Annotated in this window: 84 protein-coding genes and 3 pseudogenes; 48 read left to right on the top strand and 39 right to left on the bottom strand. The window is 71.7% G+C overall.

The window, feature by feature from the left end:
* Nucleotides 1-119 precede the first annotated feature (119 nt).
* Nucleotides 120-3,671: a ThuA domain-containing protein gene (locus tag ABZU53_RS23510; protein ID WP_355067483.1), complete on the bottom strand. Its 3,552-nt coding sequence runs from the start codon at nt 3,669-3,671 to the stop codon at nt 120-122.
* A 523-nt stretch (nt 3,672-4,194) separates the two neighbouring features.
* Here ABZU53_RS23510 and ABZU53_RS23505 point away from each other — a divergent pair.
* The 6 genes from ABZU53_RS23505 (at nt 4,195) to ABZU53_RS23480 (ending at nt 12,332) form a co-directional block, all read left to right on the top strand.
* Nucleotides 4,195-5,706: a sugar ABC transporter ATP-binding protein gene (locus ABZU53_RS23505; RefSeq protein WP_355067481.1), complete on the top strand. Its 1,512-nt coding sequence runs from the start codon at nt 4,195-4,197 to the stop codon at nt 5,704-5,706.
* A 114-nt stretch (nt 5,707-5,820) separates the two neighbouring features.
* Nucleotides 5,821-6,795, top strand: coding sequence for an ABC transporter permease (locus ABZU53_RS23500; protein WP_355067479.1), 975 nt, complete (start codon nt 5,821-5,823; stop codon nt 6,793-6,795).
* A 2-nt stretch (nt 6,796-6,797) separates the two neighbouring features.
* Nucleotides 6,798-7,775, top strand: a complete 978-nt coding sequence (locus tag ABZU53_RS23495) for an ABC transporter permease (RefSeq protein ID WP_354857244.1) — start codon at nt 6,798-6,800, stop codon at nt 7,773-7,775.
* A 10-nt stretch (nt 7,776-7,785) separates the two neighbouring features.
* Complete coding sequence (locus ABZU53_RS23490) at nt 7,786-8,970, top strand: substrate-binding domain-containing protein (RefSeq protein ID WP_355067477.1); 1,185 nt, start codon at nt 7,786-7,788, stop codon at nt 8,968-8,970.
* Between the two features lie 7 nt (nt 8,971-8,977).
* Nucleotides 8,978-9,829, top strand: coding sequence for a sugar phosphate isomerase/epimerase family protein (locus ABZU53_RS23485; protein WP_355067475.1), 852 nt, complete (start codon nt 8,978-8,980; stop codon nt 9,827-9,829).
* Between the two features lie 106 nt (nt 9,830-9,935).
* Nucleotides 9,936-12,332 carry an RICIN domain-containing protein gene (locus ABZU53_RS23480; protein WP_355067473.1) on the top strand — a complete coding sequence of 799 codons (2,397 nt, stop codon included), beginning with the start codon at nt 9,936-9,938 and terminating at the stop codon, nt 12,330-12,332.
* A 192-nt stretch (nt 12,333-12,524) separates the two neighbouring features.
* Here the strand turns inward: ABZU53_RS23480 and ABZU53_RS23475 are convergent, their stop codons facing one another.
* On the bottom strand, nt 12,525-12,680 hold the full coding sequence (locus ABZU53_RS23475) for a hypothetical protein (protein ID WP_355067487.1): 156 nt from the start codon (nt 12,678-12,680) through the stop codon (nt 12,525-12,527).
* Between ABZU53_RS23475 and ABZU53_RS23470 the strand changes: the two are divergent.
* From ABZU53_RS23470 to ABZU53_RS23460, 3 genes and pseudogenes are all read left to right on the top strand, one after another.
* Nucleotides 12,613-13,076, top strand: a pseudogene (locus ABZU53_RS23470) (RICIN domain-containing protein); the annotation flags it as partial. The gene ABZU53_RS23475 and the pseudogene ABZU53_RS23470 overlap by 68 nt on opposite strands.
* Nucleotides 13,059-13,874, top strand: a pseudogene (locus ABZU53_RS23465) (glycosyl hydrolase); the annotation flags it as partial. The pseudogenes ABZU53_RS23470 and ABZU53_RS23465, both read left to right, overlap by 18 nt.
* A gap of 218 nt (nt 13,875-14,092) precedes the next feature.
* Complete coding sequence (locus tag ABZU53_RS23460) at nt 14,093-15,757, top strand: ricin-type beta-trefoil lectin domain protein (RefSeq protein ID WP_355067471.1); 1,665 nt, start codon at nt 14,093-14,095, stop codon at nt 15,755-15,757.
* Nucleotides 15,758-15,887: 130 nt separating this feature from the next.
* Here ABZU53_RS23460 and ABZU53_RS23455 read toward each other — a convergent pair whose 3' ends face one another.
* Both ABZU53_RS23455 and ABZU53_RS23450 read right to left on the bottom strand, forming a co-directional pair.
* Nucleotides 15,888-16,988 carry a family 43 glycosylhydrolase gene (locus ABZU53_RS23455; RefSeq protein ID WP_355067469.1) on the bottom strand — a complete coding sequence of 367 codons (1,101 nt, stop codon included), beginning with the start codon at nt 16,986-16,988 and terminating at the stop codon, nt 15,888-15,890.
* Nucleotides 16,915-17,940: a LacI family DNA-binding transcriptional regulator gene (locus ABZU53_RS23450; protein WP_355067467.1), complete on the bottom strand. Its 1,026-nt coding sequence runs from the start codon at nt 17,938-17,940 to the stop codon at nt 16,915-16,917. The genes ABZU53_RS23455 and ABZU53_RS23450 overlap by 74 nt, the downstream gene beginning before the upstream one ends.
* 372 nt (nt 17,941-18,312) lie before the next feature.
* Between ABZU53_RS23450 and ABZU53_RS23445 the strand changes: the two genes are divergently transcribed.
* From ABZU53_RS23445 to ABZU53_RS23420, 6 genes are all read left to right on the top strand, one after another.
* Nucleotides 18,313-19,668 carry an extracellular solute-binding protein gene (locus ABZU53_RS23445; protein WP_354857228.1) on the top strand — a complete coding sequence of 452 codons (1,356 nt, stop codon included), beginning with the start codon at nt 18,313-18,315 and terminating at the stop codon, nt 19,666-19,668.
* Nucleotides 19,665-20,636 (top strand): sugar ABC transporter permease, encoded by a 972-nt coding sequence (locus ABZU53_RS23440; RefSeq protein ID WP_355067466.1) that lies wholly within the window; start codon nt 19,665-19,667, stop codon nt 20,634-20,636. The genes ABZU53_RS23445 and ABZU53_RS23440 overlap by 4 nt, the downstream gene beginning before the upstream one ends.
* Nucleotides 20,633-21,457 (top strand): carbohydrate ABC transporter permease, encoded by an 825-nt coding sequence (locus ABZU53_RS23435; RefSeq protein WP_354857223.1) that lies wholly within the window; start codon nt 20,633-20,635, stop codon nt 21,455-21,457. Before ABZU53_RS23440 ends, ABZU53_RS23435 begins: the two co-directional genes overlap by 4 nt.
* Nucleotides 21,458-21,460: 3 nt before the next feature.
* Nucleotides 21,461-22,609, top strand: a complete 1,149-nt coding sequence (locus tag ABZU53_RS23430) for a serine hydrolase domain-containing protein (protein WP_355067464.1) — start codon at nt 21,461-21,463, stop codon at nt 22,607-22,609.
* 151 nt (nt 22,610-22,760) lie between these two features.
* Nucleotides 22,761-23,474, top strand: a complete 714-nt coding sequence (locus ABZU53_RS23425; protein ID WP_355067463.1) for a GAF and ANTAR domain-containing protein — start codon at nt 22,761-22,763, stop codon at nt 23,472-23,474.
* A gap of 57 nt (nt 23,475-23,531) precedes the next feature.
* Nucleotides 23,532-23,732, top strand: coding sequence for a hypothetical protein (locus ABZU53_RS23420; protein ID WP_355067461.1), 201 nt, complete (start codon nt 23,532-23,534; stop codon nt 23,730-23,732).
* Between the two features lie 16 nt (nt 23,733-23,748).
* On the opposite strand, the gene ABZU53_RS23415 is transcribed toward ABZU53_RS23420, so the two are convergent.
* A complete protein-coding gene (locus tag ABZU53_RS23415) occupies nt 23,749-25,179 on the bottom strand; it encodes an endo-1,4-beta-xylanase (protein ID WP_355067459.1) in 1,431 nt (476 codons plus the stop codon).
* A gap of 736 nt (nt 25,180-25,915) precedes the next feature.
* Between ABZU53_RS23415 and ABZU53_RS23410 the strand changes: the two genes are divergently transcribed.
* The 3 genes from ABZU53_RS23410 to ABZU53_RS23400 are packed head-to-tail and all read left to right on the top strand — an operon-like array spanning nt 25,916 to nt 28,831.
* Complete coding sequence (locus tag ABZU53_RS23410; RefSeq protein ID WP_354857216.1) at nt 25,916-26,923, top strand: ABC transporter permease; 1,008 nt, start codon at nt 25,916-25,918, stop codon at nt 26,921-26,923.
* Between the two features lie 40 nt (nt 26,924-26,963).
* Nucleotides 26,964-28,016, top strand: coding sequence for an ABC transporter substrate-binding protein (locus ABZU53_RS23405; RefSeq protein ID WP_354857214.1), 1,053 nt, complete (start codon nt 26,964-26,966; stop codon nt 28,014-28,016).
* Nucleotides 28,016-28,831, top strand: a complete 816-nt coding sequence (locus ABZU53_RS23400; protein WP_354857211.1) for an ATP-binding cassette domain-containing protein — start codon at nt 28,016-28,018, stop codon at nt 28,829-28,831. The genes ABZU53_RS23405 and ABZU53_RS23400 overlap by 1 nt, the downstream gene beginning before the upstream one ends.
* A 73-nt stretch (nt 28,832-28,904) precedes the next feature.
* Here the strand turns inward: ABZU53_RS23400 and ABZU53_RS23395 are convergent, their stop codons facing one another.
* The 5 genes from ABZU53_RS23395 to ABZU53_RS23375 all read right to left on the bottom strand — a co-directional run bounded on the left by ABZU53_RS23395 (nt 28,905) and on the right by ABZU53_RS23375 (nt 33,417).
* On the bottom strand, nt 28,905-29,627 hold the full coding sequence (locus ABZU53_RS23395; RefSeq protein ID WP_354857210.1) for a FadR/GntR family transcriptional regulator: 723 nt from the start codon (nt 29,625-29,627) through the stop codon (nt 28,905-28,907).
* A gap of 8 nt (nt 29,628-29,635) precedes the next feature.
* Nucleotides 29,636-31,030 (bottom strand): enolase C-terminal domain-like protein, encoded by a 1,395-nt coding sequence (locus ABZU53_RS23390; protein WP_355067457.1) that lies wholly within the window; start codon nt 31,028-31,030, stop codon nt 29,636-29,638.
* Between the two features lie 502 nt (nt 31,031-31,532).
* Nucleotides 31,533-31,940: an arsenate reductase ArsC gene (locus ABZU53_RS23385; RefSeq protein ID WP_355067455.1), complete on the bottom strand. Its 408-nt coding sequence runs from the start codon at nt 31,938-31,940 to the stop codon at nt 31,533-31,535.
* A complete protein-coding gene (gene arsB / locus ABZU53_RS23380; protein ID WP_355067453.1) occupies nt 31,937-33,043 on the bottom strand; it encodes an ACR3 family arsenite efflux transporter in 1,107 nt (368 codons plus the stop codon). Before arsB ends, ABZU53_RS23385 begins: the two co-directional genes overlap by 4 nt.
* Nucleotides 33,034-33,417, bottom strand: a complete 384-nt coding sequence (locus ABZU53_RS23375; protein ID WP_355067451.1) for a metalloregulator ArsR/SmtB family transcription factor — start codon at nt 33,415-33,417, stop codon at nt 33,034-33,036. The genes arsB and ABZU53_RS23375 overlap by 10 nt, the downstream gene beginning before the upstream one ends.
* 98 nt (nt 33,418-33,515) lie before the next feature.
* On the opposite strand from ABZU53_RS23375, the gene ABZU53_RS23370 reads away from it, so the two are divergent.
* Nucleotides 33,516-34,013, top strand: coding sequence for an N-acetyltransferase family protein (locus ABZU53_RS23370; protein WP_355067450.1), 498 nt, complete (start codon nt 33,516-33,518; stop codon nt 34,011-34,013).
* 14 nt (nt 34,014-34,027) lie between these two features.
* A complete protein-coding gene (locus tag ABZU53_RS23365; protein ID WP_355067449.1) occupies nt 34,028-35,434 on the top strand; it encodes an NAD(P)-binding domain-containing protein in 1,407 nt (468 codons plus the stop codon).
* 54 nt (nt 35,435-35,488) lie between these two features.
* Here ABZU53_RS23365 and ABZU53_RS23360 read toward each other — a convergent pair whose 3' ends face one another.
* The 7 genes and pseudogenes from ABZU53_RS23360 to ABZU53_RS23330 all read right to left on the bottom strand — a co-directional run bounded on the left by ABZU53_RS23360 (nt 35,489) and on the right by ABZU53_RS23330 (nt 41,359).
* On the bottom strand, nt 35,489-35,842 hold the full coding sequence (locus ABZU53_RS23360; RefSeq protein WP_355067447.1) for a TraR/DksA C4-type zinc finger protein: 354 nt from the start codon (nt 35,840-35,842) through the stop codon (nt 35,489-35,491).
* 38 nt (nt 35,843-35,880) lie between these two features.
* Nucleotides 35,881-37,086, bottom strand: a complete 1,206-nt coding sequence (locus ABZU53_RS23355) for a ferritin-like domain-containing protein (protein WP_355067445.1) — start codon at nt 37,084-37,086, stop codon at nt 35,881-35,883.
* Complete coding sequence (locus tag ABZU53_RS23350; RefSeq protein WP_354857187.1) at nt 37,083-37,928, bottom strand: PhnD/SsuA/transferrin family substrate-binding protein; 846 nt, start codon at nt 37,926-37,928, stop codon at nt 37,083-37,085. The genes ABZU53_RS23355 and ABZU53_RS23350 overlap by 4 nt, the downstream gene beginning before the upstream one ends.
* Complete coding sequence (locus ABZU53_RS23345) at nt 37,928-39,097, bottom strand: acyl-CoA dehydrogenase family protein (RefSeq protein WP_355067443.1); 1,170 nt, start codon at nt 39,095-39,097, stop codon at nt 37,928-37,930. The genes ABZU53_RS23350 and ABZU53_RS23345 overlap by 1 nt, the downstream gene beginning before the upstream one ends.
* A gap of 79 nt (nt 39,098-39,176) precedes the next feature.
* Entirely contained in the window at nt 39,177-39,635 is a 459-nt protein-coding gene (locus ABZU53_RS23340; RefSeq protein WP_355067442.1) for an ion transporter, read from the bottom strand.
* A gap of 85 nt (nt 39,636-39,720) precedes the next feature.
* Nucleotides 39,721-40,110, bottom strand: a pseudogene (locus ABZU53_RS23335) (ion transporter); the annotation flags it as partial.
* 391 nt (nt 40,111-40,501) lie between these two features.
* Nucleotides 40,502-41,359: an SDR family oxidoreductase gene (locus ABZU53_RS23330; RefSeq protein WP_354857181.1), complete on the bottom strand. Its 858-nt coding sequence runs from the start codon at nt 41,357-41,359 to the stop codon at nt 40,502-40,504.
* An 87-nt stretch (nt 41,360-41,446) separates the two neighbouring features.
* On the opposite strand from ABZU53_RS23330, the gene ABZU53_RS23325 reads away from it, so the two are divergent.
* Nucleotides 41,447-41,842: a helix-turn-helix domain-containing protein gene (locus ABZU53_RS23325; protein ID WP_354857180.1), complete on the top strand. Its 396-nt coding sequence runs from the start codon at nt 41,447-41,449 to the stop codon at nt 41,840-41,842.
* 25 nt (nt 41,843-41,867) lie between these two features.
* Here ABZU53_RS23325 and ABZU53_RS23320 read toward each other — a convergent pair whose 3' ends face one another.
* On the bottom strand, nt 41,868-42,257 hold the full coding sequence (locus tag ABZU53_RS23320) for a VOC family protein (RefSeq protein ID WP_354857177.1): 390 nt from the start codon (nt 42,255-42,257) through the stop codon (nt 41,868-41,870).
* A gap of 49 nt (nt 42,258-42,306) precedes the next feature.
* A complete protein-coding gene (locus ABZU53_RS23315) occupies nt 42,307-42,942 on the bottom strand; it encodes a helix-turn-helix transcriptional regulator (RefSeq protein ID WP_355067440.1) in 636 nt (211 codons plus the stop codon).
* On the opposite strand from ABZU53_RS23315, the gene ABZU53_RS23310 reads away from it, so the two are divergent.
* Together ABZU53_RS23310 and ABZU53_RS23305 are read left to right on the top strand one after the other, a co-directional pair.
* Nucleotides 42,943-43,428, top strand: coding sequence for a hypothetical protein (locus ABZU53_RS23310; RefSeq protein WP_355067438.1), 486 nt, complete (start codon nt 42,943-42,945; stop codon nt 43,426-43,428).
* Between the two features lie 176 nt (nt 43,429-43,604).
* Nucleotides 43,605-45,113: a phosphoesterase gene (locus ABZU53_RS23305; RefSeq protein ID WP_355067436.1), complete on the top strand. Its 1,509-nt coding sequence runs from the start codon at nt 43,605-43,607 to the stop codon at nt 45,111-45,113.
* A 108-nt stretch (nt 45,114-45,221) separates the two neighbouring features.
* On the opposite strand, the gene ABZU53_RS23300 is transcribed toward ABZU53_RS23305, so the two are convergent.
* Nucleotides 45,222-45,815: a MarR family winged helix-turn-helix transcriptional regulator gene (locus ABZU53_RS23300; RefSeq protein WP_355067434.1), complete on the bottom strand. Its 594-nt coding sequence runs from the start codon at nt 45,813-45,815 to the stop codon at nt 45,222-45,224.
* Nucleotides 45,816-45,930: 115 nt separating this feature from the next.
* Here ABZU53_RS23300 and ABZU53_RS23295 point away from each other — a divergent pair, with 115 nt between their 5' ends.
* The 3 genes from ABZU53_RS23295 to ABZU53_RS23285 are packed head-to-tail and all read left to right on the top strand — an operon-like array spanning nt 45,931 to nt 49,433.
* Nucleotides 45,931-47,523 carry an LLM class flavin-dependent oxidoreductase gene (locus ABZU53_RS23295; RefSeq protein ID WP_355067432.1) on the top strand — a complete coding sequence of 531 codons (1,593 nt, stop codon included), beginning with the start codon at nt 45,931-45,933 and terminating at the stop codon, nt 47,521-47,523.
* 60 nt (nt 47,524-47,583) lie between these two features.
* Nucleotides 47,584-48,180 (top strand): helix-turn-helix domain-containing protein, encoded by a 597-nt coding sequence (locus ABZU53_RS23290; protein WP_354857163.1) that lies wholly within the window; start codon nt 47,584-47,586, stop codon nt 48,178-48,180.
* Nucleotides 48,177-49,433, top strand: a complete 1,257-nt coding sequence (locus ABZU53_RS23285) for an MFS transporter (protein WP_355067430.1) — start codon at nt 48,177-48,179, stop codon at nt 49,431-49,433. The genes ABZU53_RS23290 and ABZU53_RS23285 overlap by 4 nt, the downstream gene beginning before the upstream one ends.
* 41 nt (nt 49,434-49,474) lie before the next feature.
* On the opposite strand, the gene ABZU53_RS23280 is transcribed toward ABZU53_RS23285, so the two are convergent.
* The 5 genes from ABZU53_RS23280 to ABZU53_RS23260 all read right to left on the bottom strand — a co-directional run bounded on the left by ABZU53_RS23280 (nt 49,475) and on the right by ABZU53_RS23260 (nt 52,830).
* Nucleotides 49,475-50,170: an alpha/beta hydrolase gene (locus ABZU53_RS23280; protein ID WP_355067428.1), complete on the bottom strand. Its 696-nt coding sequence runs from the start codon at nt 50,168-50,170 to the stop codon at nt 49,475-49,477.
* A 39-nt stretch (nt 50,171-50,209) separates the two neighbouring features.
* Nucleotides 50,210-50,590 carry a VOC family protein gene (locus ABZU53_RS23275; RefSeq protein WP_355067426.1) on the bottom strand — a complete coding sequence of 127 codons (381 nt, stop codon included), beginning with the start codon at nt 50,588-50,590 and terminating at the stop codon, nt 50,210-50,212.
* Between the two features lie 23 nt (nt 50,591-50,613).
* On the bottom strand, nt 50,614-51,219 hold the full coding sequence (locus tag ABZU53_RS23270) for a DUF4291 domain-containing protein (RefSeq protein WP_355067424.1): 606 nt from the start codon (nt 51,217-51,219) through the stop codon (nt 50,614-50,616).
* Nucleotides 51,220-51,269: 50 nt separating this feature from the next.
* Nucleotides 51,270-52,307 carry an L-dopachrome tautomerase-related protein gene (locus ABZU53_RS23265; protein ID WP_355067422.1) on the bottom strand — a complete coding sequence of 346 codons (1,038 nt, stop codon included), beginning with the start codon at nt 52,305-52,307 and terminating at the stop codon, nt 51,270-51,272.
* A 112-nt stretch (nt 52,308-52,419) separates the two neighbouring features.
* Nucleotides 52,420-52,830 (bottom strand): MmcQ/YjbR family DNA-binding protein, encoded by a 411-nt coding sequence (locus ABZU53_RS23260; protein WP_355067420.1) that lies wholly within the window; start codon nt 52,828-52,830, stop codon nt 52,420-52,422.
* 143 nt (nt 52,831-52,973) lie between these two features.
* Between ABZU53_RS23260 and ABZU53_RS23255 the strand changes: the two genes are divergently transcribed.
* Complete coding sequence (locus tag ABZU53_RS23255) at nt 52,974-54,776, top strand: acyl-CoA dehydrogenase (RefSeq protein ID WP_355067418.1); 1,803 nt, start codon at nt 52,974-52,976, stop codon at nt 54,774-54,776.
* Nucleotides 54,777-54,788: 12 nt separating this feature from the next.
* On the opposite strand, the gene ABZU53_RS23250 is transcribed toward ABZU53_RS23255, so the two are convergent.
* Nucleotides 54,789-54,965 carry a hypothetical protein gene (locus tag ABZU53_RS23250; protein WP_355067416.1) on the bottom strand — a complete coding sequence of 59 codons (177 nt, stop codon included), beginning with the start codon at nt 54,963-54,965 and terminating at the stop codon, nt 54,789-54,791.
* 96 nt (nt 54,966-55,061) lie between these two features.
* A complete protein-coding gene (locus ABZU53_RS23245; protein WP_354857144.1) occupies nt 55,062-55,775 on the bottom strand; it encodes a spermidine synthase in 714 nt (237 codons plus the stop codon).
* Nucleotides 55,776-55,903: 128 nt separating this feature from the next.
* On the opposite strand from ABZU53_RS23245, the gene eccB reads away from it, so the two are divergent.
* Nucleotides 55,904-57,277: a type VII secretion protein EccB gene (eccB, locus tag ABZU53_RS23240; protein WP_355067414.1), complete on the top strand. Its 1,374-nt coding sequence runs from the start codon at nt 55,904-55,906 to the stop codon at nt 57,275-57,277.
* 13 nt (nt 57,278-57,290) lie between these two features.
* Here eccB and ABZU53_RS23235 read toward each other — a convergent pair whose 3' ends face one another.
* The 4 genes from ABZU53_RS23235 to ABZU53_RS23220 form a co-directional block, all read right to left on the bottom strand.
* Nucleotides 57,291-57,896 (bottom strand): class I SAM-dependent methyltransferase, encoded by a 606-nt coding sequence (locus tag ABZU53_RS23235; protein ID WP_354860046.1) that lies wholly within the window; start codon nt 57,894-57,896, stop codon nt 57,291-57,293.
* Between the two features lie 127 nt (nt 57,897-58,023).
* Nucleotides 58,024-58,890 (bottom strand): carbohydrate ABC transporter permease, encoded by an 867-nt coding sequence (locus ABZU53_RS23230; RefSeq protein WP_355067412.1) that lies wholly within the window; start codon nt 58,888-58,890, stop codon nt 58,024-58,026.
* On the bottom strand, nt 58,890-59,846 hold the full coding sequence (locus tag ABZU53_RS23225) for a sugar ABC transporter permease (RefSeq protein WP_355067410.1): 957 nt from the start codon (nt 59,844-59,846) through the stop codon (nt 58,890-58,892). Before ABZU53_RS23225 ends, ABZU53_RS23230 begins: the two co-directional genes overlap by 1 nt.
* The gene (locus ABZU53_RS23220; protein ID WP_355067408.1) at nt 59,843-61,237 is read right to left on the bottom strand and encodes an extracellular solute-binding protein; all 1,395 of its coding nucleotides are present in this window, start codon (nt 61,235-61,237) and stop codon (nt 59,843-59,845) included. Before ABZU53_RS23220 ends, ABZU53_RS23225 begins: the two co-directional genes overlap by 4 nt.
* A 116-nt stretch (nt 61,238-61,353) precedes the next feature.
* Here ABZU53_RS23220 and ABZU53_RS23215 point away from each other — a divergent pair, with 116 nt between their 5' ends.
* The 5 genes from ABZU53_RS23215 (at nt 61,354) to ABZU53_RS23195 (ending at nt 65,771) form a co-directional block, all read left to right on the top strand.
* Complete coding sequence (locus ABZU53_RS23215; protein WP_355067406.1) at nt 61,354-62,391, top strand: zinc-binding alcohol dehydrogenase; 1,038 nt, start codon at nt 61,354-61,356, stop codon at nt 62,389-62,391.
* Nucleotides 62,392-63,213: a sugar phosphate isomerase/epimerase family protein gene (locus tag ABZU53_RS23210; protein ID WP_355067404.1), complete on the top strand. Its 822-nt coding sequence runs from the start codon at nt 62,392-62,394 to the stop codon at nt 63,211-63,213.
* On the top strand, nt 63,210-64,550 hold the full coding sequence (locus tag ABZU53_RS23205; RefSeq protein ID WP_355067402.1) for a hypothetical protein: 1,341 nt from the start codon (nt 63,210-63,212) through the stop codon (nt 64,548-64,550). Before ABZU53_RS23210 ends, ABZU53_RS23205 begins: the two co-directional genes overlap by 4 nt.
* 60 nt (nt 64,551-64,610) lie before the next feature.
* Nucleotides 64,611-65,009, top strand: a complete 399-nt coding sequence (locus ABZU53_RS23200) for an NUDIX domain-containing protein (RefSeq protein ID WP_355067401.1) — start codon at nt 64,611-64,613, stop codon at nt 65,007-65,009.
* A gap of 144 nt (nt 65,010-65,153) precedes the next feature.
* Nucleotides 65,154-65,771, top strand: coding sequence for a DUF2267 domain-containing protein (locus ABZU53_RS23195; protein WP_355067399.1), 618 nt, complete (start codon nt 65,154-65,156; stop codon nt 65,769-65,771).
* Between the two features lie 127 nt (nt 65,772-65,898).
* Here the strand turns inward: ABZU53_RS23195 and ABZU53_RS23190 are convergent, their stop codons facing one another.
* Nucleotides 65,899-66,537 carry a hypothetical protein gene (locus ABZU53_RS23190; RefSeq protein WP_355067397.1) on the bottom strand — a complete coding sequence of 213 codons (639 nt, stop codon included), beginning with the start codon at nt 66,535-66,537 and terminating at the stop codon, nt 65,899-65,901.
* Nucleotides 66,538-66,777: 240 nt separating this feature from the next.
* Between ABZU53_RS23190 and ABZU53_RS23185 the strand changes: the two genes are divergently transcribed.
* Nucleotides 66,778-67,197 carry a hypothetical protein gene (locus ABZU53_RS23185; protein ID WP_355067395.1) on the top strand — a complete coding sequence of 140 codons (420 nt, stop codon included), beginning with the start codon at nt 66,778-66,780 and terminating at the stop codon, nt 67,195-67,197.
* 105 nt (nt 67,198-67,302) lie between these two features.
* Here the strand turns inward: ABZU53_RS23185 and ABZU53_RS23180 are convergent, their stop codons facing one another.
* Together ABZU53_RS23180 and ABZU53_RS23175 are read right to left on the bottom strand one after the other, a co-directional pair.
* Nucleotides 67,303-68,550: a hypothetical protein gene (locus ABZU53_RS23180; protein ID WP_355067393.1), complete on the bottom strand. Its 1,248-nt coding sequence runs from the start codon at nt 68,548-68,550 to the stop codon at nt 67,303-67,305.
* Nucleotides 68,551-68,600: 50 nt separating this feature from the next.
* Nucleotides 68,601-69,116: an NUDIX domain-containing protein gene (locus ABZU53_RS23175; protein ID WP_355067391.1), complete on the bottom strand. Its 516-nt coding sequence runs from the start codon at nt 69,114-69,116 to the stop codon at nt 68,601-68,603.
* Nucleotides 69,117-69,180: 64 nt separating this feature from the next.
* Here ABZU53_RS23175 and ABZU53_RS23170 point away from each other — a divergent pair, with 64 nt between their 5' ends.
* Nucleotides 69,181-69,672 (top strand): type II toxin-antitoxin system PemK/MazF family toxin, encoded by a 492-nt coding sequence (locus ABZU53_RS23170; RefSeq protein WP_354860017.1) that lies wholly within the window; start codon nt 69,181-69,183, stop codon nt 69,670-69,672.
* A 36-nt stretch (nt 69,673-69,708) separates the two neighbouring features.
* Here ABZU53_RS23170 and ABZU53_RS23165 read toward each other — a convergent pair whose 3' ends face one another.
* Nucleotides 69,709-70,359 carry an NAD(P)H-dependent oxidoreductase gene (locus tag ABZU53_RS23165; protein WP_355067389.1) on the bottom strand — a complete coding sequence of 217 codons (651 nt, stop codon included), beginning with the start codon at nt 70,357-70,359 and terminating at the stop codon, nt 69,709-69,711.
* Between the two features lie 148 nt (nt 70,360-70,507).
* On the opposite strand from ABZU53_RS23165, the gene ABZU53_RS23160 reads away from it, so the two are divergent.
* The 3 genes from ABZU53_RS23160 (at nt 70,508) to rox (ending at nt 72,889) form a co-directional block, all read left to right on the top strand.
* Nucleotides 70,508-70,852, top strand: a complete 345-nt coding sequence (locus ABZU53_RS23160) for a metalloregulator ArsR/SmtB family transcription factor (RefSeq protein WP_355067387.1) — start codon at nt 70,508-70,510, stop codon at nt 70,850-70,852.
* On the top strand, nt 70,836-71,309 hold the full coding sequence (locus ABZU53_RS23155; RefSeq protein ID WP_355067385.1) for an SRPBCC family protein: 474 nt from the start codon (nt 70,836-70,838) through the stop codon (nt 71,307-71,309). The genes ABZU53_RS23160 and ABZU53_RS23155 overlap by 17 nt, the downstream gene beginning before the upstream one ends.
* A gap of 152 nt (nt 71,310-71,461) precedes the next feature.
* A complete protein-coding gene (rox, locus tag ABZU53_RS23150) occupies nt 71,462-72,889 on the top strand; it encodes a rifampin monooxygenase (RefSeq protein ID WP_355067383.1) in 1,428 nt (475 codons plus the stop codon).
* Between the two features lie 130 nt (nt 72,890-73,019).
* Here the strand turns inward: rox and ABZU53_RS23145 are convergent, their stop codons facing one another.
* Complete coding sequence (locus tag ABZU53_RS23145; protein ID WP_354860005.1) at nt 73,020-73,670, bottom strand: GGDEF domain-containing protein; 651 nt, start codon at nt 73,668-73,670, stop codon at nt 73,020-73,022.
* Between the two features lie 264 nt (nt 73,671-73,934).
* On the opposite strand from ABZU53_RS23145, the gene ABZU53_RS23140 reads away from it, so the two are divergent.
* The 7 genes from ABZU53_RS23140 (at nt 73,935) to ABZU53_RS23110 (ending at nt 79,744) form a co-directional block, all read left to right on the top strand.
* The gene (locus tag ABZU53_RS23140) at nt 73,935-74,174 is read left to right on the top strand and encodes a DUF397 domain-containing protein (RefSeq protein ID WP_234588179.1); all 240 of its coding nucleotides are present in this window, start codon (nt 73,935-73,937) and stop codon (nt 74,172-74,174) included.
* 138 nt (nt 74,175-74,312) lie between these two features.
* Entirely contained in the window at nt 74,313-75,200 is an 888-nt protein-coding gene (locus tag ABZU53_RS23135) for a helix-turn-helix transcriptional regulator (protein WP_354860002.1), read from the top strand.
* A gap of 131 nt (nt 75,201-75,331) precedes the next feature.
* Nucleotides 75,332-76,375 (top strand): LacI family DNA-binding transcriptional regulator, encoded by a 1,044-nt coding sequence (locus ABZU53_RS23130; protein WP_354859995.1) that lies wholly within the window; start codon nt 75,332-75,334, stop codon nt 76,373-76,375.
* 2 nt (nt 76,376-76,377) lie between these two features.
* Nucleotides 76,378-76,581: a hypothetical protein gene (locus ABZU53_RS23125; protein ID WP_354859992.1), complete on the top strand. Its 204-nt coding sequence runs from the start codon at nt 76,378-76,380 to the stop codon at nt 76,579-76,581.
* 87 nt (nt 76,582-76,668) lie between these two features.
* Complete coding sequence (locus ABZU53_RS23120) at nt 76,669-78,132, top strand: serine/threonine-protein kinase (RefSeq protein ID WP_355067381.1); 1,464 nt, start codon at nt 76,669-76,671, stop codon at nt 78,130-78,132.
* 25 nt (nt 78,133-78,157) lie between these two features.
* Nucleotides 78,158-79,033 carry an alpha/beta hydrolase gene (locus ABZU53_RS23115; protein WP_355067379.1) on the top strand — a complete coding sequence of 292 codons (876 nt, stop codon included), beginning with the start codon at nt 78,158-78,160 and terminating at the stop codon, nt 79,031-79,033.
* A gap of 60 nt (nt 79,034-79,093) precedes the next feature.
* The gene (locus ABZU53_RS23110) at nt 79,094-79,744 is read left to right on the top strand and encodes a histidine phosphatase family protein (RefSeq protein ID WP_354859985.1); all 651 of its coding nucleotides are present in this window, start codon (nt 79,094-79,096) and stop codon (nt 79,742-79,744) included.
* 15 nt (nt 79,745-79,759) lie between these two features.
* Here the strand turns inward: ABZU53_RS23110 and ABZU53_RS23105 are convergent, their stop codons facing one another.
* From ABZU53_RS23105 to ABZU53_RS23095, 3 genes are all read right to left on the bottom strand, one after another.
* Complete coding sequence (locus ABZU53_RS23105; RefSeq protein ID WP_355067378.1) at nt 79,760-80,257, bottom strand: DinB family protein; 498 nt, start codon at nt 80,255-80,257, stop codon at nt 79,760-79,762.
* Nucleotides 80,258-80,303: 46 nt separating this feature from the next.
* The gene (locus ABZU53_RS23100; RefSeq protein WP_354859981.1) at nt 80,304-80,747 is read right to left on the bottom strand and encodes a VOC family protein; all 444 of its coding nucleotides are present in this window, start codon (nt 80,745-80,747) and stop codon (nt 80,304-80,306) included.
* A gap of 81 nt (nt 80,748-80,828) precedes the next feature.
* Nucleotides 80,829-81,509 carry a carbon-nitrogen hydrolase family protein gene (locus ABZU53_RS23095; RefSeq protein ID WP_355067485.1) on the bottom strand — a complete coding sequence of 227 codons (681 nt, stop codon included), beginning with the start codon at nt 81,507-81,509 and terminating at the stop codon, nt 80,829-80,831.
* Between the two features lie 100 nt (nt 81,510-81,609).
* Here ABZU53_RS23095 and ABZU53_RS23090 point away from each other — a divergent pair, with 100 nt between their 5' ends.
* The 3 genes from ABZU53_RS23090 to ABZU53_RS23080 all read left to right on the top strand — a co-directional run bounded on the left by ABZU53_RS23090 (nt 81,610) and on the right by ABZU53_RS23080 (nt 83,973).
* Entirely contained in the window at nt 81,610-82,419 is an 810-nt protein-coding gene (locus ABZU53_RS23090; RefSeq protein WP_354859979.1) for a DedA family protein, read from the top strand.
* 152 nt (nt 82,420-82,571) lie between these two features.
* Entirely contained in the window at nt 82,572-83,036 is a 465-nt protein-coding gene (locus ABZU53_RS23085) for a LuxR C-terminal-related transcriptional regulator (protein ID WP_355067377.1), read from the top strand.
* 352 nt (nt 83,037-83,388) lie between these two features.
* Complete coding sequence (locus ABZU53_RS23080; RefSeq protein WP_355067375.1) at nt 83,389-83,973, top strand: hypothetical protein; 585 nt, start codon at nt 83,389-83,391, stop codon at nt 83,971-83,973.
* The last annotated feature ends 337 nt before the right edge of the window (nt 83,974-84,310 follow it).

Genomic DNA, 84,310 nt, shown 5'->3' with positions numbered 1-84,310 from the left:
CGGGGGGCTCGGCGGGGGTGTCCGCGGGGTCACCCCCCACTTTCCAGGGGGGGGCGCGGCCCCCCGTTTCGGCGGTTGGGGGGGCCGGCGCCCTGTCGCAGCTACCTACCGTCCGGTCGTTAGACCGCGCTGAACCGCCACTGCTGGTTGGTGGCGCTGTGGCAGCCCCACTGCAGCAGCCGGGCCCCGTCGGCCGTCGAGGCGCCGTTGACGTCCAGGCAGAGCCCGCTCAGCGCGCTCTTGACCGTGTAGATCCCGGCGGTGCCGGTCGCCGTCACGGTGAACTTCTGCTGGTTGGCGTTGGTGCAGGTGCTGTGTTGCAGGAAGGCGCCCTGTGCGGTGGACCCGCCGGTGACGTCCAGGCACTTGCCGCTGTGCACCGCCTTGAGGTAGACGGCGCCGCCACCAGCGTCCACCGCCTGCCACTTCTGGTTGTTACCGCCGGTGGCCGCCCACTGCACGACCTGGGCGCCGTCGGCGGTGGAGTTGCCACTGACGTCCATCAGCTTGCCGCTGTGCTGCGCCGTGAGGGTCCAGGTGCGGCCGGCGATCCCTCCGCCGTCGGTGCCGGGGACCCCCACGCCGTTGCCACCGAAGGTGAACGCGTCGAGGTCGAACCAGTTGGACGAGCTGCCCTTGAACACCATGTAGAGCGTGTGCGTCCCGGACAGGGCCGCGACGCTCACCGCCGGCGTGGACTGGTAGTTGTCCCAGCCGCCGGTGCTGGGCACCGTCGTGGTGGCCAGCAGCGTGCCGGTCGGCGAGTCGGCCCGCAGCTCGATGGAACCCCCACCGCTCGGTGACGAGAGCCGGTAGCTGACGGTGCTGATGCCCGACAGGCTCATCGGGTTGAACGCCACCCAGTCGTTGTTGGAGATGTCACCGACGCGCTTGCCGCTCTCCGCGGCGGCCTGGTCGACGATCCGCACGCCGGACTGGCTGCTGAAGTACTCGGCCTGCTTGTGCTTGGGTTGCAGGATCGCCTGCGCGTAGCCGGTCAGCGGCGCCGCGCCACCCGAGCCACCGTTGTCGGTGTAGCGGGCGTTGAGCACGTAGTACAGGTTCGCGCCCTCGGGGTGCCCACCGAGCAGGTCGGTGGAGATGGTGCCCGAACAGCCCGGGTACTCGGTGGTCTCGTGCGCGTGGTCGTCGTGACCGAGTGCCGGGTTGACGAACACCTTGGTGCAGTCGATGGCCGCGCCGCCGGGGTCGGAGACACTGACCGTGTACGAGACCTTGTCGCCGAAGTTCAGCATGCCGCCGTTGGGCGGCACCGTGATGGTGACGACCGGGGCGGTGTTGCCGACGGTGATCTGCACATTGGCGAAGCCGGTCTTGCCGGTGTTGTCGGTGACCTTCAGCTGCGCGGTGTAGTTGCCGTTGGTGGTGTAGGTGTGTGCCGGGTTGGCTGCCGTGGACGTGCCGCCGTCACCGAAGGTCCACTGGTAGCTGAGGGTGTTACCGGCGTCCGGGTCCGCCGTGCCGGCGCTGCTGAACTGGACGGTCAGCGGGGCGCTACCGCTGGTGGGCGTGCCGACGGCCTTCGCGATCGGTGAGCGTCCACCCTGGATGTAGTCGATGCGGTAGAGCCCGGAGTCGTTGTTGCCGCCGCCGAAGTTGGAGCCCCACTCCAGCAGGTACAGCGAGCCGTCCGGGCCGAACTCCATGTCCATCGGCTTGTTGAAGTTGCCGCCGGGCATGAACGAGTTGGTCCGGGTGACCGCCGTCGACGAGTCGAAGTGCGTCTCCTTGATGTAGTTGCGCGACCACTCGTAGAAGAAGTGCACGCCGTCGTAGTAGGCCGGGAACTTCGTCGCCGAGGGGTTCGCCGCGTTGTAGCGGTAGACCGGCCCACCCATCGGCGCCGACCCGCCGGAGCCCAGCTCCGGGAAGGTCGTCGAGGCGGGATAGCCGTACCACATGTTGGGCGCGACGATCGGCTTGAGGTTGACCAGGCCGGTGTTGTTGGGCGAGTTGTTGACCGGGGCGTTGCAGTTGAACTTCGACCCGACGACGCCGGTGTCCGGGTTGAACGGCGCGTACGGCTGGTTGTCGCCGTGGCAGAAGGGCCAGCCGTAGTTGCCGGCGGCCTTGATCACGTTGAGCTCGACGAGCCCCTCGGGGCCCCGGTTGGTCGTCGGAGGGTTGCGGTCGGGGCCGTAGTCGGCCAGGTAGACCCAGCCGGTGGACGGGTCGATCGAGAAGCGGAACGGGTTGCGGAAGCCCATGGCGTAGACCTCGGGTCGGGTCTGCGCCGTGCCCTGGGGGTAGAGGTTGCCCGTCGGGATGGTGTAGCCACCGCTGGCCGACGGCCGGATGCGCAGCAGCTTGCCGCGCAGGTCGTTGGTGTTGCCGGCGGATCGGGCGGCGTCCAGGTTGGCCTTGCCCGACCGCCAGTCCAGCGGGGCGTAGCCCTGCCAGTTGGGGTCGAGGTTGGGCGGGGTGTCGTCGCCGGTGCCGATGTAGAGGTTGCCGTCCGGGCCGAACTCGATGTAGCCGCCGGTGTGGCCGGGCTCGGCGAAGGTCCGGTCGCGGGTCGCCGGGATGTCGATGATCCGGGCCTCGCTGGCCAGGTTCAGGGTGTCACCGGTGAGCGTGTAGCGGGAGACCCGGTTGACGTCGGTCGTGCTGCTCGCCGGCGAATGGTAGACGTACACGTACCCGTTGCTGGCGAATGCCGGATCCAGCGCGACGCCGGTGAGGCCGTCCTCACCGCCGGTGTAGACGCTCAGCGTGGCGGCGGTGACGGTGCTGTTCGTGCTCGGCTTGAAGAGCTTGACCTGTCCGCCGCGCTGGACGTAGAGCACGCGGCCGTCGGGCAGCACCGCCAGCGCCATCGGGTCGGCGGTGTTGTCGTCCAGGGTGCGCTTCTCGAAGTTGCTCCAGACGGTGCCGCCGCAGTCCCCGGGCTGGTTGCCGGCGGCCCACTTGACGCCACCGAGGACGTGGTTGCGGAAGTTCGTCTCGCTGTACGACTCGATCGCGTGGCCCATCGCGGTGGCCCACACCCGGCCGCCACCGGCGTTGCGACACCACGAGATCGGGTGGTCCGGGCCCATGGCCCGGGAGCCCGGGTTGTACGTGCGCTCGTCGGCGGTCACCAGGACGTGCACGTTGCCACGCGGGTTGGAGTCGAAGTTGTACCACTCCTCGCTGCGGTTCCAGCGGTCCGGCAGACCGGTCGTCGACGGGTGCTGCTTGTCGGCGACGATGGCGGTGCCGGCCAGCACGCCGGGGGAGTGCTCGGGCATGTGGGCGCCGCCGTTGAGGGTCTGGTCCCACCAGGGGTACTCACCCTCGATGCCCATGTCCAGGGCGTTGTGGATGCCCACGATGCCCTTGCCGCTGGCCAGGTAACCCTCCACGGCCTGGCGCTGGGCTGCCGAGGTCCAGACCATGCCGGAGGTCTGGAACATGATGATGACGTCGAAGGTGGCGAGGTTGGCGGGCGTGAAGACACTCGCGTCCTCGGTCGCCACCAGCTCGAAGTTGTTCGCGGCCGCCTGCTGCTGGAACATGGAGATTCCGGCCGGGATCGAGTCGTGCCGGTAGCCGACGGTCTTGGTGAACAACAGGGCGCGGAAGGCCGGGGCGGCCGACGCCGGCGGGGCCAGGCCGAGGGCCAGTAACAGGCCGACGATCATTCCTATGATCATTGTGGGGCGACGCATGCCGTCTCCTAGGTCTGGGCGGGCAACTCCGTTTGCGCGCACGGGTCCGGCGCGCGTCAGGTTGTGCCTGGGCGCGCGTGGGCCACGAATGTGCTGGTCGCGGTCGTCGTGCCGTCCGCCGAAACGGCAGTCAGCCCCGCAGGACGTCACACAGCGTGACGTGGGCTGTGTGTGCGTCCCTGGTCTGCGAGGTCAGGATGGGCTATCCACTGATAGGTGTCAATGTAACGTCGAGCGTCTGATGTTACCTCCGAGTAGGAGTGGTCGGGTCTGAGCCGCCTGAGCCGGCAGTCGAGCCGATCGAGTGCCGGGCCTGGCAGTCGCCGCAGATCGAGGATTGCGGACCCGCATCCAAACATCTATCTTCATACGTGTGATGTTTCCTCGATGTCAAGGAAATGTTTGCACCATAAAAACGCAAGTTCTGCAGCAGCCTGCGAAAGTGCGTCGCTCAGCGCATCGAACGGCCTACCGGCCGCTGTGCCGACCTCGTCGATGACTACTATCTGTAAGGGCTATCGGGATGTCAGACCCACCACCGGCACCGCTGCTGGCCCTGCGGGGCATCGGCAAGTCCTTCCTCGGCGTGCGCGTCCTCGACGGTGTCGACCTCGACGTGGCGCCGGGCGAGGTGCATGCGGTCGTCGGTGAGAACGGCGCCGGAAAGTCGACGCTCATGAAGATCATTTCTGGTGGGTACGCCCCGGACGAGGGCACCGTCGAGTTCGCCGGCCAACCGCGCGCGTTCCACGGCCCCCGCGACGCGCAGCGGGCCGGCGTCGGCATCATCCACCAGGAGTTCAACCTCCTGCCCGAGCGCACCGTCGCGGAGAACGTCTATCTGGGCCACGAGCCGGTCCGGCGCGGGCTGGTCGACCGCCGCGAGATGCTCGACCGCACCCGGCGCCTGCTCGCCTCGATCGGGGAGACCGCGCTGCCAGCCGACTCCCGGGTGGGGCGCCTCGGCGTCGCTCAGCAACAGGTCGTCGAGATCGCCAAGGCGCTCGCCCTGGACGCGCGGCTGCTCATCATGGACGAGCCGACCGCGGCGTTGGCAGACCAGGAGGTCGAGCTGCTCTACGGGCTGGTCCGCCGGCTCCAGGAACGCGGCATCGGCCTGCTGTACGTCTCGCACCGGCTCACCGAGGTCTTCGACCTGTCCAGCCGGATCACGGTCCTCAAGGACGGCCGCCGGGTGACCACCGTGGACACCGAGCGGACCAACACGGACGAGCTGGTGCGACACATGGTCGGCCGCGAGCTGTCCAGCTACTACCCGCCGCGGGCCGACCCCGGCGACCGCGGGCCGGTGCGACTCACCGTCCGCGGCGGGGGCAACCGGAAGCTGCGGGGGGTGGACCTCGAGTTGCGCGCCGGCGAGGTGCTCGGCGTCGGCGGTCTGCAGGGTTCCGGACGATCGGCGCTGGCCCGTGCGCTCTTCGGGGTGGCCCCGTTCACGACCGGCGACGTCGAGCTGGACGGCGAGCCGGTGCGGCTGCGCTCGCCGCGTGCCGCGATGCGGGCGGGCATCGCGTACGTCACCGAGGACCGCAAGGGTGAGGGCATCGTGGCCCGGCAGTCGGTGCTGGACAACGCGCTGCTCGCCAGCCGGGCCGTGTTCGCCGCGAGGTCCGGTCGCGCCGCCCGGACCGCACGCGTGCGTGAGCTGCTCGACGCCGTGGAGGTCCGTGCCGCCGGTGACGACCAGGAGATCCGCTTCCTCTCCGGCGGCAACCAGCAGAAGGTCGTCCTGGCCCGATGGCTCGCGTTGACACCACGGATCCTGCTCTTCGACGAGCCGACCCGGGGCATCGACGTGGGCGCGAAGTCGGCCATCCACGATCTCGTCCGCCGCCTCGCGACTGACGGCGCGGCCGTCCTGATGATCTCGTCGGAGTTACCGGAGCTGCTCGGCATGAGCGACCGGATCGTCGTCCTGCGGGACGGCCGGATCGCGGGCGAGCTGCCCGCCGGCGCGACCGAGGAGGACGTCGTCGCCCTCGCGGTCGGCGCCGTCCGGGAGGCCGCCGCGTGAGCGCGAGGAGTGAGCCGGGTGTGCGAGCCCCGCAGTCGCGAATGGAGACGGCCCGATGAGCGCGAGGAGTGAGCCGGCTTTGCGAGCCCCGCAGTCGCGAATGGAGATCGCTCTGTGACCGCCCTGTCGCTTCGTCCGGCTCGACGTGCCGTGCCGGGCGTGTTCGTGGCCCTGGCCCTCACCCTGGTCATCGGCTGGCTGGTCGTCATGCTCGACGGCGGCCAGCTCTTCAACCAGTCGACGACGGTGAGTCTGCTGCACGTCGCGGCCGGCCTCGGGCTCGTCGCCGTCGGGCAGACCCTTGTCATCCTCGGCGGTTCGCTCGACCTCTCGGTGGCGTTCGTGATCAGCCTGAGCACCCTCGTGGCGGCCGAGGCGATGAACGGCAGCGACGGCGCGTTGCTTCCGGCGATCGGGCTGGCGCTCGCGGTCAGCGCCGCCGTCGGGCTGCTCAACGGTGTGCTCGTCACCAAGCTGCGGATCAACGCGTTCATCGCGACCCTCGGCGTCGGGTTGCTGCTCAAGGGCTATCTCGACAACGGCTATGACGGCCCGGCCGGCGAGAGCGCCCCGGCTCTCGTGCGGACTCTGGGGTACCAGCGGATCGGGCCGGTCCCGGTGTCCTTCCTGCTGCTGCTCGCCGTGACCGCGGTGGCCTGGTTCGCGCTGGCGCGTACCCGCTTCGGCCATCACCTCATCGCCGTCGGCGGCGATCCGGAGGTCGCCCGGCTCTCCGGCGTCCGCAACGACCGGGTCCTCATCACCGCCCACGTGCTGTGCTCCCTCTGCGCCGGCCTGGCCGGCGTCTACCTGGCCAGCCGACTCGGCTCCGGCGCCCCACGGGTGGGCACCGAGGGGCTGTACGACCTGGAGTCGATCGCCGCGGTGGTCCTCGGCGGCACCGCCCTCGCGGGCGGGCGCGGGGGCGTCCTCGGCACGGTCGGCGGCGTGCTGCTGCTCGCCAGCATCGACGCGGTGTTCAACCAACTCGAGGTCGACGCGTTCTTCAAGCAGGTGATCCGCGGCGTGATCATCATCGCCGCGGTCGCCGTCTACGCCCGACGGGCCATGCGAAAGGCGGGGTCCTGACCATGCGGGTCGCCGAACGTCGTCCGCTGCCGCTGCGGATCCGCACCGACGGGATCGCGCCGATCGTCGCGCTCCTGGCGGTTCTGCTGATCCTCGTCGCGTTCGTCCAGCCCGACTTCCTCGCGCCGTCGTCGCTGATGTCGTTCCTCGGGCGCTCCGCACCTATCATCCTGCTCGCCGCCGGTCAGTACTTCGTGATCGTCTGCGGAGAGTTCGACCTCTCGGTCGGCTCCCTGGTCACGGCGCAGGTCGTCGTCGCCGCCCGGCTCATCGACAGCGATCCGTCGCGCACCTGGCCGGTGGTCCTGCTGCTGCTCGCCGGCGGCGCGCTCGTCGGGCTGGTCAACGGTCTGGTCACGACGGTGCTGCGGGTGCCGTCCTTCATCACCACCCTCGGCATGTTCCTGATCCTCGTCGGCGCCGTGTACCTGTGGTCCGACGGCGCTCCGAAGGGCGGGCTCTCCGAGGAGTTCCGCCGCTTCGGCCGACGGTCCATCGAGGACGTGCCGCTGCTGGGCCGGATCCCGTACGCGCTGCTCGTCCTGGTGGTCGTCGCCGCGATCGCCGTCGTGCTGACGCGCTCCGACTTCGGTCGTACGCTTGTCGCCGTCGGCGACAATCCGCGCACCGCCGAGCTGAGCGGCGTACGGGTCGCGCGTACCAAGACGATCGCGTTCATGCTCAGCGGCCTCGCGGCGGCGGTCGCGGCGATCCTCCTGGGCGGGTACAGCGGTGTGTCGTTCCAGGCCGGCGTCGGGCTGGAGTTCGGCGCGATCACCGCGGTCGTGCTGGGTGGGGTCGCCCTCGGCGGCGGCCGCGGCTCGGTCGTCGGGGCGATGCTCGGTGCCCTGACCCTCGAGACGCTCTTCGCGCTGATGAACTTCACCGGCGTCTCCGGTGCCCTCAGATCGACCGTCCAGGGCGTGATCATCCTGCTCGCCGTGGCGGTCTCGTCCCTGCGTTCCTCCTCCTCCAGATAAAGGTGATTCGATGAGACGAACCATGACCGCCCTGGCCGCGGCGAGTGTCCTGGTGCTCGCGGGATGCGCCACCGACGAGCCGACGGCGTCACCCTCGGGCACCGCCTCCGCGGCGGCCGGGTCGGGGACCGGGGAGCAGTCCAAGTTCTTCGTGCAGGCCGACTACGACAACGAGTTGGCCCTGCTCGACGCCGCCCCGACGGGCCCGGCCGACAAGCCGTGGGAGCAGGTGCTCAACCCGAAGATGGTGGACACCGCGAAGTTCAAGAAGCCCGGCAAGCACAAGATCTGCTTCTCCAACGCGGCGCTGAACAACCCCTGGCGGCAGGTCGGGTTCAAGACCATGCAGGCCGAGGTCGAGGCGCAGCGGAGCCGGATCAGCGAGTTCGTGCACGTCGACGCCGAGGGCAAGGACCAGAAGCAGATCGCCGACATCAACGATCTGCTCGGCAAGAAGTGCGACGCCCTCATCGTCTCGCCGAACACCACCGCCACGCTCACCCCGGCCGTCGAGGCCGCCTGTAAGGCGGGCCTTCCGGTGGTCGTCTTCGACCGGGGGGTCAACACCACCTGCCCGGTGACCTTCATCAACCCGGTGGGCGGCTACGGCTTCGGCCACGTGGGCGCGGAGTTCGTCAGCCAGAAGATGAAGCCCGGCGGGAAGCTGCTGGCCCTGCGCATCCTGCCCGGCGTCGACGTGCTGGAGACCCGTTGGTCGGCCGCGAAGATCGCCCTGGACAAGGCGAAGGTCGACGTCGTCGGGGTCGAGTTCACCGACGGCGACCCGGCCAAGACCAAGAAGATCGTGAACGACTACATCCAGCGGTACGGCACGATCGACGGGGTCTGGATGGACGCCGGAGCGGTAGCCGTAGCGGCGGTCGAGGCGTTCCAGGACGCTGGCAAACCCGTACCGCCGATGAACGGCGAGGACCAGCTCGACTTCCTGAAGCTGTGGAAGGACAAGAAGCTCACCGCCATCGCGCCGACCTACCCGACGTACCAGTGGCGGACGCCGATCATCGCCGCGCTGAGCATTCTCGACGGCACCCAGGTGTCCAACCCGTGGAAGCTGCCGCAGCCCACGATCACCCAGGACAACCTGGACCGGTACCTCGACGCGAGCATGCCGCCGCTGCACTACGCGATGTGCGGCTGCCGCGACCTGCCCGGCTACCCCCAGCGCTGGAAGTAGGTTCGCGGTGTACGCCATCGGCGTCAACCCCTGGGTGTGGGCCTCGCCGGTCGACGACGAGGCCCTCGCCCGGCTGATCCCGCGGATCGCCTCCTTCGGGTTCGACGCGGTCGAGCTGCCGATCGAGCAGCCCGGCGACTGGGAACCGGTCCGCACGCGGGACCTGCTGGCCGCGCACGGCCTCGTCGCGGCCGGGGTCTGCGCGGTGACCCCGCCCGGGCGGGACCTGGTGGATGCCACGCCGGCCGTCGTCGAGTCGACCGTCGCGTACCTCATGGGGTGTGTGGCGAGCGCGGCGGCGGTCGGCGCGCCCTGCGTCGGCGGCCCGGTGTACGCGGCGGTCGGCCGCACCTGGCGGATGTCGGCGGCGGCCCGGGCGGACTGCTACGCCGACTTCCGGCGGGCTCTCGCGCCGGTGGCCGACCGGGCCGGCGAGTGCGGCGTGAGCATCGGCGTCGAGGCGCTGAACCGCTACGAGACGAGCGTGGTCAACACCGTCGAGCAGACGATCGAGCTGATCGACGGCCTGCCCCCGAGCGTCGGCATCATGATCGACACGTATCACATGAACATCGAGGAGGCCGACCCCTACGCCGCCCTCGCGCTGGCCGGTCCGCACATCAAGCACGTCCAGGTCAGCGGCACCGACCGGGGCGCGCCCGGCGCGGATCACTTTGACTGGCCCCGCTTCTTCTCCGTCCTGCGGGGCACCGGTTACCGGGGCGCGGTCTGCATCGAGTCGTTCACGGCAGACAACGCGACAATCGCCACCGCGGCGTCGATCTGGCGGCCCCTGGCCCCCTCCCAGGACCGCCTCGCCGTCGACGGCCTGCACCACCTACGGAAGGTCGTCGCCTGACCTGGCGTCGGCACGCCCACGTTGTTAGCGCTAACCACCACCCGCCACCCTCCGAACCCGCCTCGTCGAGGCGTCCCCCACCCCCACCACCACAGGAGACCGTCCCGTGTCCCTCTCATCCATCTCCGTGGCGCGCAGGCTCTTCGCCGGCGCCGCCACGGCGGCACTGACCGCTCTGGTCGCCGTGACCGCCTCGGCCACACCGGCCTCCGCGGCGACCACCACCCTCTACGCGTCCCCGTCCGGCAGCGGCAGCACCTGCTCCGCCAGCCAGCCGTGCTCGCTGGCCGGCGCGCAGGCAGCGGTACGGACGCTCAACAGCTCGATGTCCGGCGACATCGTCGTGGAACTGGCCGACGGCGTGTACCGGCTGACCTCGCCGATGCGGCTGACCGCCGCCGACTCCGGCACCAACGGCTACCAGGTGATCTGGCGGGCGGCGGCCTCGGCCCGCCCGACGATCAGCGGCGCGCGGGCGGTCACCGGGTGGTCGCTCGTCGACTCCGGAAAGAACATCTGGCGGGCCAGCGTCCCCGCCGGGCTCGACAGCCGCCAGCTCTACGTCAACGGCGCCGTCGCCACCCGGGCGCGGACGGCCGTGAACCGCGCCGACTTCACCTTCACCACGTCGGGCATGCGGTTCAGCAACAGTGCGCTGAACTACCTCAACAACCTCGGCAACCAGAACCGGGTCGAGGTGGAGAGCGTCGGCTCGTTCACCGACCGGTACTCGCCGGTGCAGAGCATCAGCGGCAACTTCCTGACCATGCAGCAGCCGGCCTGGAACAACAACACGTTCGGCTTCGACACCCTGTCCCGCCCCCACCGGGCCGGCCCGTTCTACCTGGCCAACGCGTACGAGTTCCTCGACTCACCGGGCGAGTGGTATCTCAACCCCGGCAGCGGCCAGCTCAACTACATCCCGCTGGCCGGGCAGAGCATGAGCTCCGTCAGCGTGGAGCTGCCGCAGCTGCAGTCCCTGGTCAACGTCGGCGGCACCTACGACGCGCCCGCGCACCACATCTCGTTCAGCGGTATCACCTTCACCGGCACCAGCTGGCTCGGCCCGAGCAGCAGCAACGGTTTCGCCGACCAGCAGACCGGCGCGCACATCGTCGGCACCTGGGCCCGCCCGTCCGACGCGTTGACCTCCTGCCAGGAGGGTTGCCCGCTGTTCGAGGCCACCCGCCCGAGCTGGGCCCAGATGCCGGCCGCCGTGCAGGTCTCGGCGGCCAACACCATCGCCTTCAGCGACTCCCAGTTCGTCAACCTGGGGCAGACGGCCATCGGTATCGGCAACGACGCCAACGCCCACGCCAGCGGCGTCGGCCTGGGCGCCAGCAACATCACTGTCACCCGTTCCGAGATCGCCCGTAACTCGGCCGGCGGCATCGTGGTCGGCGGCGTGCGCGCCGACGCCCACCACCCCAGCGACCAGCGGATGGTCAACCGGAACATCACCATCAGCAACAACCGGGTGCACGACCTCGGCCTGGAGTACCGCGGCGTGGTCTCGATCCTGACCACCTACGTGAACACCGCGCTGGTCTCGCACAACGAGGTCTACAACATGCCGTACACCGGCCTCTCGGTCGGGTACGGCTGGGGCGCCAACGACGCCGGCGGCAGCAACCACTACGCCAACCGGGGTCTCTACAACTACCAGCCCCGCTACTCCACGGCGACCACCGCCGCCAACAACCAGGTCATCGGCAACTACATCCACGACGTGATGCAGCAGATGACCGACGGCGGCTGCATCTACACGCTGTCGGCGAACCAGGGCGGGACCATCAACGAGAACTACTGCCTGCGGACCAACGGCTGGTTCGGGCTCTACTTCGACGAGGGCTCGCGCTACTACACCGCCCGCAACAACGTGTTCTCCTCCACCGGCACCTGGGCCACCGCCAACTACTACTACGCCGAGAACATGGGCAACTTCACGGTCACCAACAACTGGTCGACCAACGGCAGCACGAACGTGACCAACGGCGACCGCGGCAACGTCGTCAACGGCAACGTCACGGTCTCGAACGGCAGTTGGCCGTCCGGCGCGCAGACGGTGATCAACGCTGCCGGCGTGCAGAGCGGCGGCAGCACCAACCCGCAGAACGTGCAGCTCGTCGGCGTCCAGTCGGGTCGCTGCGCCGAGATCGGCAACTCCAGCACCACCAACGGGACGCAGGCCCAGCTCTGGGACTGCATCAGCGGCGCCGCCAACCAGCGGTGGACCCACACCGCGAGCCGGCAGCTCATGGTGTACGGCACCAAGTGCCTGGACGCCTCGGGTCAGGGCACCACCAACGGCACCGCCGTGGTGATCTGGGACTGCAACGGCCAGGCCAACCAGCAGTGGAACGTCAACGCCAACGGCACGATCACCGGCGCGCAGTCGGGTCTCTGCCTGGACGCCAACGGCGCCGCGGCGGCGAACGGCACGAAGCTCATCCTCTGGGCGTGCAACGGCGGCACCAACCAGCAGTGGCAGCTGCGTAGCTGACATCTGGTTCGCCCCGGCCGGCCGCACCCCGGCCGGGGCGCGGCCGGCGGCGGGCCGCCGACAGATCGGGGCCCGTCATTGCTGCCGGTCATCGACCAGCAGAAGTGTTAACGCTAACCCGAAACAGGTCACGCCCGCCCCCAGGGGCGTACCCCAGCATGGGAGTGAATTCATGGAAACCAACGGTGCGCTTCATCCCGCCGCCCCACCGCAGCCTCGCTGGCGGTCGGGGCTGGCCGCGGTGGCGGCGACCCTGCTCGCCGCCGGCACCCTCGTCGGGCTGAACGCGGCGCCCGCGGCGGCGGCGACGGTGGACACCAACGCCTGGTACGTCCTGGTCAACCGCACCAGCGCAAGGCGTTGGACGTGTACGGCCAGGCCACCAACGACGGCGCGCGGATCACCCAGTGGACGCGCAACAACGGCAGCAACCAGCAGTGGCAGTTCGTGGATTCCGGCGGCGGTTTCTACCGGTTGAAGTCGCGCCTCTCCGGCAAGGTCCTCGACGTCAGCGGCGCGTCGACCGCCGACGGGGCGGCGATCGTGCAGTGGACCGACAACAACGCGGCCAACCAACAGTTCCGGCTGGCCGACTCCGACGCCGGAAACGTCCGGCTGATCGGTCGGCAGAGCGGCAAGGCCGTGGAGGTCCAGGGCGCCTCGACCGCCGATGGCGCCAACGTCGTTCAGTACGCCGACCTCAACGGCGCCAACCAGCAGTGGCAGCTGGCCAAGGTGCCGGGTGACACCGGGACCGGTGGAGGATGCGGCAAGAGCCCCACGCTGGCCAACGGCACCCACACGATCCAGAGCAACGGCAAGAGCCGCAGCTTCATCCTGCGGCTTCCCGCCACCTACTCCAGCAGCACCCGCTATCGGTTGATCTTCGCGTTCCACTGGCGGGGCGGCACCGCGGCCGAGGTCAACTCGGGCGGCACGAGTGGGACGCCGTGGTCCTACTACGGGCAGCAGGAGCAGTCGAACAACACCGCGATCCTCGTCGCGCCGCAGGGCCTCGGCAACGGCTGGGCCAACTCCGGCGGCGAGGACATCACCTTCGTCGACGACATGATCCGTTTGATCGAGGGCGACCTCTGCGTCAACACGGCGCAGCGTTTCGCGCTCGGTTTCAGCTACGGCGGTGGCATGAGCTACGCGCCGGCGTGTGCGCGGGCGAACGTGTTCCGGGCGGTGGCGGTGTTCAGCGGCGCCCAGCTCAGCGGGTGCAGCGGCGGCACCCAGCCCATCGCGTACTTCGGTCTGCACGGCATCACCGACTCGGTGCTTCCCATCTCCTCGGGGCGGTCGTTGCGGGACACGTTCGTCCGCACCAACGGCTGCGCCGCGCAGAGCCCGCGGGAGCCGGCCTCGGGCAGCCGTACGCACATCACCACCGCCTACTCCGGGTGCCGGGCCGGATATCCGGTGCAGTGGGCGGCGTTCGACAACGGCCACATGCCGGGGCCGGTGGACGGCACGTACGCCGAGAGCGGCATCACGACCTGGACCAAGGGCGAGGTGTGGCGGTTCTTCGCGCAGTTCTAGCGGTCCCGCTCGGCGACCGCGACACTGTCGCGTCGACGCCTGGACGTCGACGGGCGGCACGTCGAAACATGGAAGTAGTTGAATTCGACGAAACGGCTCCGTAATATGGCCGGCGTCTGCTGTTAACGCTAACAGTGGGCGCGTAGACATTCATGATGCCCGCCTCATCCGGGCGGCTGTCCCTGAAGGACGGCATCACGAAAGGATGCTCCCGCATGAAGCGAATCGTCCGAGCCCGGCACTGGGGGCGGGCAGCGGCGGCCGGGCTGCTCCTGGCCGCCGTCCTCGTGGGCCTGCGCGCCCCGGTGGCCCAGGCACTGGAGAACGGCGTCGCCCGGACACCCCCGATGGGGTGGAACAGCTGGAACTCGTTCGGTTGCAACATCAACGAGGGGCTGATCCGGCAGACGGCCGATGCGATGGTCAGCAACGGCATGCGCGATCTGGGCTACCAGTACGTCGTGGTCGACGACTGCTGGTTCAACCCGAACCGCGACAGCTCCGGCAACCTGCAGGGCGACCCGACCCGCTTCCCCAGCGGGATGAAGGCGCTCGGCGACTACCTGCACGCCCGAGGGCTGAAGTTCGGCCTCTACCAGGTGCCGGTCGACAAGACCTGCGCCCAGTACTTCAACAGCTACCCGGGCGCGACCGGCAGTCAGGGCCACGAGGCGCAGGACGCCCGGCAGTTCGCCGCCTGGGGCGTCGACTACCTCAAGTACGACTGGTGCTCCCCGAACGGCAGCATCAACGATCAGGTCACCACGTTCGCGAAGATGCGTGACGCGCTGGCCGCGACCGGCCGGCCGATCGTCTACAGCATCAACCCCAACAGCATCCACGCCAAGACCGGTCCGCAGCGCAACTGGGGCGACGTGGCGAACATCTGGCGGACCACCGAGGACATCACCAACGCGTGGGACACCGGGCAGACCAACGGCTACCCGATGGGCATCCAGAACATCATCAACGTCAACGTCCCCCTGGCGCCCTACGCGCGACCGGGTGCGTTCACCGACCCGGACATGATGGAGGTCGGCCGGGGCGGCATGAACGACACCGAGATGCGCAGCCACTTCGCGATGTGGGCCGTCATGGCGTCGCCGCTGATCGCCGGCAACGACGTGCGCAGCATGAACTCGGCGACGCAGACCATCCTCAAGAACCCGAACCTGATCGCCATCAACCAGGACTCCCTCGGGTTGCAGGCCAGCCAGGTCTCGTTCGACGGCACCCGCCGCGTGCTCGCCAAGCGGCTGGCCAACGGTGACGTCGCCGTCGCCCTGTTCAACCAGGGCGGCTCGACGACGACGATCTCCACCACGGCCGCCGCCGTCGGCAAGTCCGGCAGCTCCTTCACCCTGGTGGACGCCTGGAGCAACGCCACCACCACCAGCACGGGCAGCATCTCGGCCAGCGTCCCGGCGCACGGCACGGTGGTGTACCGGGTCAGCGGCGGCGGCACCAGCACCCCGCCGCCGACCACGCCCCCGCCCGCGACCACCTCCTTCGCGCTGGCCAGCGTCGCCTCGGGCCGCTGCCTGGACATCCCGCAGAGCAACACCACCAATGGCACCCAGCCGGTGATCTGGGACTGCAACGGGGCCGCCAACCAGCGCTGGACGGCCAACGGGCAGACCCTCCAGTCGCTCGGCAAGTGCCTGGACGCGCCCACCAACGCCACGGCGGGCAGCAAGGTCCAGATCTGGGACTGCAACGGCGGGGCCAACCAGCGGTGGACCCTCAACGCGAACGGCACGATCAGCGGGGCGCAGTCCGGCCTGTGCCTCGACGTCAACAACAACGGGACCGCCAACGGCACCACGGTGCTCCTCTGGTCCTGCACCGGGGCCGCCAACCAACGCTGGACCCAGCGCTGACGGCAGTACCGACAGGTCCGGGCCGGGGCGGAGTCGCCCCGGCCCGGACCTGCGTCGTCGCGGTCCTGCGGCCGGACGCTGACCGGTCCGCCGGCGACCGGGTCGGGCGTGGTCGCGGTGGGCCCGCGAATCAGGTCGCGGCGACCGTCCCCGCCGCCTGGATGGTCAGCCCGGTCGACGCGTCGTAGCGCACCGGAATGGGGTCGGTGAGTTCACCGACGAACGACCCGTCGACGTGGTCGAGGAAGCCGATGAGCGACCAGTCGTCGGCCGGTCCGGGGACCAGCCGGGGCGCGTACAGGTGCGGGTGGGTGACCGGCCGGGCGGCCGCGATGTCCCACGGGCCGCGGACGCTCCGCCCGGTCGCCACCCAGATCCGGTGGTCGTCGCGTCGGGCGCTGGCGGTCGCGTCGGTGGAGAACAGCAGCAGGGGCTGCCCGTCGACGACCGCGACCTGGGGCACCTCCAGGTGACCGAACCCCGCCGGCGTCGACAGCGGCGGTCGGACGGTCCAGGTGAGCAGGTCGGGGGAGGTGGCGTGGCCGACGACGCCCCGCGTGTCCGCCGTTCCCGTGTTGGCGCGTGCCGTGATGAGCATGTGCCAGCCGTCGCCGTCCGGGTCGGGAAACACCCAGGGGTCGCGCCACGCCTGCTCGTACCACAGGTCGGTGTCGAGCAGTTCGTACCACATCGGGTCGGCCTGCACGACCGGACCGGAACCGTGACGATGCCAGGTGATCAGGTCGTCGGAGACGGCCAGACCGATCCGTTGGACGAGCCCGTCCTCGGCGCGGGAGACCCCGGTGTAGTAGACGTACCACCGCCCGTCCGGGCCGCGGACCGTGCACCCGGTCCAGGTCGCGAGGTCGTCCCAGGCCGGCGCGTCGGCGGGAACCACGGCGTCGGCGACCAGACGCCACGTGTGCAGGTCCGTCGAGACGGCGTGGCCGATCGAGGCGCGGCGGTGGCGGCGGTGCGGGTCGTGCAGGGCGCGGGACGCGCGCAGGAAGAACACGTGCCAGAGGCCGTTGTCGTCCCGCGCGTACCAGCTGTCCCACACCCAGTGGTCGGCTAGACGAAGCATGGCCGGAAACGTAGCACTAAACCGGTTTAGCTGACGAAGGCGTCGACCCCGCCGACGTCGTAGGGCGCTCGGGTCAGCCGGCGGGGGGCGCGAGGGACCGGCGTCGGCGCAGCGGCATCGCGACGAGTGACGGCTCGGCGGCGCCACCGTCGAGGAGCAGCTCGACCGCGCGCCGCCCCATCTGCTCGTGGGGCAGCGCCGTGGTGGCCAGGCTGGGGCGCAGCCAGGCGGCGATCGGGTCGTCGTCGAACGAGATCACCGAGATGTCGTCCGGGACGCTCAGGCCCGCCTCGCCGAGCGCCTGGTAGGCGCCGAAGGCCAGCCGGTCGTTCATGCAGATGACCGCGCTGGGTCGCGACGGCCTGCTCAGGAGCCCGCGCATGGCGGCGTAGCCGTGCTCGGGCAGCCACTCGGTGCAGAAGCACTCCGCGAGGAGGCTGACGCCCGCGTCGCCCAGCGCCTGCTGGATGCCGCGCAGGCGGGCCCGGGCGGCGAGGGAGACCTCCGGGTCGCCCTCCTTGAGCCGGTTGCGGCCGATCAGCGCGATGGCGTCGCGGTGGCCGTGCTCCAACAGGGCTGTGGCGACGGAGCGACCGGCCCGGTCGTCGTCGGGAAGGACACAGGGCAGGCCGTCGGCGCTGGTGGCGTTGAGCAGCACCACCGGGCCGCCGAGGATGGCCGGGGGCACCGTCAGTCGCCGGGTGGCCATGGCGGCGTAGATCACTCCGTCGACCTGTCGGTCGAGCATGGCCTCGATGGCGTACTGCTCGAACGTGGCGTCGCCCTGCGTCTCGGTGATGAGCAGCACGTGGTCACGCTCGCGGGCCGCGTCGAGCGCGCCGCGGATGAGACCGCCAGCGAAGCGGGTGGTGGCGACGATGTCGGAGACGAACGCGATGGTCGCGGTCTTGCGGGTACGCAGGCTGCGCGCCGCGAGGTTGGGACGGTAGCCCAGCTCCTCGGCGGCGGCGAACACGCGCTGGTGTGCCTCGGCCGAGAGCCGCGTGCCCTCCCTGCCGTTGAGCACCATCGACGCGGCGGTCTTGGACAGCCCGGCTCGCCGCGCGACGTCGGCCAGGGTTGCTCTGTTGCGGCCCATCAGTCCTCCGAATCAGGCGCGGTGCCACGGGCCCCGCTCCTGCCCATCATGATGCGTCGGCGCCCGGACTCTGGCCCCGGTCGGGTCGGGCGTCGTGTGAAGTCGATGTTTCCGGACCGTTGCCAGGTTGTCCTTGACAGCCTCCCGTGTCACGCGCATGCTCTGCTAAATCAGTTTAGCGACCACTTTTGGCGCGTCTGGAGACGTCGTCGGCCGCCGTGCTGAGGGTCAACGGTGGCCGGAACGTCTGCTGCGGCCGGGCGACCGCCACGACGTACCTGTCGTGGCTGTTCAGCCGGTCGCGGTGGTCCCGGTGGAGCCGTCGCGCGGCCCTGAGCCGCGGGACGCGCGGAGGAATCTAGGAGTCATTAAATGGCAGAATTGCTGACGAAAAGCCCGCGACGCAGAGCGGTCATCCTCGCGCCGCTGCTGGTGATCGGGCTCGCCGCGACGGCGTGCAGCGCTCCGGGAGCCGACCGGTCGTCGACCGCCGGGCCCGACGCCGCCGTCAAGACCGACCTGGGCACCGCGCCGATCAAGCTGGAGATGTACGCGGAGACCGGCTTCCCGCTGGCCAAGGCGCTCGCCGACGAGTTCACCAAGCAGCACCCGAACGTCACGTTCGCCATCCGCGAGGACCAGTTCACGGTGATCGTGGAGAACGCGCCGCGCGTCATGGCCTCGGACAACGCGCCCGACATCATCCGGCTCCCCACGATGGTCGACCTGGTGAAGGACGACCTGCTCAAGAACCTCGACCCGTACGTCAGCGCGTACGGCTGGGACAAGTTCCCGGCCTCGCAGCTCATGCAGTTGCGCGTCGGCGACAACACCCGGGGCACCGGCTCGCTCTACGGCATGGGGCTCGGCTACAGCGTCACCGGCGTCTTCTACAACAAGAAGCTGGCCAGCCAGGTCGGCATGACCCAGCCGCCGGCCACGGTCGCCGAGTTCGAGCAGCTGCTGGCGAAGGCGAAGACCAGCGGGGTCCAGCCGATCATGCAGTTCAACAAGAACACCGCGGGCATCAACTTCCCGCACCAGGCGCTGCAGAACCAGTTCGGTGACCCGGCCCAGGTCGCCGACTGGATCTTCCAGAAGCCGGGGGCCACCTTCGACACCCCGGCCGCGTTGAAGGCCACCCAGACCATCCAGAAGTGGGCCCAGGCCGGCTACTTCCCGAAGGACGCCAACGCCCTGGACTACGCGGGCATGGTGGGGCAGTTCCAGAAGGGCAACGGCCTGTTCATGTTCAACGGCGACTGGGAGTCGGCCAACCTGGACAAGGCGATGCCCGGCAACGTGGGCTTCTTCCTGTTCCCGGCCGAGACCGCCGGTGGCAAGCACGTCGCGATGTCCGCCCCCAACACCTTCGGCGTCTCCGCGAAGGCCAAGAACCCGGACACCGCCGCGTACTTCCTGAACTGGGTCCACACCAACGCCAAGGCGCGGGAGATCGCCGTGACGGTCGGCGGTTCCAGCCCGGGCGGCCCGAGCGACCTGCCGGTGCCGGCCGCCGCCCCGAACACGGTGCTGGCCGAGACCCTCAAGGCGGCGCAGCAGCTCGGGGCCGAGAACGGCGCGGTGGACTTCACCGCCAACGCGACCGGCGGCATCTTCGCCGCCGCGATCACGCCGGAGATGCAGAAGCTGGTCGCCGGCCAGCAGACGCCCGAGGGATACGTGAAGGCGGTCCAGGCCGAGTACGCGAAGGAACTGTCCCGATGACGTCTGCCCTCGGCAGCGCACCAACCGGGCGGGACGACCAGGTGTCGCCGACGGGTCGTCCCGCCCGTTCCACGTCCACGCGGGCCCACCGACGCCGGTGGGCCCGCGCGGCCGGGACCGGCTGGTTGTACGTCCTGCCCGCCCTGCTGATGTACGCGGTCTTCGTCCTGCGCCCCCTCGCCCTGACCGTCCAGTACTCGTTCTACGACTGGAACGGAATCGGCGTCGCCCGCTGGGCGGGCCTGGACAACTACGTCACCGTGTTCACCGACAGCGACCTGCTGAAGATCATCTCCAACGCGATCATCCTGATCGTCTTCTTCAGCTTCATCCCGGTCGCGCTCGGGCTGCTGGTGGCGAGCATGGTCCGCCGGATCACCACCGGCGCGTTCGGGACGGTCGTCCGGACGATCCTGTTCCTGCCACAGGTCATCCCACTCGTCGCGGCTGGCATCGCGTGGAGTTGGCTGCTCTCGACCAACGGGCTGCTCAACCAGGTGTTGCGCGCGCTCGGGTTGGGCGGCCTCGCCCGCGCGTGGCTCGGCGACTTCGACACGGCGCTGCCTGCCGTCGGGGTGATCGGCGCCTGGGTCCTGCTCGGTCTCTGCACGATTCTGCTGGTCACCGGCATGAGCAAGATCGACCCGGCGCTCTACGAGGCCGCCCGGCTGGACGGCGCGGGGCCGGTCCGTGAGTTCCTCGCGGTGACCCTGCCCAGCCTGCGCCAGGAGATCGGGGTCTGCCTCACCGTCACGATCATCGCCGCCCTGGCGAGCTTCGACATCGTCTACATCTCGACCAGCGGAGGCCCGGGTCTGCAGACCACCGTTCCCGGCCTGGAGATCTACCGCCTCGCCTTCTCGCAGCGTCAGGTCGGGCTGGCCTCGGCGCTCGCCGTCGTGCTCATGCTGCTGGTGCTGGCGTTCGTGCTGCCGATCCAGCGACTGACCCGGGGGGAGAAGCCGTGAACCTGAGCCGACGTGAGCAGGTGACCGGGCGAGTCTTCCTGATCGCCCTGATCCTCGTCACCCTGCTGCCGTTCGTGAGCATGCTCTCGGCCGCCCTGCAACCGCGCGGCACCGTACCCGACGGGCTGGCCTGGCCGTCCGACCCGCAGTGGGGAAACTTCGCCGACGCGTTCACCGCCGCCAACATGGGCGCGCTGCTGCGCTCCAGTCTGCTCATCGTGGCCGGCGTCGTACCGGTGTCGGTGCTCATCGCCACCATGGCCGGCTTCGGGCTGGGCCAGTTGCGGGTGCCCGGCGGCCGGCTCGTCTTCGGCCTGCTGCTGCTCGGACTCACCCTGCCGTTCGAGGCCGTGGTCACCCCGCTCTACTACCAGATGCAGGACCTCGGGCTGCTCAACACCCGGTGGGCCATCATCCTGCCGCTGATCGGCCTCTACATGCCGTTCGCGGTGTTCTGGATGCGTGCCCACTTCACCAACGTGCCGGTCGAGCTGTCCGAGGCCGCCCGGGTGGACGGCAGCAGCACCTGGCAGCTGTTCTGGCGGGTCCAGGTGCCGCTCGCCCGACCGGCCATCGCGTCGCTGACGATCCTGATGTTCCTGTGGACGTGGAACCAGTTCCTGCTCGCGATCGTCCTCGTCGACGACGCCACCAAACGCACGATGGCCGGGGCGCTCGGCGCCTTCCAGGGCCAGTGGGGCACCGACCTGGTGCTGCTGTGCGCTGGTTCGCTGCTGATCCTCACCCCTACCCTCATCGTGTTCCTGATCTTCCAGCGACAGTTCATCAAGGCCCTGATCCAGGGCTCACTGAAGGGATAGGCAGTGGCCACGCAGATCCACGGCGACGTCGACGAACGCTACGGGCGCGTCGCCGACGCGTTCCGCGACAACTTCACCTCCCGGGGCGAGGTCGGCGCCGCGGTCACCCTCTACGTGCGGGGCCGCAAGGTCGTCGACCTGTACGGCGGGCTGGCCGACACCCGCACCGGACGGCCCTGGACGGCGCACACGCCGGCCGTCGTCTTCTCCTGCACCAAGGGAATCCTGGCGATCTGCGCGTACCTGCTGGCGCAGCAGGGGCGGCTGGACCTCGACGCGCCCGTGACGCGCTACTGGCCGGAGTTCGGTCAGCACGGCAAGGCGGACATCCCCGTACGCTGGCTGCTCACCCACCAGGCCGGCCTGCCGGCCCTGGACCGGCCCCTGACCCTCGACGAGGTGCTCGCCTGGGACCCGGTCGTCGCGGCGATCGAGGCGCAGGCGCCGCTGTGGCAGCCGGGAACCGCGCACAGCTACCACTCGATGACCTACGGGTGGCTCGTCGGCGAGGTCATCCACCGCGTCACCGGCCAGCTTCCCGGCGCGTACTTCCACGACACCCTCGCGCGGCCGCTGGGACTGCGGACCTGGCTCGGGCTCCCCGCCAGCGAGCGCGACACCGTCGCCTGGGATCTCGCGCCACCGCCGGACGCCGATCCCTTCGTCGACCCGGTCGCCGAACGGGGCATCACCATGGGTGGCGCGTTCGCCTTCCCCGCCGACGCCGACGGTCTGGTCAGCTTCAACGACCCCGCCATCCAGGCCGCCGGCATCCCGGGCGCGGGCGCGGTGAGCACCGCGGACGGCCTGGCGCGGCTCTACGCGGCCTGCGTGTCCGACCTGCGGGGTGGCCCCCTGCTCACCGGGGCGTCGGTGGACGACGCGGTCGTCGTCCGCTCCCAGGGTCAGCAGCGACACGGCCCGCCCGACACCGGCCAGCGCTGGGGCAGCGGCTTTCTGCTGCACTCTCCGCCGGCGCGGCCGCTGCTCGGGGAGCGCAGCTTCGGCCACGACGGCGCCGGAGGAAACCTCGCCTTCGCCGACGCGCACCACGAGGTGGGGTTCGGCTACGTGGTCAACCAGATGTACTCCGCGGGCGACGAGCGCGCCAACCGGTTGACCGCTGCCGTCCGCTCCAGCCTGGACGCCTGAGCCGGCCGGCTGCGGTGTGAGTCGGCGCCGCACGGGGTAGGCAGGACGTCGACGGCGGCCACGCAGCGAGATGCCGCCACGATCCGACGGGGTGACCGACCGTGCGCGACTCCCACCTGCCGGCGGGTGCCGGCCGACACGGACGTCGGCGATGACCGAGCCGCCGGTGGATCCCGCGCAGGCGCTGGCCGAGTTGAGCCGGATCAGACTCGACGAGATCAGCCTCGACGACATGCTGCGCCGGGTGGCCACGCTGGCCAACCGGAGCGTTCCCGGCGCCAGGGAGGTCTCGGTCACCCTGGTCCGGGATCGCGCGGGTTGGACCGCCGCGTTCACCGGCGATCTGGCCCGCGAGCTGGACGAGCGGCAGTACGAGCAGAATCGCGGCCCGTGCCTGGACGCCTCCGCCAGCGGCGACACCATCTCCCTACCGGACATGACCGTCGAGCAGCGCTGGCCGCAGTGGGCACAGCGGGCGCGTGAAGTCGGCGTGGGCAGTTCGTTGTCGATCGGGCTGCCGATCCAGGAGTCGGTGGTGGGGGCGCTCAACGTCTACGGCGGCACGGCGAACGCCTTCGATCCGCCGGCGATCGCGGTCGCGGAACACTTCGCCGCGTACGCGGCGGTGGCGCTGGCCAACGCCCACCTGTACGACAGCGCCGCCACCCTGGCGGAGCAGTTGCGGGAGGCGATGCGCAGTCGGGCGGTGATCGAGCAGGCCAAGGGGATCATCATGGGGGAGCGGCGGTGCACGCCGGACGAGGCGTTCGCGTTGCTGTCGAAGATTTCCCAGGACACCAACCGCAAGGTGCGTGACGTCGCGGAGGCCCTGGTTGCCAGGGTGGTCCAGAGGACTCGGGTGTGAGCAGGCGCCGACCTGCGCCGGACGTCCGTCGCTGTCACCACCTGGGCCCCGCCGTGGGTGCACCTCGCGCTGCTGCTCCTGCTTCTTGGCGTACGGGCGGTGGCGCGGCGACGTCGACGACGCCTGGCCAGCCTGCTGGCGCTGGCCCGGGAGCAGGACGGCCAGGCGTCCGTACGCCGTCCATCTGATCTTCTGGTAGTACGGCACCCCCGGGGCGCGCGGCACGTCCGCGACGCCCCGGGGGTGCCGGGGTGGTGAGCTGAGAGGGGACGGATCAGCTCGCGGTGCAGGTGGGGGTGCCGGACGGGCTGGCACCGGTGCCCTGGAAGCCGAACTCGGTGCTGGCTCCCGCGCCGACCTGGCCGTTGTAGTCGACGTTGCGGAAGTCCACAGTGCCCGACGAGCCGCTGGCCTGCGCGCTCCAGGTGTTGGTGACGGCGGTGCCCGAGGGCAGCGTGATCCGGACCGTCCAACCCCGCAGGGCCGTCGAACCGGCGGTGACCTTGACGGTGGCGACGAAGCCGCCGTTCCAGGAGTTCAGCGACACCGAGGCCGAGCATCCGGCACCGGTCGGCGGCGGGGTCGTGGGCGGCGGCGTCGTGGGCGGCGGAGTGGTCGGCGGCGGGGTCGTCGGCGGCGGGGTCGTCGGCGGCGGGGTGGTCGGGGTGGGGGTTCCGCCGGAGTTCAGGGCATTGAGGACCGAGGTGTACGCCGCCTTCTTGTTGCCCGAGCGGTCGAACAGCAGTGGGTTGTCGTTGCCGCGCCACGAGTCGCTGTCCCGGACGCCCCACACCGTGATGCCGGTGCAGCGGGGAATCGCCAGGCAGGCCCGCGTGACCTGGGCGTAGGCGTTGGCCTGGTTGGAGCCCTGGGTGATGTCCAACTCGGTGATCTGTACGTCGACGCCGAGGTCGGCGAAGCGCTGCAGGTTGGCCTGGTAGTCACTGGGCACCGAGGTGCCGAGGTGGGACTGGAAGCCGACGCAGTCGATCGGCACGCCGCGGGACTTGAAGTCGCGCACCATGTTGTAGATGCCGGTGGACTTCGCGTTGATGCCGTCGGTGTTGTAGTCGTTGTAGCAGAGCTTGGCGCCCGGGTCGGCGGCGCGGGCGGCGCGGAACGCGGCCTCGATCCAGTCGTTGCCGGTGCGCTGCAGGTTCGAGTCCCGTCGGCCGCCGCTGCCGCCGTCGGCGAAGGCCTCGTTCACCACGTCCCAGGCGTAGATCTTGCCGCGGTAGTGGGTGGCGACCTGGGTGACGTGGTTGATGGCGGCGTTGCGCAGCGCGGTGCCGGACATGCCCTGCGCCCAACCCGGCTGCTGCTGGTACCACAGCAGCGTGTGGCCGCGGACGATCATGCCGTGCGACTGGGCGTGGGCGACGATCTGGTCCCCGCCGCTGTAGCTGAACCGACCCTGCTGCGGCTCGGTGGCGTCCCACTTCATCTCGTTCTCGGGAGTGAGCTGGTTGAACTCCCGGTTCACGATGGTGGCGAACTGGCTGTCGGACAGCTTGAAGGCGGGTACCGCCGCACCGTAGTAACGGCCCTTCTCGGCCGCCGAGGCACCCAGAGTGGTGCCGGCGTTGGCGGCGGAGGTCACCGCCACCGTCGCGGCTACCGCCGCGAGGGTGGCCGCGAGCGGCATCAGCACCCGACGGCCCCGGATCCGGGGTCGCGGTGCGCGTTCGTCGGGGATCTTGTCCATGGTCCTGCCTTTCGAGGTGGTGGCGGCCGGAGTCGAGGGTCGCTGCCAGACCGGCGGTGGGCTGCCCGTGGGAAACCGCTCGGGGTGGATGTGGGCGGGCCCGGGGACGGTGTGACAGGTCGCCAACGGCGATGCCTGAGGGCGGACGTCATGACGGAGCGACCGCGTGCGCGGACGCGGGAACACGGCGTACGCCGGACAGGTGTGGCTCGGACAGGTCACCGACCGTCGACCGGGTCGCGGGACCCGATGCCCTTCGAGGTGCCGGTGACTCCGAGCGGGAGGGACGTGCCCTCGACTCCGTGGCGGAACATAGCATGTTATCGATAACATGCTCAAGGTGAGCGGTGGCCGGGCAGCGAGCATCTCCGGCGATGACGCCCGCGCGGCGAGTTCCAGGCGTTACCGCTAACACTGGCCTGATCCGACGGCGGGTCGATGGTGGACGAAGGGCGTTCGCCGCAGCCCTTTGCCGACAACGCTTTTTTGGTCGGACGTATGGTGCGCGAAGCGTGCATAACGATGCCACAACATGCCTGTAAGCCCTTGGCAACATGAGTGTGACCGTGGGAAGGTAACGCCTGATCGCAGGAAACATCCGATCTATCGCGCAGGCGCTGCGGGGAGTGGCCCGTGTGTGACGTCCTGGGGAGGTCCGGTTGCTGAGGAATGCGTCGATCACCGGCGGGGACGCGCGTCGAGCCGGGGACACAGTGGACGAGAGCCGGGCCCGCCGATGAGTGCGGCCGAGGCGACTGCGGAGCCCCAGGGCGGCGCGCTCAACGACTGGTTGCGGGAGCGCATCTCGCACGCGCTCAGTGAGTTCACCGCGGCCACCGCGCTCGTCGTCCTGTTCATCGCGTTGAGTTTCGCCAGTCCCTACTTCCTGACGGCCGACAACCTGTTCAACATCGGCGCGCAGACCGCTGTGATTGCCATCATCGCCGCCGCGCAGACGATGGTCATCATCACCCGGGGCATCGACCTGTCGGTCGGCTCGGTCGCCGCGCTCGCCGGAGTGGCGGGAGCGATGGTCGTCCGTGACCTGGGTTTCCCGCTCCTGGCGGCGACGGCGGTCGCGATCGGTGTCGGTGCCCTGGCCGGGCTGCTCAACGGGCTGCTGGTGACCGTCGCCCGGATACCCCCGTTCATCGCGACGCTGGGGACGATGTCGGTCGGCCGGGGCCTGGTCTTCATCATCACCGGGGCGGTCGGCGTCTACGGTCTGCCCCGATCGTTCCAGCTGCTCGGCAACGGCGAGATCATCGGTATCCCGTTCGCTGTGGTGATCACCGCGGTGGTCGCCGTCGGGGTCGCGTTTCTGCTCTCGCAGACCCGCTTCGGGCAGTACACCTACGCCATGGGGTCCAACCTGGAAGCCGCCCGCCGCTCCGGCATCGGGGTCGGCCGCCACCTGACGTACGTGTACGTCCTGGCGGGTGTGCTGGTCGGTCTGGGTGGCATGATCGCCGCCTCCCGGGTCAACTCCGGCCAGCCGAACTACGGCATATCGCTGGAACTCGACGTCATCGCCGCCGCGGTCATCGGCGGCGCCAGCCTGTTCGGAGGGCAGGGCCGGATCGTCGGGACCATCATCGGCGCCTTCCTCATCGCCCTGGTCCGCAACGGCGCCGTCCTGCTCGACATCAGCATCCACTACCAGCAGGTGATCGTCGGCCTGATCATCTGGGCCGCCGTCTACTTCGACCAGTACCGCCGTCGGCGGCTGGAGTCACGGGGCTGACATGCCGTTCCCGGAGTTCGACAGAGGAAGGACGCACACCATGTCACACACCACCACCAGCCGACGGCCACGAGGGCGTCTTCTGCGCGCACAGGTCATCGTCGCCGTCGCCGCGGCGACCGCTCTGCTCAGCGCGTGCGGCGGAGTCGAGGTCCGCGACGGAGGCGACGGCGCGACCAAGGACGCGGCCGGGCCGCTGAAGCTCGCCGTCGTGCCGAAGGCTGTCGGGGCCGACTACTGGAACACGGTGAAGGCGGGCGCCGAGTGCGCCGCGCAGCGCGCCGGCGACGTCACGGTCCAGTGGGACGGGGTGACGACCGAGACGGACGTCGAGGGCCAGGTCAACCTGATCCAGAACTTCGTCACCAAGAAGGTCGACGGCATCGTCTACGCGGCCACCGACTCCCGGGCGTTGGCGCCGGCCACCGACCAGGCGCTCGGCGCCGACATCCCGGTCGCGATGATCGACTCGGGCACCAGCCCCCAGCCGTCGAGCGTGCCGCTCTTCGCCACCGACAACAAGGCGTCGGCCGTCGAGGCGGCCAAACTGCTCGCCACCGAACTGGGCCCCGGCAACCACGACGTGGCGCTTGTGGAGTTCCAACCCGGCTCGCAGACCAACACCGAGCGGGTCGACGGCTTCAAGGCCGGCCTCGCGCAGTTCCCCAACCTCAAGCTGGTCGGGCAGCAGCCCAGCCGCAGTGACGTCAACGAGGCGCGGCGGGTGACCGAGAACATCCTGACCGCGAACCCCAACCTCGCCGGCATCTTCGCGGCCAACGAGCCGAGCGTGCTCGGCGCCGCGCAGGCCATCCAGGCGGCCGGCAAGTCCGGCAAGGTGGTCATCATCGGTTGGGACGCCGCCCCCGACGAGATCGCGGGGCTGCGCAGCGGTCAGATCTCGGCGCTGGTCGTGCAGAACCCGTTCAAGATGGGCTACTTCGGCGTCGACAAGATGGTCAAGCACCTTCGGGACAAGGCGCCGCTGGCGTCGGCCGACACCGGCGTCACGTTCGTCACCAAGAAGAACATCGACTCGGCGGAGATCAAGGCGGTGCTCGAGCCCAGCTGCGCCAACCCTCCGGTGCAGTGATGGACGCCGCCCCGACGACCACCGTCGAGACCGACCAGCCGGCCGCCGACGAACCGCCGGTGCTCGAAGCCCGTGGCATCGTCAAGCGGTTCGGCCACGTCGAGGCGCTGCGTGGCGCGGACTTCACCGTCCACAAGGGCGAGGTCGTCGCCCTCATCGGCGACAACGGCGCCGGAAAGAGCACGCTGATCAAGACGCTGTCCGGTGTGCACCCGCCCGACGAGGGTGAGATCCGGGTGGGCGGTCGTCCCGTCCACTTCGCGACGCCGGTGGACGCCCGGCGCGCGGGAGTGGAGACCGTCTACCAGGATCTCGCGGTCGCCGACGATCTCAGCGTCGCCGCCAACCTCTACCTCGGGCGGGAGATCCTGCGCTCCGGGCCGCTCGGCCGGCTGGGGCTTCTCGACAAGCGCGCCATGCGGCAGGGGGCCGCCGCGGCGCTCGCCGAGCTGGGTGTGCGGATTCCCCGGGTCACCACGCCGATCGCGATGCTGTCCGGTGGGCAGCGGCAGTGCGTGGCGGTGGCGCGGGCGATCATCTGGGCGACGAACGTGGTCATCCTCGACGAGCCGACCGCGGCGTTGGGCGTCGTGCAGACCGGGCGGGTGCTCGACGTCGTCCGCCGGGCCCGTGACGCTGGCATGTCGGTGGTGCTGGTCAGCCACAACATGCCGCAGGTGCTCGAGATCGCCGACCGGGTGGAGGTGCTGCGCCTGGGCCGACGGGCGGCGCGGCTGCGTGCCGACGAGGTCACCACCGACGACCTGGTCGCGGCGATGACCGGGAGCACCGGCGCGGAGCGGGACGAGCGGTGAGGGCGATCGCCCGCCCGTGACCGAGCGCGAGGGGCCGGCATCGGTTCCGTTGGCGCGCGGAGCGGGCGGGCGATCACTGCGCCTGCGCGTCGACGCCCGTCTCACCCTCGTCGGGCAACCCCTGTAGCGACTCCTCCACACCGATCAGGTGGTTGGCCATCCGGGTGCGGGCCCGCTCCGGGTCGCGCGCCCGGAGGGCCTTGAGGATCGCCACGTGCTCGTCGTGGGTACGCCGGTCCGCGCCCTCCTCGTGCAGGCTCCGCCAGAGTCGCCCGCGCAGGGTGCGCCCGGCGAACGCCTCGATCAGGCCGATGAGCACCGGGTTGTCGGCGTGTGCGGCGATGATCCGGTGGAACGCGATGTCGATTTCCATGATCCGCTCATGGTCCTGCGGCGACCGACCGGCGATCCGGGCTGCCTCGTCGAGCAGCTCCCCGGCCTGGGCGAGGGCCTCGTCGGTGATCCTGGTCGCCGCCAACCGGGCGGCCTCGCACTCCAGCAGGCGGCGGACGGTGTGGATGTGCCGCCCGTCGCCCTGGCCCTGGAAGTCGACGACGAAGCCCATCGGGGCAAGCAGCTGCGGCGCGTCGAGGTTGGTGACGTACGTGCCGTCGCCCTGGCGGATGTTGACGATGCCGAGGATCGACAGCGCCGACATCCCCTCGCGCAGCGATCCCCGCGAGACGCCGAGGGACTCGGCGAGGTCCTTCTCGATGGGCAGCCGATCCCCGGGCTTGAACGTCCCCTCGAGGATCATCCGCTTGATGCCGTTCACCACTTCGTCGGTGCGGGACATGACACCTCCTAGCGGCCGGCGGGGGTGGCCGTCCCACCCGCGATCACGTACGGCTCCGGAGATGACACCGTAGCCGGGTCTGCCGCGGCCCAGTAGAGGCCGTCGGGGAACCGGTACCGCGCGATCGACTCGGGGTGCATCCGGGTGGAGTAGCCGGGCGTGCCGGGCAGAACGTAACCGCTGCCCCAGCCGGTGTCCCGGACGACACACGGGTCGGTGAAGTGCTCGTGCAGGTGGTCGACGAACTCGGTCACGCGGCCGGTGAGATCCCCTGAGATGGCGACGTAGTCGAGCACCGACACGTGTTGGACCATCTCACAGAGCCCGACACCGCCGGCGTGCGGGCACACCGGGACGTCGAACTTCGCGGCGAGCAGCAGCACGGCGACGATCTCGTTGATGCTGGCCAGCCGGCCGGTGTCCAACTGGCAGAAGTCGATGGCCTCGGCCTGGAACAGCTGCTTGAACATCACCCGGTTGTGGCAGTGCTCGCCGGTGGCGACGCCGACGGGAGCGACGGCACGGCGTACGGCCGCGTGGCCCAGGATGTCGTCCGGGCTGGTCGGTTCCTCGATCCACAGTGGTAAGAACTGAGCGAGGGCCTTGACCCACTCGATGGCCTGGTCGACGTCCCACACCTGGTTGGCGTCGATCATCAGGTTGCGGTGCGGGCCGAGGATCTCCCGGGCGATCCGGCACCGCCGGATGTCGTCGTCGAGGTCGGCGCCGACCTTGAGCTTGACGTAGCCGTAGCCGGAGTCGACGGCCTCCTGGCACAGCCGGCGCAGCTTGTCGTCGCCGTAGCCGAGCCAGCCCGCCGAGGTGGTGTAGGCCGGGTAGCCGGTGCGCGCCAGCTCGGCCAGACGGTCGGTCTTCGTGCTCTGCTTGGCGCGCAGGATGGCCAGTGCCTCGTCCCGGGTCAGCGCGTCGGACAGGTAGCGCAGGTCGGCGATGTCGACGAGTTGCTCGGGGGACATGTCGGTGAGCAGCCGCCACAGCGGCTTGTCCGCGAGTCGCGCGGCCAGATCCCAGGCCGCGTTCAGCACGGCCGCCAGCGACAGGTGGATGACGCCCTTCTCCGGCCCGAGCCAGCGCAGCTGGGAGTCGGAGGTGAGCAGGCGGTAGACGGCCCCCATGTCGGCGGCCATCGTCGTCACGTCCATGCCCACCAGGCGGTGGGCCTGGTGCACCGCCGCCGCGACGACGATGTCGTTGCCCCGGCCGATGGTGAAGGTGAGGCCGTGACCGGCGAGCGGTGCGCCGGCGCTGTCGAGGCCGTCGGTGTGCAGGATGACGTAGGCCGCCGAGTAGTCGCCGTCCTTGTTCATGGCGTCGGACCCGTCAGCGGTCAGCGAGGTGGGGAAGCGGACGTCCTCGACGGTGACGCCAGTGATCTGCGGCATGCGCTCCTCGCCCGACTAGGCTAAAGATCTGATGATCATTTGGAGTATACGGAGGCTCGATCGGCTGCGTCAACGACATCGATCGACCCGTGCCAATATAGATCTAATGTTTTACGCTCTCTGGCGGCGTCCGGTGACCGCGTCCGTTCCTCGCCCGCCGGGGCGTCCGCCCGGCCGGATGGACGGATCGACACGGCGAGGGCGCGACGGGTTCCGTGTGACACCGGCGCTGCTTGCCGACCCTCCCGCAGGGCGGTCGACCTGCTCTGCCGCGCTGCGGGCCGCGTCGGCCGGCACCGCCCCGGCCGGGGCCGGGTGGTTGTCGTGAACATCGGCCGGGGCCCGATGAAGATTAGATGTTCGCCCCGATGGCCGACGTCGGCTCAGTCTGGCCGCACCGGTGCCGCTGAGCCGATACATCACATCTATGTGGACGCCGTTGCCGTCGGTGAGTCCCGTCGTGGTGCCGGCCGGCGGTGGCGTGTGCCGGCCTCGTCCGTGCTCAGCCGAGGGCGGCCAGATCGGCGACGAGCTGCTCGACCCGGGTCCGGATGTCGTCGCGGATCGGACGGACGGCGTCGACGCCCCTGCCGGCCGGGTCGTCGAGCTTCCAGTCCTCGTAGCGCTTGCCGGGAAAGACCGGGCAGGCGTCGCCGCAGCCCATGGTCACGATGACGTCGGAGGACTCCGCGGTGGCGTACTCCAGGAGGGTGGGGGTCTGGTCGGTGATGTCGATGCCGACCTCGCGCATGGCCTGGACGGCGGCGGGGTTGATCGTCTCGGCCGGGGCGGAGCCGGCCGAGCGAACCTCGACGGTGTCGCCGGCGAGGTGGCGCAGCCAGCCGGCGGCCATCTGGGAGCGGCCGGCGTTGTGGACGCAGACGAACAGGACGCTGGGTTTGTCGCTCATCGTGACGCCTCTCGGTCAAGGGGTGGGGTGAAGAAGCGGCGGCGTGCCCAGAGCGAGACGTGGACGAGGCCGACCAGTACGGGCACCTCGATCAGCGGCCCGACGACCCCGGCCAGCGCCTGACCGGAGGCCACGCCGAAGGTGCCGATCGCGACGGCGATGGCGAGTTCGAAGTTGTTGCCGGCGGCGGTGAACGCGAGGGTGGTCGTGCGCGCGTAGCCGAGGTCGAGCGCCCGGCCGAGAGCGTAGGAACCGGCCCACATCAGCGCGAAGTACACCAGCAGCGGCAGGGCGATACGGGCGACGTCGAACGGCCGGCCGATGATGGCGTCGCCCTGAAGGGCGAACAGGATCACGATGGTGAACAGCAGCCCGTACAGGGCGGCGGGGCCGACGCGGGGCAGGAGGCGGGATTCGTACCACTCGCGACCCCGGGCGCGCTCGCCGAGGCGGCGGGTGAGGTAACCGGCCAGCAGCGGGATGCCGAGGAAGATGAGCACGTTGCGGGCGATCTCCCAGACCGAGACGCGCAACTCGGCGCCCGGCAACCCGAGCCAGCCGGGCAGCACCGACAGGTCGAACCAGCCGAGCAGGCCGAAGGCGAGGACCTGGAAGACGGAGTTGAGCGCGACCAGGACCGCCGCGGCCTCGCGGTCGCCGCACGCGAGGTCGTTCCAGATGACGACCATGGCGATGCACCGGGCGAGGCCGACGATGATCAACCCGGTGCGGTACGCGGGCTGGTCGGCCAGGAACACCCAGGCCAGGGCGAACATCACGGCCGGGCCGACCAGCCAGTTGAGGACCAGCGACGAGACCAGCAGGCGGCGGTCGCCGGTCACGGTGTCGAGCCGGTCGTAGCGGACTTTCGCCAGCACCGGATACATCATGACCAGCAGGCCGATCGCGATCGGCAGCGAGATACCGCCGACCGCCACCGCGTCCAGCGCGTCGTCGAGCCCGGGGATCAGGCGGCCGAGCAGCAGCCCGACGACCATGGCCAGCCCGATCCAGACCGGCAGGAACCGGTCGAGTCGGGAGAGGCGACCGACGACGGCGCTCGCGGCCGGGTCGGCCTGGCGGGTGGCGGTGCTCACGAGCATTCCGACCGGGCGGCGGGAGCGGGGCCTGCCTCGGTCGGGACGACGGTGAGCAGTGCGGCGAGTTGGTGCAGGACCGTCGGCCGGGCGCGGTAGTAGACCCAGGTGCCGCGACGCTCGGCGTCGACGAGCCCGGCCTCGCGCAGCGTCCTGAGGTGGTGCGAGATGGTCGGGCCGGTCAGGTCGAACGCGGGGATGAGGTCGCAGACGCAGATCTCGCCGCCCTCGGCGGAGGCGATCATCGACATGAGCTGCAGGCGGACCGGGTCGCCGAGGGCCTTGAACGCGGGGGCGAGCGCGGCGGCGGTCTCGGCCGGCACACGCCGTTCGGACAGGGGCGGACAGCACAGCACGTCCACGGCCGCTTGTTTCGACATCAGTCTAGGTTGACAGACATCTAATCAGCGTGCAACTGTCTGATTCGACAGACGTCGAGACAGTCTCTCCCCGTCCGAGACCGGAACGGAGCCCGCCGATGGCCGACCTGACCACGCGCCCGATGACCGCCGGCGACGCCGACCGCGTCCTGACGATCTACCAGGCGGGCCTCGACGGCGGTGACGCCAGCTTCGAGACCACCGCGCCGACCTGGGGGGCGTTCGACGCCACCCGGCTGACCGCGCACCGCTTCGTGGCCGTGGACGGCAGCCACGCCATCCTCGGCTGGGTCGCCGTCACACCGACATCGAGCCGCCCGGTCTACGCCGGAGTGGTCGAGCACTCCGTCTACGTCGACCCGGCGGCCCAGGGGCGCGGGGTCGGCCGGCTGTTGCTCGACGCGTTGATCACCTCGACCGAGGCGGCCGGCATCTGGACCATCCAGTCCGGCATCTTCCCGGAGAACACCGGCAGTCTGGCCCTGCACCGGCGGGCCGGGTTCCGTGTCATCGGCGTCCGGGAGCGGATCGGCCGCCACCATGACCGCTGGCGCGACGTGGTTTTGCTGGAACGCCGCAGCCCCACCATCACCTGACAAGGAGTTACCCGATGAACGCCCTGGACAGCCTTCCCGTCGTGGTCGTCGGCGCTGGCCCGACCGGCCTCGCCGCAGCCGCCCACCTGCACGAACGCGGCCTGCCCTTCGTCGTCCTGGAAGCCGGCGACACCCCGGGCGCCGCCGTCGCCCAGTGGGGACACGTGCGGGTCTTCTCGCCCTGGCGCTACAACATCGACCCGGCCGCCCGCCGGATCCTCGACGACGCCGGCTGGCTCGCCCCCGACCCGGAGGCCCTGCCGACCGGGGCGGAGCTGGTCCGCGCGTACCTCCAGCCGCTCGCGGAGCTGCCCCAGCTCAAGCCCCACGTCCGCTACGGCGCCCGGGTCCAGGCGATCAGCCGCCTCGGCCTCGACCGGCTGCGCACCGCCGGCCGCGACACCACGCCGTTCCTGGTCCGCCTCGCCGACGGTGACGAGCTGCTGGCCCGCGCCGTGCTCGACGCCTCCGGCACCTGGGGCACCCCGAACGTCCTCGGCGCGTCCGGCCTGCCCGCCCGGGGTGAGGCCGACGTGGCCGCGTACCTCGAACACGCGCTGCCGGACGTGCTCGGCGCCGACCGGGACCGCTTCGCCGGCCGCCACACGCTCGTCGTGGGCGCCGGTCACTCCGCGGCGAACACCCTGCTGTCCCTGGCGGACCTGGCCGCCACCGAGCCGGGCACCGAGGTGACCTGGGCGATCCGTACCACCTCGCCCGCGCGCACGTACGGCGGCGAAGATGCCGACGCCCTGCCGGCGCGCGGCGCTCTCGGCGCGCGGCTGCGGGGGCACGTCGACGCGGGCCGAGTCCGGCTGCTCACCGGCTTCTGGGTGCACGCCCTCACACCGGCCGACGGGCGCGTCCGGGTGGTCGTCCGGCACGCCGACGGGGGCGAGGAGTCGGTGCTCGTGGACCGCGTCGTCGCGGCCACCGGGTTCCGCCCGGACCACTCGATCACCGCCGAGCTGCGGCTGGACCTCGACCCGGTGCTCGGCGCGACCCGCGCGCTCGCCCCGCTGATCGACCCGAACGAGCACTCCTGCGGCACCGTGCCTCCGCACGGCATCGACGAGCTCACCCACCCGGAGGTCGGCTACCACGCCGTCGGCATGAAGTCCTACGGTCGGGCGCCGACGTTCCTCATGGCCACCGGCTATGAGCAGGTCCGCTCGGTCGTCGCCGCCCTGGCCGGAGACTGGGCCGCCGCCCGCGACGTCCAGCTCGACCTGCCCGAGACCGGCGTGTGCTCCAGCAACGCCGCCGACTCGGTGAGCGGCGACAGCTGCTGCGGCCCGACGCCGGCCGCCGAGCCGGCCCGACGCGGGCTGGCCACCGGCGTCTCCGGCGGGCTGCTCAGCCTCGTCGCCGTCGACACCGCGCCCGCCGATGGCCAGGCCGGCGGCTGCTGCGCCAGCTGACGTCCCCGCGACGGCGGCGTCCGCCGGCCCCCGGGCCCGCGGGCGCCGCAACCGTCACCGGCGGCTGGCGCAGGCGACGCAGGTACGCGCCGACGGGCGGGCGGCGAGCCGCTCGGCGGGAATCGGGCGCAGGCATCGTTCGCAGACGCCGTAGCTGCCGGCGTCGACGCGGCTCACCGCCTCGTCCAGTTCGGCCAGGCGTCGACGTGCCGCGTCCAGGACGGCACTGAGCTGTGCCCGTTCGAACGCGATCGTGCTGCCCTCGGGGTCGTGTTCGTCGTCGGCGTTCGACGACCGGGACGCCTCGAACAGGCTCCGCAGGTCGCCCTCCAGCGCGGCGGCCTCAGCGGCGGTCTCGTCGCGCCGCCGGAGGAGATCCGCACGAATCGCGCGGGATTCGGTGTCCATGGCGGTTCCAGGCTACGCCCGGTGCCGCGCACCGGGGTCTACATGAAGTTGCGGGTGTGCAGGGCGGAGAGCGCGGCCGCCTCGTTCGACCGGAAGCCCAGCCGGACGAGTCGGCGCTGGCGGCCCTGGTCCATCGCCTGTTGCAGAGCACGCACGTGGTCGAAGCCGGCGGCCACGTCATCGGGGTCCCACCCGCCCGCCGCGAGCAGCACCAGCGCGTCGAAGACGTCCGCGTTGAGGCCCGCGGTGTCGGCCAACGCGTCGTGACGACGGTGGATCGCGGCACGGAGTCGGTCCCGCAGCAGCGGGTCGACCGTCGCCTGGTGCTCCAGATGGGCCATGCCGAACACCACGTGCCGGCGCTCGTCCTGCATCGCCAGCCAGCAGATCCGGCGGGTCACCGGATCGGGAGCGTGCCGCACCAGGAACCCCAGCAGGTCGACGAAGCTGCCCTCGCCGAGCACGGAGAGCAGGAACGACGCCAGGGCGAAATCGGACTCGGCGACGAGCGTGAAGAGCGACTGCCGGCCACCCGCCGAGGACGTGCCCAGCTCCGCGCCGCGCAGCAGCGCCCGCCGGCTGAAGACCTCCATGTGCCGGGCCTCGTCGGCCACCTGCACCGCGAGGAGCTGCACCACCTCCCGAAAGTGCGGGTGGATACGGCCGATGAACCGGGCCGGTACGACGAGAGCCGCCTGCTCGTTCTCGACCAGGTAGGTCATGACCTGCACGACCGCGGCCTCGACATCCGCCGGCAGCGCGAACGCGTCGTCCCACGGCACCGCCGTCTGCGGGTCCCACTGCCGTGCGGCGGCCTGCGCGTACAGCGCGGGGGCGATGTCGGCCCACACCAGATCGCGGTCGTCCAGGTCGAAGCGGGCCTCGGGCCCGCCGGCCTCCAGCAGCGCGCCACGGGCACCGAGCCCCCAGCGTGGCGGTGGACGGCTGCTCAGCGCCGAGGGCAGGGCAGGCCCGGCCCGCTCCGCGCCGAACCAGCGGTCGTCGTCGGCGGCGCCCCGGACGACGACCGCCACCAGGCGACTCCGGTCCGCGGGATCGGGCCATTCGACCCGGTGACCCCGGCTTCGGCACCACGCCGGCAGGTGCACCCCCAACGCCGCATCGGTGCCGGAGACCGCCACCCGGCCGCCGGGCGGCAACCCGGCCAGGGCGCGCTGTACCAACAGGTGCGCGCCACGGCCGAAGCCGAGGCCGCCGAGATCGATCTCGACGTCGGCGGTCACGGCCGATAGTCCGCGGCGGTCACCCGCCCGTCGGGGGCGTAGAACCCGCTCGCGTCGACCGCCTCGGCGAGGGCGTCGTACCCGGTCGTACGGCCGTCCTGCCAGGCCGTCAGGCCCTCCAGGTCGAGCAGCGGGCGCACCTGCGGATCGGCGTACGACATGCCGCGCAGCAGGGTGCCGAAGAGCCGGACCCCGTCGGACGCCGGCTCGCGCACCGTCATGTTGCAGTGGTCGTACCGCCCGGTCTGCGCGACGATCCGGGTGCCCTCGGGTGGCAGCGTGCCCTCCTGCACGAACATCAGGTGGTTGGCGTCGATCATGCAGGCGGCGTCGACCTCCCCGGCCGCCAGGGCGCGCGCGGCGTCACGTTCGCCTCCGACGTGGTCACCGTGCAGCCCGACACCGACGTCGAACCGGCGCACGTCGACCCGGACTCCGGCCGCGGCGAGGTGGCCGAGCGGGATCAGCGTGGCCTGCGGACTGTCCACCGCGCCGGTCGCCACCACCCTTCCGGCGAGATCCTCGACCCGGTGTACCGGCGAGTCGGCGCGCACCACCACGACCGAGGTGAGGTCCCGGTCGGTGTCGCGCATCGTGAGCGCGCGCACGGAGCCGCCAGCGGCCGTGGCCAGCCGGTCGGCTCGCAGCCACGCGAGCGGAGAGTTCCACGCGGCGTCGATGCGGCCGGCGACAAGGTCCTCGACCTGTCGCTCGTAGTGCGAGTAGAGGACAAAGTCGAAATCCAGGCCGTGACCGCGCAGCCAGCCGCGAAAGCCCTCCCAGATGGTGACGACCTTGGGGTCGTACGCGACCGCGCCCATCAGGACCGACGGCGCCGGCATCAGCGGTTGGCCTCGTCGAGCAGCGGCAGGCCGGTGGCGACGCGGCCCACGAAGTCGTGCAGAGCGTCAGTGGTCGGTGCCATCACCCGGGCGGCTCGCGAGTCGCGGAATCGGCGCTCCAGGCCCAACTCCTTGCGAAAGGCGCTGCCACCGCAGAGCCGCATCGCGCCGTCGGTGACGTCCGCGACCGTCTCGCCGGCCAGGGCCTTGACCTGCAACACACGCAGCGTCGCGTCGTCCCGGCCGGTCTCCAGCGCGGTGAGGGTGTCACCGAGGAAGGCGCGCAGGGCGTCGGTGCGGATCTTCAACTGGGCGAAGTCGCGTCGGGCGACGGGCGCGTCGCGAAGCGCCGCGCCGGTGTGCGTGAGCGTGGTGCCGGTGAGGTGCCGGGCCGCCTCGGCGACGGCGCTGTCGGCGAGGCCGAGACAGAACGCCGAGTTGAGCACCAGGAACCAGGGGAGTACGGCGCCGAGCGCGGTGTCGAGGCCGGTGCCGTCGGTGCCCAGCATCGCGTCGGCGGGGACCACCACGCCCTCGGCCGTCATCGGCCGGGAGCCGTTGCCGCGTAGGCCCAGCCCGTCGAACTCACCGGCGACGCGGAGCCCGGCACTGTCGGCCGGAACAAGCCACAGCGTCATCGGCCCGGCCCCCGACGCCAGCGCAAGGCTCGACCAGACGTAGCTGTCGGCCTCGCCCGCCGCGGTGACCCAACTCTTGCGGGCGTCGAGTCGCACCGCGGCATCACCGGACGCCGTCGCCGACCCGGTGGGCGACCAGAAGTGGCTGCGGGAACCGAACTCGGAGAACGCCAACGTGGTCAGGTGACGGCCGCCGGCGATGGCCGCGCGAACCTCGTGCGGGCCGTGCGCCTCGATGACGGCGGTCGCCGCGTAGTGCATCAGAACCACCATCGCCGTGGACCCACACTCGGCGGCCAGCCGTTCGATGACGTCGGCGACCGCGCGCATGCCCTGGCCGCCGCCACCGACCTCGGGGGAGGAGGCCAGGCCGAGCAGGCCCGCCGTGGCGAGGGCATCGACGCCCTCGCGGGGGAAGGCGCCGTCCCGGTCGACGGCCTCCGCCTGCGGGCGGATCACCTCGTCGATCACGGTGGTGAGTGTGGTCAGGACGTCGGTGCGGGACTGGAAACTGTCGACACTGGCCGTCATGCGCGGTGCCCCTTCATTCGGACCGGCGGGACCGCCATCGAGACTAGCCGATCCGGCCGTCATGATCGAGAGTGTGGTCTCACCGTCGGGAGGGGGTGTCCTCGCGGTGCGGCCGGGCGTGCGTGTCGTCCCGGTCGATCCGCAACTCCCGCTCCAACTCGGCGATGACCGCCCGCAGGTCGTCCAGCCGCTGGGTGAGCGCGATGCGGTCCACCTCGTCGGGTACGCCGTCGCCGTCCTCGTCGTAGCCGGGGGCCAACCGCTCGGTCATCTCCAGGCGGCGGGCCTCCTCCATCGAGTTGACGATGACCGCGATGAGGATGTTGAGCAGCAGGTTGACGGTGATCACCACGTAGCTGACGTAGTAGAGCAGCGTCCACGGCGAGATGGCCAGGCCCTGCTCGATGAGGTCCGGCAGCGTCTCCAGCGAGAGCAGCACGAACAACGTCAGCAGCGACCGGCCGATGTCGCCGTACTCGTCCGGGTACCTGTCGCCGAAGATCAGCCAGCCGGCCATCCCGTACACGTAGAGCGTCACCACGGCCAGGGCGAGGAACCCGCCTGCGCCACAGCGCGGACACGATGGTCCGCAGGCCCGGCGAGAACCGCACCAGCCGGACCATCCGGGCGACCCGCACCACGCGCAGCAGCGCCGAGTCACCGTGCAGGCCCGGAACGAAGATGGCCGCGATCACGACGAAGTCGAAGACGTTCCAGCCGTGCCGGAAGAAGTCCTGCGGACGTCGGCCGTAGGCCGCCAGCCGGATGCCGATCTCGACGACGAAGACGGCGCGGAAGAGCACCTCCAGCCCGTGCAGCGCCCGGGTCGCGGGGACCAGACCGTCGTACGTCTCCAGTCCGAGGACGATCCCGTTGGCGAGGATGACGACGACGATGCCGATCTCGAAGGGGCGGGAACGGGCGAGCCGTGCGCAGGCGTCGGCCAGCGCGGGCCGGTCGCGCTGGGGTGTGGACGGTGCGTCTCGCTGCGCGGGCGCGGGCGGTCCGCTCATCAAGCGGCCGACCCGTCGGTGTGCGCCGAGGCGGCGTCGTGGGCCCACCTCGCATCGTCGGGCTGGCGGTGCGGGGGCATGGTCACCACCCTAGTCACGACGCACAGCCGGGACGCCATCGTGGAGGCCGCCATCGCCCTGGCCGACAGCTGAGGGCTCGTCGCGGTGTCGATGCGCGCGGTCGTCGGCACCGGATCGCTCTACCCGTAGCTCGCCGCGTCGCCGGAGGCGGGCTGACGGGGCGGTCGGGGCGTTCCGCCGGCCCGCGTGGTCCCGACTGAGGCAGAGGCGGCGCAGAGGGCGAAGCGGAGCGGTGGTCCGGCGGGCGGGTGACGGAGGCGTACACCCTGTCACCCGCCCGATCGACGAACCGTGAGGAGACCGCGGCCGGTCAGGCCCGCGCGGCCCGGATGGCGTCGCGCAGCGGGGTGCTCGGCCGGCCGATCAACCGGCTGAGGTCGTCGCTGTCGGTGGCCAGCTCGCCGATGGCGATCGAGTGGTCGAGGGCGGCGACGAACCCGGCGGTGCCGGCGTCGAGCCCGACGTTCTCCAGCGCCGAGGCCAGCTCGGCGGCCGACAGGTCGCGGTGGACGACAGTGGTGCCGGTCACCTCGGTGACGGCGTCGGCCAGCTCGTCGAAGGTGAACGCGGCGCCGCCCAGCTCGTAGACGGCGTTGCCCTCCTCGTCCCGGGTCAGCGCCGCCGCCGCGGCGGCCGCGTAGTCGGTCCGGGGCGCGGCGGAGACCTTGCTGCCGCCGGTGGCACCGAGGATGGTGCCGCTCTGCAGGTACTGCGGCAGCTGGTCGGTGTAGTTCTCGGTGTACCAGCCGTTGCGCAGCACCGTGTACGGCAGGCCCGACGCGGCCAGGACCTCCTCGGTGGCCTTGTGCTCCGGTGCGAGCGGGTTCGTGGTCGTGTCGGCCTTCAGGATGCTGGTGTAGACCACGCGGCCGACCCCGGCGAGCGTGGCGGCCTCGATGACCGCGGTGTGCTGGGCGGTCCGCTGCCCGGGCGTGTCGCCGGAGATGAGCAGCAGGCGGCGTACGCCGGCCACGGCGCCGGGCAGCGTCGTCGGGTCGTCGTAGTCGGCCCGGCGGATCTCGACCCCGCGCGCGGCCAGGTCGGCGGCCTTCTCCGGGCTGCGGACGATCGCGGCGATCTCGGTGGCGGGCACGCCGGCGCCGAGCAGGTGCTCGATCACCAGGCGACCCAGCCGGCCGGTGGCGCCGGTGACGGCATACGTGGGCATGGGGACCTCCGATTGACGGTGACGAAACGTAAGCACTTACGAATCTACAGCACAAGCTCTCAGGTAAGCGTCGGGTAAGCTGGTGACATGAGCGACATGCCGGCCCGGGACCCGGCGGGGCCTACCCAGGAACTCGTCAGTGATGTCTTCGCGCGCGGCTGCACCTCCCGTGCCGCCTTCGAGAGCGTCACCTCGAAATGGGCCTCGCTCGCTCTGCTCGCGCTCGGTGAGGGCAGTTACCGGTTCAACGCGCTGCGGCGGCGCATCGACGGGGTGAGCGAGCGGATGCTCTCCCAGACCCTGCAGACTCTCGAACGCGACGGCATGCTCACCCGCGAGGTGCTCACCGCGATCCCGCCGCGCGTCGAATACTCGCTGACCCCTCTCGGCGCCCGGGTCGCCGATCAGTTGCGCGGCCTCGCGGACCTGCTGGAGGCCTCGGTGTCCGAGGTGCAGACCGCCGGCGAGCGGGAGCGGGGCTGACCCGAGCCGGAGTCCGCCGAGGCGGTCAGCGGTAGCTGATCAGTTCCAACAGCGAGCCGTCGGGGTCGCGGAAGTAGACACTTCTGCCCGGTCCGCGTCCGCCGTGGCGGTCCACCGGCCCGGCCTCCACCTCGACGCCGTGCCGCCGCAGGTGGTCGAGGATCTCGTCGGCGGTGCCCGGCCAGACGAGACAGAGGTCGCTGCCCCCGGCCTCGACGGGACGCCGGGCGACCAACGCGCCGACGTCCAGGCCCGGACCGTGCACGTTGAGCTGCTGGTCGCCGAACCGGTACGCGACCCGACCATCGGGTTGGTCGACGATCTGGGCGCCCAGGACATCCCGGTAGAAGGCGGTGGACCTCGCCCAGTCGGTCACCGCGATGACACAGTGGTCGAGCCGTAAACCGTCCGGCATGGCACCGAGCTTACGGCCGGGCCGTCCGGACGTGGGGCATGCGGCGCGGTCAGGCGCGGAGCGTCTCGCGAGGCGGCACGCCGTAGCTGGCGTGGTAGCGGGCGGTGAACCGGCTGTGGTTGGCGAACCCCCAGCGACTCGCGATGGCCGACACGGTCCCCTGTCCGGGGTCGGCCCGGACCAGGTCGTGGTGGGCCCGATCGAGCCGGATCCTGCGCAGGTACGCCATCGGGGTGGTGCCGAGATGGCGGCGGAAGGCGAGCTGCACCGCGCGCTGGGAGACGGCGGCGGCGCTGGCGATGTCGGCGGCGCTGATGTCCCGGTCGGCGTTCTCCTCCATGAATGCGACGGCGCGGCGCAGGGTGGCGGTGCTGGCGTCGCGGCGGTCCTCGGCGGTCTCGTCGGTGAACGCCGTGTTGGGGAAGATCGCGAGCGCTGCCGCGGCGAGCATCCGTGCGGCGTTGCCGATCACCAACGGCTGGGCGCTGGCGCTCGGGATGCTCGCCACGACATCGCTGACGTAACTGGTGGTTCGGTGCCACTGCCGGGCGAGCGGCGCGTTGACTCCGCCGAGGTCGGTGAACCGGATCTGGCCGGGCCTCCGGGCCGTGGCGGCGGTCGCCACCTGCGTCAACACGCCGAGGTCCAGGACGCAGAGTTCCACCTCGCCGGGGTCCCACCGCACGTGGACCGGCTGACCGGGACGGGTGACGAGAAAGGCGTCGCCGGGGCCGACCTGTTGGGGCACTACCTGCTCACGGCGTTGCTGGCCCACCAGGTGGGGCCGGACGCCCTGGTCCGCGTCGGGGCGCTCCTCGGCACCGTCCGGCGCTACCTGCCCGCCCCGCGGCCACCCGCGCACCGCAACGGGGGCCCCGAGCCCCGGCGACGCGACGTGCGAGCGGACAACAGCGTCGTGGGCCGGTACCGACGGACCACGCTGCCCGAGCACCTGCCCAGTCCGCCGAGCTGGACCTGCACCGGATGTGGCCGCGAATGGCCCTGCGCCACCAAGCAGAGCCAGCTGCTCGCCGAGTTCGGCGGGGCGCGTGCCGCGCTCGCCGTCTACCTCGGGTCGTGCCTCGTGGCCGCCGCCCAGGATCTGCCGACGCTGCCCCTGCCCCGAGTACGACTCCGCTTCCTGGGCTGGCTGCCACGCGCCCGGATCTGACGACACGCGTACGCCCCGCTGTCGGCGCGTGACCCACCGCCGCGCCTCGCGCGCCCTTCAACGGGCTCCGCGAGGGTGTTCATCGTGCACCCGCCCGTCGTACGGCGGGCGTTCACCAACCTCTTCGAGGCTTCTTGATCGAAAGAGCATTCGCTTGATCGAGGAGAGGCTCTCACGTGAGAGACAAGCAAGCCGAAGAGATCGAGCACGCGCAGTTGTCGCGGCGCAAGCTGGTCAAGTACGCCGGCGTCGGCGCGACGCTGGCCGCCGCCAGCCCGCTGGTCGGCGCGGGCGCGGCGTGGGCCGACGAGGAGCGCCGACCCGGCGACGACACGAGCGACCGGGGCAACGCCAAGAACCGGTCCTGGCGCGCTGGTGACCACCACGTGCACTCCGAGTACAGCGGCGAGTTCGACACCGCGAAGAGCCCGATCGTCTTCCACAAGGGCGCGGACGCGGTCTACCCGATCGTCACCAACGCGATCATGGCCAAGAACTTCGGTCTGACCTGGGCAATGTGCACCGACCACGGTGGACCGACGCACTCGAAGGTGAACATCGAGCAGGCGTACCCCGACCTGTTGCGCTCGCGCAAGCTGGTCCCCGAGGTGCTCCAGTTCTGGGGCATGGAGTTCGACGCGCCCTCGCTGGACCACCACACGCTGATGATCCCGCGCCACGACGACGAGGCGAAGCAGCTCTTCGAGCTGGAGAGCCGGTTCGCCAAGTACGACGCGTTCCCCACCGACCCGGCCCGCGACACCGAGGCCAAGATGGTGGAGTTCCTCAAGGTCGCCCGGGGCATGCCGCACAAGCCGCTGGTGATCGCCCACCACGCCTCCCGGTCGGCGCCCGGCCTCGGTGTCTACGGCCAGGACACCCCACGGGAGTTCCGCAACGGCAACAACGCCGCGCCGGACGTCTACATCGGCTTCGAGGGCGCGCCCGGCCACCAGGCCGGTCCGCTCAACGGCGGCAAGCGCGGCGGGTACGGCAACCACCCCACCTACGGTGGCTTCGATCAGATGACCGCGCGGGTCGGTGGGCTCTGGGACTCGCTGCTCGGTGAGGGCCGGCGCTGGTGGATCACGGCGACGTCGGACTCGCACGTGCACTGGACGCGCGGCGGCTCGGACTTCTGGCCGGGCGAGTACAGCAAGACCTACGTGTACGCCCGCCAGGACTACGGCGACATCATGGACGGCCTGCGCAACGGCCGGATCTGGGTGACCACCGGCGACCTGATCCGCAGCCTCGACGTGACCGCCAGATCCCAGGGGCAGACGGCCGAGGTCGGCGAGACCATCACGGTCAGTCGCCGCAGCCGCACCGACGTCGAGATCGAGATCACGTTCCGTCCGCTGGACGGTGTGAACGGCAACGGGGACCGTCCCGAGGTCCGTCGGGTGGACCTGATCGTCGGCCAGATCACCGGGCCGAGCGCCAACCCGGACGCCGACACCAACCCCACCACCACTGTGGTGGCCCGGTTCGGCCCGCGGGACTGGCGTCGCCAGGGTGCGGACTACGTCATCCGGCACACCCTGCGCAACGTCGAGGCCGACACCTACGCGCGGGTGCGCGGCACCAGCACCGACGAGGCGGAGCCGCTCGCCGACGGGCTGGAGAGCCCGTGGGACGACCTGTGGTTCTACTCGAACCCGGTGTTCGTGCACGTGCGCTGACCCGTCGCCGCAAGCGACGCTGCCGCCACACGGTGGGCCCGCCGGCACTCCTCGATGCACGATGGTCGGGGAGGGCCGGCGGGCCCACCTCGCCGTTCGACAGTCCGGTCAGCCGTCGCTGCGGCCGCGCGACCGGGCGGCGCGCGGCCGACCGTGCTCGGACGCTGCGCCCGGCCGGCTCGGCATCGGCGCAGCGGGTTCGGGCCGCACCTCGGCCACCGCCTGGCAGAGATCGCGCAGGGGGTCGATCGCCTGGGTCGAGCAGGCGACCCGTTGCAGCAGTGCGCGCAGGGTCGCCGACTCGGTCGGCGTGAGCGCCCCCAGCAGGTGCGCCTCGACCTGCCGCAGCGCCTCGCGCCGCTGCTCCCAGGCCGCCCGCCCGGCGTCGGTGACGTCCACCAGCCGGCTGCGCCGGTCGGCCGGGTCCGCCCGCCGGGCGACGAACCCCGGGCGTTCGAGGTCGTCGATCAGGTACGTGAGCACCGTCCGGTCGATGCCCAGCTCCTCGGCGATCGCGCCCTGGTTGCGGGCCGGCCCGGTGGCCGCGGCGGTGAGCACCTGATAACCGCGTGGGCCGCCGGGGAAATCGGTCAGGGTCTGCTCGGCTGCCCGGACGTAGCCCCGGAAGACGATCCCCAGCATCCAGCCCAGATCGTCGTCGAGGGGATCGGGCCGGTCCGGCCGGTCGCTGGCACCCGTCATGCCCCGACAATAGCGCAGGACAGCCAACCTTGTTGGCAACAGATGTTCTGTCTGACATAAGGTCGAGGCCACGACGCATCGTCCGACGCGTCGCGGACGACGGGAGGCTCGCACGATGAGCGACTACGGCCACGACCTGGTCTTCGGATCGTTCACCACGCCCGGCAACGACGATCCGGACCGCACGGTCGGGCTCGCGGTCCTGGCCGAGCAGGTCGGGCTGGATCTGGTCACCTTCCAGGACCATCCGTACCAGCCGCGATTTCTGGACACCTGGACGCTGCTGAGCTTCGTCGCGGCGCGGACGGACCGGGTGCACCTCTCGGCGAACGTCACCAACCTGCCGCTGCGCCCGCCCGCCGTGCTCGCCCGCAGCGTCGCCAGCCTCGACCTGCTCAGCGGCGGTCGGGTCGCGCTGGGTCTCGGCGCGGGGGCGTTCTGGGACGCCATCGAGGCGATGGGCGGCCGGCGGCTGACCCCCGGCGAGGGCGTACGGGCGCTGGAGGAGGGCATCGACGTCATCCGGCAGACGTGGGACGTCCAGGCGCGCGGCGGCGTGCGGGTCGACGGCGAGTTCCACCGGGTGGTCGGCGCCAAGCGCGGCCCCGCCCCCGCCCACGCGGTGCCGATCTGGCTCGGGGCGTACAAGCCGCGCATGCTCGCGCTCACCGGTCGCCGGGCCGATGGCTGGCTGCCGTCACTGGACTACCTCCAGCCCGGTGACCTGGCCAGGGGCAACAAGATCATCGACGATGCCGCCCAGGAGGCGGGCCGCTCGCCCCGCGACGTCCGCCGGCTGCTGAACATCTCCGGCACCTTCTCGTCGGCCGAGGGCGGCCCGTTGCACGGGCCCGCCGAGCAGTGGGTGCGGGAGTTGGTCGAGTTGGCGCTGGGCGAGGGCGTCGGCACGTTCATCCTCGCCAGCGACGACCCCGACGACCTGCGCCGGTTCGCAGGCGAGGTGGCCCCCGCCGTGCGCGAACTGGTCGTGGCCGAACGCGACAGTGGCGCCGCGTCGACGCGTACTCCCGCCGAGCCGGTGGTGGCCGCGGAGCGGGCGGCGCTCGTCGCGCCCTCCGCGCGGCCGACCCGCGCGAGGGTGACCGCCGGGGCCTTCGCGGTGGTGCCGACCCCGGACGACGGCCGGCGGCTCAGCGACCGGCAGGTCTGGGACGAGTCGGCCCGTCCCACCGGGCCCGCGCCCGACCCGACGCGCACCTACACCGCCCACGAGCAGGCCACCGGCCAGCACCTGGTGCAGGTGCACGACGGCCTGCGCGGCGAACTGGCCCAGATCCACGACCTGATCGAGCAGGTCGCGGCCGGCGAGATCGACGCCGGCGTGGCGCGATCGCAGATCAACACGATGACCATGCGGCAGAACCGGTGGACGCTCGGCGCCTACTGCGAGTCCTACTGCCGCATCGTCACCACCCACCACACCATCGAGGACCAGGCCCTCTTTCCGCGGCTGCGGCAGGCCGACCCGCGGCTGCGCCCGGTCGTCGACCGGCTGGAGCAGGAGCACCACGTCATCCACGACGTGCTGGAGGGGGTCGACAAGGCGCTGGTCGCGTACGTCGGGGCGCCGGACGGCCTGGCCGAGCTGCGCGCCGCGGTGAACCTGCTGACCGACGCCCTGCTGTCGCACCTCAGCTACGAGGAACGGGAACTGGTCGAGCCGCTGGCCCGCCTGGGGGTGAGCTGAGCGGAGGAACCGGCGTCTCCGGGGGTTGCTCCGCAAGATCTGAGAGGCTACTTTCGAAACATGTCTCTCAAGAATCCGTACGGGGATTTCGAGATCACCGAGCCGCAGGCGCTGCGGGCGCTGGCGCATCCTGTCCGGTTGGCCATCCTCGACCGGCTCCAGCAACACGGCCCGGCCACGGCCACCGGACTGTCGCCGCACGTCGGCGCCACGCCGTCGGTGGTCAGCTGGCACCTGCGCCACCTCGCGACGTTCGGCCTGGTCACCGATTGGGACGGCGCCACCAGCAAGCGGGAACGCTGGTGGCAGGCAGCCGCCCGGGGGTTCCGCTTCTCGCTGCCCGACGACGCCGAGGGGCAGGCCGCGGCCCGGCAGTTGCGCGGCGAGATGTTCGCCCGCTATGCCGAGGCACCCCAGCAGTGGCTGCTGCACGACGAGCCTCGGCTGAACACCGAGTGGCGCGGGCTGGCCGGGGTGGCCGACACCCGCTTCGTCGCCACACCGGACGAGCTGCGACACCTGGAAGAGGCGATCGAGGAGCTGCTCGCCCCGTACGTGCGGCGCAAGGACGACGAGACGACGCCGGACGGCGCCCAGCTCGTCCGGATGCTGCGGTACCTGCTGCCCGAATCCAGCGACGATTCGCCCGCGTCATGACGGCCGTCGACGCCCCGCCCGCACCGGCGCTGGGCCGCGACCGGCGGTTCCGCACCTTCTGGATGGGTGAGACGATCTCGGCGTTCGGCGACCGGATCAGCGAACTGGCCCTGCCGCTGATCGCCGTCTCCCTGCTCGCCGCGACGCCCGTGCAGGTCAGCGTCCTCACCGCGCTGATCTGGCTGCCCAACCTGCTGGGCCTGTTCCTCGGCGCGTGGGTGGACCAGCGCACCCACAAGCGTCGACTCCTGATCATCGCGGACCTCGCCCGCGCGGCCGTGCTGCTCAGCCTGCCCGTGGCCTACCTGTTCGGCGCGATCACCCTCACCCAGCTCTACCTGGTGGCGCTGCTCAGCGGTGCCGGGGCGGTGGTGTTCACCCTGGGACATCAGGCGTTCTTCGTCGCCCTGGTGCCGCGGTCGGCGTACGTGGACGCGAACAGCAAACTCAGCGTGAGCCGGTCCCTCTCGTTCATCGCCGGCCCGGCCGTCGGCGGTGGGCTCGTCCAGGCGCTCAGCGCGCCGGTGGCGGTCCTCGTCGACGCGGTGTCCTTCCTGGCCTCCGCGCTGCTGCTGCGGCGCATCCCGGTCACCGAGTCGCCTCCGCCGCGACGGCGGACGTCCACACTCGGCCTGGTCCGCGAGGGCCTGGTGCTGGTGCTGCGCCACCCGGTGCTGCGCGCCGCGCTCGGCTGCACCACCACCGTCAACTTCTTCACCTTCATCGCCGCGGCGCTGCTGGTGCTCTACGCCAACCGTGAACTCGGCCTGTCGGCCGGCGCGATCGGCGTCGCGTTCGGCATCGGCGCGCTCGGCGGACTGGCCGGCGCGGCCCTGGCGCCTCGCCTGTCGCGGGCCATCGGGTTGGGCCGTACCGCGATGATCGGCGTTGTGGTCTTTCCCGCGCCGCTGGCGTTGACGGCGCTGATCGCCGGCCCGACCTGGGCGAAGGTGGCCATGCTGGCGGCCATCGAGATGGTGTCCAGCGTCGGGGTGATGCTGATGGACGTCAACCTCAACGCCCTGCTCACCGCCGTTACACCCGACGACGCGCGCGGTCGCCGGGCCGGCGCGTACAGCGCCGTCAACTACGGCATCCGGCCGCTCGGCGCGCTGGTCGGCGGCGCGCTGGGCACCACCCTCGGGCTGCGGCCGGCCCTGGTCGTCGCCGGAGTGGGCGGCGTGCTCGCCGTCCTGTGGCTGCTCGCGTCCCCGGTACGCCACATCAGGACCCTCGACGACCCCGCGACCTGACCTGCCGGGCCGGCCCGCCGAGACCGTCGTCGCCCGCGCGGTCAGCCGATCTCGGCCACCAGCAACCGGGCCAGCTCGGCGGGTTGGGAGAACATCGGCCAGTGGCCGGTGGCCATCGTGACCAGCCGCCAGTGCTCGCTGGTCAGCAGCGCGGACACGGTGTCGTTGGGCTCCGGTCCGTCGAGCAGACACTTGACGTACGTCGTCGGCAGCTCGCCCAGCGGACGGGCCAGCACGGCCGGTTCGGTCAGCGTGGCGCCCGGGTGCGGGGTGGCGCCCTTGAGCAGCCGCGCGATCTGCTCGTCGGTGAGCCCCTGGCCGTCGAACTCGGCCGCGTCGGGCGGCGGCCAGTCGCCGCCGTTGTCGGCGAGCACCGACTCGAACGCCGCCTGACCCTGCCACCAGCCGGACGCGAACGACCCGCCGTCGACCGGCACCTCCGCGTCGACGTAGACCACCCGGGTCAACCGGTCGCCGATCCGCGCGGCGGCCTGACCCACCGGGATGCCCGCGTAGCTGTGCCCGACCAGCACCACGTCGCGCAGGTCGCGCCGCTCGATCTCGCCGACGATGTCCTGCACATGGGTCTGCTGCCCGGCGGGCACGCCAGGCCTCTCGGCGAGGCCGGAGAGGGTCAGGGGACAGGTCTGGTGGCCGGCGGCCCGCAGCCCCGGCACCACCTCGTCCCACGCCCACGACCCCAGCCACGCGCCGGCCACCAACATCACATTCGCCATGTCCGGAACCCTAGCGCCGACCTCTGACAGCCCGGCGCGTCACCACCAGGTCCGGGACTGGGCGTCGAACACCTCAGGTGGGCTCTCGACCGGCAGCACACAGAGCAGGTGCCCGCCGGGCGCCCGCAGAATCCGACACTCCAACCACTGCGACACCTCGGTGGCGCCCAGGCCGACCAGCCGAGCGGTCTCGGCCGCCACGTCGTCGGTCTCGATGTCGAGGTGGTAGCGCGGCGCGTCGTCGACGGCCTGGACGGCGGTGACCAGGCCCGGCAACGCCTCGTGCAGACCGACGAACTGCGGCTCGGCCGGATGGGTCCGGGTGCCGACGCCGAGTGCCGCCGACCAGAACTCCGCCGCCCGCGCGGCCTCCGCCTCGGGCGCGTCGATCAGCAACGCGTACACACGGCTTCGATGCATGCGAGGCAGGATATCGAGGACTCTCACCCACCGCCCGTCGCGCCGAGGCGAGCGGCGATCTGAGCCGGTAGCGGGTAGGGACTCTCGACCGGCAGGTGGTCCATCGCCGCTCGCTCATCGCCTGCCCGCACCAGCTCCCGTACACGGTGGACGGTGGGGGTGATGTCCGTGACGGCCACGATCCAGTCGTCGACGTACCGGGCGACCGCCGTACCGGACAACCCGACCTGCAGCGACCGATGGGGCAGCGCGGCCATCCGCACCGTCCGTTCCGGGTCCCACTGCACCCGTACCGGGCTGCTCCTCAGCTGCCGCGACCAGGTCGCCCGGTCACCGTGCACGTCCCGGTCGTAGTGGCTCAGACAGGCGTGCGCCAGCGCCCACTCGAAGCCCTCCCGCGCGATGTCGATCGACAGCACGCGCTCCTGGCCGGGCTTGGTGGCCCAGCCGCAGCGGTACATCATCCACCGGAACGACGGCTTGATCCAGGTCATGCGGTCCCGCTTGAAGGGGGCCACGAAGCGGCCGGCGGCCACGGCCGGCAGCGCGACCTCCGGGGGGTACGCCTGGTACACGGTGATCGTGTCGGCCGAATGGCGAGCGCGGATCTGACGGGCGGGAACGGACACGCCCCGATTCTCACCGATCGGGCCTCGACCGCTCCACAGCAATACCGCCCTCAGGCGTGGTCGCGCGGGGGCGGACCGGCGTCGACCGGCATCCGGTAGATCCGGACCGGATAGTCGACGGCCGAGTGGCCGCCGTTGAGCCCGGCGGTCAGGTGCAGCTGGGCCGCCGGCAGCCAGAGGTGACCCTCGGCGTCGAGCCACATCGCGTCCACCCAGGCCAGGCGCTGGTCGGCGACGAGCGTACAAACGCTGCGGTCCGGCCCCAGGGCGAGCACCCGACGTCGCTCCACATCGCTGACGTAGATGGTGCCGAGCGCGTCGATGGCCGTGCCACCGGTGCTGGGCGTGTCCCACCAGGGCTCGACCCGCCGGGCCAACTCCTCGGCGGACAGCGTCGGGTCGTCCAGCCAGCGGGTGCCGATCCGGGACATCCCACCCGAGGCGGGCTGGTAGTACAGCCACCGACCGTCCGGCGACACCTCCAGCTGGTCGGCGTTCAGGCACACCTCGGCGCCGCCGGGATCCCGCAGCGCCCGGCCGTCGGCGACCACGCGCCCGCCCACCGTGCTCGGGTGCCCGTCCAACACCCGTCGGCACCGGCCCGAGTCGAGGTCCAGCACGATGAGGCCGGGCGTGCCGGCGTCGGTGAGGTACGCGGTGCCGCCGTGAAACCGGACGTCGTCGACGTAGCTGCGCGGACGCACCGCGTCGTCGAGGTGGTAGACCCGGTCCACCCGGTCAGCGTCGACGTCGACGGCGATCAGCCGCGCGCCGCCGGGCACCTGCTCCCCGCCAAGCTGCGGCGACCCCGAATCGATGATCCACAGTCGGCCGTCCGGGCCGGCCCGCAACCCGTTGACGTGCACGAACGCTCCGTCCGGCGGTTGGTCCGGCTCGTTCCACGCGGCGTCCGGGTACGGGTTGCGACCGCCGTCCGGCAGCGCCTCCGCCACCTGCACCCCCGGCCCGTCCGCCGACGGGTAGCTCAGGAAGACCCGCCCCCGCAGGGTGGTCACACCCGTGCACACCCGATCCTCGACGAGCACGGGTGTCAACCGAGGATCCTCCTCGGTCCCAAGCCTGGACATGGGCCGCTCCTCGCGAGACGGGCGGCGTCGCCGATTCCCGTCGATGATCCGCCACCGTTGGCGCGGTATCCCCGAGCCGGTCCGGGCGAAACGCCGGCCTCGCCGGGTGCGCTCAGCCGGGCCGGTCGGCCAGTGCGGCGAGCCGTTTGGGCGCCTGCACGCAGTAGCTCTCGGTGAGCAGCTCGCCGACCTCGTCCCAGTCCGTGTCCTCGTCCAGGATCATGCCCAGCACGTTCGGGCTCCAGTCCGGCTTGTAGAAGGGGTGCCCGACGCTCAGCAGACCTGCGATCTCGTCGAGCGGCGATCGGAAGACCAACAGGCAGGCCGGCCGGTCGAGCGCGGCGGCGCGCGCGTGCACCGCCTGACGGTCGGGGTCGACGGTGAGCACGTGGGCGAAGGTGCGCCGGCGGATCCGCCAACGGGTGCCCACCCAGGCCGGCTCCTCGTAGGTCTCCGGCAATCCGCGGCAGATCGGGCGCAGCCGGTCGAGAACCTCGGGGTCGACGTCTCCGGGTGCGGTCACGGGCAGGACCCTAGTCGGCGGGTACGACATTGACGCCCGCCGGCGGGCGGTGGTGTGCTCCCGGCGGATCGGTCAGGATGGGTCGGGGCGACGCCGGGCCGCCGCCCCCGAACCGACACACCCCAGCCCCGCCGAGGAGTTCCGTGCCGTCCACCCTGCTCTCCCGCCGTGACCTGGACTTCCTGCTGCACGACTGGTTGCGGGTGTCGCAGCTCGCCGAGCGCCCTCGCTACGCCGAGCACTCCCGGGAGACCTTCGACGACGCGCTGGACCTCGCCGAGCGGGTGGCCACCGAGCAGTTCGCCTCGCACAACCGGGCCGCCGACCTTGCCGAACCGACGTTCGACGGGCAGCGGGTGCGGCTGATCCCGCAGGTGCGCGCGGCGTTGGACAGCTTCGCCGAGACCGGTCTGCTCACGGCCGGGCTGGACGCCTCGATCGGTGGCCTGCAACTGCCGCAGGCCGTCGCCGCCGCCTGCTTCGCCTGGTTCCAGGCGGCCAACGTGGCCACCTCGGCGTACCCGATGCTGACCCTGGGCAACGCGAAGCTGTTGTTGGCGCACGGCAGCGCCGAGCAGGTCGACACGTACGTCCGACCCATGCTGGAGGGTCGGTTCTTCGGCACCATGTGCCTGTCCGAGCCGCACGCGGGCAGCTCGCTGGCCGACATCACCACCCGGGCCGAGCCCCAGCCGGACGGGACGTACCGGCTCTTCGGCACCAAGATGTGGATCTCCGGCGGTGATCACGAGCTGGCCGAGAACATCGTCCACCTGGTGCTGGCGCGGATTCCCGGCGGGCCGCCCGGGGTGAAGGGCATCTCGCTGTTCATCGTGCCCAAGGTGCTCGTCGAGCCGGACGGATCGCTGGGCGACCGCAACGACGTGGTGCTCGCCGGGCTCAACCACAAGATGGGTTTCCGGGGGACCACCAACACCCTGCTCAGCTTCGGCGACGGCGGCCACACCCCGGCCGGTCGCTCCGGCGCCGTCGGCCATCTGGTCGGCGTGCCGCACCAGGGGCTCGCCCAGATGTTCCACATGATGAACGGGGCCCGGATCGGTGTCGGCGCCGGTGCCATGGCGCTGGGCTACACCGGCTATCTCAAGAGCCTGGCGTACGCCCGCGAGCGGCCGCAGGGCCGGCCGGTCGACGCGAAGGACCCGGCGGTGCCGCAGGTGCCGATCATCGACCACCCGGACGTACGGCGGATGCTGCTGGCGCAGAAGAGCTACGTGGAGGGTGCCCTGGCCCTGGTGCTCTACTGCGCCCGGCTGCTCGACGAGGAGCAGACCGCCCCGGAGCAGACCGACCGCGAGCGGGCGCACCTGCTGCTGGACGTGCTCACCCCGATCACCAAGAGTTGGCCGTCGCAGTGGTGCCTGGTCGCCAACGACCTGGCGATCCAGGTGCTCGGCGGCGCCGGCTACACCCGCGACCACGACGTGGAGCAGCACTACCGGGACAACCGGCTCAACCCGATCCACGAGGGCACCCACGGCATCCAGGCGCTGGACCTGCTGGGGCGCAAGATGACCATGCGCGACGGCGCGGGCCTGCTCCTGCTGGCCGAGAGGATGGGCGACACCGTCAGCCGGGGCCGCCGGGCCGGGGGCGAGGCGGCCGAGCTGGCCGACCGGCTGGCCGGCGCGGTGGATCGGGTCGTCGCGGTCACCCGCCGGCTCTGGTCCGGCGGTGATCCGGTGCTCGCCCTGGCCAACGCCAGCGTCTACCTGGAGGCGGTCGGGCACGTGGTGATCGCGTGGATGTGGCTGGAGCAGGTGCTGGCGCTGCCGCCCCAGGAGGGTGGCGACGCCTTCCACGCCGGTAAGCGGCAGGCCGCCCGCTACTTCTTCACGGCCGAGCTGCCCCGGACGGGCCCGCAGTTCGACCTGCTGGACAGCCTCGACCGGACCACGCTCGACATGCGCGCCGACTGGTTCTGAACGGCCCCGGCGTCACCGTCGGCGGGTCTGGTGGTGCATGGCCTGCCGTCCCTTGACCACGCCCAGGATGATCACGATCACCAGCGCGATCAGACCGATGATGATCAGCCAGCGGACCGCCTCGAGGATCAGCCCGAGCAGAATCAGCACGCCGGCGACCACACCGACGACCCAGAGCAGGGCACGCATCGCGACCTCCCGTAACCCGGCCGCGGCGCGAGATGCGGCGACCCCGGGCTCCACGTCCCCGATTCCGCCAACCTCAAACGCCATCCCCAGGCGGAGTCAGCGGCGGGCGACGTAGACCGTGTTGGCGGACTGGCCGCCGGTCAGCGGGTTGGCGAACGGCACGACATGAGCCCGCGCGGTCGCGAACACCTCCGTGAGCGCCGCGACGAACTCGTCGTCCGGCGGGTCGTCCGACCACAGCGCGAAGACGCCCTCCGGTCGTAGCAGCGCGGCGAGTCGGCGTAGCCCGTCCGGCGCGTAGAAGGGGGCGTGGCTCGGGTGCAGGACGTTGCGCGGCGAGTGGTCGACGTCGAGCAGGACGGCGTCGTACCGACGTCCGGGCGTCTCGGCGTCGAACCCGTCGTCACCGGCCACGGCGGCGAAGAAGTCGGCTCGCGCGAACCGGGTCCGGGGGTCCTCGGCGAGCCCGGCCGCGAACGGCAGCAGTCCCCGCCGGTGCCAGTCGATGACGTCCTCGATGGCCTCCACCACGAGGAGTGTTCGCACCCGTGGGTCGGCCAGCGCGGTGCACGCGGTGTAGCCCAGCCCGAGGCCGCCGACCACCACGTCGAGGGCGTCGCCGGTCAGTTCGGCCAGGCCCAGCCGGGCCAGCTCGATCTCGGCGACGGGGAAGAGGCTGGACATCAGGTACTCGTCGTCGAGCTTGACCTCGTACACCTCGACCTGCAGCGCCGGATCGCGGCGCCGCCGCAGGCTGATCGCGCCGATCGGGGTCTCCCGCCAGGCCAGCTCCTCGAAACGCGCGCCCACGGGTGCCCTCTCGCCGCCGGATTCGTCCCCGGATGGTACCGGTCGGGGCCGGGCCCGCCACGCAGGGTCCACGGGACATCGACGCAGCGCATATCCTGTGGCCCGGTCGAACCAGCGGAAGGGACCTCATGCCGTCGCGGCAGGATCAGCTGCACTCCTACCAGTTCAGCGTCCAGCGGGCGGTCGCCGCACTGGTGATGCGGGAGACCGACCCCGCCCAGTCACCGTTTCGGCGGCTGGCGGGCGCGGGCCTGGCCAGCGTCCTCGTCGCGGCGATCGGGCTCGGGGGTTCGGCGCTCTACGGCCTGTTCGCCGGCGGTGGCAAGGGGTGGCGCGACCCCGGCGCGGTGATCGTGGAGAAGGAGTCCGGCGCCCGGTTCGTCTACCGGGAGCAGAAGCTGCACCCGGTGCTCAACTACGCGTCGGCGTTGCTGATCGTCGGCGCGGACCGGTCGAAGACCGTGCTGGTCTCCCGACGCTCGATCGACGACGTGCCGCGCGGCCTGCCCCTGGGCATCGCCGACGCGCCGGACTCGCTGCCCGCTCCGGGCCGGCTGGCGACGTCGGCCTGGACGGTCTGCTCGACGGCCGGCGGCGAGGACCCCCGCTCCGCGCTGCTGATCGGCACCGATCCCGACGGCGGTCGGCCGCTGGGCGACGACGCGCTGCTGCTGCGCCACCCGGACGGCGGCCTGCACCTCGTGTGGCACCAGCGCCGGTACCTGGTCCGCGATCCCAACCGGGTGCTGGCCGCGCTGGCGACCACCCGGACGCGGGCGGTGCCGGTCGCGCCGGCCCTGCTCAACGCGCTTCCCGCAGGCGTCGATCTGGCCCCGCTGGCGCTGCCCGGCGAGGGTCGACCCGCCACCCGCGTGCCGGGCGCCACGATCGGTCAGGTCTACCTGGTGCGCAACTCCGGCGGCGGCCGGCAGTACGCGGTGGCGCTCGACGACGGGCTGGCCGGGATCACCGAGTTGCAGGCCGGGCTGCTGCTGGCCCGCACCGGGCAGGGGGAGTCGGAACCGATGACGCTGGGCCGGTTCGCCGCGCTGCCCACGTTGCCCGATCTCGCCCCGAGCGGCCCGACCGCGCCGCCGCCCGTGCCGCCCCCGCTCGTCAGCTCCGACGACGCGGCGATCTGCGCCCGGGTCGGGGACGACGGCGGCACCGGCGAGGTGCTGCGGGGCGTACGGCTGCCGGACCTGGCGGCCGTCCCACGGACCGCGTCGAGCGGCGGCGCGGCGCTGGCCGACCACGTGGTGGTGCAGCCGGGTGGCGGCGCGGTGGTCGAGGCCGCCGCGGCGCCCGGCGCGTCCGGAGGCGCGGTGTCCGTGGTCACCGACCTGGGCCGGCGGTACGTGCTGGCCGACCGGGAGGTGCTGGCGATGCTCGGCTACCGCGACGTGCGACCGGTGCGGCTGCCCGCCGGCCTGGTCAGCCTCGTGCCGGCCGGCGCCACCCTGGACCCGGCCGCGGCCCGGGCCGTCGCCGCCCCCTCCTGACGCCGGTCGGGCGTCAGGCGGCCGGGCGGCGCAGGATGCTGACCGCGAACGGCGCGTCGTCGCGCCACGGCCGCAGGTCCCAGGTGGCGAAGCGGTGCTCCAGGCGCAGCCCGGCGGCGACCGCGTCGGCGTCGAACGCGGTCAGCGGGTAACCGCGTTCGGTGCCGAAGCCCACCGCCAGCACGCCGTCGGGGCGCAGGTGCCCGGCGAGTCGGCGCAGCACCTCCGGCTCGGTGCCGGCGGCGACGAAGGCGAGGACGTTGCCGGCCAGGACCGCCGCGTCGAACGGCTCCGCCTCCCCGAGCGCCGGCAGGTCCAGTTCGGCCAGGTCGGCGACCAGCCAGCGGGGGCCGGGGTGGTCGGCGCGGGCGGCCTCCACCAGCGCGGGGTCGGCGTCGACCCCGACCACGGTGTGCCCACGCTGGGCCAGCGCGGCGCCGACCCGGCCGGTGCCGCTGCCCGCGTCGAGGATCCGTGAGCCGGGCGCGACGAGCGCGTCGACCAGCCGGGCCTCGCCGGCCAGGTCCGCTCCCTCGGCGGCGAGCTTGCGGAACCGGTCGATGTACCACTGCGAGTGCTCCGGACCGGTGTCGGTCGCCCAGCGGGTCGGGTTGGCCATACGGCCACCGTAACCGGGCCGGTCGGGGCGCGACGGGTCGGTCCGGTAGGCGTACCGATCGGTGGCAGCTCAGCGGCGACGGGGTCGGCGTGTCGGGCCGCTGGGCTGCCACCGATCAGGGAACCGGTCAGCCCTTCTCCGCGCCGCTGGTCAGGCCCTCGGTGAGCAGCCGCTCGCTGGCGAAGAAGAGGATCACGATGGGCAGGGTGAGGACGACCGACCCGGCCATCAGCACCGTCTTGGGCACCTCCACGCCGTCGGCGAGCAGTGACAACCCCAGCGACACCGTCCACCGGTCCGGCTTGTCGACCAGGAACAGCAGGGCGAAGAGGAACTCGTTCCAAGCGATCATGAAGTCGTAGAGCGCGACCGCCATGATCGATGGCGCGGCGAGGGGCAGGCTGACCCGGCGGATGATGCCGAGTCGGCCGGCGCCGTCGATGGCCGCCGACTCCTCCAGACTGACCGGGATGGTCTCGAAGTAGTTCTTCAGCATGTAGACCGACACCGGCAGGGTCTGCGAGATGTAGACCAGCACCAGGCCGAACAGCGAGCCGCGCAGCCCGGCGAGGCTGAAGACCACGAACAGCGGGATCGCGATGACGATCGACGGGAACAGGTAGACGGCCAGGAACAGGAAGTCGACCTGCCGCCGGCCGAGGAACCGCAGCCGGGCCACCGCGTACGCGCCGGGGATCGCGACGAGCAGCGTGAGCACTGTCGCCGCGACGGCGACGAGGCCGCTGTTGCGGATGAAGGTGAGGAATCCCTGGCCGCCGTCGTCGGTGGCCTTGAGCACCTCGGCGTACGTGGCGACGGTCAACTCGCCGAAGCCGACGACCAGCGAGCCCGGGTCGAGTAGCAGCCGCTCGATGGGGCGCACCGAGAGCACGAGCATGTAGTAGAAGGGAAAGACGGTGACGACCAGGAACGCGGCGATCACCAGGCGGCGCAGCCAGCGCAGGCTCACCGTCTCGACCATGTCCCGGTCCATCAGCCGACCCTCCGTCCGAAGAAGCGCAGATAGATCAGCACGAACACGATGAGCACCACGGCCAAAACGACCGCCTGCGCGGCAGCCGCGCCGATGTCGGTACGGGCGGTGAGGAACTCGTACACCCGGACGCTGACCACCTCGGTGCCGGCGGCCCCGCCGGTGAGCAGGTAGACGTCGTCGAACTTGTTGAACGTCATGATGAAGCGCAGCACCCCCAGCAGGGCGATCACCGGCAGCAGCTGCGGCAGCAGGATGTGCCGGAACCGCTGGGTGGGCGTGGCCCCGTCGACGCGGGCGGCCTCCTCCAGCTCACCGGGCACCGCCTGGAGCCGGGCCAGCAGGAACAGGAACGCGAACGGGAAGTAGCGCCACGCCTCGAACACGATGACCGTGGCCAGCGCGGTCGACTCCTGGGTGAGGAACGGCACGGGCGCGTCCCAGCCCAGCAGGCGCTGACCCCAGTGGTTGACGATGCCGAGCTGCGGGTCGAGCATCACCTGCCAGACGAAGGTGACCGCGACCACCGGCGCCACGTACGGCAGCAGCATGGAGGCCCGCACCAGCGTGCGGCCCCGGAACGGCCGGCGCACCACAAGCGCGGCGACCAGACCGAGTGCGATCGACCCCACGGTGCCGCCGATGCTGTAGAGCAGCGTGACCCACAGCGTGTCGGCGAAGCCGGGGGTGTGCAGCACCCGGTCGATGTTGTCCATGGTGAACTCGCCGAACAGCCCGGTCTTGCGCAGGGTGGCGAGCCGGACCCGCTGGAAGGCGAGCACCACGGTCCAGATGATCGGGATGCCGATGACCGCGATGGTGACGAGCAGGGTCGGCGCGACAAGCGCCAGCCCGGCACGGGACTCGCGGCGGCGCAGCGTCAATGGTCGGCGGCGGGGCGGCTCCGGCCGCTCCCTGGTGGGGGAGCGGCCGGTGTCGGGGGCGGCGGTGGTCAATTGACGCCCGCCTTGATCGCCTCGACGTCCTTCCTGGCCCGGCCGGCGGCGGCCGCCGCGTCGGTCTTGCCGGAGGTGAGGTCGCCGAGCACCTTGGGCACCGGCAGCTCGCCGAGCATGGCGCCGACCAGCTTGCCCTGCCCCTGGCTGAGCCCCCACCGCCCGAAGGTGTCCGGGCTGCTGCGCAGGGTGGCCAGCACCTCGTCGCCGTACACGTCGGCGAGGGGCTTCTTGGCGTCCACGCCTGCCTGGCTGGTGTTCCAGGCGGTGAGGAACGCCTCCGGCTCGGCCGGGGTGCCCTTGCGCACCGGGAATCGACCCTCGGGGGACATGCCGAACCAGCGCGGGTAGCCGTCACCGAGCATGTACTCCACGAAGGACTTCGCCGGGTCGGCCGCCGCGCCGTCGAGCACGGCCCAGGAGCTGATCTCGCCGTACTGCGCGGGTTCGGTGCCGTTGGGGCCCTTGATCGCGGTGACGAACCCGCTGTTCTTGGCCAGGAACGTCGGGTCGGCCTGGCACTGGGGGCAGGTCGGCTTGGCGTCGTTGCGGAGCCCGGCCAGCTCGTCGAGGATGAACGGCGACCAGATCACCATGGCCGCCTTGCCCGCGAAGTAGGTGGCCCGCGTGGTGTCCACGTCCTGCGCGCCCTTCACCGAGCTGGTGCGGATCAGGTCGCCGTAGAAGCGGAACGCCTCGACGCACTGCGGCGAATCGAGCGTCACCCCGCCCGAGTCGTCGGTGAGCTGGCAGCCGTTGGCCAGTGCCAGGTGCTCGAAGGTCTGCTGGGTGAACACGTCGCTGGGCGAGGTCGCCGCGGTGATGCCGGCGACGCCGCCGGTGTTCAGCTTCGCCGCGGCGGTGGTGATCCGTTCGTACGTGTCGGGGGCGGGCAGGCCGGCGGCGGCGAACAGGTCCTTGCGGTAGACGAGCAGTTGCCCCCACCCGTCGCTGGGCACGGAGAGCTGCTTGCCGTCGTCGGAGGTCAGCTCCAACGCTCGCGGAGAGAACGTCTGTCGGCCCAGCTTGTCGACGACCTCCGCGTTGGCCGAGGCGTGCAGCAGCTCGTTGCCGGCGAGCGTCCGGATGCCGGCCAGGGAGACCGAGCCGACCACGTCGGGCAGGTCGCCGGCGGCGGCGTTGGCGGCGATCAGGGAAGGAAACTGGTCCTCGTTGACGGTCACGAGGTCGACCTGAATCCCGGTCTTGGCGGTGAAGTCCGCGATGATCGCCTTGGTGGCGGTGACGCGGTCGGCGACGTCCTCCAGGCTCCAAACAGTGATCTTTTTGCTGTTGCTGTCTGATCCGTCATCTCCGCAGGCCAGCAGGGTGGACGCGGTCAGTGCCATGATCAGGGTGGTGGCGAGTATCCGCCTCGGAGGTGCTGACATCGGTGGCACTCCTCTCGAAGGGTACATGCCGGATTCAACACCTTCGATTGATCAATAACAAGACATATTGCGATTTTGTGTCTATCCTGGAGCCCAGTGCTACCGGGATGTGACACATGGGCAACTGGGTGGTCTCTCTCGCCGGGCCTCGACGGATCAGCCTCGAGCCCTGCCCGCCGGATCCGCTCGGCCCGGGCCAGGTCCGGGTCCGCACCTGCTACTCGGGCATCTCCGCCGGCACCGAGCTGACCCTCTACCGGGGCAGCAATCCCCGGCTCAGCAAGGACTGGGACGACGCCGCCCGCATGTTCGTCCCCCGCCAGACCCCCGTGCCGTACCCGCTGATCGGCTTCGGCTACGAGGAGGTCGGCGAGGTCGTCGAGGTGGCGCCGGGCGCCGTCGACCGGCACCCGGGGCAGCTCGTGTGGGGCATCTGGGGGCACCGGGCCGAGGCGGTGCTCGCCGCCGACGCGGTCCGGCCGCTCCCCGCCGACCTGGACCCGCTCGCGGCGGTCTTCGCCCGGCCGGGCGCGATCGCGCTCACCGCCGTGCTCGCCGGCGACCTGCACCTGGGCGACTGGGTCGGCGTCTTCGGGCAGGGCGTCATCGGGCTGCTCGCCACCCGGCTCGCAGTGCTGTCCGGCGCCCGGGTGGTCGCCGTCGACCAGGTGCCCGGCCGGCTTGCGTACGCCACCCGCTACGGCGCGCGGTCCACCGTGGACGTCGCAACCCAGTCCGCCGCCGCCGTGTTGCGCGCGGCCACCGACGGCCGGGGCGCGGACGTCTGCCTGGAGCTGTCCGGGGCGTACCCGGCGCTGCACGAGGCGATCCGGTCCACCGCACACGCCGGCCGGGTCGTGGCCGCCGGCTTCTACCAGGGCCAGGCCGACGCGCTCGGCCTCGGCGAGGAGTTCCACCACAACCGCATCCAGTTGGTGGCCGCGCAGGTCTCCGGGCCCACTCCCGCGCCGGGGATGGCCGGCCGGTGGACCGGAGACCGGGTCGCGCAGACCTTCATGGACCTGGTGGCTGAGCGCAGCGTCGACCCGTTGCCGCTGGTCAGCCACATCGTCGACGCCAGCGCGGTCGCCGACGCCCTCGCGCTGCTCGACCGCGGCGCCGGTGACGTCCTCCAAGTGGTGTTGAGGTTCTAGATGACCACCATCGCGCTGGCCTGCCAGGAACAGCTCCTGCCGGGCACCAACCTGATCCAGAAGTACGCCCTCGCCACCGCGCTCGGCTACCAGGGCATCGAGCTGCGCGGACGCGGTGACCTCGCGTTCGCCGACCGACTGCCCGAGCTGCGCCGGGCCCGCGCCGCCGGGGTGGTGATGCCCACCGTCTGCGTCGAGATGGACCACTTCATCGGCGACTTCGACCCCGCCCGGTCCGCCGACGCCGTGCGCAACCTGCGCTCCCAGCTCTCGGTCATCGCCGAGCTGGGCGGCGTCGGGGCGATGACCCCGGCCGCGTGGGGCATGTTCTCCCGGCGGCTGCCGCCGTTCGAACCGCCCCGCCCGCCGGCCAGCGACCGCCAGGTGCTCCTCGACGCCCTCGGCGAGCTGGGCGAACACGCCCGCGCCGAGGGGGTCACCCTCTTCCTCGAACCCCTCAACCGGTACGAGGACCACATGGTCAATCGGCTCGACGAGGCGGTCGCCCTCTGCGCCGCGCTCGGACTGCCCTCGGTGCGGGTGGTCGCCGACACCTTCCACATGAACATCGAGGAGGACGACGTGCACCGGGCGCTGCGCGCCGCCGCGCCGTACCTCGGGCATGTGCAGGTCAGCGACTCCAACCGGTACCAGCCGGGCACCGGGCACCTGGACTGGCCGGCGCTCGTGCGGACCCTGCTGGAGCTGGACTACCGCGGCTGGCTGGCCCTGGAGTGCCGGCTGCGCGGCGACCCGGTCCGGGCCCTGCAACAGGCCGCCGCGGTGCTGCGGCACGCGCTGCCCCGGCAGGCCGCCGCATGACCGCCGGCGCTGTCCCCACCCGCACCGGTGGTCCGACCGATCTGGCCGGGCTGCGTCGGCTCGCCATCGCCACCCTCGACGCCAACTGGGAGCACGACCACACCGTCCCGTCGCGCACGCTCTACCCGCACCAGTGGAGCTGGGACTCCGCGTTCATCGCGATCGGGTTGGCCCACGTGCGTCCCGAGCGGGCCTGGCAGGAGCTGACGAGCCTGTTCCGGGCGCAGTGGGCCGACGGGCGGGTGCCGCACATCGTCTTCAACCCGGCGCCGCGCGTCGGCGCGTACTTCCCCGGGCCGGAGCTGTGGCGCTCGTCCGACGTCGAGGGCGCGCCGACGATGGACACCTCCGGCCTGGTCCAGCCGCCGGTGCACGCGCTCGCCGCGCTGCTGGCGTACCGGCGATCGCCCGATCCGGCCGGGCTGGCCGCGCTGGGCCGGCTCTACCCGGCGCTGGTCGCCCAGCAGCGGTACCTGGCGACGCGGCGGGACGTCGCCGGCGACGGCCTGGTGTGCGTCGTACACCCGTGGGAGTCCGGTCTGGACAACAGCCCCGCCTGGGACGAGCCGATGGCCGCGGTCGACGCCGACGCGGCGGTCATGCGCGCGTACCGTCGGCACGACACCGCGCACGCCGACGCCGCGCACCGCCCCACGGACCTGGACTACGCGCGCTACCTGGCGATCGTCGCGGCCTACCGCGACCACGGCTACGCCGACCGCGACCTGGCCGACGGCCATCCGTTCCTGGTGGAATGCCCGCTGTTCAACGCGGCGTTCGGGGCCGCCGAGCACGCGCTGGCCGAGATCGCCGCGCTGATCGGCGCGGACCCGGCCCCGCACCGGGTCCGCGCGGACCGCGTCACCGAGGCGTTGGTACGCCGGCTGTACGACCCGGGCACCGGCACGTTCCAGCCCCGCGACCTGCGCACCGATCGGCTCGTCGGCGCGCGCACCGTGCTCGGGCTCGCGCCGCTGATCCTGCCCGGCCTGCCCGCCCGGCAGGTCGACGCGCTGGTCGTCGAGGCCCGGTCGCCGCGCTTCGGGGTGGCCCGGTGGATGGATCGGCCGTTGCCGACCTACGACCGCACCGCGACCGACTTCGAACCGCTGCGCTACTGGCGCGGGCCGAGCTGGCTGAACATCGGCTGGCTGGTGCGGCGCGGCCTGCTGACCCACGGGCATCCGGAGCTCGCGGCCGGCCTGCGCCGCTCGATGATCGACCTGGTCGCGGGGGCGGGCTGCCATGAGTACTTCCACCCCGACACAGGTGCCGGGCTGGGCTCGCCGGCGTTCGGCTGGACCGCCGCGCTGCTGCTCGACCTGCTTGCCGACTGAGTCTCGCTTGCCCGGCACCGGGTGGTAGCGTGCCCGCTCTCAGCGGGGCGGGAGGCGCGCGTGCGCGAGATCGACAAGGTGGCCTGGATCCTCATCGAGGACGGACGGGTGCTGAGCACCCGTTCGCAGGGCAAGGATGTGTGGTACCTGCCCGGCGGCAAGCGCGAGCCGGGGGAGAGCGACCTGGAGACCCTGCGCCGGGAGATCGACGAGGAGCTGAGCGTCGAGGTCGACGTGCCAAGCGCGGTGCACCTGGGCACGTTCAGCGCGCAGGCGCACGGGCACGCGACCGGGATCACCGTGCGAATGACCTGCTACCGGGCCGGATACCAGGGGCGGTTGCAGCCGGCCAGTGAGATCGCCGAGATGGCCTGGCTCGGGTACGCCGACCGGCACCGCACCTCCCCGGTCGACCAGCTCATCTTCGATCACCTGTTGGCCGCCGACCTGCTGCGCTGACGGACGTCTTATTGCGCGCGGTGGTGGCTGGTCCGGCGAGCTGTTCGGCTGCGCTGTTGTGCCGACGGCTGCTCGGACGTGCTGGTGGCTGCGCTGCTGCGGACGGCGCCGTTTGGCGTCGGCGGCCCGGGGTAAGCGCGCGGCGTGACCGACAGCGCGGGCGGCGACGGATTTCCGCATTTCATCGACGCGGTCTCCCGACGGTCCGGCCTGCCGACCGAGCAGGCCGCCGCGCTCGCCCGCGCGGTGCTTGCGACGATGGCCGAACGAGTCACCGGCCGCCCGCCGGATGATCTCACCGGACACCTTCCCGACGAGGTCGACGACTACCTGGACGGCGCGTCGCCGATCCCGCCCGGGGACCTGTCGAGCCCGTCTGCGGATGTGGCGGGTCTGCCTGCGGACCCGGCTGGCTCGCCAGTGGACCTGGCTGGCTCGCCCTCGATCCTGGGGACTGGTTCGGTTACCGGCCCGAACAGCGGCGTTGACGGGCTCGAGACCGGTGTGGGCCTCGACGTCGGCGGGCCTGTCGCGACGCCGCCACCAATGGACGCCGGCCCAGCGGAGTTCCTGCGCCGGGTGGCCCAGCGCGCCGGGGTGGACCCCGCCACGGCACGGGCCGGTACCGGAGCCGTCTTCGCGACCCTGCGGGAGGCGGTGACCGTACGGGAGTTCCGGGAGATGGTCGCGCGACTGCCCCGCGACGACGATGGCGGCGCCGCGACCGATCCGCCCGTTCTGCCCGACCCGTTCACCCGCTGACCCTCGCATACGCCCCCGTCGGCGCTCTGGGCTGCCGAGATCCACCCGACTTCCAGCAAGTCGGGGCATCCCGGCCCGGGGATACCGCGATTTCCAGGAAGCGGAGTGGATCGTCGCGGGCGCTCTGTCATTCGCCGAATCGCTCCCTGAAGGTGCGAATGAACCTCTGGGTCACCTCTCCCACGAAAACCCGGGGTTCGGTGTCAAACTTCGTCAGCATTGCGCGAGCACCGGGCAGGTCGCCCGATACCGCCAGGCAGACAGCCAGAGTGCCGTACTCGACCTGTGACTTCGGTCGGCCGACGAGTGTCTCGATCATCGCCGACAACGTCTGGTTGTCGACGAGGAAGGGCTCACCGTGAGTCGTCAGATCGGCGACCACCTGGGCAACGACCTCCTCGGCCCGCTCCGGCGACGCGACCCACCACCGAAGGGGGGTGACCTTTGGCGTCGCTGCCTCCCGGAGCAGATCGCCCATGGTCGCGCCGACCTGGCAGACCGTGCTGGTGTGCCGGAAAAGTTCTCGCTGAAGGTCAGCAATGCCAGCATGCTCGACGCCAAGGGCTGGGGAGAGCGAGATGCCGCCGTCGCCGGCGAGGTTCACGCTCAGATGGAAGACGACCTCCGTAGAGGGTGCGCGGACGAAGGCCACCTCGTCGTCGGGCACCAGGCGGTGCTGCCGCCATCCAGCGGGTGCCAGTTGCTCGGCCAGCCGATCGACCACCACCGTCCGTATCGGGCTGACATGCTCCGGCCGTGACCTCATGACGCGATCATGGCACGCACGGTTCGGCGAGGAGCGCCGCCGAAGGTGACACCCCAAGGTCCCGCACTGTCGCATTTGGGTTGTGCGTCCGCGTCGCTCCAATCCACGCCATTCCACTATTGACGCCGCCTCTGCGCGGGGGCTGCGGGATTCGTGGCGACCTACGATGCAGAGGCGTCACCGCCGTCATGGGGGCGGCGGGCGGACTGTCGGTGACGCTCCCCTGGGGAACGGAGCGACATGAACATCTGGGAGAAGCTCAAGAGGCTCGTCACGCGCAGAGGTGAGCGCAGTTGGGGGCCCGGGGTCACCGTCCACCACCCGCCACCTGAGCACCCCGAACCGGGCGGCGGGGGCATCGGCGCGTTCGACGCGTCGGCCGTGAGCACCGGCGTGAGCGACGGCGGCCCGGAGGAGACCGCCGCCTACACCCCACCCCCGCCGGGCTCGCGCACGGCGGCCGGGCAGAACGTCGACAGGTATCTGGCGCTGACGATCGCGCAACAGAGCGCCCGCGAGGCGTGTGGCATGGACGCCGGACTGCCGACGATTCACACCACCGAATTCCAGCGGACGACTGTCGACGACGGTCACGGCCACCTGGTGCCCGGCTGGGAGGCGCGGGTGTTCTTCACCTGCCCGGGACCGCCCATCGCCTAGAACCGTGCCGGTGATCGACTCGGTTTCGCCGATATCGGGGTGTCCTCACGACCGGGATACCCCGATATCGCTGATGTGGGGGTCGATCAAGCCCGCGACGGGCGACTAGGCGTCGGCGTCGGGCAGGTCGTCCGGCTCGGTGACCCACGCCGAGAAGACCGGCACCCCGTGCCACGGCCCGGTGGCACCATCGGCCCTGGTGTCGGTGGCGACGGCCACCACGGCGTACGGGTGGCCGAAGCGCAGCTCGGCGGTGCGGGCGACGCCCTCCGGCGGCAGGCTGACGGTGCCGAACATCCCGGTGACCGCCGCCGCCTCGAAGCCGTACCGGCCGTACCGGGCCATCGCCACCTGCCGCGCCTCGAAGCCCTGCACCGGCTGGGCGAGCGCCCCGGCCAGCGTCGCCGTGGCGGCCGGGAAGCCCAGGGCCTCGGCGGTCAGGTCGTGCTCGCTGTGGGCCGACCAGCAGGGGAGCAGTGCGCTGTGTCGTTCCTCGCGGCCGTCGCGGGCCCGGGTCCGGATTCGCTCCTCGCGCAGCGTCCACAGCGGAGCTTCGCCGAGCGGCAGGTCGAACAGCGAGCGCCGTCCGGGCGGTTGCGCGCCGTCGGCCGCGCCGGCACTGAGGTCGTACGCGGCGGTGAGCACATCGGTCGGCGGCACGTGCGGTGCGGCGGCCACCGAGAGCACCACCAGCCCCGCGCCGTCGGTCGCCTGGGCCCGGGCGGCGTGCACGATCACGTCGCCGGCCCGCTCGGTCGTGACGATGGCCCCCTGGTGCCCGTGGTCCGGGCTGCGCAGCGCTCGCCGTAGGCCGCGCGCCCAGGCGCTGGCCGGGCCGAGCGCGCGGGCGTCGGTGACCTCGAACGGCTGGGCCCAGGAGATCCGGGTGGCCAGCGCGCTGGCCAGGGCGAAGACGACGTCCGGGCTGACCTTCAGGGGGAACGTCTCGATCAGGCCGTGGGTGTGCTCGCGTGCCCACGCGTCCAACCCGGCCTGGTCGGGCAGCGTGCCGACCTCGGTCGCCGCCGGCAGCGCGGCCCGCCACCCGGCCGGCTCGTCGGTGAGCCGACCCGGTCGGAGCCAGAGCGCGGTGCCGGAGGCGACCAGCGGATGCGGCGCGTCCAGCAGGGCGCGGGCAACCTCCGCCGCACGGGCCAGGTCCGTGCCCAGGGCGTCCGCCAGCTGCCCGGTCGCCGGTTCCGGTGCGGTCGCCGGGTCGGTGTCAGCCGTAGCCGCGCTGAGGGCGAGCAGCAGCCAGGCCCCGAGCGGGGAGGCGACGTGATGCCGGTCGCCGATCGTGGCGTGCAGCCGCTCGGCGTACGCGGAAAGCGGCTCGTGCAGGTCCGTCGTCATGTCCCCACTCTGCCCGTCGTACCGGGGTCCGGCATCTCCGCCGGCCCTGCTCACGACCACAGCTCGAACGGTTCGTCGATCTGCTCGCCGGCCAGGAAGGGCGTGATCAGCCGGGGGAGCTGGCCCGGATAGAACCGTTCCCCGCTGGCCGCCACCTCCGGCAGCGGCCACCACCGGAAGCCGAAGTAGTCCTCACGCTCGTAGTCGAGCCGGTCCGCCTCGTCCACGTCCGGCCCGGGCCCGTTCAGCCGTACGGCGACGATCACCTCGTCCTGGACGTGGCGCAACTGGCGGTGCAGGAAGCTGGCCCGCCGTCGCCAGGTCGGCGCGCCCACCTGGCCGGCGGTGACGATGATGCCGGTCTCCTCGCGTAGCTCCCGCACCGCTGTCTCCCGGTACGTCTCGCCGGGGTCCATGCCGCCGCCGGGCAGCTCCCACCAGGTGCCGAGCCGAGGGTGGTCCGGGTCACGGGTGTGGAACAGCAGTACCCGTTCGGTGTCGTCGGAGACGACCACGCGCACCGCGCGCCGCTCGAGGATCGGCAGGTCGTCGGGCAGTTCGTCCATCGGGCCAGTCTGCCGCAGTGCGCCGACTCCGGCGGGCCGCGCCGGGGCCGGTAGGCTGCCCGCCGTGGCTGGTCTGTTGAGGAACGTGGCGCAACGCATCTCCCGGGTGGGCGCGGTCATCCCGTCGCCCCGGCGTACCGGGCCGGCTCCGGCGCGGGTGGCCCGCCCTCGCCAGGTGAGCGCGTTGCAGCGGCGCGAGCTGAGCTACGCGCCGGAGGTCGACGGCCAGGCCGACCCGGGCGAGATCGTCTGGACCTGGGTGCCGTACGAGGACGACCCCCGCCAGGGCAAGGACCGCCCGGTGCTGGTGGTCGGACGGCACAGCCGGACGCTGTTCGGGCTGATGCTGTCCAGCCAGAGCGAGCGGGACGGTCAGCGGCACTGGTTCGCGCTCGGCCCCGGCGAGTGGGACCGCGACAAGCGGCCGAGCTGGGTCCGGCTGGACCGCGTGCTCACCATGCGCGAGGACAGCATCCGCCGCGAGGGCGCCGTGCTGGACCGGCCCCGGTTCGACCGGGTCGGGCAGGCGCTGCGCGCCGGCTACGGCTGGCGCTGACCGTACCCCCTGGCACGCCCGGGGCCGGACGGCCCGTCAGGCCGGCTCGCGGCTCGGGCCCACCGCGGCGCCCTGCGCCTCCGGCGGCGGGTACGGCTGCTCGGCGAGCAGCCGGGCCAGGTGCGCGCTGTTGAGCGCGAGGGCCTTGGTGGTGCGGCCGGTGGTGTCCGGCTTGGGGCCGGCGTCGCGGTAGTCCACCTTGTGCAGTGCCTCGCCGACCCAGTAGGTCGCGCCGGCCGCCGCGAGGGTGAAGCCGACCTCGCTGAGCGCGCCCTGGATTTCGGCGATGGTGTGGTGCGCGCCGTCCTCGTTGCCGACGACCGCGACGCCGGCCACCTTGCCGTAGGTGAGCAGCCGTCCCTCGTCGTCGGTCTCGGACAGTTCGGCGTCCAGGCGTTCGAGGACCATCTTGGTGACGCTGGCGGGCTGGCCCAGCCAGATCGGTGTGGCGATGATGAGTATCTGGGCCGCGAGCAGCTTGGCGCGGATCGCGGGCCAGCCGTCGCCGTCGCCCTCGTCCGTCGACACCCCGAAGCGCACGCCGTGGTCGACCACCCGCACGATCTCGCCGTCCACGCCTTGGCGGGTGAGCTCCGCCACCACCTCGCGACCCAACTGGTCGGAGCTGGACGGGGTTGGCGACGGCTTGAGCGTGCAGTTGAGGACGAGGGCGCGAATGCTCACCACGACGGGTTCCTCTCGGCGACGGGACGGCCGGGTTCCCCATACCCGGTCTCCGGGGTGACTCACCAGGGATCTCCTGAACGGGTTGACAGACAGCGGATGAGCTGTAAATTCAACTCATCGGTTAATCATCTAGGTGGTTGAAAGCGACATGACAGCAGACCCGGTCAGTGCCGTGTTCGCCGCGCTCGCCGACCCGACCCGCCGCGCCATCCTGGCCCGACTGGCGACCGGCGAGGCGACGGTGAACGAACTGGCGGAGCCGTTCCCGATCAGCCTCCAGGCGATCTCCAAGCACCTCACGGTGCTGGAGCGTGCCGGGCTGATCGTGCGGACCCGCGAGGCGCAGTGGCGGCGCTGCCGGCTCGACCCGGCGCCGCTGCGCACCCTCGCCGAGTGGGTCGACCAGTACCGCCGGCTCTGGGACGAGCGCCACGACGCCCTGGACGACTACCTACGCGACCTGAAGGAGACCAGCCGTGACCGAAACCCGTGACCTGACGATCGACATGTCCTCCGACCGGGACATCACGATGACCCGGTCGTTCGACGCCCCGCGCGACCTCGTCTTCGCCGCACACACCCAGGCCGAACACCTCAGGCACTGGTGGGGCCGGGGCAATCCGCTGGACGTCGAGATCGACTTCCGCGAGGGCGGTCGCTACCGCTTCGTCGAGCACGCCCCGGACGGCAACGAGTACGCCTTCCGGGGCGAGTTCCAGGAGATCGTCGCGCCGGAGCGGATCGTGCAGACGTTCGAGTTCGAGGGCATGCCCGGCCAGGTGGCGGTGGAGACGCTGGTCTTCACCGAGCAGGACGGCCGCACGGTGCTCACCGGCACCACCCGCTTCGACACCACCGAGCAGCGCGACGGCATGGCCGGGTCCGGGATGGCGCAGGGGGTAGCCGAGTCGTACGCCGCACTGGAGCGCCACCTGTCCACAATGCGCTAACGCGGAGGGCGCGCGAGGGAAACAAAAACGGCAGGGAAGTCGCGCTCCCTGCCACCTCCAACATATATCGCACCGGGGGTCTTGCGGCAAGACCCGGGTGCTGCCGCAGAATCTCCACCCGAAGCCCAAAACTGGGAAAATCGGGGGATCTCGTGATCGATGTCATCATTGCCGGCGGCGGGCCGACCGGTCTGATGCTGGCCAGCGAGTTGCGACTGCACGGTGTGCACGTTCTCGTGCTGGAGAAGGACGCCGAGCCGACCCGCTACGTCCGTTCGCTGGGTCTGCACGCGCGCAGCATCGAGGTGCTGGACCAGCGCGGTCTGCTGGAGCGTTTCCTCGCCCTGGGCACGCGGCATCCGCTCGGTGGCTACTTCGCCGCGATTCCCAAGCCGTCGCCGGGCGGTCTCGACAGTGCCCACGCGTACGTCCTCGGTATTCCGCAGACCACCACCGACCGGCTGCTCGCGGAGCACGCCGTCGAGGTCGGCGTCGAGGTCCGCCGCGGCTGCGAACTGGTCGGGCTGAGCCAGGACGACAACGGGGTGACGGTGGAGCTGGCCGACGGTACGCCGCTGCGGTCGCGCTACCTCGTCGGCTGCGACGGCGGCCGGAGCACGGTCCGTCGGCTGCTCGGGGTCGGCTTTCCGGGTGAACCCAGCCGGGTCGAGTCGCTGCTGGGCGAGATGGAGGTGGGCGTACCGGCGCAGACGGTCGCCGACGTGGTGGCCGAGGTCCGCAAGACGCACCTGCGGTTCGGCCTCGGGCCGCTCGGGGACGGCGTGTACCGGGTTCTCGTGCCCGCCGCGGGGGTGACCGAGGATCGCTCCGTCCCGCCGACCATCGAGGAGTTCCAACAGCAACTGCGGGCGTACGCGGGCACCGACTTCGGCGTGCACTCCCCGCGCTGGCTCTCCCGCTTCGGCGACGCCACCCGGTTGGCCGAGCGCTACCGGGTCGGTCGGGTGCTGCTGGCCGGAGACGCGGCGCACATTCACCCGCCCACCGGCGGGCAAGGGCTCAACCTCGGCATTCAGGACGCGGTGAACCTCGGTTGGAAGCTGGCCGCCGCGGTCAACGGCTCGGCGCCCGACGGGCTGCTGGACAGCTACCACGCCGAGCGGCACCCGGTGGCCGCCGACGTGCTCATCAACACCCGCGCGCAGATGTTCCTGCTGTCCCCCGAGCCGGGGCAGCAGGCAGTCCGTCACCTGCTGTCGGAACTGATGGACTTCGAGGACGTCAACCGGTACCTGATCGAGAAGGTCACCGGCCTGGGGGTCCGCTACGACTTCGGCGCGGGCCACGAGCTGCTCGGTCGGCACCTGCGGGACGTGCGGCTGACGCGGGGACGGCTCTACGACCTGCTGCACGGCGGTCGTGGGCTGCTGCTCGACCAGACCGGCCGGCTCTCGGTCGACGGGTGGGCCGACCGGGTCGACCACGTCGTCGACGTCAGTGCGGAACTGGACGTACCCGCGGTGCTGTTGAGGCCGGACGGCCACGTGGCCTGGGCCGGCGACGATCAGACCGACCTGGTGGGTCAGCTGCCCCGGTGGTTCGGCGGCCCCGCCACCTGAGGCGGCCCCGCCACCTGAGGCGGCCCCGCCACCTGAGGCGGCCCCGCCACCTGAGGCGGCCCCGCCACCTGAGGCGGACCCGCCACCTGAGGCGGACCCGCCACCTGAGGCGGCCCCGCCACCTGACCGGTCACCCCTCCGCGAGGCGGACGCTGTCGACGAGTTGGCGGGGCGACCGCGGGCCGGCGAGGCTCTTCGCCTGGTACATGGCCGCGTCGGCGCGGCTGAGCGCGTCGGTGAGCTGGGCCGGACCGGTCACCGGGGCGAGCCCGACCGAGGCGGTGACCCGGACGCTGCACCCACTGAGCCGGATGGGCGCGGCGACGGTCTCGCTGAGGCGTCGGGTGGCGTGCTCGATCCAGCGCCGGTCGACTGTCGGGCTGGCGAGCAGGCCCGCGAACTCGTCGCCGCCGAGGCGGGCGACGAGGTTGTCCCCGGCGAAACCGGCCAACCGTTCGGCCACGCTGATCAGCACCTGGTCGCCGGCGGCGTGCCCGTACCGGTCGTTGATCTGCTTGAAGTCGTCGAGGTCGAGCACGATGGCGATCAGCGGCTGGCCGTCGGCGTTGGTGAGCAGCGCGGCCGCGAGGCGGTAGAAGGCGCGTCGGTTGGGCAGCCCGGTGAGCGGGTCGTGGCTGGCGGCGTGCCGTTCGGCGGCCAACTCGGCCTGGAGGTGCCCGATCTCGGCCTCGGCCCGCAGGGCCCGTCGGCGCATTTGCCAGGAGGAGAGCAATGCTCCCGCCGCACAGATGCCGGAGGCGACGCTCATCGGATCCGGCACGAGACCTCCCATCGCCGCGACCGCCTCCAGCCTTCGGTCTCGCGGCGCGGTGCCGCGTCGGGCAGTTTTCCCTGGTGGTTGCCCCAGTCGGGGTAACGCAAAGTGAACGGATAAGCACCGATCACGTGCGTTATCATGCTCGCCGTCCGGTGCAGATGCAATAGCAGATGCACGTGCATAACCGTCCACTGTCGATACCGCACCCTCGCCGTCACCGCTCCTCCCACGGGCACCGGCGGGCTCGTGAGCAGAAAGACGCCTCTCATGCAACAGCCACCCAATGGCGTTCCGATTACTCAGTTGCCCCCGCTGAGCTGGCAGAAGAGCCGCCGCAGCAACCCGAGCGGCAACTGCGTCGAACTCGCCGAACTGCCCGGGGGAGCCGGCATCGCCGTTCGCAACTCGCGCCATCCGGAGGGACCCGCGCTGATCTACACAGTGGACGAGATCGCCGCGTTCGTGCTCGGCGCACGCGACGGCGACTTCGATCACCTGATCAACTGACCGGTCGTCGAAGGCCGTCCCGGGGACGGGACTGAATAGCCGGTCCGGAGGAGTTCACCTCACTGTCGGTCCATGGCATGCTTACACGTCGGCCGGGCTGGGTGCCCGACCGCGTGGTCGGTATCCGGAGGTCCGCACGTGACGATGGTTCCCGCCGAGGGCGGCCCGACAACCGGGCCGACCGTGCTGCGCATGCTGCTCGGCGCCCAACTGCGCCGCCTGCGGGAGTCCAGCGGGGTGACCCGGGAGGGCGCCGGGTGGGAGATCCGCTCCTCCGAGTCGAAGATCAGTCGGATGGAGCTGGGGCGGGTCGGCTTCAAGGAGCGCGACGTGTCCGACCTGCTCACCCTGTACGGCGTCAGCGACGAGGGCGAGCGCGCGGCACTGCTGAAGCTCGCCCGGGACGCCAACAGCCCCGGCTGGTGGCACCGCTACGGGGACGTGCTGCCCAGCTGGTTCCAGTCGTACCTGGGCCTGGAGGCGGCGGCCGCGCTGATCCGCAGCTACGAGGTGCAGTTCGTCCCCGGCCTGTTGCAGACCCGGGAGTACGCTCGCGCGGTCGTGCTGCTCGGGCACGGCGGGGCCGGCGCCGCCGAGATCGATCGCCGCGTGGAGTTGCGGATGCAGCGCCAGCAACTACTGCACCGGGACAACCCGCCGCAGCTCTGGGCCGTCGTGGACGAGGCGGCGCTGCGCCGTCCGATCGGCGGTGCCGAGGTGATGCGTGAGCAGCTCGTCGCGCTCATTGAGGCCACCAAGTCGCCCACCATCCGGCTCCAGGTCATCCCGTTCGCCGCCGGGGGCCACGCGGCGGCCGGTGGCGCCTTCACCATCCTGCGCTTCGGCGACCAGGAGCTGCCCGACATCGTCTACATCGAACAGCTCACCAGCGCCATCTACCTCGACAAGCGCGAGGACCTCGACTATTACGCCGTGGCCATGGAGCGGCTGTGCGTCGAGGCCGAGCCGCCGGAGCGTACGCCGGAGATCCTGGGCCGGCTGCTGGAGGAGATGTACCCGCAGTGACGACCCGGCCGGGGCCGCACTGAGGTTTCACAGGTTCGTATTGACCGTCGCCAACCCGTCGGGTTAGTCTCTGTATCGATCCAGTCTGAATCGATACAGAGAGGTGCCGGGTGAAGCCAACACTGCAAGCCGTGGCGGACGCCGTCGGCGTCTCCCGCAGCACCGTGTCCAATGCCTACAGTCGCCCCGACCAGCTCTCCACGGCACTGCGTGAGCGGATCCTCGCCGCCGCGCGCCAGCTCGGCTACCCGGGGCCCAATCCCACCGCCCGCTCCCTGCGCCGCGGCTTCGTCGGCTCGATCGGGGTCCTGTTCACGTCGCAGCTGTCGTACGCCTTCACCGACCCCTTCGCGATCCGCTTCCTCACCGGGGTGAGCGGCGCCGCCGAGCGACACGGCACCAGCATGCTGCTGGTGCCGCTCCCACCGGCGCAGACCGACGCCCGCCGGGCGGTGGAGAACGCCGCCGTCGACGGCTTCTGCGTCTACTGCGTCGCCGACGAGGAGTGGGCGTTGGACGTGATCCGGGCGCGCGGGCTGCCTTACGTCAGCACGGCGTCGCACGACGACGCCGGCGCGGACGAGCGGTTCGTCGGCATCGACGAGCGGGCCGCGGCTCGCAGCGTCGCCGCGCACGTGGCCGGCCTCGGTCACCGCCGGGTGGCCCTGCTCGCCGACGCTGTGCTGCCCGACGCGCCGGCCGGCCCCGTCACCCTGTCCGGGGTGCACGAGGCGTGGCACCCGACCACCCGCGGCCGGCTTGCCGGCTTCGCCGACGCGTTCGCCGAGGTCGGCGTCGGCTGGGCGGAGCTGACGCTGGTCAACGCCCTGGGCAACAGCCGCCAGGCCGCGGCCGCCGCCGTCGCCGGGCTGTTCGACGGGCCGGCACCGCCGACCGCCGTGCTGGCCGGCTCCGACGTCCTCGCCCTCGGTGTGCTCGACGCGCTGGCCCAGCGACCGGGCGGCACCAACCCGCCGGTCTCGGTGACCGGCTTCGACGACATTCCCGAGGCCGCGTCGGCCGGCCTCACCACCGTCCGGCAACCCGCCGAGGAGAAGGGCCGGATCGCCGCCGAACTGCTGCTCGACCCACCCGCGGACGCCGCAGCCGGTCAGGTGCTGCTGCCCACCGCACTCGTCGTCCGGGCCTCCACCGGACCTGTCCCGAGGAGTTGACCATGGAATTCCCGACCGGCTACGTCACCGCTCTCGACGCGATGAACCGACACGTCAACTCGGCCCGACCGGACGCCCCGGTCCAGGCCGAGCGACCCCGCCGGGCGCTGCTCGCCCCGACCCGACAGGTGACCGCCGTCGCCCTGCGCCGGCTCGCCGACCGGATCCAGCCCCGACCGATGCCGACGGTGACCCGCTGCTCCTGACCCATTTGGGCACGCATGGGACGAGCGGTGCCGGGCCGGACACGCAGAGTGGTCGAAGGGGCACTCGCCAGGCAGACTGGTGAAGCCATGTCACCCTTCACGCCCACCCTCCGCCTCCACGACCGCTACGTCCTGCACGAGCGGATCGGGCTCGGTGGCATGTCCGAAGTGTGGCGGGCCGACGACGAGGTGCTCGGCCGGCCCGTCGCGATCAAGGTGCTCGCCGGGCAGCTCGCCGCCGACCCGCAACTGCGGGCCACCATCCAGCGCGAGGCCCGCGCGGCCGCCCGGCTCACCCACCCACACGTCACCCAGGTGTACGACTACGCCGAGGCGACCCTGACCGGCGGCGTCGTCGTCCCGTACCTGGTGATGGAGCTGGTCGAGGGCCACAACCTGGCCGACCGGCTGCGCAACGGCCCCCTGCCCTGGCCGGAGGCGGTCCGCGTGGCCGGGCACATCGCCGCCGCGCTGGCCGCCGCGCACCGCATCGGCGTGGTGCACCGCGACGTCAAGCCGGGCAACGTCATGCTCACCGACACCGGCGCCAAGGTCCTCGACTTCGGCATCGCCGCGCTCGGCGGGCTCGACAGCCAGTCTGGCGAGCCGCTGATGGGCACACCCGCGTACTTCGCCCCCGAGCGCCTCGCCGCCGGTCCGCCCGACCCGGCCAGCGACGTGTACGCCCTCGGCGCGCTGCTCTACCGCACGCTCACCGGCCAGGCGCCCCTGCCCGTCCAGAGCTGGGAGGACGCCCTCGAGGTGCACCGGCGGGGCACACCGGTGCCGCCGCTGCGGGTGGACGGCCTGCCCGCCGACATCGCCGAGCTGACCCTCGCCTGCCTCGCCGCCGACCCGGCCCGCCGGCCGAGCGCCGCGCAGTTGGCCCGCCGGTTCGGCGCCGGTCAACCGGTCGAGCCCCCCACCGAGCTGCTGCGCATCGTGGCGCCCGCCTCGGCGGCCCACCCGCCGACCCTGATCGACCGCTCGGCCGCGCGTCCCGTGCCGGTCGCGGCCGTGCCGGCCCGCCGCCGATCGCGCCGACCCCTGGCCCTCCTCGTCACGGCCGGTCTCGCCGTGCTGGTCGGCCTCGGCGCGCTGCTCACCCAGGGCCTCGGCGCACCCGACACAACCGGGTCCGGGCAGGTCGCGGCCCCGCCGTCGACCTCCGCCCCGACACCCGCGCCCAGTACGCAGGCACCGAGGCCGCCGGCATCGGCGTCTCCGTCGCCGCCGACCGCCAGCGCCGCGCCCTCGACCGTCGGTCAGCAGGTGCCGGTCAGCTTCCGCCAGGTCAGCGACGAGTTCACCGACGTGCTCGCCGCGGCGGTGGCCCGCGGAGATGTCGACCGCAAGACCGCCCAGGACCTTCGCGACGACCTCGCCGACGTGAACCGACGGTCCAAGGACCGCGAGCGGCGCATCGCCGACCTGCGAAACACCATCGCCGAGCTGGTGGACCGTGGCCGGCTGCCGCGGCAGACGGGCACACACCTCGACGAACTGCTCAATCAGGCCCGCGGGCTGCCCGCCGGGCGCACCGCCGACTGAGGGCATCTGTCGTAGTCTCACCGGCATGACGACGAAGCAGACGCACACCCTCGCCGTGCCCGGCGTCGAGCTGGTCTACGACGTCCGCGGCCCCCTACCCCCGGGCGGCGGGCGTCCCGCGCTGCTCATGATCGGCCAGCCGATGACAGCGGAGGGCTTCGACGCGCTCGCCGCGCACTTCACCGACCGCACCGTCGTGACCTACGACCCGCGCGGCCTCGGCCGCAGCGTCCGCACCGACGGCCGGTCCGACCACACGCCACAGCAGCAGGCGGCCGACCTGCACCTGCTCATCGAGGCGCTCGACGCCGGCCCGGTGGACGTGTTCGCCAGCAGCGGCGGTGCGGTGACCGCACTCGAACTCGTCGCGGCCCATCCCGGCGACGTCGTCACGCTGGTGGCCCACGAGCCGCCGATCAACGCGGTGCTCCCGGACGTCACGGCAGCCGAGCGCGCTCAGGCCGCCTTCTACGAGGCGTACCAGGCGAAGGGATTCGGCGCCGGCATGGCCGCGTTCATCGCGATGACGTCGTGGCAGGGCGAGTTCACCGACGCCTACTTCGCCCAGCCCGCGCCCGACCCCGCGATGGTCGGCATGCCGACCGACGACGACGGCAGCCGCGACGATCCGCTGCTGTCGAAGAGCTCGTGGGCGATCACCGACTACCAACCCGACGCGAGCGTGCTCACGGCGTCCCCGACCCGGATCGTGATCGCGGTCGGCGAGGAGTCGGCGGGCACGTACACCGACCGTACGGCCCTCGGCACGGCGGCGCTGCTCGGCCAGGAGGCCGTGGTGTTCCCGAGTCACCACGGCGGCTTCCTCGGAGGCGAGTTCGGCTATGCGGGCAAGCCCGAAGAGTTCGCCGCACGGCTGCGCGAGGTGCTGGACGCCGGCTGACGGCCGTCATCTCGTACGGACGGCTGATCCATCCGCGTACGTCGCTGGCATGATGGGCCGATGCGAACACGGCTGATCTTCGTGCGGCACGGCGAGTCGGTCCACCAGGTCGATGGGATCGTGGGCGGCCCGCACGGATGCCGCGGGCTGACGCCGCTCGGCCACGACCAGGCACACCGGCTGGCCCAGCGGCTCGTCGACGACTACGCCGTCGAGGGGCCGCTGGCGGTCTACTCGTCCGTGCTGCGCCGCACCGTCGAGACCGCGCAGCCCATCGCCGCGGCGTTCGGCGTCCGCCCGCTGGCCGACTGCGGCCTGTGCACCTGGCACACCCCGCCGTACGCGGACGGGCTGCCGGTCACCCGCTTCCGCACCGAACACGCGGTGCCCGGTGGGGGAGTGTTCCGGCCGTTCGAGGACGGCAACGAGAGCTGGGCCGAACTGGTGGTGCGCGTCAGTCGCGCCATCATGGAGATCGCGCACCGGCACCGGGGCGGCACCGTGGTCCTGGTCGGCCACAGCGAGACCGTCGAGGGCGCCTTCCACGCGCTCGCCGCGCAGCCGATCTTCCGGGCGTTCGACCTGGACGTGCCGCCGGCCTCAATCACCGAGTGGGTCACCGACCAGGACACCGGCGGCTGGCCGCCGGCCCGCTGGACCCTGCGCCGCTTCGGTGACACCGCCCCGGTCGGCCAGAGCGTGATCCAGTAACGCCGCGCCGGCGCCTTACTCGCTGAGGATCTGCTCGCGCAGGATCTCCGCGTGCCCGCAGTGCTGAGCCAGCTCGCGCAGCACGTGCAGGTACACCCAGTTCAGCGGCAGCGGACCGCGCCGGTTGCCGCGCAGCAGGTCGTCCAGACCCAGTGACGCCGTCGCGCGGCGCGACGCCTCGCACGCCTCGCGGTGGGCCTGCTGGACGGCGGCGATCGTGTCGCCGTCATCGAGGATGAACGACTCGTCCGGCGTCGCCGGGATCCCGATCTCGGCGCGCGACCGGCACGTGACGGCCTCGTCGAACCAGACCTTCTCGACGAAGGTCGCGTGCTTCACCAGACCCAGCAGCGTCGTCCGCGATGGCACCAAAGAGCGACGCGCCTGCTCCTCGGTCAGCCCGTCCAGGGCGCCGTTGAGCGCTCCGCGGTGTTCGTCGATGAACGCCTCGACCTGTGCCTGGGCCGGCTGATTCACGACATCTTCGGCGAACGTCGGCGGGAAGATGGTCATGGACCGAAGCATCTCAAGGGCGGTCACCTGTGAGCAACTTCGGCACTCACGAGCCGAAGGAGACGAGGGCACCGCGTTCGTCGAAGACGGCGGTGCCCGCCCAGGCGATCTCCCAGCGGTTGCCCTCCGGGTCGGCGATGTAGGCCGAGCGGCCACCCCACGGGCGGTCGGTCGGCTCCGCCACCACCGTCGCCCCCATCGCGACGGCCGCCGCGAAGGCCGTGTCGACCTCGGCGCGGTCATCGACGTTGCAGGCGAGGGTCACGCCGGACCAGCCGCCGGCCGGACCGGCGACGCCGGGTGCCGCCTCGGCGGCCAGATCCGGCAGCGGATAGAGCGCGAGCAGAACGCCACCGAGCAGGAACGCCGACCAGCCGTCGTCGCTCGCCGACAGCTCCGGCCAGCCCAGGGAGCGGTAGAACGACCGCAGCGAACCCATGTCGCGTACGCCCAGAGTGACCACGGACAGCCGAGAGGGGATCGCACTCATGGCCCCGATCCTGCCGCAGCGGTACGACAACCGGTCCCTCGTCGGGGGCCCTCGGGCCGGTCGTCGACTCCGGCGGCACCCTCAGTGGAGGGTCGTAACGGTCCACTCGCCCGGTGCCGTGCCCACCCGGGCGGTCACCTCACCCCGCGGTGTCCAGATGGCCGACCGTCCCGCCGCCTCGGTGTAGCCGCCGCCGGTGGACCCGGCGAAGCTCGCCACCGCCACCCAGACCCGGTGTGTCGTGGCGATCCGCTGGGCCCGCTCGTCCGGAACGCCGGCGTCGCGCGCCAACTCCAGCACCCCCGCCGCGTACACGTCAATGCCGAGCGCGGCCGTGCGCTGCGCGTGCGCGGCGACGCCGGTGTCCTTGCAGACCGCCAGCCCGATCCGCCACCCGTCCACATCGAGCACCCTTGGTGTGTCGCCCGGCCGGAAGCGCTGCGCCTCCGCGCCGCCGAGCCACATCTTCCGGTACGCCACGGTCACCCCGTCGCCGGTCACCGCCAGCACCCCGATGTGGTCACCGGCCACCGGTGCACCGGCCAGCGCCAGCGTGCCCGCCTCGGCGCACGCGTCGACCAGCGGCGCCAACCGGGGGTCGTCCACCGACGCGACCGGGCCCTGCAACTCGTACCCCGTCAGTGACAGCTCCGGGAAGACCACCACCCGGGCGCGCGCCGCGCGGACCGCGTCGGCGTGCGCCCGCGCGTTCTGTGCGACATCCAGGGGTACGCACGGCGGCTGCGCCACCGCGAGCCGCAACGGGGTGCGGTTTTCCGCACGCCCGCCGGTGGGAGCGACCCGCGGGGTCGGATGGTCCGCCTCATGGTCGATTCTCAGGATCGGTTCGTAGCGTGGAGACATGATTCGAACGTCGCACGCCGTGCTCGCCACCGGAACCCCCGCCGCCGCGGCCGAACCGCCCGAGGGCGGAATCGTCGGCTACGTCAGCGATCTGGTGGAACGGCTCGGCGGGCCGGGCGCCGGTCTGGCGGTGGCGCTGGAGAACCTGTTCCCGCCGATCCCCAGCGAGGTCATCCTGCCGCTGGCCGGCTTCGTGGCCGCGCAGGGGCGGATGAGCCTGCTCGGCGCGATCTTCTGGACCACGCTGGGCTCGGTGCTGGGCGCGCTGGCGCTCTACCTGATCGGCGCGTCCCTGGGCCGGGAGCGGATGCGCGCCATCGTCGCCCGACTGCCGCTGGTGAAGCTCAGCGACGTGGACCGGACCGAGGCGTGGTTTCTCCGGCACGGCGTGAAGGCGGTGTTCTTCGGCCGGATGATCCCGATCTTCCGGAGCCTGATCTCCATCCCGGCCGGGGTGGAGCGGATGCCGGTGCGGATCTTCCTGCTCTACACGACGCTGGGCAGCCTGATCTGGAACACCACCTTCGTGCTCGCCGGATACCTGCTCGGCGACAACTGGCACCTCGTCGAGGGCTACGTCGGCACACTCCAGAACGTCGTGATCGTCGCGTGCGTCGCGGCCGTCGCCTGGTTCGTCGGCTCCCGGGTGCTGCGGGCCCGCCGCGCCGCGCGAAACCCCGAGTCGGCCGACCGTCCCTGGTCGGACTCGGGTCCTTCTCGGGATGGTGCGCCACCGTCGGGGATGCCGGATCCGGGCGGTCGGGGCACCCTCTACCGGGGCGGCTCCTGGGCCTCGGACGAGCGCTAGCCCGCCGCCTTGCCAGACGTCTCAGGTGGGGACACCAGCGCTACGCCGCCCGGCTGCGCGCGGACCGTCCCGAAGGAATCGGTCGCCCAGGTGGATGACTCCCTCGACGCCTCGACCGGGTCGCCGCCCGGGGCCCCGCGCTCAACCCGGAGGTGGTTAGCCAGGTGGCGGCCGGATCGGAGCCACCCGACCCGTTCGGCCGACTCACCCCGCGCGAACGGGACGTCCTGCACGAGATGGCCCACGGGCTCACCAACGCCGGTGTCGCCCAGCGGTCGCACGTGTCGCAGAGCGCCGTGGACGAGCACGTCAACGCCATCTTCGACAAGCTCGGCCTCGCCCACGCAACTGGCTACAGCCGCCGTCTCCTTGCTGTCCTGCGCTACCTCTGCATCCCTTTCCTAAAGATCAAGCCGGATCGGGGAGGCCGGGATGTCCCGATCGCTCGCACCATCCGGTATCGGACATTCCGGGTGGATCGTCACCCGACGGCTCGCTCCGGCCCTCGGAGGCGGTTGGTCTGGGGCGTGCTGTCCGGTTGCGAGGCCCGATGGGGTGTGACCGGGTGCATCCCTGGGCCGGAATCGTGGCGGGCCGGGGGTCGTTACATACCCTGACGATCGCAGGACCACGGCCACCGTGCCCCGCCCAACCGGTGGGGGAATGGGCGGCCGGGTCGGGTCGTTGCAGACCCCCGACCGACCGTGGGCCCGCCCCCGGGTCCGTTGCCAGGTCCCGCTGAGGGCCCGGGAATGACCCCGGACCGGCGGTCGTTGCACACGGTCCCGGCGCCACGAGCGACCCCCTCGCCCGTTGGCCGCCGCCCCGGCACCGCGAGGGCCTCGCCCCGCAGGGTGCCGACCCGAAACTTTCCCCTGCTTTTGCAGCGCCCGACGAGGTGCTCACATCCGCGTCACCGTCCCCCCGGTGGTGGCGTGTGGTGTTCCTACCCCCGAAGGAGCTACCCCCATGAACACGATCTTCCGTAAGAGCATGCTGTCTGTTGCTGGTCTCGCGTTCGCCGGTGGTGTCTTCGCCGGCCCGATCGCCCATGTCGCCACCCCGAGCACGGACGCCCGTCCGGTGGCCGTGGTGCAGGCCGACAAGCCCGACACGAGCAAGCTGATCCCGCACGGCACCCAGGGTGCCCAGTCGCACATCGACCTGAACGACGAGCAGACGGCCAACGCCAAGGCGATCATCGCCGCCACGAAGAAGGCGGGCCTGCCCGAGCGGGCCGCGGTCATCTCGATCGCGACGAGCCTGCAGGAGTCGAAGCTGGAGAACCTCGGCCACCTCGGCGACATGAACGACCATGATTCGCTGGGGCTGTTCCAGCAGCGCCCGTCCAGTGGTTGGGGCACGCCGGAGCAGATCACCGACCCGGAATACTCCACGACCGCGTTCCTGAAGGGCCTGCGTCAGGTTGACGGGTGGCAGGACATGCCGCTGACCGACGCCGCGCAGACCGTGCAGGTCTCCGCGTACCCGGACGCCTACGCCCAGTGGGAGCAGCAGGCCGCCGACCTGGTTGGCCAGTACTGGAACAGCTGACCCACCGCACGACCCGACCGACTGGCCGGCACCCCCCGGGGTGCCGGCCATCGGCATGTCCACCCGCAGGCTCGCCCGGAGTCGCTGGCCTGGCTTGGCCTGCTCGGCCTGGTCCAGGCCTGCTCGCCCTGGTCCGGCCCGGCTCCGCCCGGCCTCGGCCCGGTCTGGCCCAACTTGGCTCGGCTTGGTCCGGCCCGGCCCTGCTCGGCCAAGCCGGGGCCGGCCCGGCTCCGGCTTGGCCCGACTCGGGCGCGGGCCGGTCGGCCCGGCCCCGCCCGAACGGGATGTCGCGGCGCAGATCTTGGACAGTTTCCGTTCCGAGCTGACGGAAACTGTC

It is taken from the genome of Micromonospora sp. NPDC005194, from assembly GCF_040608335.1.
Taxonomy (GTDB): domain Bacteria; phylum Actinomycetota; class Actinomycetes; order Mycobacteriales; family Micromonosporaceae; genus Micromonospora.
This window is presented reverse-complemented; position numbering and strand designations above follow the sequence as displayed.

Coding starts and splice junctions, on each gene's coding strand:
- ABZU53_RS23220 (WP_355067408.1), bottom strand. CDS start 61,237: ATGTCAGCACCTCCGAGGCGGATACTCGCCACCACCCTGATCATGGCA.
- ABZU53_RS23290 (WP_354857163.1), top strand. CDS start 47,584: ATGTCTCTCAAGAATCCGTACGGGGATTTCGAGATCACCGAGCCGCAG.
- ABZU53_RS23160 (WP_355067387.1), top strand. CDS start 70,508: ATGACAGCAGACCCGGTCAGTGCCGTGTTCGCCGCGCTCGCCGACCCG.
- ABZU53_RS23460 (WP_355067471.1), top strand. CDS start 14,093: ATGAAGCGAATCGTCCGAGCCCGGCACTGGGGGCGGGCAGCGGCGGCC.
- ABZU53_RS23140 (WP_234588179.1), top strand. CDS start 73,935: ATGCAACAGCCACCCAATGGCGTTCCGATTACTCAGTTGCCCCCGCTG.
- ABZU53_RS23205 (WP_355067402.1), top strand. CDS start 63,210: ATGACCGCCGGCGCTGTCCCCACCCGCACCGGTGGTCCGACCGATCTG.
- ABZU53_RS23295 (WP_355067432.1), top strand. CDS start 45,931: ATGAGCGACTACGGCCACGACCTGGTCTTCGGATCGTTCACCACGCCC.
- ABZU53_RS23105 (WP_355067378.1), bottom strand. CDS start 80,257: ATGACCATCTTCCCGCCGACGTTCGCCGAAGATGTCGTGAATCAGCCG.
- ABZU53_RS23285 (WP_355067430.1), top strand. CDS start 48,177: ATGACGGCCGTCGACGCCCCGCCCGCACCGGCGCTGGGCCGCGACCGG.
- ABZU53_RS23180 (WP_355067393.1), bottom strand. CDS start 68,550: ATGACGACGGACCTGCACGAGCCGCTTTCCGCGTACGCCGAGCGGCTG.
- ABZU53_RS23450 (WP_355067467.1), bottom strand. CDS start 17,940: ATGGGCCGCAACAGAGCAACCCTGGCCGACGTCGCGCGGCGAGCCGGG.
- ABZU53_RS23250 (WP_355067416.1), bottom strand. CDS start 54,965: ATGCGTGCCCTGCTCTGGGTCGTCGGTGTGGTCGCCGGCGTGCTGATT.
- ABZU53_RS23395 (WP_354857210.1), bottom strand. CDS start 29,627: ATGTCCCGCACCGACGAAGTGGTGAACGGCATCAAGCGGATGATCCTC.
- ABZU53_RS23125 (WP_354859992.1), top strand. CDS start 76,378: ATGGAATTCCCGACCGGCTACGTCACCGCTCTCGACGCGATGAACCGA.
- ABZU53_RS23120 (WP_355067381.1), top strand. CDS start 76,669: ATGTCACCCTTCACGCCCACCCTCCGCCTCCACGACCGCTACGTCCTG.
- ABZU53_RS23275 (WP_355067426.1), bottom strand. CDS start 50,590: ATGCATCGAAGCCGTGTGTACGCGTTGCTGATCGACGCGCCCGAGGCG.
- ABZU53_RS23510 (WP_355067483.1), bottom strand. CDS start 3,671: ATGCGTCGCCCCACAATGATCATAGGAATGATCGTCGGCCTGTTACTG.
- eccB (WP_355067414.1), top strand. CDS start 55,904: ATGCCGTCGCGGCAGGATCAGCTGCACTCCTACCAGTTCAGCGTCCAG.
- ABZU53_RS23090 (WP_354859979.1), top strand. CDS start 81,610: ATGATTCGAACGTCGCACGCCGTGCTCGCCACCGGAACCCCCGCCGCC.
- ABZU53_RS23495 (WP_354857244.1), top strand. CDS start 6,798: ATGCGGGTCGCCGAACGTCGTCCGCTGCCGCTGCGGATCCGCACCGAC.
- ABZU53_RS23115 (WP_355067379.1), top strand. CDS start 78,158: ATGACGACGAAGCAGACGCACACCCTCGCCGTGCCCGGCGTCGAGCTG.
- ABZU53_RS23440 (WP_355067466.1), top strand. CDS start 19,665: ATGACGTCTGCCCTCGGCAGCGCACCAACCGGGCGGGACGACCAGGTG.
- ABZU53_RS23280 (WP_355067428.1), bottom strand. CDS start 50,170: ATGGCGAATGTGATGTTGGTGGCCGGCGCGTGGCTGGGGTCGTGGGCG.
- ABZU53_RS23265 (WP_355067422.1), bottom strand. CDS start 52,307: ATGTCCAGGCTTGGGACCGAGGAGGATCCTCGGTTGACACCCGTGCTC.
- ABZU53_RS23365 (WP_355067449.1), top strand. CDS start 34,028: ATGAACGCCCTGGACAGCCTTCCCGTCGTGGTCGTCGGCGCTGGCCCG.
- ABZU53_RS23425 (WP_355067463.1), top strand. CDS start 22,761: ATGACCGAGCCGCCGGTGGATCCCGCGCAGGCGCTGGCCGAGTTGAGC.
- ABZU53_RS23300 (WP_355067434.1), bottom strand. CDS start 45,815: ATGACGGGTGCCAGCGACCGGCCGGACCGGCCCGATCCCCTCGACGAC.
- ABZU53_RS23185 (WP_355067395.1), top strand. CDS start 66,778: ATGAACATCTGGGAGAAGCTCAAGAGGCTCGTCACGCGCAGAGGTGAG.
- ABZU53_RS23320 (WP_354857177.1), bottom strand. CDS start 42,257: ATGCCGGACGGTTTACGGCTCGACCACTGTGTCATCGCGGTGACCGAC.
- ABZU53_RS23350 (WP_354857187.1), bottom strand. CDS start 37,928: ATGCCGGCGCCGTCGGTCCTGATGGGCGCGGTCGCGTACGACCCCAAG.
- ABZU53_RS23330 (WP_354857181.1), bottom strand. CDS start 41,359: ATGCCCACGTATGCCGTCACCGGCGCCACCGGCCGGCTGGGTCGCCTG.
- ABZU53_RS23415 (WP_355067459.1), bottom strand. CDS start 25,179: ATGGACAAGATCCCCGACGAACGCGCACCGCGACCCCGGATCCGGGGC.
- ABZU53_RS23385 (WP_355067455.1), bottom strand. CDS start 31,940: ATGAGCGACAAACCCAGCGTCCTGTTCGTCTGCGTCCACAACGCCGGC.
- ABZU53_RS23375 (WP_355067451.1), bottom strand. CDS start 33,417: ATGTCGAAACAAGCGGCCGTGGACGTGCTGTGCTGTCCGCCCCTGTCC.
- ABZU53_RS23230 (WP_355067412.1), bottom strand. CDS start 58,890: ATGGACCGGGACATGGTCGAGACGGTGAGCCTGCGCTGGCTGCGCCGC.
- ABZU53_RS23215 (WP_355067406.1), top strand. CDS start 61,354: ATGGGCAACTGGGTGGTCTCTCTCGCCGGGCCTCGACGGATCAGCCTC.
- ABZU53_RS23505 (WP_355067481.1), top strand. CDS start 4,195: ATGTCAGACCCACCACCGGCACCGCTGCTGGCCCTGCGGGGCATCGGC.
- ABZU53_RS23410 (WP_354857216.1), top strand. CDS start 25,916: ATGAGTGCGGCCGAGGCGACTGCGGAGCCCCAGGGCGGCGCGCTCAAC.
- ABZU53_RS23490 (WP_355067477.1), top strand. CDS start 7,786: ATGAGACGAACCATGACCGCCCTGGCCGCGGCGAGTGTCCTGGTGCTC.
- ABZU53_RS23110 (WP_354859985.1), top strand. CDS start 79,094: ATGCGAACACGGCTGATCTTCGTGCGGCACGGCGAGTCGGTCCACCAG.
- ABZU53_RS23190 (WP_355067397.1), bottom strand. CDS start 66,537: ATGAGGTCACGGCCGGAGCATGTCAGCCCGATACGGACGGTGGTGGTC.
- ABZU53_RS23370 (WP_355067450.1), top strand. CDS start 33,516: ATGGCCGACCTGACCACGCGCCCGATGACCGCCGGCGACGCCGACCGC.
- ABZU53_RS23400 (WP_354857211.1), top strand. CDS start 28,016: ATGGACGCCGCCCCGACGACCACCGTCGAGACCGACCAGCCGGCCGCC.
- ABZU53_RS23390 (WP_355067457.1), bottom strand. CDS start 31,030: ATGCCGCAGATCACTGGCGTCACCGTCGAGGACGTCCGCTTCCCCACC.
- ABZU53_RS23325 (WP_354857180.1), top strand. CDS start 41,447: ATGAGCGACATGCCGGCCCGGGACCCGGCGGGGCCTACCCAGGAACTC.
- ABZU53_RS23100 (WP_354859981.1), bottom strand. CDS start 80,747: ATGAGTGCGATCCCCTCTCGGCTGTCCGTGGTCACTCTGGGCGTACGC.
- ABZU53_RS23360 (WP_355067447.1), bottom strand. CDS start 35,842: ATGGACACCGAATCCCGCGCGATTCGTGCGGATCTCCTCCGGCGGCGC.
- arsB (WP_355067453.1), bottom strand. CDS start 33,043: ATGCTCGTGAGCACCGCCACCCGCCAGGCCGACCCGGCCGCGAGCGCC.
- ABZU53_RS23345 (WP_355067443.1), bottom strand. CDS start 39,097: ATGACGGCCAGTGTCGACAGTTTCCAGTCCCGCACCGACGTCCTGACC.
- ABZU53_RS23445 (WP_354857228.1), top strand. CDS start 18,313: ATGGCAGAATTGCTGACGAAAAGCCCGCGACGCAGAGCGGTCATCCTC.
- ABZU53_RS23080 (WP_355067375.1), top strand. CDS start 83,389: ATGAACACGATCTTCCGTAAGAGCATGCTGTCTGTTGCTGGTCTCGCG.
- ABZU53_RS23235 (WP_354860046.1), bottom strand. CDS start 57,896: ATGGCCAACCCGACCCGCTGGGCGACCGACACCGGTCCGGAGCACTCG.
- ABZU53_RS23405 (WP_354857214.1), top strand. CDS start 26,964: ATGTCACACACCACCACCAGCCGACGGCCACGAGGGCGTCTTCTGCGC.
- ABZU53_RS23175 (WP_355067391.1), bottom strand. CDS start 69,116: ATGGACGAACTGCCCGACGACCTGCCGATCCTCGAGCGGCGCGCGGTG.
- ABZU53_RS23210 (WP_355067404.1), top strand. CDS start 62,392: ATGACCACCATCGCGCTGGCCTGCCAGGAACAGCTCCTGCCGGGCACC.